This is a genomic window from Streptomyces sp. NBC_00029, from assembly GCF_045160505.1.
Lineage (GTDB): Bacteria > Actinomycetota > Actinomycetes > Streptomycetales > Streptomycetaceae > Streptomyces.
Map to the genome: position 1 here is coordinate 4,025,154 of NZ_CP108292.1, position 115,343 is coordinate 4,140,496.

General features: G+C 70.9%; 98 protein-coding genes, 1 tRNA gene and 2 pseudogenes (2 of these 101 cut by a window edge). 49 read left to right on the top strand and 52 right to left on the bottom strand.

Annotated elements, in window-relative coordinates:
• Nucleotide 1 carries a 1-nt sliver of a vitamin K epoxide reductase family protein gene (locus OG753_RS18840; RefSeq protein ID WP_327262926.1) on the bottom strand. 641 nt of this gene lie to the left of the window's left edge, so just 1 of its 642 coding nucleotides falls inside the window; the start codon is cut by the window's left edge — 1 of its three bases falls inside, at nt 1; the stop codon falls past the left edge of the window.
• Nucleotides 2-193: 192 nt separating this feature from the next.
• Here OG753_RS18840 and OG753_RS18845 point away from each other — a divergent pair, with 192 nt between their 5' ends.
• On the top strand, nt 194-964 hold the full coding sequence (locus OG753_RS18845) for a DUF6227 family protein (protein WP_327262927.1): 771 nt from the start codon (nt 194-196) through the stop codon (nt 962-964).
• Nucleotides 965-976: 12 nt separating this feature from the next.
• Here the strand turns inward: OG753_RS18845 and OG753_RS18850 are convergent, their stop codons facing one another.
• The 3 genes from OG753_RS18850 to OG753_RS18860 form a co-directional block, all read right to left on the bottom strand.
• Complete coding sequence (locus OG753_RS18850; protein WP_405789290.1) at nt 977-1,927, bottom strand: 1-phosphofructokinase family hexose kinase; 951 nt, start codon at nt 1,925-1,927, stop codon at nt 977-979.
• Nucleotides 1,924-2,685 carry a DeoR/GlpR family DNA-binding transcription regulator gene (locus OG753_RS18855; protein ID WP_327266814.1) on the bottom strand — a complete coding sequence of 254 codons (762 nt, stop codon included), beginning with the start codon at nt 2,683-2,685 and terminating at the stop codon, nt 1,924-1,926. Before OG753_RS18855 ends, OG753_RS18850 begins: the two co-directional genes overlap by 4 nt.
• 139 nt (nt 2,686-2,824) lie before the next feature.
• Nucleotides 2,825-4,387, bottom strand: coding sequence for an MFS transporter (locus tag OG753_RS18860; protein WP_327262929.1), 1,563 nt, complete (start codon nt 4,385-4,387; stop codon nt 2,825-2,827).
• A 62-nt stretch (nt 4,388-4,449) separates the two neighbouring features.
• Between OG753_RS18860 and OG753_RS18865 the strand changes: the two genes are divergently transcribed.
• Nucleotides 4,450-5,409 carry a helix-turn-helix transcriptional regulator gene (locus OG753_RS18865; protein WP_405789291.1) on the top strand — a complete coding sequence of 320 codons (960 nt, stop codon included), beginning with the start codon at nt 4,450-4,452 and terminating at the stop codon, nt 5,407-5,409.
• 135 nt (nt 5,410-5,544) lie between these two features.
• Here the strand turns inward: OG753_RS18865 and OG753_RS18870 are convergent, their stop codons facing one another.
• A complete protein-coding gene (locus OG753_RS18870) occupies nt 5,545-6,522 on the bottom strand; it encodes an RNA polymerase sigma factor RpoD/SigA (protein WP_383199753.1) in 978 nt (325 codons plus the stop codon).
• Between the two features lie 205 nt (nt 6,523-6,727).
• Between OG753_RS18870 and OG753_RS18875 the strand changes: the two genes are divergently transcribed.
• A complete protein-coding gene (locus OG753_RS18875) occupies nt 6,728-7,273 on the top strand; it encodes an N-acetyltransferase family protein (RefSeq protein WP_327262932.1) in 546 nt (181 codons plus the stop codon).
• Nucleotides 7,258-7,431, top strand: coding sequence for a hypothetical protein (locus OG753_RS18880; RefSeq protein WP_327262933.1), 174 nt, complete (start codon nt 7,258-7,260; stop codon nt 7,429-7,431). Before OG753_RS18875 ends, OG753_RS18880 begins: the two co-directional genes overlap by 16 nt.
• Here OG753_RS18880 and OG753_RS18885 read toward each other — a convergent pair.
• The 3 genes from OG753_RS18885 to OG753_RS18895 form a co-directional block, all read right to left on the bottom strand.
• Entirely contained in the window at nt 7,428-8,189 is a 762-nt protein-coding gene (locus OG753_RS18885) for a dioxygenase (RefSeq protein WP_405792717.1), read from the bottom strand. The two genes, OG753_RS18880 and OG753_RS18885, sit on opposite strands and share 4 nt — an antisense overlap.
• Nucleotides 8,190-8,309: 120 nt before the next feature.
• Nucleotides 8,310-9,842: an MFS transporter gene (locus tag OG753_RS18890; protein ID WP_405789293.1), complete on the bottom strand. Its 1,533-nt coding sequence runs from the start codon at nt 9,840-9,842 to the stop codon at nt 8,310-8,312.
• Nucleotides 9,843-9,904: 62 nt separating this feature from the next.
• The gene (locus OG753_RS18895; RefSeq protein ID WP_405789294.1) at nt 9,905-10,690 is read right to left on the bottom strand and encodes a TetR family transcriptional regulator; all 786 of its coding nucleotides are present in this window, start codon (nt 10,688-10,690) and stop codon (nt 9,905-9,907) included.
• 268 nt (nt 10,691-10,958) lie between these two features.
• Here OG753_RS18895 and OG753_RS18900 point away from each other — a divergent pair, with 268 nt between their 5' ends.
• Nucleotides 10,959-12,236 carry a M6 family metalloprotease domain-containing protein gene (locus OG753_RS18900; protein WP_327262936.1) on the top strand — a complete coding sequence of 426 codons (1,278 nt, stop codon included), beginning with the start codon at nt 10,959-10,961 and terminating at the stop codon, nt 12,234-12,236.
• A gap of 119 nt (nt 12,237-12,355) precedes the next feature.
• Here the strand turns inward: OG753_RS18900 and OG753_RS18905 are convergent, their stop codons facing one another.
• Both OG753_RS18905 and OG753_RS18910 read right to left on the bottom strand, forming a co-directional pair.
• On the bottom strand, nt 12,356-13,111 hold the full coding sequence (locus OG753_RS18905) for an alpha/beta fold hydrolase (RefSeq protein WP_327262937.1): 756 nt from the start codon (nt 13,109-13,111) through the stop codon (nt 12,356-12,358).
• Nucleotides 13,112-13,128: 17 nt separating this feature from the next.
• Nucleotides 13,129-14,067, bottom strand: coding sequence for a beta-ketoacyl-ACP synthase III (locus OG753_RS18910; RefSeq protein WP_327262938.1), 939 nt, complete (start codon nt 14,065-14,067; stop codon nt 13,129-13,131).
• Between the two features lie 238 nt (nt 14,068-14,305).
• Between OG753_RS18910 and OG753_RS18915 the strand changes: the two genes are divergently transcribed.
• A complete protein-coding gene (locus OG753_RS18915; RefSeq protein ID WP_405789297.1) occupies nt 14,306-15,286 on the top strand; it encodes a DsbA family protein in 981 nt (326 codons plus the stop codon).
• An 86-nt stretch (nt 15,287-15,372) separates the two neighbouring features.
• Here OG753_RS18915 and OG753_RS18920 read toward each other — a convergent pair whose 3' ends face one another.
• Nucleotides 15,373-16,545 (bottom strand): acetyl-CoA C-acetyltransferase, encoded by a 1,173-nt coding sequence (locus OG753_RS18920; RefSeq protein ID WP_405789298.1) that lies wholly within the window; start codon nt 16,543-16,545, stop codon nt 15,373-15,375.
• Nucleotides 16,546-16,652: 107 nt separating this feature from the next.
• On the opposite strand from OG753_RS18920, the gene OG753_RS18925 reads away from it, so the two are divergent.
• From OG753_RS18925 to OG753_RS18940, 4 genes are all read left to right on the top strand, one after another.
• Nucleotides 16,653-17,294 carry a TetR/AcrR family transcriptional regulator gene (locus OG753_RS18925; RefSeq protein ID WP_401278691.1) on the top strand — a complete coding sequence of 214 codons (642 nt, stop codon included), beginning with the start codon at nt 16,653-16,655 and terminating at the stop codon, nt 17,292-17,294.
• Between the two features lie 255 nt (nt 17,295-17,549).
• Entirely contained in the window at nt 17,550-17,681 is a 132-nt protein-coding gene (locus tag OG753_RS18930; protein ID WP_327262941.1) for a hypothetical protein, read from the top strand.
• Nucleotides 17,682-18,083: 402 nt separating this feature from the next.
• Entirely contained in the window at nt 18,084-18,290 is a 207-nt protein-coding gene (locus tag OG753_RS18935; RefSeq protein WP_327262942.1) for a hypothetical protein, read from the top strand.
• Nucleotides 18,290-18,814 carry a hypothetical protein gene (locus OG753_RS18940; protein WP_405789301.1) on the top strand — a complete coding sequence of 175 codons (525 nt, stop codon included), beginning with the start codon at nt 18,290-18,292 and terminating at the stop codon, nt 18,812-18,814. The genes OG753_RS18935 and OG753_RS18940 overlap by 1 nt, the downstream gene beginning before the upstream one ends.
• 67 nt (nt 18,815-18,881) lie before the next feature.
• Here OG753_RS18940 and OG753_RS18945 read toward each other — a convergent pair whose 3' ends face one another.
• From OG753_RS18945 to OG753_RS18960, 4 genes are all read right to left on the bottom strand, one after another.
• A complete protein-coding gene (locus OG753_RS18945; RefSeq protein WP_405789302.1) occupies nt 18,882-19,763 on the bottom strand; it encodes a hypothetical protein in 882 nt (293 codons plus the stop codon).
• A 194-nt stretch (nt 19,764-19,957) separates the two neighbouring features.
• Nucleotides 19,958-21,031 (bottom strand): hypothetical protein, encoded by a 1,074-nt coding sequence (locus tag OG753_RS18950; protein ID WP_405789303.1) that lies wholly within the window; start codon nt 21,029-21,031, stop codon nt 19,958-19,960.
• Nucleotides 21,010-21,402 carry a hypothetical protein gene (locus OG753_RS18955; RefSeq protein ID WP_405789304.1) on the bottom strand — a complete coding sequence of 131 codons (393 nt, stop codon included), beginning with the start codon at nt 21,400-21,402 and terminating at the stop codon, nt 21,010-21,012. Before OG753_RS18955 ends, OG753_RS18950 begins: the two co-directional genes overlap by 22 nt.
• A 1,882-nt stretch (nt 21,403-23,284) precedes the next feature.
• Nucleotides 23,285-23,794 carry a hypothetical protein gene (locus OG753_RS18960; RefSeq protein ID WP_405789305.1) on the bottom strand — a complete coding sequence of 170 codons (510 nt, stop codon included), beginning with the start codon at nt 23,792-23,794 and terminating at the stop codon, nt 23,285-23,287.
• A 520-nt stretch (nt 23,795-24,314) separates the two neighbouring features.
• On the opposite strand from OG753_RS18960, the gene OG753_RS18965 reads away from it, so the two are divergent.
• Nucleotides 24,315-24,572, top strand: coding sequence for a hypothetical protein (locus tag OG753_RS18965; protein WP_405789306.1), 258 nt, complete (start codon nt 24,315-24,317; stop codon nt 24,570-24,572).
• Between the two features lie 371 nt (nt 24,573-24,943).
• Nucleotides 24,944-25,150: pseudogene (locus tag OG753_RS18970) on the top strand (transposase); the annotation flags it as partial.
• A gap of 254 nt (nt 25,151-25,404) precedes the next feature.
• On the opposite strand, the gene OG753_RS18975 reads toward OG753_RS18970, so the two are convergent.
• The 11 genes from OG753_RS18975 to OG753_RS19025 form a co-directional block, all read right to left on the bottom strand.
• Nucleotides 25,405-26,682: an ATP-grasp domain-containing protein gene (locus OG753_RS18975; protein ID WP_405789307.1), complete on the bottom strand. Its 1,278-nt coding sequence runs from the start codon at nt 26,680-26,682 to the stop codon at nt 25,405-25,407.
• Between the two features lie 411 nt (nt 26,683-27,093).
• A complete protein-coding gene (locus OG753_RS18980; RefSeq protein WP_405789308.1) occupies nt 27,094-27,609 on the bottom strand; it encodes a flavodoxin family protein in 516 nt (171 codons plus the stop codon).
• A gap of 230 nt (nt 27,610-27,839) precedes the next feature.
• Entirely contained in the window at nt 27,840-28,739 is a 900-nt protein-coding gene (locus OG753_RS18985; RefSeq protein WP_405789309.1) for an aminoacyl--tRNA ligase-related protein, read from the bottom strand.
• 4 nt (nt 28,740-28,743) lie between these two features.
• Nucleotides 28,744-29,904 (bottom strand): acyl-CoA dehydrogenase family protein, encoded by a 1,161-nt coding sequence (locus tag OG753_RS18990; RefSeq protein ID WP_405789310.1) that lies wholly within the window; start codon nt 29,902-29,904, stop codon nt 28,744-28,746.
• Between the two features lie 14 nt (nt 29,905-29,918).
• Nucleotides 29,919-31,151: a phosphopantetheine-binding protein gene (locus tag OG753_RS18995; RefSeq protein ID WP_405789311.1), complete on the bottom strand. Its 1,233-nt coding sequence runs from the start codon at nt 31,149-31,151 to the stop codon at nt 29,919-29,921.
• The gene (locus OG753_RS19000) at nt 31,145-34,702 is read right to left on the bottom strand and encodes an amino acid adenylation domain-containing protein (protein WP_405789312.1); all 3,558 of its coding nucleotides are present in this window, start codon (nt 34,700-34,702) and stop codon (nt 31,145-31,147) included. Before OG753_RS19000 ends, OG753_RS18995 begins: the two co-directional genes overlap by 7 nt.
• Nucleotides 34,699-37,977 (bottom strand): AMP-binding protein, encoded by a 3,279-nt coding sequence (locus OG753_RS19005; protein ID WP_405789314.1) that lies wholly within the window; start codon nt 37,975-37,977, stop codon nt 34,699-34,701. The genes OG753_RS19000 and OG753_RS19005 overlap by 4 nt, the downstream gene beginning before the upstream one ends.
• 62 nt (nt 37,978-38,039) lie before the next feature.
• Nucleotides 38,040-39,383 (bottom strand): MFS transporter, encoded by a 1,344-nt coding sequence (locus OG753_RS19010; RefSeq protein WP_405789315.1) that lies wholly within the window; start codon nt 39,381-39,383, stop codon nt 38,040-38,042.
• The gene (locus OG753_RS19015) at nt 39,380-40,852 is read right to left on the bottom strand and encodes a condensation domain-containing protein (protein WP_405789316.1); all 1,473 of its coding nucleotides are present in this window, start codon (nt 40,850-40,852) and stop codon (nt 39,380-39,382) included. The genes OG753_RS19010 and OG753_RS19015 overlap by 4 nt, the downstream gene beginning before the upstream one ends.
• A gap of 11 nt (nt 40,853-40,863) precedes the next feature.
• Nucleotides 40,864-41,778: a TauD/TfdA family dioxygenase gene (locus OG753_RS19020; RefSeq protein ID WP_405789317.1), complete on the bottom strand. Its 915-nt coding sequence runs from the start codon at nt 41,776-41,778 to the stop codon at nt 40,864-40,866.
• A 96-nt stretch (nt 41,779-41,874) separates the two neighbouring features.
• Nucleotides 41,875-43,692, bottom strand: coding sequence for a non-ribosomal peptide synthetase (locus OG753_RS19025; protein ID WP_405789318.1), 1,818 nt, complete (start codon nt 43,690-43,692; stop codon nt 41,875-41,877).
• Nucleotides 43,693-44,243: 551 nt separating this feature from the next.
• Here OG753_RS19025 and OG753_RS19030 point away from each other — a divergent pair.
• Together OG753_RS19030 and OG753_RS19035 are read left to right on the top strand one after the other, a co-directional pair.
• A complete protein-coding gene (locus OG753_RS19030) occupies nt 44,244-44,522 on the top strand; it encodes a hypothetical protein (protein WP_405789319.1) in 279 nt (92 codons plus the stop codon).
• A 683-nt stretch (nt 44,523-45,205) separates the two neighbouring features.
• Entirely contained in the window at nt 45,206-48,022 is a 2,817-nt protein-coding gene (locus OG753_RS19035) for a BTAD domain-containing putative transcriptional regulator (protein WP_405789320.1), read from the top strand.
• Between the two features lie 7 nt (nt 48,023-48,029).
• Here the strand turns inward: OG753_RS19035 and OG753_RS19040 are convergent, their stop codons facing one another.
• From OG753_RS19040 to OG753_RS19050, 3 genes are all read right to left on the bottom strand, one after another.
• The gene (locus OG753_RS19040; protein ID WP_405789321.1) at nt 48,030-48,182 is read right to left on the bottom strand and encodes a hypothetical protein; all 153 of its coding nucleotides are present in this window, start codon (nt 48,180-48,182) and stop codon (nt 48,030-48,032) included.
• Nucleotides 48,183-48,310: 128 nt separating this feature from the next.
• Nucleotides 48,311-48,988: a hypothetical protein gene (locus OG753_RS19045; protein WP_405789322.1), complete on the bottom strand. Its 678-nt coding sequence runs from the start codon at nt 48,986-48,988 to the stop codon at nt 48,311-48,313.
• Entirely contained in the window at nt 48,985-50,004 is a 1,020-nt protein-coding gene (locus OG753_RS19050; RefSeq protein WP_405789323.1) for a 4'-phosphopantetheinyl transferase family protein, read from the bottom strand. Before OG753_RS19050 ends, OG753_RS19045 begins: the two co-directional genes overlap by 4 nt.
• A 472-nt stretch (nt 50,005-50,476) precedes the next feature.
• On the opposite strand from OG753_RS19050, the gene OG753_RS19055 reads away from it, so the two are divergent.
• The 7 genes and pseudogenes from OG753_RS19055 (at nt 50,477) to OG753_RS19085 (ending at nt 56,895) form a co-directional block, all read left to right on the top strand.
• Nucleotides 50,477-51,301 carry a thioesterase II family protein gene (locus tag OG753_RS19055; RefSeq protein WP_405789324.1) on the top strand — a complete coding sequence of 275 codons (825 nt, stop codon included), beginning with the start codon at nt 50,477-50,479 and terminating at the stop codon, nt 51,299-51,301.
• 19 nt (nt 51,302-51,320) lie between these two features.
• Nucleotides 51,321-51,860 (top strand): annotated as a pseudogene (locus OG753_RS19060) (transposase family protein); the annotation flags it as partial.
• Between the two features lie 121 nt (nt 51,861-51,981).
• Complete coding sequence (locus OG753_RS19065) at nt 51,982-53,190, top strand: acyl-protein synthase (protein ID WP_405789325.1); 1,209 nt, start codon at nt 51,982-51,984, stop codon at nt 53,188-53,190.
• Nucleotides 53,187-54,581 carry an acyl-CoA reductase gene (locus OG753_RS19070; RefSeq protein WP_405789326.1) on the top strand — a complete coding sequence of 465 codons (1,395 nt, stop codon included), beginning with the start codon at nt 53,187-53,189 and terminating at the stop codon, nt 54,579-54,581. The genes OG753_RS19065 and OG753_RS19070 overlap by 4 nt, the downstream gene beginning before the upstream one ends.
• A gap of 136 nt (nt 54,582-54,717) precedes the next feature.
• Nucleotides 54,718-55,542: a hypothetical protein gene (locus OG753_RS19075; RefSeq protein WP_405789327.1), complete on the top strand. Its 825-nt coding sequence runs from the start codon at nt 54,718-54,720 to the stop codon at nt 55,540-55,542.
• 213 nt (nt 55,543-55,755) lie between these two features.
• Nucleotides 55,756-55,828: transfer RNA gene (locus tag OG753_RS19080), tRNA-Arg, on the top strand.
• A 230-nt stretch (nt 55,829-56,058) separates the two neighbouring features.
• Nucleotides 56,059-56,895 (top strand): nitroreductase/quinone reductase family protein, encoded by an 837-nt coding sequence (locus OG753_RS19085; protein WP_405789328.1) that lies wholly within the window; start codon nt 56,059-56,061, stop codon nt 56,893-56,895.
• Here OG753_RS19085 and OG753_RS19090 read toward each other — a convergent pair.
• The 4 genes from OG753_RS19090 to OG753_RS19105 all read right to left on the bottom strand — a co-directional run bounded on the left by OG753_RS19090 (nt 56,798) and on the right by OG753_RS19105 (nt 63,241).
• Nucleotides 56,798-58,141, bottom strand: coding sequence for an ATP-binding protein (locus tag OG753_RS19090; RefSeq protein ID WP_405789329.1), 1,344 nt, complete (start codon nt 58,139-58,141; stop codon nt 56,798-56,800). The genes OG753_RS19085 and OG753_RS19090 overlap by 98 nt on opposite strands.
• Before the next feature lie 155 nt (nt 58,142-58,296).
• Entirely contained in the window at nt 58,297-58,500 is a 204-nt protein-coding gene (locus OG753_RS19095) for a hypothetical protein (protein WP_327262970.1), read from the bottom strand.
• A gap of 158 nt (nt 58,501-58,658) precedes the next feature.
• Complete coding sequence (locus OG753_RS19100) at nt 58,659-60,677, bottom strand: MFS transporter (protein ID WP_405789330.1); 2,019 nt, start codon at nt 60,675-60,677, stop codon at nt 58,659-58,661.
• 104 nt (nt 60,678-60,781) lie between these two features.
• Nucleotides 60,782-63,241, bottom strand: a complete 2,460-nt coding sequence (locus OG753_RS19105; protein ID WP_405789331.1) for a hypothetical protein — start codon at nt 63,239-63,241, stop codon at nt 60,782-60,784.
• A gap of 459 nt (nt 63,242-63,700) precedes the next feature.
• Here OG753_RS19105 and OG753_RS19110 point away from each other — a divergent pair, with 459 nt between their 5' ends.
• From OG753_RS19110 to OG753_RS19120, 3 genes are all read left to right on the top strand, one after another.
• Nucleotides 63,701-64,435, top strand: a complete 735-nt coding sequence (locus OG753_RS19110) for a GPP34 family phosphoprotein (protein ID WP_030390041.1) — start codon at nt 63,701-63,703, stop codon at nt 64,433-64,435.
• 305 nt (nt 64,436-64,740) lie between these two features.
• A complete protein-coding gene (locus OG753_RS19115; protein ID WP_327262973.1) occupies nt 64,741-65,625 on the top strand; it encodes a helix-turn-helix transcriptional regulator in 885 nt (294 codons plus the stop codon).
• Between the two features lie 220 nt (nt 65,626-65,845).
• Complete coding sequence (locus OG753_RS19120; RefSeq protein ID WP_030706854.1) at nt 65,846-66,055, top strand: DUF397 domain-containing protein; 210 nt, start codon at nt 65,846-65,848, stop codon at nt 66,053-66,055.
• A 202-nt stretch (nt 66,056-66,257) separates the two neighbouring features.
• Here OG753_RS19120 and OG753_RS19125 read toward each other — a convergent pair whose 3' ends face one another.
• The gene (locus tag OG753_RS19125) at nt 66,258-67,151 is read right to left on the bottom strand and encodes a hypothetical protein (protein ID WP_405789333.1); all 894 of its coding nucleotides are present in this window, start codon (nt 67,149-67,151) and stop codon (nt 66,258-66,260) included.
• 153 nt (nt 67,152-67,304) lie between these two features.
• Between OG753_RS19125 and OG753_RS19130 the strand changes: the two genes are divergently transcribed.
• Nucleotides 67,305-68,543 (top strand): PLP-dependent aminotransferase family protein, encoded by a 1,239-nt coding sequence (locus OG753_RS19130; protein ID WP_405789334.1) that lies wholly within the window; start codon nt 67,305-67,307, stop codon nt 68,541-68,543.
• Here the strand turns inward: OG753_RS19130 and OG753_RS19135 are convergent.
• The 3 genes from OG753_RS19135 to OG753_RS19145 all read right to left on the bottom strand — a co-directional run bounded on the left by OG753_RS19135 (nt 68,521) and on the right by OG753_RS19145 (nt 70,796).
• On the bottom strand, nt 68,521-69,051 hold the full coding sequence (locus tag OG753_RS19135; protein ID WP_405792719.1) for a hypothetical protein: 531 nt from the start codon (nt 69,049-69,051) through the stop codon (nt 68,521-68,523). The two genes, OG753_RS19130 and OG753_RS19135, sit on opposite strands and share 23 nt — an antisense overlap.
• A 2-nt stretch (nt 69,052-69,053) precedes the next feature.
• Nucleotides 69,054-69,296, bottom strand: a complete 243-nt coding sequence (locus OG753_RS19140; protein ID WP_327262976.1) for an amphi-Trp domain-containing protein — start codon at nt 69,294-69,296, stop codon at nt 69,054-69,056.
• Nucleotides 69,297-69,455: 159 nt separating this feature from the next.
• The gene (locus tag OG753_RS19145) at nt 69,456-70,796 is read right to left on the bottom strand and encodes a diacylglycerol kinase family protein (protein ID WP_327262977.1); all 1,341 of its coding nucleotides are present in this window, start codon (nt 70,794-70,796) and stop codon (nt 69,456-69,458) included.
• Nucleotides 70,797-71,095: 299 nt separating this feature from the next.
• Between OG753_RS19145 and OG753_RS19150 the strand changes: the two genes are divergently transcribed.
• The 11 genes from OG753_RS19150 to OG753_RS19200 all read left to right on the top strand — a co-directional run bounded on the left by OG753_RS19150 (nt 71,096) and on the right by OG753_RS19200 (nt 85,216).
• On the top strand, nt 71,096-71,569 hold the full coding sequence (locus OG753_RS19150; protein ID WP_405789337.1) for a hypothetical protein: 474 nt from the start codon (nt 71,096-71,098) through the stop codon (nt 71,567-71,569).
• 141 nt (nt 71,570-71,710) lie between these two features.
• On the top strand, nt 71,711-72,493 hold the full coding sequence (locus OG753_RS19155) for an SDR family oxidoreductase (protein ID WP_405789338.1): 783 nt from the start codon (nt 71,711-71,713) through the stop codon (nt 72,491-72,493).
• Between the two features lie 51 nt (nt 72,494-72,544).
• Complete coding sequence (locus OG753_RS19160; protein WP_405789339.1) at nt 72,545-75,121, top strand: bifunctional FO biosynthesis protein CofGH; 2,577 nt, start codon at nt 72,545-72,547, stop codon at nt 75,119-75,121.
• 565 nt (nt 75,122-75,686) lie between these two features.
• Nucleotides 75,687-76,796: an ADP-ribosylglycohydrolase family protein gene (locus OG753_RS19165; protein ID WP_405792721.1), complete on the top strand. Its 1,110-nt coding sequence runs from the start codon at nt 75,687-75,689 to the stop codon at nt 76,794-76,796.
• Nucleotides 76,797-76,992: 196 nt separating this feature from the next.
• A complete protein-coding gene (locus OG753_RS19170; RefSeq protein ID WP_327262980.1) occupies nt 76,993-78,441 on the top strand; it encodes a glycosyltransferase family 2 protein in 1,449 nt (482 codons plus the stop codon).
• Nucleotides 78,442-78,452: 11 nt separating this feature from the next.
• Entirely contained in the window at nt 78,453-79,631 is a 1,179-nt protein-coding gene (locus OG753_RS19175) for a glycoside hydrolase family 113 (RefSeq protein ID WP_405789340.1), read from the top strand.
• A gap of 77 nt (nt 79,632-79,708) precedes the next feature.
• Nucleotides 79,709-80,839, top strand: coding sequence for a sugar phosphate nucleotidyltransferase (locus tag OG753_RS19180; RefSeq protein ID WP_405789341.1), 1,131 nt, complete (start codon nt 79,709-79,711; stop codon nt 80,837-80,839).
• Nucleotides 80,823-82,973, top strand: a complete 2,151-nt coding sequence (locus OG753_RS19185; protein WP_405789343.1) for an acyltransferase family protein — start codon at nt 80,823-80,825, stop codon at nt 82,971-82,973. Before OG753_RS19180 ends, OG753_RS19185 begins: the two co-directional genes overlap by 17 nt.
• 69 nt (nt 82,974-83,042) lie before the next feature.
• Entirely contained in the window at nt 83,043-83,903 is an 861-nt protein-coding gene (locus OG753_RS19190; RefSeq protein ID WP_327262984.1) for a TIGR03619 family F420-dependent LLM class oxidoreductase, read from the top strand.
• Between the two features lie 381 nt (nt 83,904-84,284).
• Complete coding sequence (locus OG753_RS19195; RefSeq protein WP_327262985.1) at nt 84,285-84,527, top strand: hypothetical protein; 243 nt, start codon at nt 84,285-84,287, stop codon at nt 84,525-84,527.
• Between the two features lie 290 nt (nt 84,528-84,817).
• On the top strand, nt 84,818-85,216 hold the full coding sequence (locus tag OG753_RS19200; RefSeq protein ID WP_327262986.1) for a VOC family protein: 399 nt from the start codon (nt 84,818-84,820) through the stop codon (nt 85,214-85,216).
• 73 nt (nt 85,217-85,289) lie between these two features.
• Here the strand turns inward: OG753_RS19200 and OG753_RS19205 are convergent, their stop codons facing one another.
• The 3 genes from OG753_RS19205 to OG753_RS19215 all read right to left on the bottom strand — a co-directional run bounded on the left by OG753_RS19205 (nt 85,290) and on the right by OG753_RS19215 (nt 88,211).
• Nucleotides 85,290-86,084: a DUF4239 domain-containing protein gene (locus OG753_RS19205; protein WP_405789344.1), complete on the bottom strand. Its 795-nt coding sequence runs from the start codon at nt 86,082-86,084 to the stop codon at nt 85,290-85,292.
• A 129-nt stretch (nt 86,085-86,213) separates the two neighbouring features.
• Nucleotides 86,214-86,504, bottom strand: coding sequence for a hypothetical protein (locus tag OG753_RS19210; RefSeq protein ID WP_327262988.1), 291 nt, complete (start codon nt 86,502-86,504; stop codon nt 86,214-86,216).
• A gap of 147 nt (nt 86,505-86,651) precedes the next feature.
• Nucleotides 86,652-88,211 (bottom strand): APC family permease, encoded by a 1,560-nt coding sequence (locus tag OG753_RS19215; RefSeq protein WP_383197006.1) that lies wholly within the window; start codon nt 88,209-88,211, stop codon nt 86,652-86,654.
• A gap of 335 nt (nt 88,212-88,546) precedes the next feature.
• Between OG753_RS19215 and OG753_RS19220 the strand changes: the two genes are divergently transcribed.
• From OG753_RS19220 to OG753_RS19230, 3 genes are all read left to right on the top strand, one after another.
• Entirely contained in the window at nt 88,547-89,209 is a 663-nt protein-coding gene (locus OG753_RS19220; RefSeq protein WP_327262990.1) for a hypothetical protein, read from the top strand.
• Nucleotides 89,210-89,315: 106 nt separating this feature from the next.
• On the top strand, nt 89,316-90,404 hold the full coding sequence (locus OG753_RS19225) for a DNA alkylation repair protein (RefSeq protein WP_405789347.1): 1,089 nt from the start codon (nt 89,316-89,318) through the stop codon (nt 90,402-90,404).
• Between the two features lie 54 nt (nt 90,405-90,458).
• Nucleotides 90,459-92,264, top strand: a complete 1,806-nt coding sequence (locus tag OG753_RS19230; RefSeq protein WP_405789348.1) for a hypothetical protein — start codon at nt 90,459-90,461, stop codon at nt 92,262-92,264.
• Nucleotides 92,265-92,324: 60 nt separating this feature from the next.
• Here OG753_RS19230 and OG753_RS19235 read toward each other — a convergent pair whose 3' ends face one another.
• The 5 genes from OG753_RS19235 to OG753_RS19255 all read right to left on the bottom strand — a co-directional run bounded on the left by OG753_RS19235 (nt 92,325) and on the right by OG753_RS19255 (nt 98,825).
• Nucleotides 92,325-93,794 (bottom strand): aldehyde dehydrogenase family protein, encoded by a 1,470-nt coding sequence (locus OG753_RS19235; RefSeq protein WP_405789349.1) that lies wholly within the window; start codon nt 93,792-93,794, stop codon nt 92,325-92,327.
• Nucleotides 93,791-95,530 carry an amidohydrolase family protein gene (locus OG753_RS19240; protein ID WP_405789350.1) on the bottom strand — a complete coding sequence of 580 codons (1,740 nt, stop codon included), beginning with the start codon at nt 95,528-95,530 and terminating at the stop codon, nt 93,791-93,793. The genes OG753_RS19235 and OG753_RS19240 overlap by 4 nt, the downstream gene beginning before the upstream one ends.
• A gap of 316 nt (nt 95,531-95,846) precedes the next feature.
• On the bottom strand, nt 95,847-96,968 hold the full coding sequence (locus OG753_RS19245) for an LLM class flavin-dependent oxidoreductase (protein WP_327266820.1): 1,122 nt from the start codon (nt 96,966-96,968) through the stop codon (nt 95,847-95,849).
• Nucleotides 96,969-97,078: 110 nt separating this feature from the next.
• Nucleotides 97,079-97,864: a glucose 1-dehydrogenase gene (locus tag OG753_RS19250; RefSeq protein WP_327262994.1), complete on the bottom strand. Its 786-nt coding sequence runs from the start codon at nt 97,862-97,864 to the stop codon at nt 97,079-97,081.
• Nucleotides 97,865-97,877: 13 nt separating this feature from the next.
• Complete coding sequence (locus OG753_RS19255) at nt 97,878-98,825, bottom strand: TIGR03619 family F420-dependent LLM class oxidoreductase (protein WP_327262995.1); 948 nt, start codon at nt 98,823-98,825, stop codon at nt 97,878-97,880.
• A 167-nt stretch (nt 98,826-98,992) separates the two neighbouring features.
• Between OG753_RS19255 and OG753_RS19260 the strand changes: the two genes are divergently transcribed.
• Together OG753_RS19260 and OG753_RS19265 are read left to right on the top strand one after the other, a co-directional pair.
• Nucleotides 98,993-99,250, top strand: a complete 258-nt coding sequence (locus OG753_RS19260) for a hypothetical protein (RefSeq protein ID WP_405789352.1) — start codon at nt 98,993-98,995, stop codon at nt 99,248-99,250.
• 32 nt (nt 99,251-99,282) lie between these two features.
• On the top strand, nt 99,283-99,624 hold the full coding sequence (locus OG753_RS19265) for a hypothetical protein (RefSeq protein ID WP_405792723.1): 342 nt from the start codon (nt 99,283-99,285) through the stop codon (nt 99,622-99,624).
• Nucleotides 99,625-99,637: 13 nt separating this feature from the next.
• Here the strand turns inward: OG753_RS19265 and OG753_RS19270 are convergent, their stop codons facing one another.
• The 3 genes from OG753_RS19270 to OG753_RS19280 form a co-directional block, all read right to left on the bottom strand.
• Entirely contained in the window at nt 99,638-100,462 is an 825-nt protein-coding gene (locus OG753_RS19270; RefSeq protein WP_405789353.1) for a hypothetical protein, read from the bottom strand.
• A gap of 41 nt (nt 100,463-100,503) precedes the next feature.
• On the bottom strand, nt 100,504-101,721 hold the full coding sequence (locus tag OG753_RS19275; protein WP_405792725.1) for an ATP-binding protein: 1,218 nt from the start codon (nt 101,719-101,721) through the stop codon (nt 100,504-100,506).
• A gap of 89 nt (nt 101,722-101,810) precedes the next feature.
• Nucleotides 101,811-102,473, bottom strand: a complete 663-nt coding sequence (locus OG753_RS19280; RefSeq protein ID WP_405792727.1) for a response regulator transcription factor — start codon at nt 102,471-102,473, stop codon at nt 101,811-101,813.
• Between the two features lie 90 nt (nt 102,474-102,563).
• Between OG753_RS19280 and OG753_RS19285 the strand changes: the two genes are divergently transcribed.
• The 5 genes from OG753_RS19285 to OG753_RS19305 all read left to right on the top strand — a co-directional run bounded on the left by OG753_RS19285 (nt 102,564) and on the right by OG753_RS19305 (nt 106,814).
• Nucleotides 102,564-103,067 carry a hypothetical protein gene (locus tag OG753_RS19285; RefSeq protein ID WP_327262998.1) on the top strand — a complete coding sequence of 168 codons (504 nt, stop codon included), beginning with the start codon at nt 102,564-102,566 and terminating at the stop codon, nt 103,065-103,067.
• Nucleotides 103,064-104,206: a peptidoglycan-binding protein gene (locus OG753_RS19290; RefSeq protein WP_405789356.1), complete on the top strand. Its 1,143-nt coding sequence runs from the start codon at nt 103,064-103,066 to the stop codon at nt 104,204-104,206. The genes OG753_RS19285 and OG753_RS19290 overlap by 4 nt, the downstream gene beginning before the upstream one ends.
• On the top strand, nt 104,203-104,913 hold the full coding sequence (locus tag OG753_RS19295) for an ABC transporter ATP-binding protein (protein ID WP_383198434.1): 711 nt from the start codon (nt 104,203-104,205) through the stop codon (nt 104,911-104,913). The genes OG753_RS19290 and OG753_RS19295 overlap by 4 nt, the downstream gene beginning before the upstream one ends.
• Nucleotides 104,910-106,166 carry an ABC transporter permease gene (locus OG753_RS19300; protein WP_405789357.1) on the top strand — a complete coding sequence of 419 codons (1,257 nt, stop codon included), beginning with the start codon at nt 104,910-104,912 and terminating at the stop codon, nt 106,164-106,166. The genes OG753_RS19295 and OG753_RS19300 overlap by 4 nt, the downstream gene beginning before the upstream one ends.
• A gap of 204 nt (nt 106,167-106,370) precedes the next feature.
• On the top strand, nt 106,371-106,814 hold the full coding sequence (locus OG753_RS19305) for an NUDIX domain-containing protein (RefSeq protein WP_327263002.1): 444 nt from the start codon (nt 106,371-106,373) through the stop codon (nt 106,812-106,814).
• Between the two features lie 95 nt (nt 106,815-106,909).
• On the opposite strand, the gene OG753_RS19310 is transcribed toward OG753_RS19305, so the two are convergent.
• The 4 genes from OG753_RS19310 to OG753_RS19325 form a co-directional block, all read right to left on the bottom strand.
• Nucleotides 106,910-107,998, bottom strand: a complete 1,089-nt coding sequence (locus OG753_RS19310) for a substrate-binding domain-containing protein (RefSeq protein WP_405789359.1) — start codon at nt 107,996-107,998, stop codon at nt 106,910-106,912.
• A gap of 267 nt (nt 107,999-108,265) precedes the next feature.
• The gene (locus OG753_RS19315; RefSeq protein ID WP_327263004.1) at nt 108,266-109,138 is read right to left on the bottom strand and encodes a trypsin-like serine protease; all 873 of its coding nucleotides are present in this window, start codon (nt 109,136-109,138) and stop codon (nt 108,266-108,268) included.
• Nucleotides 109,139-109,222: 84 nt separating this feature from the next.
• Nucleotides 109,223-109,717, bottom strand: a complete 495-nt coding sequence (locus tag OG753_RS19320; RefSeq protein ID WP_405789361.1) for a GNAT family N-acetyltransferase — start codon at nt 109,715-109,717, stop codon at nt 109,223-109,225.
• Nucleotides 109,718-110,000: 283 nt separating this feature from the next.
• The gene (locus OG753_RS19325; RefSeq protein ID WP_405789363.1) at nt 110,001-111,227 is read right to left on the bottom strand and encodes an amidohydrolase family protein; all 1,227 of its coding nucleotides are present in this window, start codon (nt 111,225-111,227) and stop codon (nt 110,001-110,003) included.
• A gap of 131 nt (nt 111,228-111,358) precedes the next feature.
• Between OG753_RS19325 and OG753_RS19330 the strand changes: the two genes are divergently transcribed.
• The 3 genes from OG753_RS19330 to OG753_RS19340 all read left to right on the top strand — a co-directional run.
• The gene (locus OG753_RS19330; RefSeq protein ID WP_405789364.1) at nt 111,359-114,634 is read left to right on the top strand and encodes a BTAD domain-containing putative transcriptional regulator; all 3,276 of its coding nucleotides are present in this window, start codon (nt 111,359-111,361) and stop codon (nt 114,632-114,634) included.
• A 178-nt stretch (nt 114,635-114,812) separates the two neighbouring features.
• Nucleotides 114,813-114,995, top strand: coding sequence for a hypothetical protein (locus tag OG753_RS19335; protein ID WP_327263008.1), 183 nt, complete (start codon nt 114,813-114,815; stop codon nt 114,993-114,995).
• 109 nt (nt 114,996-115,104) lie between these two features.
• Nucleotides 115,105-115,343, top strand: partial view of a class I SAM-dependent methyltransferase gene (locus OG753_RS19340; protein WP_327263009.1) — the beginning only. It continues 493 nt past the right edge of the window; the window shows 239 of its 732 coding nt (coding positions 1-239); its start codon is at nt 115,105-115,107; its stop codon lies off the right edge, out of view.

Here is a 115,343-nt window from a genome sequence, read left to right on the forward strand (position 1 = left end):
TGTGGCCCATAGTCCCGCGCTCCCTCCCAGAACGGGCCCAACCATGCTCATCCGTATGCAAGTTGACCTGAAGGTGTGGCGGGAACCTCCGATGCTTCCCGGACGTTTTACCGAACCCCGGACGTGATGTCAGAACCAGGGGTTACGTTGAGCTTCCGCGAAGTAACAAGCTGCGACGGCCTGGAGACCCACCTTGAGCGATCCGTACGAGACAACCGAGGCGCACCTCGAACGACTCCTCGGCCGCGCCCTCAACTCCTTCGACCTGCCGGACAGGCTGGTCGAGCGCCTCGGCACGGCGCTCGCCCACAGCTCTTCGCTCTACACCACCCACCACAGCCCGGAGTCGGGGATCTGGCGCGAGACGCACCGGCACACCTACCTGCTGACCGACGGCGGTTCGGTCTCGTTGTGGGAGCTGACGTACCGGCTGGTGGGCGACCGGGCCGTGCGGCACGAGATCTTCGCGAGCAAGGCGGAGACCTGCCTGGCCGTGACCCGGCTGTTCGGCGAGGCGTCGGCCGGGGCCTCGCCGGATCCGGTGCTGGTGCCGGGTGAGGAGGAGCCGGAGAACGACGTGGCGGTGCTGAGTGCGCTGTACGCGGCCTCGGCGCCGGTGCAGCGGCACCGGGAGTACGTGGTGGAGCAGTCCGCGGACCACGCCCGCCGGGTGCTGCGGCGCGCGGAGAACGCCGACCGGCCGGGCGAGCCGCTGGCGACGCTGCTGAGGTCTGCGTACGCGCACCAGATCACGCAGGCGTTCGGTGCGCGGCAGTGCCTCTCCGACGGGCGGGGCGCCGGATTCAGCCTGTACGAGCACGCCTTCGTGCTGCTGGACGGGACCGAGGTCAGCCTGTGGGAGGTCGAGCACACGGCGACGCCCGACGGACGGCACATGTGCGAGGTGTACGCGAGCGAGGCGGCCGCGCGCGGAGCCATGGAGCTCCGCGCCCGCGTGCGGTGACGGGGCGGGCGGTCAGGGCGTTCCGGGATTCCGGAGCGGGAGGTCCAGGGGCGGGTCCTGGGTGATGCGGACCCGGTCGGGGCGCAGGTCCGAGGGCGTCGGCACGGAGCTGCCCGGCAGTTGGACCGCGGCGGCGCCGTGGGCCAGCGCCGAGGCGAGGGCGCCCGGGCCGGTGCCGCCCGCGATGAGGAAACCGGCCAGCGCGGCGCCCCCCGCTCCTGCGGTGCTGCGCACCACCGGGACCGGAGCGGTGCCGTGGTGGGTGCCCTCGGCCGAGACCAGGAGCCGGCCGTCCCCGCCGAGGGAGACCAGTACGGCTCCGGCGCCCAGGTCCCGGAGCTCATCCGCGGCCTTGACCACGTCGCCCAGGGTGGGCAGCGGGCGGCCCACCGTCGCAGCCAGCCCCGACGCGCCCACCTTGATCACCTCGGGGCGGGCCGCCAGCGCCGCGGACAGGGCGGGGCCCGAGGTGTCCAGGGCGATGCGGGCGCCCGCGGCGTGCGCCCGGGTGACGAGGTCGGCGTACCACTCGGGCCCGAGGCCGCGCGGGAGGCTGCCGCCGGCGGCGATCCAGGCGGCTTCGGCGGCGGCGGAGCGGACGGTGTCCAGGAGGAGGCCGGATTCCTCCCGGGAGAGCTCCGGACCAGGTGAGTTGATCTTCGTGACGGTGCCGTCCGGTTCGGCGAGGGAGATGTGGGAGCGGGTCTGGCCGGCGATCGAAACGGCCGTGACGTCCACGCCCCGGGCGCCGAGGAGTTCGGCGAGCAGGACGCCGGGGGCGCCGCCGAGCGGGAGGACCGCCGTCGTGCGGACGCCCGCGGCAGCCACCGCGCGGGAGACGTTGACGCCCTTGCCCCCGGGGTCGACCCGCTCGCCGTCGGCGCGCAGTACCCGGCCCCGGTCCAGCGCGGGGACCGCGTAGGTCCGGTCGAGGGAGGGATTGGGGGTGACGGTGAGGATCATACGAGCGCAACTTCCGTACCGGCGGCCTCGATCGACGCCTTGTGAGCGGGGGTGAGTCCCGTGTCCGTGATGAGCAGGTCGACCTCGGCGAAGGAGCCGAAGCGCGCGAAGTGCTCCTGACCGGCCTTCGCGGAGTCGGCGAGGAGGACGACGCGGCGGGCGGCGGCCACGGCGGCGCGCTTGACGGCCGCCTCGGCGAGGTCGGGGGTGGTCAGACCGCCTTCGGCCGTGAACCCGTTGGTCGCGAGGAAGAGCACGTCGGCGCGGATCTCGGCGTACGCGCGCAGTGCCCACGCGTCGACGGCGGCGCGGGTGCGGTGGCGGACACGGCCTCCGACGAGGTGGAGGTCGATGCCGGTGTGGTCGGCGAGCCGGGCCGCGACCGGGAGCGCGTGGGTGACCACGGTGAGGGCGACGTCGACGGGGATGGCGGCCGCCAGCCGGGCGATGGTGCTGCCGGCGTCCAGGACGATGCTGCCGCCGTCGGGGAGCTCCGCCAGCGCGGCGGCCGCGATGCGGCGCTTCTCGTCGGCGGCGGTGCCCTCGCGCTCGGTGAGGTCGGGCTCGAAGTCGAGGCGGCCGGCCGGGATGGCCCCGCCGTGCGTCCGGCGCAGGAGGCCGGACCGGTCGAGGGCCGTGAGATCGCGGCGTACGGTCTCGGCGGTGACCCGGAACCGGTCGGCCAGGGAGAGCACGTCGACGCTGCCCGCCTCGCGGGCGAGGCGGAGGATCTCCTGGCGGCGCTCCGGTGCGTACATGTGGATTTGCGTCCGTTTCATACACGATTGAATGATTTCGCCCCACCATACGGGTGTTTGCGGAGGGAAACAAAAAAGAACGGACATGGCCGCCCCCAGGGGCGGCCATGTCCGTTCGACGGTGGCGCGGAAGGGCCGGTCAGACGGCCGGGACCTTCTCGGCGGTGCGGCCGGCGTGCTCGGCCGCACCCTCGCGCTCCTCCATCGGGATCGCCCTTCGCGGCAGCACGAACATCAGCGCGAAGATCACGACCAGTACGGCCACGACCCACCACAGGGCACCGCGGAAGGCCTCGACGTAGGACGGGCCGAAGACCATGTCGTTCTCGATCAGACCGAAGAAGACGACGGAGGTCAGGGCGAGACCCAGCGCGTTGCCCATCTGGCCGGTGGTGTTGATCAGCCCCGAGGCGGATCCGGCGTGCTCGCGCGGCACCTCGGAGAGCACGGTGTCGTTCAACGGGGCCACGATCAGGCCCATGCCCACACCCATGACGACCAGCGGGGCCGCCATCTGCCAGGAGGCGATCTCCATGCCGTAGTGCTGCGACTCCCAGATGTAGAGGAGCAGACCGGCGGCCATGACCAGCGCACCGGCCTGGAGCACCTTGCGGCCGAAGCGGGGGACGAGCTTCTCGACCGAGAGGCCCGCGGCGACCGAGACGGCGATGGAGAACGGGATGCCGGTCAGGCCCGCGCGCAGCACGCTCCAGCCGAGGCCCATCTGCATGTACATCGTCCAGACCAGGAAGAAGATGCCGGTGGCGATGCCGAAGGTCAGCTGGACCGCGATACCGCCGGCGAAGCTCTTGACCTTGAAGAGGGAGAGCTCGACGAGCGGGGACCCATCCTTCTTGATCTTGTACTTCTCGTACGCGATGAAGGCGGCGAAGACGAAGGGCGCCGCGCTCATGCAGACGAACCCCCACATCGGCCAGTCGTTCTCGTGGCCGTGGGTCAGCGGGAAGATCAGCAGGACCAGGGCGAGCGTCGCGAGGACGACACCGACGAGGTCCAGGCGCAGCGCCTGCGGGGCCTTGGACTCGGCGATGAACTTGCGGCCCAGGATCACGCCCATGACGCCCACGGGCAGGTTGATCAGGAAGATCGGGCGCCAGCCGAGACCGAAGAGGTCCCACTCGATGAGCAGCGCGCCGAGCAGCGGGCCCGAGACGGCGGCGAGGCCCACGATCGCGCCGAACATGCCGAAGACCTTGCCGCGTTCCTGCGGCGGGAAGGTGACGTGGATGATCGCCAGGACCTGCGGCACCATCAGGGCGGCCATGCCGCCCTGGAGGAGGCGGGCGACGACGAGCACGTCCGGGGTCGAGGCGATGCCGCAGAGCAGCGAGGCCGCGGTGAAGCCGGCGATGCCGATGAGGAAGATGCGCTTGCGGCCGTAGATGTCACCGAGACGGCCGCCGGTGATCAGGCCGGCGGCGAAGGCGAGGGCGTAGCCCGCGGTGATCCACTGGATCGCGCTGGTGGAGGCGCCGAAGTCCTCGCGCATGGTGCGGATGGCTATGTTGACGATCGTGACGTCGACCAGGTCCATGAAGGCCGCGGTCATCACGATGGCGAGCGCCAGCCAGCGGCGGCGGTCGGCGGTCGGGCTGGGTGCGTCGTGGGCTACGTCGTTCCGCTCTTCTTGTGTGGGCCCGTTCTCTCTTTCGGGCGCTGTCTTGGACGTCTCGGTGCTCATGAGGAGAAACTTAGACGGCGTCTAGGTCAGTCTGTGTCCTATTTCGCTGGCAGCCTGGATTCATGACCGACACCCCCGCACGGCTGCTCTCCCTGCTGTCCCTCCTCCAGACCCCGCGCGAATGGCCCGGGAGCGAGCTGGCACAGCGGCTCCGGGTGAGCGCACGGACGATCCGGCGCGACATCGAGCGGCTGCGGGAGCTCGGCTACCCGGTGGAGGCCACGCTCGGCGCCGAGGGCGGGTACCGGCTGGTGGCGGGGGCGGCGATGCCGCCGCTGCTCCTCGACGACGAGGAGGCCGTGGCGATCGCGGTGGGGCTGCGGGCGGGGGCCGGGCACGCGATCGAGGGGGTCGAGGAGGCCTCCGTACGGGCCCTGGCGAAGCTGGAGCAGGTCCTGCCCTCGCGGCTGCGGCACCGGGTGAGCGCGCTGCAGTCGGCCACGATCGCGCTGACGCGGGGGGACGGGGCGAGCGTGGACCCGCGGACGCTGACGGTGATGGCCGGGGCGGTGGCCGGGCCGGAGCGGCTGCGGTTCGCCTACCGGGCGGGGAACGGGGCCGAGACGCGGCGGCTGGTGGAGCCTTACCGGCTGGTGAGCACGGGGAGCCGGTGGTACCTGGTCGCCTACGACCTGGAGCGGGAGGACTGGCGGACCTTCCGGGTGGACCGGGTCGACGAGGCGTTCGCCACGGGAGCCCGGTTCACACGGCGGGAGCTGCCGATGGAGGCGGAGGAGTTCGTGCGGCGGGGGCTGCGGGGCGGGGAGAAGCAGCCCTACCGGGTGGAGGTCGGCTTCGCGGCGGGCCCGGAGGAGCTGCCGGCCTGGCTGCGGGCCGCGGCCCTGCCGGGCGACGGGGAGGAGACCTCGGTGCGCTTCGAGAGCTCGGACGCACCGGAGTGGATGGCGGCGCGGCTCGCCCTGACGGGGCTGCCGTTCACCGTGCGGGAGCCGGCGGAGCTGCGGGCGGCGGCCGGGGCGCTGGCCGCCCGGCTCGCCGGGGCGGTGGCGGGACCTGCCTGACGGGGCACGGACGACCGGGCCATTCCGGTCGGGCGGTCGGGCGTGGTCGGGCGGGGTCGCCCCGGGCCGGGGCAGGAGAGAGCCCCGGCGCCTGGGGGGGGATAGGCACCGGGGCTCGTATGGGGGCGGAGGCTCTCAGGCCACCGCGTCGAAGCCGGTGTCGCGCGCCATCTTCTTCAGCTCCAGCAGCGCGTGCTTCTCGATCTGGCGGATCCGCTCCCGGGTGAGGCCGTGCTGCTTGCCGACCTCCGTCAGGGTCCGCTCCCGGCCGTCGTCGATGCCGTACCGCATCTTGATGATCGACGCGGTGCGCTGGTCGAGCTTGCCCAGCAGGTCCTCCAGCTCCTCGCTGCGCAGCAGCGAGAGCACGGACTGCTCGGGCGAGATCGCAGAGGTGTCCTCCAGGAGGTCACCGAACTGGGTGTCGCCGTCGTCGTCGACCGCCATGTTCAGGCTGACCGGGTCGCGCGCCCAGTCCAGTACGTCTCCCACGCGCTTCTCCGTCGTGTCCAGCTCGGCGGCGATCTCGGCGTGCTCCGGATCGCGGCCGTTCTCCCGGTTGAACTCGCGCTGGACGCGGCGGATCCGGCCGAGCTCCTCGACCAGGTGAACGGGGAGGCGGATAGTGCGGGACTGGTCCGCGATGGACCGGGTGATCGCCTGGCGGATCCACCACGTGGCGTACGTGGAGAACTTGAAGCCCTTGGCGTAGTCGAACTTCTCGACCGCGCGGACCAGGCCCGCGTTGCCCTCCTGGATCAGGTCGAGGAGGGGCAGGCCGCTGCGCGGATAGCGCCGGGCGACGGCCACGACGAGGCGGAGATTGGACCGGATGAAGACTTCCTTGGCGTGCTCGCCCTCGGCGGCCAGCACTTCCAGCTCTTCGCGGGCCGGGGTCTCCCCGTCCCGCTCTATCGCCCCGTCGAGGATCTGCTGGGCATAGACGCCCGCCTCGATGATCTGGGACAGCTCCACTTCCTTGGCGGCATCGAGCAGCGGGGTGCGCGCGATCTCGTCCAGGTACATGCCGACCAGGTCGCGGTCTGCGATCTCCCCGCCCACAGCGCGGGCGCTGCTCGTGGACTGACGACGGGCGACGGCGCGGGTTGCCATGCGTGCTCCCTTGCGAAGTGTTCGGTCGCGGTGCGGCTGGTGGACGCCACGGGGGACGGCTGCCAACCGGTCCGGAACGTCACGGACACTCTCCCGAGTGCCCGCTTCCGAAGGAAACAACGACTGGAATCGGGACAGAATTCCCACGCTGCTCCCTCTTTTTCGAGATCTTGCAGTATCCTGCCCCGCCACGAGAGGGGAGCAAATGCTGCAAGATCTCGAAGAGGTGCAGGTCAGGCCCGGAACGGAGGCCGATCTGGCACCCCTCACGGACCTCTACAACCACTACGTCCGTGAGACCGCCGTCACGTTCGACACGGCCGTCTTCACTCCGGAACAGCGTCGCCCTTGGCTGCACTCCCACCCTGAAGACGGGCCCCACCGGCTTCTGGTTGCTTGGACAGGCGATCGAATGGCCGGATACGCCACGAGTAGCGCATTCCGCCCCAAACCGGCCTACGCCACCTCGGTGGAGGCGAGCGTCTACCTCGCCCCGCACGCGGTCGGCCGGGGCATCGGCACCCTCCTCTACGAGGCGCTCTTCGCGGCCCTGGCCGAGGAGCCCGTGCGCCGCGTGTTCGCCGGGATCGCCCTGCCGAACGAGGCCTCGGTGCGCCTGCACGAGCGCTTCGGCTTCCGCCGGATCGGAGAGTTCACGGAGGCGGGCTGGAAGTTCGACCGGTACTGGGACGTCCGCTGGTACGAGAAGCGGCTGGACCACCACCCGTCCGGGACGTGTTCATCGCTCTGAAGGACGCCGAAGAGCACGCGGCCGAGGACGGCCTCGGGATCGACGCCTCCGGCGTGGAACTGATCGCGGAAGTGGTGTCACCCGGCAAGGACGGCATCGACCGGGACCGCGACCGCAAACGGCGCGCGTACGCCGGGCGGGAGGGCCTGGCCGGCTAGCCGAACTGGAGGGAGCGCTTCGAGAGGCCCATCCAGAAGCCGTCCACCGGGGTGCGGGCCGAGGCCAGGTCGGATTCGGCCGCGCCGAGGGTGACGAACAGCGGGGCGAAGTGTTCCGTGCGGGGGTGGGCCAGGCGGCCCGCCGGGGACTTGTGCTCGAAGTCCAGCAGGGCGTCCACGTCGGACGCGGCCAGGGCCTCACGGCCCCACGCGTCGAACTCCGCCGACCAGCCCGGGACGCCCGGGCCCGTGTGGCGCAGCGCCGCCAGGTTGTGCGTGAAGAAGCCGCTGCCGACGATCAGTACGCCCTCGTCCCGCAGCGGGGCCAGCTTGCGGCCGATGTCCATCAGCCGGGCCGGGTCCAGGGTGGGCAGGGAGATCTGGAGGACCGGGATGTCGGCCTCCGGGTACATCTCCACCAGGGGGACGTACGCCCCGTGGTCCAGGCCGCGGTCCGGGACGTCCTGCACGGGGATGCCCGGGGCCTGCAGCAGCTTGCGGACCGAGGCGGCCAGGTCCGGGGCGCCGGGGGCGTCGTAGCGGACCCCGTAGTAGTGCTCGGGGAAGCCCCAGAAGTCGTACACGAGCGGGACGCGCTCCGTGGCGCCGAGGGCGAGCGGGGCCTCCTCCCAGTGGGCGGAGACCATCAGGATCGCCCGGGGGCGGGGCAGGTCCGCGGACCAGGCGGCGAGCTCGCCGGGCCAGATCGGGTCGTCGGCCAGCGGTGGTGCGCCGTGGCTCAGGTACAGGGCCGGTATGCGGGTCACGACGACGCTCCTCCGCCTAGTTGAAATGCGTACTGAAACAGACTAACCCCGTCTCGTTCAAATTTGAACGAGACGGGGTCATCAGTCATTCCCCGGGGCCCTCGGCCCGGATCAGTGGGCGATCACCGGAACCTTCAGCCCGGCGTCCTCGACGGAGCCGGAGGCCACCGGGCCGCCCGCACCCGGACGGCCGGTGTTGATCAGCGCCAGGGCGATGGCCGAGCTGGCGACCAGGATGCCGACCGCCCACCAGATGGCGGAGGCGTAGCCCTCGACCATGGCCTGCGCCTGGATCAGCTGCCCGGCCGGACCGCCCGCCGCGGCCTCGGCCGCGTGGTCGGTCAGGTAGGCGGTGGTCGCCGAGGCGGCGATGGTGTTCAGCAGCGCGGTGCCGATGGCGCCGCCGACCTGCTGCGAGGTGTTGACCATGGCGGAGGCGACACCGGCGTCGGCCGGGTTCACCCCGTGCGTGGCCAGGGACATCGCCGGCATGAACGCCGTGCCCATGCCGAGGCCGAGCAGCAGCTGCGCCGGCAGGATCAGCGCCGGGTAAGAGGACCCGACCTCCAGCTGGGTCAGCAGCAGCATGCCGAGGGCGGCGACCAGGAAGCCCGGACCCATGAGCAGGCGCGGCGGAACCCGGGTCATCAGACGGGCGCCGATCTGGGTGGAGCCCGTGATCATGCCCGCGATCATCGGCAGGAAGGCGAAGCCGGTCTTGACGGGCGAGAAGCCCTTCACGATCTGCAGGTAGTAGGTGAGGAAGAGGAACAGGCCGAACATCGAGATGACGGCGAGGCCGAGCGAGAGGTAGACACCGCCGCGGTTGCGCTCCAGCAGGACGCGCAGCGGCAGCAGCGGGGACTTCACCCGGGACTCGACGAGGACGAAGGAGGCCAGCAGCAGCGCCGAGGCGACGAACATGGTGACCGTCAGGGCGTCCGACCAGCCGGCCGACTCGGCGCGGGTGAAGCCGTACACGAGGGCGACAAGACCGGTGGTGGACAGGATCACGCCCGGGATGTCGAGCGGCGCGCGGTTGCGGGACCCGGCGTGCTCGCGGATGACCATCCAGGCGCCCACGGCCGCGACGATCGCGAAGGGGATGTTGACGAAGAAGGTCCAGCGCCAGTTGAGGTACTCGGTCAGGAACCCGCCGAGGATCAGGCCGACGGCGCCGCCGCCGCCCGCGATCGCGCCGTAGATGCCGAAGGCCTTGGCGCGCTCCTTGGCGTCGGTGAACATGACCGCGAGCAGCGACAGGGCCGCCGGGGCGAGCAGTGCGCCGAACGCACCCTGGAGGGCGCGGGCGCCGAGCATCATGGCCTCGCCGTTCGCGGCACCGCCGAGCGCGGAGGCCAGGGCGAAGCCGATGAGGCCGACGACGAAGGCGTTCTTACGGCCCCACTTGTCGGCGATGCGGCCGCCGAAGAGGAGCAGTCCGCCGAAGGCCAGCGCGTACGCGGTGATGACCCACTGGCGGTTTCCGTCCGAGATGCCGAGATCGGTCTGGGCGGAGGGGAGGGCGATGTTCACGATGGTCGCGTCGAGGACGACCATCAGCTGGGCCAGGGCTATGAAGACGAGTGCCTTCCAGCGGCTGGGGTCGGCAGCCGGCGCGAGGCTCGCGGCTGTTTTTGGCATGGGGGTACCCACTTCACTGTGCGGAATGACTGAAAGAGGCTAGTTGTAGAGCTTTGTGCGGGTCACATGGTTTTCTGCCGCAGGTCGTCCAGGGTGGCCGCCGAACCCGGGAGCTCGGAGCGGGCCGGGGCCCTCAATCCGTCGAGGAAGAGCTGGAGATGACGGTGGGCGAAGCGGTCGGTGTCGAGGCACGCGGTGCCGGGGAGGGGGCGGCTGAGCTGGGACAGGGCGACCATCAGATCGCCGACGCCGATGTCCGCGCGGACCAGTCCGGCGTCCTGGCCGGTGGCCAGCAGGGTCACGACGGCCGCCTCCAAGGCGGTACCCGCCGCGAGCAGTTCGGGGTGTTCGCCGTCGAAGCCGTCGGAGAGCATCGGGCACAGGGCGCCGATCCGCTCGTCCGCGGCCTCGTGCGTGAACCGGCACAGGGCGGCGAAGGCGTCGGGTTCCTCGGCGAGGGAGGCCTCGGCCGAGGCCGTCACGCGGGCCATCGTGAACAGCACGACGTGGTGGACGAGGGTGGGGCGGTCGGGGAAGTGCCGGTAGAGCGTGGCATTGCCGATGCCGGCCCGGCGGGCGACCTCGTCGAAGGGGGCCGCGGAGCCGAACTCGACGAAGGCCTCGCGGGCCGCCGTCAGGATCCGCTCCCGGTTGCGTACGGCGTCGGCGCGCGGGCGCGGGACGTCGGCCGCGGGCAGTCGGGCCGGCGTCGGCGCCGGTGATGCCTGCACGGGCGCCCGGGCCGGCGCCTGGACCTGCGGCTGCGCCTGAGCCCTGGCCCGTGCCGGGTCCGCGTCCGGCTCGACTGCGGGGCGGGCCGCCGTGGCGGTGCTGGTGGGGCGCTTCATTCCGGGGCCTCCCTGGCGCGGACTCGCGGGCTCGTGGTGCGGACGGCGCGACCGCCCGCCCAAACGGGGAGCCGCTCCCCGCTTAGCGGGACTCACATGCAAACGGGGATCCGGTCCCCGGTTATTTCACTCGCCCGTGTGACCTGAGCCACAAGCCGGTCCACGTTCGGCCTCTCTCGACGCGCGGGCGCGGCGCGCCCGGCGGAGTGTGATCGGACAGAGCGCAGACCGGGTAGGGCCGGCTGCCGCGGACCCGAAGGCGATCTCCATGCCGCAGACCCGCCACCGGATACGCACACCACGCCGCACCAGCGCGTACATCGGCCTGACCGCGCTGGCCCTCGGCGTCACGACGACCGCGAGCACGGGCATATCCGGGCGCGGCAACCCGGCGGCCGGAGCGGTGGCCACGACCGTCGAATCGGCTCTCGCGCCCTGCCGGATCGCGGGCACCATGGGGGTGCAGATGTCCGAGGGCATGCCGACGCCGCCCGGGTACTCCCGCTCGACCGGCGAGATCCGGGCCCTGAACCTGATGATCGATTTCCCCGACGCCAAGGGCGAGGGCACGGCCGCCGACCGGATGGCCGAGTTCTTCCCCCAGACGGCCGACTGGTTCCGCACCAGCTCCTACGGCCGGCTGGCCTACCGGGCCGAGGCACCGATAAGCGGCTGGCTGCGGATGCCGATGCCCTTCGCGGCGTACGGGATCGAGCGCGGGTCCGCGTACGAGCCGGGCTACCGGCAGCTCGTCGAGCACATAGCGAAGGCCGCCGACCCCGAGGTGGACTTCAGCCGGTACGACCTGATCAACATCCTGGTCACGCCGAACGCCGGGCCGTCCGCCCTGGACACCGTCCTGTCGGTGACCTTCTCGGGCAACGGCGAGGCGCCGGTCGCCGACGGGGTGCCGCTGGCCAACACGTCCTTCGTCTACAGCCGTCAGGACGACGGCTCCGGCACCTACCGGGAGACCGGCTACCGGGTGCTCCCCCACGAGAACGGGCACGTCTTCGGACTGCCGGACCTCTACACCTCCGACGGCGGGAGCACGGTCGGGCACTGGGACATCATGAGCGAGGACTGGGGTGCCAACAACGACCTCATGGGCTGGCACAAGTGGAAGCTGGGCTGGCTGGACAGCACGCAGATCAGCTGCGCGTCCAAGCCGGGGACCAGCGACCACACCCTGGCCCCGCTGGGGATACGGGGCGGCACCAAGCTGGCCTTCGTACCGCTGTCGGAGAGCGTCGGGTACGCGGTGGAGGTACGGACCCGGGCCGGGAACGACGAGGCCGTCTGCAAGCCCGGCGTCCTCATCTACAAGGTGGACTCCGACGTGGACACCGGACACGGCCCGATATCCGTGTCGGACAGCGCGACCGCGAGCGGCGGCTGCACCCGGCGGCCCAACGTGCACGCGGAGCTCTCGGACGCGCCGTTCCGGCCGGGCGAGACGTTCACCGACGAGAAGGCGGGCATCAGCGTGTCCGTGGTGGGTGAACTGCGCAACGGCAGTTACCAGGTCCGTATCATCCGGCCGTGAGGGCGGGCCGGGTGGGGACGGGCTCCGGGCCGGAGTCACGCGCGGCGTGGCTCCGGCCCTTTCGTGTGCGCGCCTGCGCCGCCGGGCGCGCGCAGGCGCCCCGGGCGCCCCGCGTCCGGTCAGCTCTCCGCGAGCGCCCGGCGCAGGACGTCCACGACCGTGGGGCGGTGCTCGTCGGCCAGCAGGAAGAAGTGGTCGCCGTCGAAACGGCGCACCGAGCAGCTGCCCGACGTATGAGCGGCCCAGCCGTCGAGCGGCTCGTGCGGGACCAGCGGATCGGCCGTGCCGCCCAGCGCGTGCAGGGGCACGTCGAGCCGTACGTCCTCGAACCCCACGGCGGCCTCCCGGCCGAGCTCGATGTCGGCCCGCAGGACGCGCGTCACGTGGGCCAGCATGTCCGGATCGTGCAGCACCCACTCCGGCGTGCCCCCGCCGTCGCGCAGCAGCTGGACGGCGTCCTCCTCGGTGGTGGTCCCATGGGCCCGGCGCGGGGTCCGGCCGGGTACCTGCCCACTGACGACGGCCGCCCGGCAGTGCGGGCCGAGCAGGCGCGCGGCCCGCACGGCGAGGAGCGCGCCGAGGCTGTGCCCGAAGACCACCGTGGGCAGCGGGGCACGGCCGAGCACCTCGTCGGAGACGGAGTCCAGGACCTGGCCGAGCCGGCAGCCGGGCGGCTCGCCGAAGCGGCGCTCCCGCCCCGGCAGGGACAGCCCGAGCACCTCCACGTGCTCGGGCAGCGACCCGACCACGGGGAACAGGGTGTTGGGGCCGGCCCCGGAATGCGGGAAGACCAGCAGCCGCGCCCGGGGCGCGACCGCCGGCTCCCGCAGCCGGAGCTGCGGCCACCACGGCACGGCGGAGGATGTCGTCGTCATCGGTCCCTGGCCCCCGGTCACGGGCAGTTGATGATCTGGCCGGCGTAGGACAGGCCCCCGCCGAACGCGAAGAGCAGGACGGGCGAGCCCTTGCGGATCTCACCCCGCTCGATGAGCTTGGACAGCGCGAGCGGGATGCTCGCCGCCGAGGTGTTGCCCGAGTCGACGACGTCCTTGGCTATGACGGCGTTGACCGCACCGATCTTGCGCGCGAGGGGCTCGATGATCCGCAGGTTGGCCTGGTGCAGGACGACGCCGCCCAGTTCCTCGGGCTTCACCCCGGCCCGCTCGCAGACCTCGAGCGCCACTTTCGGCAGGGCCGTGGTGGCCCAGCGGTAGACCGACTGCCCCTCCTGGGCGAAGGTGTGGGACGGCGCCTCGATCCGCACGGCCCCGCCCATCCCGGGAACGGACCCCCACACGACCGGGCTGATCTCCGGCTCCTCGGAGGCGGCCACGACGGCCGCGCCCGCACCGTCGCCGATGAGCACGCAGGTGGTGCGGTCGGTCCAGTCGGCGAAGTCGGTGAGCTTCTCCACGCCGATGACCAGGGCCTTCGTGGCGGAACCCGTCCTGATGCTCTGGTCGGCCAGTGCCATGGCGTGCGGGAATCCGGAGCAGGCGGTGTTCACGTCGATGGCGGCGGGAGCCTGCGCCCCGACCGCGGCGGCGACCCGGGCCGCCATGTTGGGCGAACGGTCCTGGGCCGTGCAGGTGGCCACGATGACGAAATCGATGTCCGCCCCGGTGAGCCCGGCGTTGGCCAGAGCGTGCTCGGCGGCCTTCGTGGCCATGTCCGAAACGGACTCGTCCTCGGCCGCCACCCGACGCGTCTTGATCCCGACCCGGCTCTGAATCCACTCGTCGCTGGTCTCGACCATCTGCTCCAGATCGGCGTTGGTCATGACCCTTGACGGCTGATAGTGCCCGAAGGAAAGGACACGCGACCCGACCATCAGTGTTCTCCTCGCTCCATGGACCCCTGTTCGGATCCGGACTGACCCTTGGTCAGCCTATGCAGGGGGCCGCCCGCGCCCGGGCGGCTTTCACAAGTACGCGGCCCCGCCGGGCCCGCCACGCATCAGCCCTCGGCCCGCTGGAGGCCGTCGCGGAGCGGTGACGGCACCGGGTCCGGGTCCGGACCACTGCGCGACGAGTGTTGCTTAGACAACATCTGTTCATTAACCTCCAGGCATGCGAATCGAGATCTGGGCAGACGTGGTCTGCGCCTGGGCCTACATCGGCAAGCGGCGGCTGGAGACGGCCCTGGCGGACTGGGACGGCGAGCCGGTGGAGGTGGTCTGGCGGCCGTTCCGGATCGACCCCATGGCTCCGGCCGAGTCCCTCCCCATGGCCGAGGTCCTCAAGGACCCGGTGGTGGACTCGGCCCTCCAGCAGTGCGCACCCGGAATGTCGCCCACCGAGAACCGGGTGCGCGTCTCGGAGATCGCGGCCGCCGAAGGGCTGGGGCCGCGCTGGGGCGCCGCCTGGCGCGCCAACCCCCATGACGCCCACCGGCTGATCGCCCTCGCCCACGAGAAGGGAGGCTCCGCTCTCCAGGACGCGGTGGTGGAGGAGGTTCTGCGGGCCCACTTCGTCGACGGCCGTGACCTTGCCCTGACGGAGACCCTCGCCGACATCTCCGCACGGGCCGGCTTCCCCGAGGGGCCGGCGCTGCTGGCCTCCGGGGGCGGCGAGACCCCGGTGCGCGAACTGCTGCTGCGCGGAAAGGCGATCGGGGTGAAGACCTCCCCGACCCTGGTCGTGAACGGCGAGGCCCTGGCCGGCGCCCACGCCCCCGAGGTCATCACCGGTCTGCTGCAGGGCGCGTCGGGCGCATCCGTACGTGAACTCCCCGAGGAGGTCGAGCGCTTCCGCCACTGCGAGGCCCTCCTCGACCTCGGTGACCCCCTCGGGTGCCTCACCCTGCTGGGACCCCTGGCGCAGGCGCACGAGAACGACCGGAACGTCCGCCTGCTGGCCGCCCGCGCCTACTTCCACTCGGCCCAGCTGGGCCGCGCCCGCACCGCCCTGGAGTCCCTGGCCGCCGAGACTCCGGACGACTCGTATGTCCGGCTGATGCTGGGACGCGTACTGGAGCGGCAGGGCCTGGGCGCCGAGGCCGCCCCGCACCTGCGCATGGCAGCGGCCATGACCCCCACGTACGAGCCCTGAGCGGACCGGACTCCGCACACAGCAACGACGGGCGCGAGGTCCGGGCCGGGTGACCCGGCCCGGACCTCGCGCCCGTCGTTGCCGCCTCAGAGGCGCTCGATAATGGTGACGTTGGCCTGACCGCCCCCCTCGCACATCGTCTGCAGTCCATAACGGCCGCCGGTGCGCTCCAGGTGGTGGAGCATCGTCGTCATCAGGCGGGCCCCGGTCGCACCGAGGGGATGGCCGAGGGCGATGGCTCCGCCGACCGGATTGACCCGCTGCGGGTCGATGGCGATCTCCCGCTGCCACGCGAGGACGACGGGGGCGAACGCCTCGTTGATCTCCACCGCGTCGATGTCGCCCTCGGTCAGGCCGGCGTCCTTCAGCGCCTTGCGGGTCCCCGGGATGGGGGCGCTGAGCATCATGATCGGGTCGTCGCCCACCACGGTCATCCGGCGTATGCGGGCGCGGGGGGTGAGGCCGTGCTCACGTACGGCCTGCTCCGAGGCGATCAGCAGGGCGGCTGCGCCGTCGGATATCTGTGAGGAGGTCGCGGCCGTCAGCCGGCCGCCGGGAGCCAGCGCCTTCAGCCCGGCCATGGAGGCGAGGGTGGTGTCGCGGCGCGGCCCCTCGTCGACGGCAAGGGCGGTCTCGCCGTCGTCGTACGGTGCGATCTCGCGCTCGAACCATCCGGAGTCGACCGCGCGCGCGGCCCGCTGGTGGCTGCGCAGCGCGAACCCCTCCATCTCCTCCCGGGTGATGTCCCAGTGACGGGCCATCATCTCGGCCGCGTGGAACTGGCTCACCGTCCGGTCGCCGTACCGCTTGCGCCAGCCGCGGGAGCCCGAGTAGGGATCGGCGTGGCCGAACTGGGGGCCCACGAGGGCGGCGGCGGTCAGGGGGATCTGCGACATGTTCTGCACCCCGCCCGCCACCACGAGGCCGGAGAGACCGCTCATCACGGCCTGCGCGGCGAAGTGCACGGCCTGCTGCGAGGAGCCGCACTGGCGGTCGATGGTCACACCGGGGACGGACTCGGGCAGGCCGGCCGCCAGCCAACTCGTGCGCGCTATGTCGCCCGACTGCGAACCCAGTTGGTCCAGGCAGCCGAAGACCACGTCGTCGACGGCGGCGGGATCGATGCCGGTCCGGTCCATCAGGGCGCCCAGCACGTGGGCCCCCAGGTCGGCGGAGTGGACGCCGGCCAGCGAACCGTTCCGGCGGCCGACCGGCGTACGCACCGCTTCGACGATGTACGCCTCGGATGTCGTGCTCATCGTTTCCTCGTTCCTAGTCACTGGGCACCTTGCGGGCCGACTGTACGACATGTGTCGCTTAACTGACAGGTGTTGCTTTACTCGCCCCGGCGATGGAAACTGGCCCCATGCCGAACATCTCGAACACCAGAGGCGCCTCGCGCGACCCTCGCGCCAGACGGACCAGGGCCCTCCTGCGGGCGGCCGTCCTGGAACTCTCGATGGAGAAGGACCTGGACGGCATCACCATGAGTGACATCGCGGAGCGGGCGGAGGTGAACCGGGCAACGGTCTACCTGCACTACAAGGACCGCGAGGACCTGCTGCTCGACGCCACGGAGAGCACCATGGAGGGCATCGTCGACGCGGCGAGCGCCTGCCGCCTGCTGGCCGACGCGCACACCCTGTCCGAGGAGACCCCGGTCCACCTCGTCAAGCTGTTCGCCCACGTCGACCGGCACCGGGCCGTCTACCGCCAGATGCTCGGCGAGGACGGCAGCTCCCGCTTTGCCGGCCGCCTCGAACGGCTCCTCGCCCAGGCGTGGTTCGAGCAGCTGCTCACCGAGGCGGCGCCGGGCAGCTTCGACGAGACGGCCACCCTGGTGCACGCCCACTTCCTCAGCGGCGCGGTCCTCTCGGTCATCGGCCGCTGGACCCGCGGCGAACTCGACACGACGGCACACGACACCACCGCGAAGACGGGGACGAGCGGCATGAGCGCAGAGCGCATCGCCGAACTGACCTGGACCCTCATCCACGGCAAGGTCTGACCATGGGCGAGATACAGGTCCATGTGAGCCAGGCGGGGGCCAACCCCCTCGCCCGGTCCTCCGTACTGGTCGTCCTGGAGAGCGAACTGCTCCGCTGCGGCGTGTTCAACCTGCTCCAGAACATCCCCTCGGTCGGCCCGGTCTGGTCGTGCAGCGGCCCGGTCGCCGCGCGCGGGCTCCTGTCCGAGCACCGACCCGACATCGTCGTCTGCCACGGCAGAGGCGGGTCAACTGCGCCCGGGCTGCACCCCCGAGGTGGTCGCACGGGTGGTCGTGGCCGCCTTCTTCGGCGTCCAGCACATCTCGGACGCCCTGCACCACCGCACCGACATCGTGGAACGCTGGCAGGAGGTCAAGGACACCCTCTTCCCGGCCATCCGCGCCTGACCGCCCCGACACCGACGCGAAGCCCGTCACCCGGCTCGGCACACCCCTCCCTACCGTGCGTGCCCGTCCGGCGGGCGGCCGCGGGCGGCTGAGCTGCTTCCATGCGCCACTGAACGTGGCCGGGCCGGCTCGGCTCGGCTCGGCTCGGGGTGATATGCCTTGCCCGAGCCGCTTGCGTACCGCGGTCTGTCGCGGGCGAGCCGGTGCCGGAAGTTCGACTTCGCGCCTGGCGCTGAAGGCCGATCTGCTCCGCGATCCGCCTACGAGCCGACCTTCAGGTCTGCGTCTCCCCACAGCGGGCCGGCCTCGACACACGCCGGACCTGCGGGCGTCCATGTGCACGTGAGCCCGCCCGATCCGAGCAAGCCCGCACGGACCGCCCGCCTCGGGCAGGATCAAGCTGTGAGAAACGCACCGATCGGGCCGACTACCGTCACCGATGCCGACATGGCCCGCATGCACACGACAGGACTGGCCAGGGAGTTCGACATGCGCGGAAGCAGCTCGGTACAGCAGCACAACCTCTCGGCAGGAGGTTCCTGGCTGGCGCCCGAGGACACCGGGCGGGACGGCACCCGCACGGACATCGGCCGCAACGAGGCGGCCTGATGATCCCCGCGCACCCTCCGGGGCGCTCCCCGGTGCTCGCCGTGGCGGCGATAGTGCTCGCTGCGCTCGCCGCCGGCTGCTCCGGCGGTGGCGGCGGGGAGGGCGGCCGCGCGGCAGCCCCGGGCCCGTCCGACTGGGTCGAGGGGGCCACCACCGAGTCTGTCGCCCGGACCCTGCGCGTGGAGATCCCCTCGACGGCGACCGGTGCCGTCGCGGCGCACCGCAGGGGATTCCAGGACGACGGGCTGATCCTGTCCTTCGTCCTGCCCGCGGAAGCCGTGGACTCCTTCCTCACCCAGCTGAAGCCGGAGCAGCCCCTCAAACTGCGCGAGCAACCCTTCGCCGCCGAGGCAACACCGGCCACGCCGTTCGCACAGCTGGGGCTGCCGGAACCGGATTCGCTTCCCAAGGTCAGGGAGGGGCAGGTGTGCGCACCCTGCAAGGGCGACCTGAACTGGCTCAAGGTCGCGGTGGCGCAGATCGACGAACGGAGCAGCCGCGTCTACCTCAGAGCGACGGCCTGACGCCCGCGAGAAGCCATACGCGACTCTCATCGTGCAGCAGGCCTGTGATGGTGCTGTCGACACGCAGTCAGGCCTGTTCCCACGGTGCGGGATTCGGGCGGCGGTGCCACCACCAGCCGGCCGGGGCCCGCTCTGCAGAGGCTCCCGACAGTTCTCTGCGGAGGCTCCCTGACGGGTCGTCCTCTGTCGCGGCGGCGAACCGTCTGTCCAGCTGCTCCAAGGCCTCGGCGAGCAGCTCGGTGACCTCGCGGGGCAGGCGGTCACCGATCCCGGCCAGCTCGTCGCGGGCCTCCAGCCGCTCCCGGTAGAGGTCTGCCGGATACCACCCCGATGGCGCCCACGCGGATTCCATTTGCGTGATGACCCTCTCCCACACCACCAGGCTGCCCTCCGCGGTCCGGACGGGGCTGCCGGCGGCCTGCCCCATCCTTTCCGCCGATGCCGCGAACGCCCGGGCCACAGGCGTGTCCGGCCTCTGTTCCCGCACGATTTCGGCGAATCCCGTCACGGTCGCCCGCGGCAGCTGCGGTACTGGGGCCTCGACGGCGGTGACCTCGTACAAGGGCGGCTCGTCGTCGGAGAGTTCGAGCCGGGCCCGGGTGAGGAGCCCTTCCGGCGTCACGGCCCAGTAGGCACTCGGCGGTGCCTCCCCGGCGGGAAACAGGACGGTCGTCATCACGGCCTTCGCGAACCCCGAGGCGACGTCGGCCTCGGCCGGCCGGCCGGCGGATCCCTCCTGGGCGTACACGTCCAGCGACCGGGCCACGTCACCGCGGACCGCCCGGTAGGCGCAGGAGACGGGCGCGTCCCAGTTCCGGAGGCCGGGGTCGACGTCGCCGTCGGCATCGGCCACGTCCACGTCACCGACCGCGATGCCGAGGCATCCGGCCAGCGCGAGGGCCATGGCCTCGGGGCTGACGGCGTCGATGGTGAGGAGGTTGTACGTCACGGACACGTCCTGTTGTAGATGACCACGGCTTCTCGACGACGATGCCTGGATTGTTCGTGAAGCCCGGACTCTCGGCCCCTTGCGTTTCCGGGAAACCTGGTCACGGCACTCCCGGAAGCGCGATGCCTTCGCCGCAGGGCTGCCGCTTCGCGAGCTCTGCCGCTATGAACGGCGGCATCCATGGCCGTGTCCCCTCACCCGGGGTGGAACGTTCGGACTTCGCAGCGGAAGAGGACGCGGGAGGCCGTGTCGGTGGTTCTGGCGTGGAGGAGGATGCCGGTGGCCGGGTCCACGGTGAAGTCGCAGACGAGGTCTTCCTCGGGGGCCCAGGCGCTGAGGGGGAAGGTGCGCAGGGGGCGGACGGTGGCGCGGAGGGAGTGGGGGCCGGTCAGGGTGGCGTCGGCCAGGTGGGACACGATGCGGGCCGGCGTGAGGAGTTCGGCGAGCCTGGCGGCGGCCGGGGCCGCTCGGTCGCTGCGGTAGGCGCCGCTGATCTCGACGGTCAGCGTGCCACTGGGGCTGTGCACGGTGACGGTCCAGCGGCGCGGGGAGGGCAGCGCTGCCGTCGGCAGGGGCGGGTCGAGGCCGGGTTCGGCGTGGATCTCGGCGCGCAGCCGTACGGGGTCGAGGAGGCTGGTGGCCATCCGGGCGAGTACGGGGCCGGCGCCCGTACCGTCCGGGGCGGGGGCTGCCGGGTCCGTGTCCGTGTGTGTGTCCGCGGAGGTACGGGCGAGGCGGAGTGTGCCACTGCGGAAGCAGCCGTGGCTGTCGAAGGCCTCGGCGCGCAGGAGCAGGCCGGAACGGACGTCGACGGCGACGGGCAGGCGGGAGGCCCCCGGCGGGAGCCAGGGGTCGGTCGGATCGGCCGATTCGGGGTCGGGGGTGAGCACGAGGTCGACCGCAGGCCGGCCTTCGTGCCACGTGAGCCGTCCGTCGGAGGCAGTGGCCACCGCGCCGACGAGCCTGGCCGGATCGGTGAGCGCGAGGCACGGATCCGTACCGACAGAGACGTCCCGGCGCAGTTCCGCGGTGGAGGCGTCGTCGAGAGTCTCGCGCGCGTCGGGTTCCGGCTCGCCGCTCACGAAGCGGGCTGCGCCGGTTGCTCCGTAGCGCCCGGAGACCTCGTGCGGGACCCGGTGCTGGACGGCTTCGGCCACCGCGGCGAAGCGGGTGTCCTCGGCGGCGGCCGACGCCATCCTGCCCAGGGCCCAGCGGGCCGCCGCACGGGGGTCCGGGGCGATCCCGGTCAGGGGGTGGGGAGCTGCCATGACGCCCACTTCTCCGGCCGCCCCGGTCCGTCGGACGGCCACTGCACGTACAGGACACGGTACGGGTGGCTCTCCGGGGCGGGAGCCGACGTCTCGATGCGCCAGCCGTCGCCGACGCCGCGCGTGATGCGGCAGCCGGGCTCGGTGATGCCGGTACCGCACGCCAGGACCGCCTGGTTCGCCGTGTCCTCCTTCGGGACGCCGGCCTGGTCCAGGGCCTTGTGGACCATGAAGGACGCGTACCAGGGCCGGCCCGGCCCGGTGACCTCGACGCTCAGCGGCTCGTCACGGGACGCGCTCCGATCACGCTGCCACGTGAGCCGTTCCGGCGGAGCGTGCGAGCCGCCCCGCTCCCCCCACGCCCCGGCCACCAGCGGAAGCATGTCGGCGAGGCGGGTGTCCCGTGCGCTCGGCGTCGAGGGGGCGGCAGGTGTACGGGGGACGGCACGAGGTGGGTCTTCCTGCCGGCCGCTGCCGCAATTGCCGACACGACGGACAGGACCCTGCGCCGAGTTGCCATGACACTCCGACTCGATCGAACGAACAGCCATGCAGCCGATGTTGTGGATGCCCATGTATAGCTGCCCCGGAATGCTCAATGGCACCGTAAATCCATGGCTTTGACCCGAACGCCGTAATCCGGCGGCCGGTGAGGGGGTGAGAGCCGTCCGGCTGCGGCACTCCTCCTTGCGGCGGGGCCCCGGCCCGCCCCCGTCCGCCGCGTTCCAGCACCGTGCAGCCAGATCGTCTCCTGATACACGCCTCGACCCGACGACGGCCGCACCCACCCCAGGGTGCGGCCGTCACCGCATTCACACCCCCACCACGCAGCCAGCCTCCGCGCCCACGACCTCAGACGTTCAGAACCCCCAGGTCACGACCATGCCCTCGCCTCAGGCCCGCGCCTGCGGCAACCCGTGCGACCACTCCCAGCACGATCCGCTAGGCTGTCAGCGGTCAGTCGGCTACCAGGCGTGTGCCCGGGAAAGTGTCCGCGAGGGCATCTGCACCTGGGTGTGCTCACGTCATCTGACCAGCATGTTTGTCGAGACAGGTCGGGCGATCCCTCTGGGATTTCCGGCAAGGTTTCCGACAAGCCCCCGCCTTCGTGGGATGTGTCTAGAACACCAAAATCCCAGGTCAGGGTGCCCCTCCCGAGAGATTGAAAACGAGTTTCTCGGATCCCCAATCGCCACGGTTCGCCATTCGCCTCGATCGCGCCTATTGCGAGCGGCGCAGTCCGCCGCCCTGCAGGAAGCATCGGCTGCGCCAGCACTACGCGATTCGCGCGAGCCCCGGACAGCGCCTAGGTGCTGTCCGGGGCGCCGATCATGACGAGCATGAGAGCGACGTGCGTACGAGGGGGCACGTGGTGAGCGGCGCTTGCCCCCCTGCGCCTGGTCCTGCACACCCCAGGAAGGTTGTCTGCCTCACGCTTATGCGGAACGATCTCCGTCCGTGTAAACGCAAGAGGGGGCGCAATGCCGTGGGAAGACGGGAAGACCCGCTTTGTAGGTGAGGGCACGGTGACACTCGCCGATGGACGCGACGTACCGGTCGTCGCCGCCCTGGTGCTCAAGCTCGATCCCAAGACCCTGCCTGGCTTCACCTACGACCGGCACACCACCTGGGCTGGGAGCCTGCACACAGACACCGACGACGACCTCTGGGACGCCTCGCCCGGCCGGTTGACTCTCCCCGATGGCCGAACCGGAACGTTCATGGCTACGAGCGGATCACCCGACCTTGTCGGTATCTCCGGCCTGGGGCCGGCCCCATTCGGTCCGGTCCTTGAGATCGAGACAGCCTGGGAGGGACCCGAGCTCGCCCTCGACGATTCCTCTCTCCCCCCCCAATGGGGTCGAGCCGGATGCCGCCCAGCAGGCTGCCGAGCAGCAGGAACGCGCGCAGCGGCGGGGTATGACTGCTGACGAACTCCAGGCCCGCTACCGCGTCCGATGGATCCCGGACTGATCGAGGAGGCGGCAAGGCGTGAGCAGCAAGTCTTGGGGCTCAGACCGTTCGCACCGGTGCCACCGCCACCGGCGGGCGCGCGCGGTGGGGTTCAAGCCTGATCGCAGGATCGCCCGGGGGGCGGGCCGGGCAGGCTCGCCTGGCCTCGCCAAAGCCGCCCCCGGGCTGTGCGGCCGCGATCTTGGCAGCCACCGTAATCGTCGGCTGGCCCGTTGCCGGCGGTTCCGCCTTAGCGAGGCAGCTCGGTGTCGAAGAGCTTGAGCACCGATGTGACGAGCATCAGAGCGTAGACGGTGTTGATGCGGGAGTACTGGTTCCTGGAGACGCCATGGGCGCTGGGATCCTCGCGTCTCCGTTGGCCGGGTAGTACTTGGCGTGGGCGTACCAGACAGGGGCGAACGTGCAGGCCGTCCTGAACTTGTAGGCGTCCAGCTTGAACTTGTCCCCGTTCTTCTTGAAGTTGTTCCTCGTGAGCTCGACTCTCAGGGCCTGGCTGAGGTCGCGCTGGAGGATGGAGTCGAGCAGGTTGGCCGCCAGGGCCTGGGCTGCGCTGGTGTGGCCATCCCTCAACGCGTTCACGACGTCCAGGGCGAAGCTGCGCGCAGCCTGGAGGTCGGGGTGCTTGACTGCGTCGAGGACGCCTTCGCAGTAGTTGGTGATGCCCTTCCAGCGCTGCCCGATGAGCCGCCTGCGCGCAGCGGCGTCGGCAGCGTCCAGGAAAGCCTGAACCGTGCCCGGACCCGGGACCCACATAAGCGGGATTCCCTCGTCGACGAGGAGCGTCTCCATTTCACCGCGAGTCCGGGCGTCAGCTCTCGCAGGTTCTCCGGATAGATGCCCCGGGCGGCTTCGGCCATCGAGGCGAAGACCCGGTGCCGGCGCGCGGTCTGGAAGGCGCTGGCTGTATACGGTGCGAGGGCCTACGTGATCGCGTCGTTGAAGCCGGTCCGATTTCGGCGGCACCCGGAGCCGTGCCGCAAACCCCAGCACCACCTCTGCTCTTGCACCCGGCGCGTCCTCAGCGGCGCCATCCGCTGGCACGCGTCGCGTACGCCACACCCACCCACTAGCTTGCTGTTTAAATAGCAGGGATGGATGGTGGGGAGGTGACCATCCAGCACATCCCTGACGCCCAGCAGGACCGGCGGGCACTCCTGCTACTCGTCGACGACGACCGGCGACTGCTGCTGTGCGGCAACTGCTACGGCGAATGGACCCTCCCGCCCGTCCACGTCGGGACGGACGGGGATCCCGAACGCCTGGCCCGGACACACCTCGCGCAGACCTTCGGGATCTACACCCCCGCCTCATGGCAGTCCGCGGCATTCACACCACCGCGACAGGCCAGACCTGGCAGCACGAACGGGTCACGGAGACCCACGCCCTGATCTGGCGGATCACCACTCAGGAGGCCCAGTCGGCCTGCAGCCAGGCAGACAGGCACACCCTGTGGATACTGAACGACCTGCGGCGCCACCGAAGACAGGTGAACCCCCAGGGGGCGATCACCCTCCTGGCCGGATTCCTCGAAGGCTGGCTCCCCGACGGCTCTCACACCCTGAACTGACCCGGCCAGGCCCGACCGGGCCGGGGCGAGGCAGGGCCGGCCGTCAGCCGACGCACATGGCCGCCACACCGAGCAACGCCACCGGCGGCCGCTGGAGCTCCCACGCCGCTGGTCGACTGCCCAGGGGTTCAGGAATAGTGGAGTGACTCTCCGCCATTCCGACACCTGGCTGGGGTTCGGCTCCGGTCAGACCTGTTGGCGACGACTGGGCCGCTGGCAACAGGCGGGCGTCTTTGACCAACTTCACCAGCTCCTGTTCGCGAAGCTGAACGTGGCCGGCGAACTCGACTGGTCCCGATCGTGCGTGGACGACTCCCCCATCCGCGCGAAAAGGTGGAGCGGCGACCGGTCCGTCGCCGGTCGGCTGGCGGAAAACGGGCAGCAAGCACCACCTGATCTGCGACGGCAAGGGCACCCCGCTCCACGCCCTCACCACCGCCGCCAACGTAAGCGACATCACCCAGACCCTCGCGCTGGTCGACGGTATCCCACTCGCGGCCGGACGCCCCGGCCATCCCCGCCGACGTCTCGATGCCGTGCTCGGCGACAAGGCGTACGACTCGAAGGCCGTGCCGTGAACTACGCAAACGCCGGATCCCGCCGGCGATCTCCCGCAAAGGCTCCCCGAACATCAAGGGCCTCGGCAAGCTCCGCTACATCGTCGAGCAAACGTTCGCCCCGCTCCACCAGTGCAAACACCTCGCCGTTCACTGCAACGATGCCCCGAACTCCAGGACTCCTTCCTCTCGTTGGTCTGCAGCCTCATCTGTTGGCGACGCCTGAAGAAGGCCCATTCATGATCCTGTTACGAGCTCTTAGGTTCGTGGTGTTCTCACGGGGCGGCCGTGCCGGCGAACGGGTTCAGCTCTTCGTCGACCTCGCCAAGAATGTCGCCCAGCGTCGAGCGGACCTGCGCCGCTCGATCGACCGGCTCGGTGGTGATCGTGATGTGGGCGGCCGCCACAGCGGCAAGCCGCTCGGCGGTCGAAGCGTCCGCGGCATACGCCATGACGTAGCCGCAGCGGTCCTCCGACCAGCGCAGTTCGTGCACGGTGTCGCCGATCTCCAGCGGGACAGAAATCTGGAAAACGCCCTCGGCCGCCCTGGCGTCGTCGACACCGGTCACTGCGGTGACCCGACCGGGTTCGGCGACGAGGAACCGGATGGCTGCCGCACCCTCGGCCGGATAGGTACCCGAAAGCGGCTCGTCCCGCTCGGCCAGCAAGTAGGTGGTCTCCTCCATGTCGATGCCGTGGACGAGTCGCACCAGGTCGTTGATGTTGTCGCCGCCACAGCGGCTGTGCGACTCGATCACCCGGGGACCGTCGGCGGTGAGGATCACCTCGGTGTGGGAGGGGCCGTCCACGAGGCCGACCGCGTCCAGGAGGGACGTCACGAGCTCTCGTACGGACTCCTGCTCTTCCCCGGTGATCGGCGCGGGCACCACGTGGCCGAGCTCCACCACACCCCCGCCGGTGTCCTTGCCGGTGATCGCGACGATCGTGTGACGGCCTCCCACCGAGAAGCTCTCCACGCTCAGCTCCCGGCCGATCAGGAGCTGTTCGACCATGAAGTCACGGACGCCGAACTCCTCGTGCCAGGCCCATGCCCCGTCGACTTCGGCGACCGATTCGATCTTGCGAACGCCGAGGCTGCCCGAACCCATCGTCGGCTTGAGCACGGCCCCACCATGTTCCTTGACGAACCCACGCAGTTCCTCGTGGCCGGGTGCGGTGAGGGTGGGAACCGGTCCGATGCCCTGCGTGTTGAGCAGGGCGCGCAGCGCGGGCTTGTCGTGCAGGAGACGGTTCGTGCGGGCGTTGTTGCCGGGCAGCCCGAGGGTGTCGGTGAGGTGGCCGGCCACCACCTGTGCGGCCTCCGTCTGGGTGAATACGCGGGCGAAGGGACGCTGTTCGTGCAGTGCGCGCACGAGCGCGGTGACGGTCGGCACGTCCTGGTAGTCCACCAACAGGACCTGGGCGCAGTGCGGCACGACCTCCGGGTCGAAGGCGGACGGCTTCTGGACGTGCACCACCTCGTAGCCGAGAGCGGCGGCCTTGCGCACGATGACGGCCTTGCCACCGAGCACGAGAATGCGGATTGCGGTCATGGGGTTCACCTCTGGGTGTTTCGTCGCGAGTGCGGGGGCGGGGATCGCGGCATCGTGCGGTTCCCGCCGGGTGTCGGCAGCGGCTTCCGGGTGCGCCTCTGAAGGCGCAACGACCTCAGCGGAGGAACTCCGGAGGGAGATGGGCAGCCGCATGGGCGCAAGGCGCGCCGGTAGCCCCCGTGGATACCCTCGGCTTGGGACGAGGGGGAAGGACAGAGCTCCTACGGAGCGGGGCAGGCTGGTCCGCTCACGTGCGGAACAGCGTTGCCGGTGGCAGTGGGTTGGTCGGTCTCGCGTGGCTCTCCGCGTCCGGCCCACGCCGGTACGGCGGACAGCGCCGGTGGGACGCCCGGTCGTACGCCGGTCGCCCTCGCTCGTTCCCCACGAGCGAAACGGCCTTAATCCGCGCTGTCAGGGCGACTCGGGTGCGGCGGCGAAGAAGGACTCCGCATGAAGCCGGGCATCCGGGTCGGCCAGGTGGCCGTTGCTGCGAGCCCGGTGCAGGAGGGCGCCTCCCCAGGTCATGTCCAGATAGCGGGCGGTGCGCTGCAGCATGCCCACCAGAGGTTCTGCGTCCTGGGCCCCTCCGCGGGCGAACGTGCTGACCGCCCACAGCGTCTTCCCGCGCATCCGATCCCGGAAGCGGAGATCCGGACGCATCATCCACGTAGCCCAATGGTCGAGGTACAGCTTGGTCTGCGCGGAAACGCTGTACCAGTAGAGCGGGGACACAATCACGATGTCGGAATGCTCCAACGTCGCCTTGAGGCAAGCTTCTTCGTCCCCCTCGGCTCCGGATGCGGACTCTCCCGAAAAGCGAAGCCCGCTCAGCTGGTGCCAACTGCACTCGGCCCCCGCAGGAAGGCCCTCGGCCGCACGGCGCGCCAGCGACTCGGTGACGCCTCCCTCACGCGCGCTGCCGAGCATGAAGGCGAAGCTCCTCGCCCGGTCTTCGCCAAGCGCGGGATCCGCGCCGCTCAGCTCTCTCCTCGCTGGATTCGCTGCCAGAACCGAACTCGGCATCAATCTCTTCCTGTCAATCTGCTGTGGACGTGCACTGGGTGACGGTCACGCCGGCAGTGGATGATTCCCCTGGTGGACGAGAGCTCGACACCGATTCCACCAGGGGCTTCCGCGTGGAGACCACGTCTTGCGGGCTATCCGGCCGGATGTGCGACCACAGGGTGGGTCAATTCCGCGGGCCAGTGGCGACTGTCGGCACCGTGCTTGTGGAGAACCGCCAGCGCGATCCTCTCCAGCCCGAAGGCGACACACGAAGTGTGCGCCTCGCCATCGGCCATCCGGAATTCGAACTCGGCCGAGAAGTGGTCCTTGTGGCAGTTGCACGAGACCACAGCCTGGCTGAGGCCGTCCGCCACCTCCACGACGAGTTCCCATTTCAGCTGCTCTTCGCGCTGCATCGTGCCCATCATGCGCCCCGCGGCGCCGAAGAAGGGATCGTTGGCCGGCACCACGTTGACCGCCAGCCCCAGCGTGCGCAGCCACTCGGCCGCGCGCTCGATCCAGGCGTCACGCCAGCCGAGTACGGACTCGGGCTTGTCGACCCGGATGAGTTCATGCATCCGGAAGGAGCGCATCCTGCCAGCCTCGGACGTGCGCTCGTGGCGATAGCAGTGCCCGGTGAGGTCGAAAACAGCGGGTTCGGTGAACTCCGCCTTGGTCAGCTGCGGATACAGGTGATAGCAAGCGGCCGGGAGCAGAGCGACGTCGCTGAGTTCGTGCCGCCGCGTCCAGGGCTCACCGTTGCGCAGCGCCGCCGCCAGTTCGCGCCACTCCTGATCGTCGCCCTCGTAGGTATGCACGGTGCCCAGCAGGTGCGGGAACGTTTCGACGTAGCCGAGCCGCTGGAGCAGCTCCCTGGAGATCACCGGGGGCACACCGATCCGCGTCGGGGCGTCCCCGGCCGCGAGCCGCGCTATGGATGCCTGCAGGGCGTCGATCAGCGTCTCGAAAACGGCGCCGGACGTCACCAGCCCCGGCAGGCCGGTGTCCGCGAGGACCGTCCCGTTCGAGGGAACGGTCGCAGCTCGTGTCACGAAGTTATCCATAACGCCTCATCAGCATCGCAGTTGCATTGGTTTCTTGCAGTCGGGTGTTGGAGATCATCAACCTGGCCGAGTACAGGTCGCGGAGCATTCGTGCCACGGAGAGCTCTCCGCGTTCCTGGTAACCCGGCATGCCGCAGATTTCGAGCGCGGTCTCGACGATCTCCACCGTCTCGGTCGAGGCGGCCAGCTTCAGGCTGTTCACCTCGATGGCGAAGTCGGTGGCCACGGCGTCCGCGTTCGTTTCGTCCAGGCGCTCGTAACCGCGAATCACGGTCTGCAGCAGACCGTTCAGAGAGTCGAGCCGCTGTCCGATGGAGGTGAGCCGCAGATCGGCGACGGAACCGGACTTCCCCTGCCGGCCGGCGAGGCGAATGCGACGGGTGGCCCGCCGAGTGGCCTCTTCCGCGATTCCGATCCAGGCGGCGCTCCACAGGATATGGGAGAGCGGCACCATCGTGTGTGCCGCCACTTCCGCGAAGGGCGTGTCGAGCACCTGCGAGGAAGGGACGTCCACGAGGATGCGACACCCCGGGCTGCGCGTACCGCGCATGCCCATGACGTCCCATTCGCCGACGTTCTGCAGTTCCACCTGCTCCTTGGACGCCAGCACGAGCACTTGGTCGCCGGGGGCGGCGGCCTCGTTCCGTCGCGCGGTGAGGAGGAAGGCGTCCGCCATCCGCCCGTAGGAGATGGTGGGCGCTTCCTTGGTGAGGGTGACACGGTCCCCCCGGGTGACGCAGGGGACGCGGCTCTCTCGGAGGTTGCCGCCGACCCCGAGCTCCGAGGTGACCGAGGCGATCAGCCCGCCCGCGGCGACCGTCGAGGTGAAGAGTTCCTCCGTGGCGGTCTCGGCGGGGCCGAGGTGCCGTGCGACACAGGCCACCTGCACCTGGTGCATGGTCCAGATCATCGCGGTCGATCCGCAGGAACGACCCAGGGTGCGGGCGATGTCCGCCAGGGTGGCGGTGTCGAGGCCCGGCCCGCCCAGCCGCGCGGGAAGCGCGGCCTCGAGCAGACCGGCACGGGCGAGGGCGGCCACGGACGCCTCGGGGAACACCGCGTTCTTGTCGACCTGGTCGGCGTGCTCGGCGAGGGTACGGGCGGCCGTCGCGGCAGCGGCGAGGGCCTGCTCCCGTGCCGGCCGTTCGGTCATCTGAAGTGTCATCTTCAGGCCTGGCCTTCCGCGAGTTCCGAGGTCTCGGCCAGCAGGCCACCGACTGCGTCCGCCATGGCGGCGACGCTTCCGAAGGAGTTCCGGGACAGCAGCGAAGCGGGGAATTCGATGCCGAACTCGTCCTCGAGGCCGATCATCAGCCGCACGGACTCGAGCGACGTCAGGCCGGCGGCCCACAGGTCATCGCCGGCCGCCAGGCCCTCGGTCGTCACGCTCGTCTGCCGAGCAAGAACGGTGGTGATCCGCTCGATGAGATTCGGTGGCGTCACCACGACGATTTCCTCTCCGGTGGGCTTCGGACCGACTGCCTCCACGGCCTCGGTCATTGCATCGAGCAACTTCACTTCTCGCTCCCTCAAGTCCCGCAAGATCTTGGCCATTCGCTGCGGCGATTGACCGTTTCCGTCCATCCCGACGGTGTGTGCGAAATACCAGCGGCGGGCCAGGGCGTCCACCTTCGTGGCCAGCGGCTCCAGGGTCGGGAGCTCCTTGGCCGCCGCCGCCATCAGGCGATGGGCGTACGTACGCTCCGCGGCCACGTCCGCCACATCGGGTGCGACCCTTCCGGCCTCGACCGCGCGTATGAACTCATCGAGGTCGGCCAGGCCGGCCTCACGGTGGGTGACGGCGTCGGCGTGCAGTGCGGTGAGCGCGTCGACGGCGGAGTAGGGCCGCTCGACCGTCCCGTACGACACGACCATGTCGAAGTCGCGGGCCACCGCGCTCGCCCGGGTGCGCCGGTACGTGTCGAGCGACAACGACGACGGCCCCGGCTCGTTCATCGGGTCCAGCACCGTGACGGAGTCCGGGCCCCACTCCACCACGATCAGCGCGTGCATGAGATGGGTGCGCCCGAGGTAGGGCGAGGCGATGTCGAAGGAATCGACCGCGACCACCACCGGCACACCGGCCTTGAGCGCGGCCTGCTCGGCCTCGAAGGCCGCCGGGGCCGACTCGAACCGCCGGCGACCGAGGTCCAGTCCCGAAAGCCGGGCCACGGCGGGAACCCATCGTTCTCCGGCGCGCAGCCGGTCGTACCCGGGGCCATAGGTGAACCCCCAGCTGACACCGATGAGATCGGCGGCGTCCTTGAGCCCCTGTGCTTCCAGGACGTTGCAGACCGCCTGCTGGACACAACTGCCGAACTGCGTGGTGCCCACGTAGGACAACCCGGTTCGCAGCTCCTTCAGCATGCCGTCGGCGGATGATTCGATCGTGTTCAGCATGCTTCCCCTCCTCGCGTCGCATCCGACCGCGAGACGTCCTCGGTCGTGATTCCCTTTGCATCGGCGACCAGCTCGGCCAGCCCGCCGACGGTCGACTGATCGAACAGCTCGCTCAACGGAATGCGCACTCCGAAGTGTTCGTCGATACGCGAGATCAGCTGGGTGGCGAGCAGGGACTGCCCACCCAGGTCGAAGAAGTCGTCGTCGAGAGCGACCTCGTCCAGGTTGAGCACCTTGGCCCAGATCCCGCACATGACCTGCTGTATCTCCTGCACGCCGCCGGAGGACGGCGTGCCGCCCCCGATCTCCTCGTCGTGGAGCCGGTCACCGGGTGCGCCGTCGGCTTCCCGGCCGCGGGCACCGGCGAGCGGCACGGCGGACAGGGGATGCCCCGGGGCGGCGAGGACGGCGGTGGCCAGGGCCTCGAAGTCCGCCACCATGTTCGCGACGGTGGCGTGCTCGAAGAGGTCGGTGGCGTACGCGACGATGCCGGTGAAGGTGTCGTCGACCTCGCGCAGGTGCCATTCCAGGTCGACGCGGACCGTGGTCCACGCGAACTCGAACTGCCGTGCCGTGACGCCCGGCAGCGAAAGCTCTCCCACACCGGGCCGCCTGCTGTGGAGCTGGAACAGCACCTGTGCGAGCGGATTCCGGCTGGGGTCACGGGTCGGCCTGAGCGCTTCCACCAGGTGCTCGAACGGCAGGTCCTGATGCTCGTACGCGCCCACGGCCACGTCTTTGGTCCGGCGCAGCAGCTCGCCGAAGTCCGCTTCGCCGGACAGGTCGAGCCGGAGGACCAGCGTATTGAAGAAGAGCCCGACCAGGTCCTCCGTCTCCTGACGGGTCCGGTTCGCGACGGGCGTCGCGACAGGAACGTCGTCACCCGCACCGTGCCGCTGCAGGAGCACCCCGAACAGCGTGAGGAGCACCATGAAGGGCGTACAGCCCTGGGCACGGGCGAGATCGCGCAGCCCGGCCGCGACCTCGGGGTCGAGCCTGAACGTCACGGCCGCCCCGCGCTGGCTGAGACGCTTCGGCCGGGGCATGTCCGTCGGCAACGGGAGGGCCGGCGGCGCACCGGCCAGCCGCTTGCGCCAGTAGTCAATCTGCTGGTCACGGACCGAGGTGGTCACCCAGTCCCGATGCCACACGGCGAAGTCGGCGTATTGCAGCGGGACCGCGGCGAGCACGGCGGGTCGACCGGTGGTCAGTTCGGTGTAGAACTCCGAAAGTTCCCGCAGGAGCTGGTTGTTGGACCATTCGTCGTAGGCGATGTGGTGGACGCAGATCCACAGCACGTGCTCCGAGTCCGAGTCCGCCAACTGGACCAGGCCCGCGCGGATGACCGGGCCTTCACCGAGGTCGAACGGGATCCGGATGCGTTCCATGACGATGTCGCGTGCGTGCTCCTCGTCGACGGCGGCCGCCTTGTCCAGCGGCACCGTCACGGACTCGGCCACCGCCTGGTGCGGTTGGCCACCGGGGCTCGGATAGCTCGTACGCAGCACCTCGTGGCGATCGACGATCGTGTCCAAGGCGCCCTGCAGCGCCTCCGCGTCCACGGGGCCGGTCAGACGGAGGGCCTCGACGACGTTGAAGAACGCGTTGTCCGGTACCAGCTGGTCCATGAACCACATGCGCTGCTGGGAGAAGGACAGCGGTGGCCGTGCCGGCCTGGCCGCCACCGGGATGCGATCGGTCTTCCACGCCGCGGTGTCAACGGCCGCGTCCTCGATCGCCCCAGCGAGCCCGGCCACGGTCGGATGATCGAAGAGCCGGCGCAACGACAGGTCCACCCGGAACTCCTTCCGGACGCGGGCCATGATCTGCGTCGCCAGGAGGGAGTGTCCGCCCAGGCGGAAGAAGTCGTCGTCGACACCGATCGTCGGTATCCCCAGCACGTCGGACCAGATCGCGCCCAGCCGCTGCTCCGTCGGTGTCCGCGGTGCGAGCGCTTCGCCGTGGAGCTCGTCGCGCACCGGGGGCACGGGCAGGGCTCGCCGGTCGATCTTCCCGTTCGAGTTCACGGGCAGCGCATCGAGCGCCAGCACGTTCGTGGGCACCATGTACTCGGGCAGCTTGGCCGTCGCCAGGGCGCGCAGCTCCGCGACGAGCTCCTCGGTCTCGGCGTCCGTGCCTCGTCCGGAGGTGACGTAGCCGACCAACCGCTGGTCCCCGGGGCGGTCCTCGCGCAGCACCACGACCGCGTCGGTGACTCGTGGATGCGTCCTCAGGACGTGTTCGATCTCGGACAGCTCGATGCGGAAGCCGCGGAGCTTGACCTGGTCGTCGCTCCGCCCGAGGAATTCGAGCAGGCCCCCGACGGAACGGCGCACGCGGTCCCTCGTCGCGAACATGCGCTCGCCCGGTCCGCCCCAGGGATCGGGCAGGAAAGACGCCTCGGTCCGAGCGGGGTCACCCAGATAGCCACGGGCCACGCCGGGACCGGCGATGTACAGGTCACCGGGCACGTCCGGCGGCACGGGGCGGAGCGAGTCGTCGAGCACGTAGGCACGCACACCGGGCAGCGGCCGGCCGATGGGAACGACGCTGCCGGAAGGCTGGTCGGTCGAGTGCGTTCCGGGCACGGGCGGCTCGTACACGGTGGCCGTGATCGTCGTCTCCGTCGGCCCGTAGGCGTTGAGCCACCTCACGCCGGCGGGCGCGGCGGCCTGCCACGTCGCCAGCTTCCCGGCGTCGACGGCTTCACTGCCGACGACGACGAGGCGGAGGCTCCCGCAGCGGGACGGCGGGTACTCGGACAGCTCGGACACCCACTGATGCCAGTAGGAACCCGGCAGATTGAGTACGGAGACGTCCGCCCGGTCCGCGAGGGTGACGAGTTCACCGATGTCGGGCACGGGGCCGGCGTCCCGGAGGACGACGGTGGCTCCGCTGATGAGGGTCGCGAAGAGTTCCTCGGCCGCGACGTCGAACGTCAGGGCCGAGAACTGCAGGACGCGGTCCTCCGGGACGATCCCGTAGCACTCGGCGACGGCCCGCAGCGAGTGCACGAGCTGGGAGTGTTCGACGCACACGCCCTTGGGGTGGCCGGTCGTACCGGACGTGTACAGGACGTAGGCCGGTGCCGAGGGCGCGACGTGTACGCCGGACGGGGCGACGTCCGCCCCGGTCTCGAAGACGTCCTCGACGGCGACGACGGGCACCTGCCCCGTGGGGGGCGTGCCCTCTTCGCGCGACACGAGGACGAGACCGACCTGCGCGTCTCCGAGCACGTACTCGACGCGTTCCCGCGGATGCCGAACGTCCAGGGGGACGTAGGCCGCTCCGGCCTTCAGGATGCCGAGGAGTGCCGCCGGCCACGCGAGGCTTCGGTCCAACCGGACCGCGACGGTGCTTCCCTGTCCGATCCCGCGCGCCGTGAGGTGGGCGCGAACGACCTCAGACCGTTCGGCCAGTTCGGCGTAGCTGAGGGAACGATCCCCCTGGATCAGTGCGGGGTGATCCGCTCGACGCGCCGCCGCCGCGTCGAAGAGTTCGTGCAGTGTCAGGGCACCCTGCCGCACTCGTTCGTGTGTTGCCTGGATCATTCGAAGGCCTGCCCGATCTGCCTCGCGAGTTCGGAGACGGCGGGTGCGCGCATGATGCTGTGGTGGTCCGCGTCCACGGAGCCGAAGCCGAGGCCGGGGCCGACCACGGAGCTCCAGCCCCAGGTCCGGTCCTCGTCCAGCGGCAGCTCGGCCGGCTCGGCACGGATGAGCGTGACGGGGTAGTCGGGCGTCGGGAGCTCCGACAGCTCACCGAAGTGCGCCTCCGAAGCCGCCATGTTGGCCATGTACACATCGAGCAGCGTGCGGAGTTCGTCCGCGCCCGCGTCCGGCGGCAGATGTCCGTTCTTCTGCATGGCCGTGAGCACGTCGTCGTAGGTGTGCGCCGACGAGGTCTCCTCAGGGAGCTCCAGTTCGTAGTGCCAGGCGAAGCGGCTGATCAGCGTGGCTTCCGTCAGCGGCTCGGCCTCCTGGACCTCTTCTTCGTCCTCCTCCGGGACAGCCGTGGGGACGGAGCTGTCGATCAGGATCAGCTTGCCCACCTCGACGCCGGCACGTCGGAGCGCCTGGGCGGTCTCGAAGGCCATGGCGCCGCCGTAGCACCACCCGATGAGCACGGGCGGTTCCTGAGAGGCCCCGGCGATGGCCGCGGCGTACCCCTCGGCCATCTCGACGAGGCTCTCCTGGGGGGCCTTGCCGTGCAGCCCCCAGGACTCGACACCGATGACCTGTACGTCGGCCGGCAGCAGGCGGGCCATTTCCCAGTAGCTCAGGGTGCTGCCGCCGCCGGGGTGGATACAGAACACCGGCTTGCCGGACTTCGTGTTGCGCAGGGGCACGAGGTTCGAATCGCGCCTGTCGGTGTTGCGGATCAGGGTGGCCATCGACGCGACCGTCCGCGCGCTGAAGATGGACGACATGGGCAGCTTGCAGCCGAAGGCGTTGTTGACGACGGATATCAGCTTGATGGCGCGAAGCGAGTGCCCGCCGTTCTCGAAGAAGTCGTCCTCCGGCGAGAGGCCTTCGACGTCGAGGACGGCGGCCCACAGCGCGAGCAGACGCTGCTCGACGGAGTCGCGTGGACGACCGGCCGTGGTCGATCGCGCTTCGATGGGCGCGAGGGCCTTGCGGTCGACCTTGCCGATGCGCGTGAGCGGCAGCTGGGCCAGGGTCTCCCAGCCGGTCGGCATCATGGCCGCGGGGAGCCTACGGCCCAGGGCGGCCTGGATGCCCGCGATCGAAGGCGCGGCACCGGTCTGGTTCCTGTCTCCGACCACGTAGGCGTCGAGATGCGAGACGAGACCGCTGTCGTCCGTCCGCGGAACCACGGCGCAGGCCGACACGCCCGGCTGCTGGTTCAGGAGGCCTTCGATCTCGCCGAGCTGGACGCGGTAGCCGTGCAGCTTGACCTGGTCGTCGAGTCGGCCGAGGATCTCGATGCCGACGCCGGGCACCAAGCGACCGAGGTCACCGGAATGGTAGTGCCCGGAAGCCCCCCGGTCCCCGAAGCCCGACCCGCCTTCCTTCAGCTCCGACAGGTAGCCCATGCCGACTCCCGGACCGCTGATCAGGACCTCACCCGGGCACCAGGCGGGCAGCGGCTTGTTCTCCTCGTCGACGACGGTGAGAACGTTCTCCCCGAGGCCGAAGCCGACCGGCAGAGAGGCGCACCGCTCGTCGAACAGCATGTCCAGGGAGAGGCACGAAGCACCGATGGTGGTCTCGGTCGGACCGTAGTGGTTGTACACGCGCAGGTCGGGGGCGAGCTCGCGCAGCAGATCGTGGAGGGACTGCGGCAGCTTCTCCCCACCCAGCACGAGAACCTCGCCCGGCAGCAGCGCCAGCGGCTCGGCCGACTCCGCCAGGAGGGCGGAGAGGTGGGACGGTACGAGCTTCATCGCGCTCACGGGGTTCGCCCGGAACCGCTCGGCGAGGGCCTGCGGGCTGGTGGCATCGTCCAGGCCGACCAGCCGGACGCATCCGCCGCTCGCGAGCATCGGGAAGATCGCCGTGTAGGCGAGGTCCGAGGCGGGCGTCGAGACGGCCGCGAACTCGGCATCGTCGCGGAGCCTCAGCTGTTCCAGAATCGCGGAGGTGTAGTGCGCGAGTTGCTCGTGGCCGATGACGACGCCCTTCGGCGTACCGGAGGTACCCGAGGTGAAGATCGTGTAGGCGGCCCCCTCGGCGCTCGGCGCCGCGGAACCCGACGGTGCGGTCGAAGTGGCGGCGACCGCCACCGACACAGTCGGGACCGGCAGGGTGACAGCCGCCTCGGTGTCGGGCACCAGGGCCAACGAGGCACCCGACTCCCGCAGTACGGCCTCGACCCGCTCCGCCGGCCACGCCGGGTCGAAGGGGACGAAGGCGGCCTCCGCCATCCAGGTCCCGAGCATCGCGACGACCGTGTCCTCGGACGCCGAGGCGAGCAGCGCCACGTTGTCGCCGGCGCGGACACCGCGTTCACGGAGCAGGGATCCGACCGCGGCCGACCGCTGCGCCAGCTCTCGATAGGACAGGACCTCGTCCCCACAGCGGACCGCGGGACGCTCAGGGGTCGCTTCGGACCGATCCAGGAAGCGGTGCAGCACCGACGAGTGGCGCCGATGCGGGCGAGGGGTGAGCGGCTGGTCGGCCTGCATGCGCAGCACACCGACCGCCCGCCGGCCGTCTGCCAGCGCATCGCCCAGAAGCTGCTCGAACGCCTCCGCCAGCAGCACCAGTTCGGACTTCGCCACACGTGCGAAGGTGCCGGCGAGGGTGAGGTACAGGCGCTCGGGCTCGCGTGAGCAGTCCAGGTGGAGGATTCCCGGGACATCGGAGCCGGTCAGGGGAGTCCGCCCGGCGGGCGGCTCCTCGCTGGCCTTCCCGTAACGGAAGGAGAGCACGGGCCCCGAGTCGAGATCACCACGGCCCGTCGCGACCTCGCGGCCGGCAACGCCGTGCGCCGCGTCCGTCGTGGCCTGCAGCGCGACCTCCGACGCCCGGACGACCTCGGCGAAGGGAGCACTCAGCGGAGCCGACAGGCGCACCTGCGCCACGGGTGCCGGCCGTCCCGAGACGTCCACCGCCCCGTCTGCGGCGTGGTCCTGCGCCACCACCAGGACGTGGTCGTCGCGGTCCTGCGTGTACCGCGCGTAGAGGGATCGCCATGCGGCCAGCAGAATCGCCTCTTCGCTCACGGCGAGCTCGTCGGCGACCGCCCGCAGGCGCTCGGGCAGCGACCCTTCGAGCGGCACCGACAGGGTCTCGAGCGCTGCGTGCTCGCTCCAGAGGCCGGCGGGCGAGATGAAGGGGACAAAAGTCGAAGGCTTGAGCATGTCTTCCGATTCCTGGTGAAGAGAAACCTGCCGGCTCTCGTTCTGCTTGGTTCCTACGACAGTCATCGCGCTTCTCCCACCGGTTCGGGCTTCTCTTCCGCGGATGCGCCGGGCTTCAGGTCCGCTTCGGAATCCGTTGCCACGGCCTCCGCGTCCTCGAGGCGACGAAGGGAGCGCAGCGGGGAGAAGAACAGGAGCAGCGCGGCCAGGAAGCCACCGCACGCGGATACGAGGACGGTTTCACGGAGGCCCAGCGACGTGCCCAGCACACCGCCGAGGAGAGAACCCAGTGACAGCGCGCTCCAAGCGAAGGTGCGCACCGTCGCGTTGACCCGGCCCAGCAAGTGGTCGGGAGTCACCGCTTGGCGGAAGCTGATGACGGTCACGTTGAACACGGGAAGCCCGATGAGGGCGATGAAGTTCGCGGTTGCCGCGAGTCCGAGGGCCCACGACGAGTCCGCGTCGACCGACCCCAGCAGCAGGCACCCGACTCCCGGGAGCAACATGGCCAAGGTCAGCGCCGGGCCGGCGCCCAGCAGGCGGGTCACCCGTTCGACGAGGAGAGCACCGATGACAGCACCCGCACCACCGAATCCGACGACCAGGCCGATCTCCGTCGATCCGAATCCGATGTCCCGGACGAGGAAGAGGAAGAAGACCGACAACAGGGCGCTCTCGAAGAGGTTCGCGAGCACCGCGGCGGTCGTGCACCAGCGGAGGACGGGGTGGCGCCTGACCACGCTGATGCCTTCTCGAATGGACGCCCAGAACGAGAGGGGCGCTGTGCCCTGGCCCTGGTCCGCCGTAGGCGTCGCATCCGCAGGCAGCTTCAGAACGGCCGCAGCGGAGAGAAGGTAGCTCACGGCGTCGGCGGCAATCACCAAGGGTGCGCCGAGCAGACCGATCAACGCGCCGGCCGCTCCGGGACCGGCGACCTCGGCCATCGATTCCGAAACCTGCATCTTCGAGTTCGCCTGCATCAGCCTTGCCCGCGGGATCAAGGTGGGGAGGTACGACTGATAGGCGAGGTCGAAGAACACGCTCATCGTGCCGACGACGAACGCGACGACGAAGAGCTGCGTGATCGTCAGTATGTCGAGGGCGTAGGCGATGGGGATCCAGGCCAGCGCGAGGGCTCGCACGACATCGGCCCCGATGAGGATGGGGCGGCGCGCCCGCCTGTCCAGCATGGCTCCGACACCCAGGCCGAACAGCAGGAAGGGAAGCGTGGTCAGCGCGCCCAGGATGCCGGACTGCATGGGCGTGGCCTGAAGGATCATGACGGCGGTGAGCGGGATGGCCACGTACGTGAGCTGCGCCCCGAAGACCGACATGCTCTGGCTGGACCACAACAGCAGGAAGTCGCGGTGTCGGAAGAGCGAGGCCGTCTCGCTTGGCGCGGTCATCGGGTCTCCTTGAAGATCTCGGAAATCGGTCGGTCGAGATCGGACGAGGCGGCTTCGAGGCCGTCGGCGAACTCGGCGGCGAACTTCCGCATGGTGCTCTCGTCGAACAGCGAGCTGTCGTATTCGACTTCGAGTTCCAGTTGGTCCTCGAGCTCGGTGATGTAGTACGTGACGTCGAATTTGGTCGCGTCCGTGGTGACGAACACGTCCTCGGCGTCGACTTCCGCCATCTCGAGCGTCGGGTTGTGGAAGTTTTGGAGGGCCAGCCAGGCTTGGATCAGCGTGCTGCGCACCCCCGTCCGCGGAATCGCGCTGTCGGCGACCTGCTGGAAGGGGACGCTCTGGTTCTCGTAGGCACGCAGGGACCACTTGCGGACCCTGAGGAGCAGCTCGCGGAAGCTGGGATCCCCGGAGAGGTCCGTCCTCATCACAACGGTGTTGATGAAACAACCCATGAGCGGCTCGGTCGCCGGATCCTGTCGACCCGCGACCGGAGTTCCGACCACCACGTCCTCCCGGTCCGCGTGCCGCCCGAGAACGACGGAATAGGCGGCCAGGAGCACCATGAACAGCGTCGTTCTGGTCTGCCGCGCCATGTTCAGCGCGGCGGCCTTGGAGAACGTGACCGTCACGGACTTGCCCGGCACCATCACTCGGGACTCCCGGGGACGGTCGGTACGCAGGCCGAGTTCGTGGGGGACCCCGCTCAGTGCCTGCTTCCAGTAGTCCGCCTGACGGGCGAACTCCTCGGTCTGGGAACGCTGCCAGGTCGCGTGGTCACGGTACTGGATGGGGAGTTCGGGAAGATCCGGATCCGTTCCCCGCACGTGGGCGTTGTACGCGACCGACACTTCTTCGATCAGGTTCCCGATGGACCATCCGTCGGTGACGATGTGGTGCACGGTGATGTGCAGGAAGTACTCGTCGTCGCTGACGCGCAGCAGCAGCGGGCGCAGCAACGGACCCGTCGCCAGGTCGAAGGGCTTCTCGGTGGCCCGTACGAGCGTCTCCCGTACGTCTTCGTCCGGGTCCGCGTCCACGACCTCGAAGGTGCATGCCCCTGGCCCGTCGACCACCGCGGTGAGCTCACCGGCGGGAAGGAGCTCGTACCGGGTGCGGAGGATTTCGTGCCGCGCCGTCACCGTCCGCAGGGCCTCGTTCAGCGCGGGAACGTCCAGGCGTCCGGAGAGGCGGAAGGTGATCGGGATGTGGTAGGCGGATGACTGGTCCTCGAAGGTGTACGCCATCCAGAAGCGTTCCTCGGCGGGACTCAGCGAGTTGGACCAGACGGACTTCTGGTCCCGGAGCTGCGTGATCGGGGCCGGGGAACCGTCGGACTCGGTCCGACGGCCGGCGAGTCGCTGGGCGAAGAGTTCGCGCTTCGCCTGGGACAGGGCGTCCAGACGGGGGCGCCCCTGCGGCTCGGCGGCGCCGTCGGCGAGGTGGCCCGGCGTGGTGGGGATGGTCATGGAACGGGCCCCTAGTCCGTCATCGAGACGAGGGTGCGGCGGGTCCCGGTGAAGGGCTGCCTGCCGTGCGCGACCAGCATGTTGTTGACGATCATCACGTCGCCCGTCTCCCACGGGAAGGCGAACGACACCTCGTCGTAGACCTTCCGGACGGCGTCCAGATCGGCCCTTTCGATCGGGGAGCCGTCGCCGTAGTAGGCGTGCCGGGGCAGGTCCTCCTCGGCATAGAGGGAAAGGAGTGCCTCGAGCACGTCGGGCTCCAGGCTCGTGGCGTGGAAGAGGTGGGCCTGGTTGAACCAGACCGTGTCCCCCGTGCGCGGCTCCACCTGCCACGCCGGCCGGTGGTGCGAGGTGCGCAGTCCCTCGTCGGTCCACTCGAAGCTCTGCCCGTGCTCCGTGCAGTACTTCTCCACGGCCGCCGGGTCGTCGGTCTGGAACGCCTCCTGCCAGGACAGTCCGAGCCCCTGGCGGAACGAGCGGGTGTAGACGACTCCCCGGGCGAACCGCTCACGGACATCGGCCGGAAGCGCCCGGTACACCGCACGGCTGTCGGCGACCGGCGTCGCTCCGCCCGACTCCGCGGGCACGGCGCAGAGGAGGAACAGCAGCCTCGGCCAGTTCTCCGAGTAGGAGCTCTCGTTGTGCATCGGGATGGACTGGTCCGGCGGGTATTCCGTGGAGGTGTAGATGGCCCCTTGGACCTCGGACCGCGGGGTGGACCGCTCGGTGTACTCCAGTGGGGACCCGCCCACCAGGCGGGTGATCTCGTCGAAGAGTTCCAGGTCGGCGGGAAGCCCACGGAGCAGAACCGCACCCTGGTCGTGGAGCGCGCTGTCCAGTTCGCCGAGGAGTTCGCGGCACCGGTCCAGGTCCGTCACGTCGTCGAAGACGGCGACGCGCGTGTGCTCATTTCCGATATATCGCATGAATGTTGTTCCTTGTCGCACAGTCGGGTTGGCCCATCAAGGGTGGATTCACCAGTCGGCCGGCCGAGATCGCCGGCGGTGAGCTCCGGTTCGGGCTCAGACAGCTCCCTGACGCAGGAGCTGCTCCGCATCCGCGTCGCTGAGTTCGTCGAGCTCCGCCATGATCAGTCGTTCGATCTCCGCAGCCAGCGCGGCGACCGTCGTGAACGTGAACATTCCTCGAACCGGGATGTCCACGCCGAGCTGCGCACGAATACGGGCAATCGTTCGGATGGCGGTCAGTGAATTGCCACCGCGCTCGAAGAAGTCATCCTCCGTACCCACCTTTTCCACACCGAGCAGGTCGGCGAAGACCTCGGCAACCAGCCGCTCGGCGTCAGTGCGCGGGGCGACATATGCAGGCTCGACCGAGAAGTCCGGCGTCGGAAGCGCAGCGCTGTCCAACTTGCCGTTGGAGGTCAGCGGCAGGGCATCGAGCTTGACGAAGATGCTGGGAAGCATGTATTCCGGCAGCTCGCGAGCGAGCGCGTCACGGTCGGGCTCACCCTGGCCCACGACGTAGGCCACGAGTTGGTCGGCGCGAACCGCGACGGCCGCCTGCTCGACGCCGGGCTGGGCGCGCAGCAGGGACTCGATCTCGCCGGGCTCGATCCGGAAGCCACGCAGCTTGATCTGCTGATCGTTGCGCCCCAGGTACTCCAGGAGCCCGTCTTCCCGACGCCGCACCAAGTCGCCCGTCGCGTACATCCGGTGGCCAGGGTGGAAGGGGCTGCTCGCGTACGCGGCACTGTCACGGCCCAGATACCCACGGCTCACCTGCGGCCCCGCGACGTGCAGGGCCCCAATGCCCCCGTCCGGGACGGGCTGTCCCTGGGCATCCAGAACGTAGGCGGCGTGCCCGGGCACTGGATGCCCGATCACGACTCCCCCGGAAGCGTCGACCGGCGGCTGGGTGCCGGGCTCGATGGTCAGAGCAATGCAGCCGACGGTGACCTCGGTGGGGCCGTACTCGTTGGTGACCCGAGTCCGCGGGTTACGGACCCGCCAAGCCTCGAGAACGTCCGCGGGCAGTGCCTCGCCGCCCACAACGAGATCCTCGCTCGGCGATGCGGCGTCACCGATGGCCTCCAGCAGCGGCAGGTGGCTCGGCGTGACCTTCAGGAACGAAGGACGCTCCGGCACATTGCTGGTCAGCGGTGCCAGGCGCACCGAGCCGCCAACGATGAGCGGGCCGAACAGTCCCGTGACAGTCAGGTCGAAACAGAGCGTGGAATGGACCAGGGACCGTCCAGCCAGCCCGGGGTACACATCTGCCGCCCAGGTCAGGTAGGCAGCGAGCGACCCGTGCTCGACCACCACGCCCTTGGGCCGACCGGTCGACCCTGACGTGTAGATCACATACGCGACATCGCTCGGCGAAGCCGGCACCAGGTCGCGATCGGCGTCTCCGTCAGCCTCGCCACCGACCTCGTCATTGATCAGGAGGACGTCCCCCGGGAACGGCCCTGCCGAGCCGGCCAGTACCAGCCGCGCTCCGGAATCGCCCAGCACGTACGCCACGCGGTCGGCCGGGTGACCAGGATCGACCGGGACCCATGCGCTCCCGGCCTTCCACGCTCCCAACACCGCGGGCAGAAGTTCGAGGCACGGTTCCGCGGAGACCCCCACCACCGCCGGCGCACCGGCAGCACGCAACCGCGCCGCGACGCGAGATGCGGCGACGTCCAGCTCCCGATAGGTGAGCCGCCGATCACCGGCGATCACCGCGACGGCGTCCGGGGTGCGTGCGGCTTGCTCCCCGAACAAGGCGAGCACGCTCGTGTCGGGCTGGGGCGCCGGCTCCCACCCTGTCGGGCACAGGAGGTCTCGTCGCTGAGCCGAGGGCTCTTCTGTCCCCGGCGCTTCGTCAGCCATTCCTCTTCCTTTCCGCCGCTTTCACCGCATCCGATGGCGCACTGTCCGGAAGGCCGTGGCGCCATCGGCCGTACGGCCGGCGAGGGTCTTGATCGATCTGGGCATGCTGAGTCGGCAGACGGCGAGAGCCGATTCCTGCGGACTCCAGATGCAGATCAACGGTGTCTGCGTCGGGACGGCGACCGGCACATCGGACATGTCGCGAATTGATGGCTTCACTGACGTCTCCGCCGTGCCCCCCGGCCAGCCCTTTCGATGCGAAGTCGGTAGTACTTGATCGGCATGGGTCTCACCGTCAACCGATCCGCCTCGGATCTGCGTGATCTCATGGTTGCCGCAGCACCTCCCGACCCGGTCCCGTCTCGTTCCCGGCCGGATCCGGATGCATCCCGGCACACGGCGGAGGCAGCCCGGTCCGTGGCAAGATGACGGGATGCCGATCCGAAAGGCCGATGCCGCGTAGGCGTCCGAAGGGGCTGCGCGCGCAGCGTTGGCAGCCCCGAAGAGGTATCCCGGTTCGCCGGATCGCCGGTGTGACTGCGGCGACTCGCGTGGCGATCCGGAAGGTGGAGGAGGACCCGCTGTGGCCGGGGGTCGTAGTCGCTGCCCTGGCCGAATGTGAGTGGTATCTGAAACAGCCAGGGCACGTGTTGCCGGATCCGGTGATGGGCTGTGAGTGCTGTGGCCCCCTCGCGGCGAGGGACCGCCTGGAGGACGTGTTGTTGTTGTTGCTTCCCCGCGGCGCTCGGGCGGACCTGGGCAAGCTCGATGCCGAGTTCGACCGCCGGACCGTTCCCCTCGGTCCTCACCTCACGCTGGCGAGCCCGTGAGGATGCCGTCGATCATCGGCTTGCAGGGTCCAGCCTTGTCTCCCGCGGCTCCATCTCCTTCCGCGATTTCGGCAACGCCGAAATCAAGGCCCTCCGTACGGCCTCGAAGCCGACACCGTGCTTCCGCATGAGCGCCCGCAACGACATGCCGTCCTTGGCATCACGACGGATCGCCGCGTACAGATCGACCTTGGGCTTCGGCAACACCCGGGCCCCCTCGTCGTGCAGAGCACAACCATGGTCCCGAAGCGAGCGCCGAGGCGTCCTCGAAAACTCAGCGACATCACTCACCCGTGGAACCGGGCGTTCCCGCCACTGAGCATCAGATGTTCTGAAACTCACCAACAAAGCCAGTTTGAGTGCTATGGCGGATGACCTATGATCCTTCTGGCCAAGCCCTCGACCTGGGGTTTTGGCAAGTTACGGGGGCTGGAGAAGCAATGAAGGACATGGACGCGGGGAAGGATGTGGTGCCCCGGTCAGAAGACCTTCGCTTCCGCGTTCTCGGCCCCCTGGAGGTATGGGCCAACGGAGTGCGACTGCGACTCGGGGGGGCAATCCAGGAGCGGGTGCTCGCCACCCTTCTGCTTGAATGCGGGCGAGTGGTAACCGTAACCAAACTGATTGAGGCTGCCTGGGAAGGGAACCCTCCGGCGACTGCAGTTCACCAGGTGCGAAAGGCTGTGGCCGATCTGCGCCGGCGCTTGCCGGACGGCGGGAGCACGATCCTCACCGACGGTCCGGGCTACCGGACGGCGGTGCCACCCGGCGGACTGGATCTCCTGGAGTTCGAGGCACGACTGCAGGCCGCAGCACAAGCTGCGGGGGCGGGGCGACCAGAGGAGGCGTGCACCGACCTCCAGGGGGCGCTCGACCTGTGGCAGGGCACTGTCCTCGCCGATGCCGGCGGCTCGGTGATCGGCCTGGCGGCGGCCGCGCTGGATGAGCGTCGGTTGAATGCCGCAGAGCAGTTGTACGACCTACGGCTGAGGCTCGGCCAGGCCGGAGCACTCATCCCCGAGCTACTGGCACTGATTTCAGCCAATCCCCTGCGCGAGACGTTGCGTGGGCAGCTAATGCTCGCCCTGTACCGCTCGGGACGGCAGGCGGAGGCACTGGAGGAGTACGCGAGAGTACGCGAGCTGCTCGCCGACGAGCTCGGCGTCGACCCCGGACGGCAGCTGGTCCAGCTCCACGAAGGGATCCTGCGCGAGAGTCCCGAGCTAGCTGGATCGCCTGGTGAGACGACTACCGCCTCCGCAGCACCTGTCGCGCCGCGGGGGTCCATATGCACCTTGCCTTACGCTTTGCCTGATTTCACAGGGCGGAACGACGAACTAACCAGTCTCTTGAGCCATGTCCGGTCCGCGGAGCCGCTGGGCACGCCGGGCACCCAGGTCCATGCCATCGACGGAATGGGCGGTTCGGGGAAAACTTCCCTAGCAGTGTGCGCCGCCCATCAGCTATCCGATGAGTTTCCTGACGGGCAGCTCTACGTAAATCTGCACGGCTTCACCCCAGGCAGCCAATCGACGGTATCGGCGTCTGCCGCAATGGACATTCTGCTACGGGCCGTCGGTGTCCCGGGCGACCGCATACCCGAGGACCTGTCGGGGCGTGAAGCCGAGTGGCGAGCGGCGATATCAGGGCGGCGGATGCTGTTGCTCCTCGACAACGCCTCCGACGTGGCCCAGGTTCGTCCCTTGATCTCGGCCTCCCCCAACTGCCTGATACTGATCACCAGCCGGGTGCGGCTGCTTGATCTCGACGGCATCGAGTGGCACTCCCTGGGAACGATGACACCAAAGGACAGCGCCGCACTGGTCACCCGGATGCTCGGCCCGGACCGTGTGGACGCCGAGCCAGACGCCACCGTCGAGCTCGCCACATTGTGCGGTCACCTTCCCCTAGCCCTACGCATCGCGACCACCCGGCTGCGCAACCGTCCGCAATGGACGATTCGGTATCTCGTCGAGCGGCTACGGGACGAAAGCCGCCGGATGGACGAGCTGAGCTCGGGCGAACGCAGCGTCGCTGCCACACTTCAGCTCTCGTATCTGGCCATGGATGAAAGGCATGGAGAGGCCTTCCGGACTCTGGCGCTGCATCCGAGCCCACGCATCGACGGCTACTCCGCGGCCGCGTTGCTGGACACCGATCTCAGGGAAGCCGAGGACATTCTTGAGCTCCTGCTCGACGCACAACTGCTCCAGCAGCCCGAATTGGGCGTCTACACCTTCCACGACCTAGTGCGCAGCTTCGCTGGAAGCCGGCGCGGACCCTCGACTGAGCGCACCGACGCAGCGGCCGTCGAGCGGCTGCTTCGCTACTACCACACGGCCACCGGCACAGCCTGCGACGCGCTGTTCACCGGACGCGCCCACCACTCCACCGCAATCGAGGAGTACGCAGGAGAGCTGCCGGAGCTGACGGACGAGGAGTCGGCACGGCTCTGGTTCGCCCACGAGCACCAGGGCCTGCTTGCAGTGATAGACCTAGCCGACCGGCTCGCTCAGGACCGGCATGTCGGCTGGCTGATCCGTAACGTGGCCTTCCACCTGTACGCGGGCGGATACCTGGAGGAGTTTCATGAGCTCGCGCGCCGCGCGACCCGAGCCGCGCGCAGGCTCGACGACCCGGTCCTGCTGAGCGTCAGTCTGTCCAACCTGGCGGCTGCCTGTTGGAAGCTCGGCCGCTTCGAGGAGGGCATCGACGTCGCCCGCGAGGGTTGTGACATCGCGGTACGCCTGGGAAACCGGGACACCGAGGCGCACTGCGAGTCCACACTCGGGCTCCTCCTGCTCATGCTGGGACGTTATGCAGAAGCGCTCCCGCGAATGAAGCGAGCGATCGAGGTGGCGCGGGAGATTGGTGCCTCACGTGCGGAGGCGGAAACCCAAACGAATCTCAGCTCGCTATACACCCGGTGGGGCCGATATGGGGAGGCGACGGCCGCCGCCCGTCAGGCCCTGGAGCTCACGCGGATCTCCCCCGACCCGGTCAACGAGACCATGGCACTGGCCGATCTCGCGGCGGCTCAGATGGGGATGGGACAGTACGCCGACGCCCATGAGAGCCTGCGCCGAGCCCGGGAGATCTGCGACGAGAGCGGCCCTCCTGGTGACACCGCACAGGTGCTGGCGCTCTCCGCCGTCGTGGCCCATCAAATCGGCGACACCCATGCAGTGCCCTACTGGGCCGAGCGCGCTCTGGCCCTCGCGCGATCCGGTGGTACGCCAGTCCGCCAGGCATACACCGAGAACATCCTCGGCCGACTGCGTACCGCACAGGGCCAGCACACGGCAGCGATGGCCCTGCATTCGCATGCGCTGGAGATTGCCTCGGCGATCCGCTTCCGGTCCGAGGAGGCATCCGCGCATCTCGGTCTGTCGCGGGCGGCAGCGGGGGTCGGCGACATGTTGACGGCTCGGGCGCACCAGGGAGCGGCGACCAAGCTCTTCGACCTCATGGAACTGCCCGACACCGGCCGCGGCCACTGAGCGGAGCTTACGGGGTGGGTGAAGCCGGGCCCTTGTTGTCCGCAAGAACCTGCCGGGTGGCGGCCCCGCCGTCGTCGGAGGTCTTCACGGTCGCTCCCAGCCCAAGCGCCAGGGCAGCGACCGCAAGGATTCCGGCCAGTCGGATCAGCTTCGTGCGCATGTCTCGTTACCTGTCTTGCAGAGATGGATACGGCGCCGTGGCGGGCAGTGCCCGTTTCGACATCTCAGAGACTGGCGCAGGCCGATACCGAACGGTTCCCTTCCCCGTACCTCTCAAGGACTCGCTGATCAGAGGGTCACGTCGATGATCCGGCAACCCTGCGCGGTGAGCTCCACTGCTGTCCGCACCATCCCGTGCCGGTACCCGGCCAGGTCGAGCAGGGCCCGCACCGTGGCCCTAATCCTCGCCTGATCCTTATCGGACTCATCGACGTCGGCTCGTTGAGCGGTGACATCCGTGACGATATGCATCCCGTCGACGCTCAGCGTCCACACATCGAACGTAGGCCACGCCGGTGGCTCGTCGCCGAGGTGAGGCCCTTGGTATCCGCCCTGTTCCAGGAGCCGCTGCAGGACAGCCGTACCGGGCAGTTCACTCACCGCCCATCCCAGCCGCCTGGAGATCTCGCGTACCACCGCTGCGGCCTTCGCCGCCGTGAGAGCGGCCGCCTCGCTGCCCAGCACGGGCTGCAGCATGCTCCGGGTTCCGCACTCGGAATGGATGATCCGATCGATTCCGTAGACGTGCGCGCAGCGCTCCAGCAGCGTCCGCAGGGCATCAGGATCCGCAAGGCTCGCCATGAGCAGGCGGCGTGCCGGGAGTCCGGCTGCGGCCAGCGCGTCCGACGTCCGCACCGCCGGATCGACCACTGCCCACACTCGGAGGTCGGACGCGATCGCTGCACGCACCGCGGAGGCAGGAGGCAGGACCAGCAGGATGCGTGACGTGGGGTGTCCCTCGTTCACCGGACCTCCAACCTGGCTGGAACCCCGGAGGTGAGCTCCGTGGTCCCGTGGTCGACGTACTCGACGGCCGCAGTCGAGATCACCGCGACAGCGGCTGTGTATCCAGGTACTGCCAGCAGATCGGCCAGCTGGATACGGCCGAGGAGGTCCGGCCGACCTGCGAATGAAGTCACAGCGGGCGGAGAATCCGCAGGTGCGACCGCCATCCGCGACATCGGAATACGCAGTCCGTCCCCGGTCGCCTTTAGTACGGCCTCCTTCCGAGTCCAAGTCCGGAAGAAGGACAAGGGGCTCGGCCCTCCCTGAGGTATTGGCTCCAACTCGGAGAAGACTTGTGGAACTAGCTCCTTCAGGGGCATGGACTCGTCGATCCGCTCAACGTCCACTCCCACTGGCCCGCTTGAGGAGAGTGCCACGGCGACCAGTCGTCCGGAGTGGGAGATGGAGGCCTCCCAGACGGTCCCCGGGAGAGTTGGCTTCCCGTGCGGGCGCGAGCAGTCAGGGCATGCTGATCCCACCACCACCTGACGCGGCTCAGTACCGAGTAGATCAGCCGCAAGGGTGCGCAGAAGCGCCCGCCCTGCGACAAAGCGGTCTTGGTCATCAGCCCTCCGAAGAGTGCCGACGCGGTCCAGTTCAGCCGGCGATAGCAGATGGTGACGGCTGCGCGCCGCTCCCGAAACCTCAGCCCACCAGATGTGGCACGTCCCATCTTGTTCACACAGCCTGTCGTACACGCTCGTCCTTGAAAAAGTAGGCCGACCGATGCCGGTATGGAATCCAGCTCTCCCGGGGGCCCGAACTCGGAGAACATGCCGAAGTGCACCAGCGCTCCGTTGTCTTGCAGAGGCAGGCCACGAGTACGTCCAAGTGCCGCTCGGCGGAGCCAAACCTGAATAGTTGCTCGTGCGGGCGACGCAAAGGGGAGGGGTCGACGTCGGAGCTGCGGAAGATGTCACCCCCAGGCCAAGCACTTTCACACACATATGCCATTCTGGCGCCAACCGGGAAGACATTCCCGTTCCTCTTCATACTCCCGCCCCTTCCTCCCAGCATTACTGACCCTGACACCTTCCGGTACTGTTCCGGTCCCTTATTGATCCTGTCGGATTCCCTTCCCCCACTCCGACCGACATTTCTCCTGACGTCCGGTGCACTTCGCGCCACACCGAGCTTCCTTCGCATCAACTCTTCTGTTAATTTTTGCGAGTGAGGCCCGGCGACTCGCGCCCTGTTCAGGTTTGTTGGCCTAGCGGCAGACGTGCCGTCGCCAACCATGGCCGCAATCCGAGCAGACGCGTCTGCGCCGCCGTGCTGTCCTGATGAACTTCAACCTCCCCAACGAGGAGGCGTTCGCCGAGCCTTTGCCGGCGGACAGAACATTACGTACCGCAGCCACCAGGGCAGACCTCGGGCAGCCTCCCCAGCTCACGCAGGAGAGGATCAGAGCCTCTTACTCTCATCAGCTTCACGCCAGGAAGGTTGGATATGAACATGCCGCAGGACCGAAACCGCGGCCTGTGGTTTCGGACGATCAAGGCTTGCAGCACTCCACGTGTCAGGCTGGTGTGCTTTCCCCATGCAGGCGGTGCGGCAAGCTTCTTTCGCGACTGGGCACCATTTGTTCCAGACGGCGTGGAGCTTCTGGCTGTCCGCTACCCCGGGCGAGAAGACCGATTGCACGACTCATTGCCCGACTCCTTGGAAGAGCTGGCGTATTCCACAGCACAGGCATGCCAGCAGTTCATTGACGTCCCTCTCGCCTTCTTCGGCCATAGCATGGGGGCATCCATCGCCTACGAGACGGCAATGCACCTGCGAGAGCAACCCGCCCCTATGCTGGCTGGCTTGTTCCTCTCCTCCCGATCAGGACCTGGCCAGGCGCCCCACCGCGCCTTCCCTGAAGCCACAGACACCGAACTACTGAAACACATTGAATCGTTGGGTGGCACCAACGCACAGGTCCTCCGCGACCCGGAGCTGCTGGAATTGATACTTCCCGCCATCCGTAGCGATTACCATATCGTAAGCCAGTATCAGACCAAAGTCGGCCAACACAAGTTGAATATTCCGGTCATCGCCTATTACGGAAACCAGGACACGAGAGCAGGCGAGGCAGCCGTCGCGAGATGGTCGGCCGTGACGAACAGCAGCTTCACTGTGCGCGGCTTCGCTGGAGGCCACTTCTATCTTATGAGCCACCGCCGTGAACTACTCATTGATATCTCTTCGCGCCTGCGCACTCTTATCGCGCCGCATCACCCTGACATGGCGCAAGAAAACGCCGGTGCCGTCGAGCACATTCCTGCCTGAGGTAAGGAAGGGCAGCTAGGCCGTCGACGTCCTGGCCGCCCTCGCCCCGACTCTCCCCGAGGCGGTCCGGGCGGCGTCGGCGAAGGCGTTCGTCCTGCTGGACGGAACGCTGCTGCCGATCGACCGGATCGCTGCCGACCGCCCTTTCTACTCCGGCAAACACAAGAAACACGGAATGAACGTGCAGGTCCTCGCCGATCCGTTCGGCCGGCTGCTGTGGGCGTCACCCGCTCTGCCCAGGGCCGTCCACGACGTCCGTGCGGCCTGCGAGCACGGTGTCATCGACGCTCTCGCAGGGGCCGGCATCGTCTGCCAGGCCGACAAGCGCTACCAAGGAGCCGGGAGCACGGTCCGTGTCCCCTACCGCGGCAGGTGGGAGACGCTGTCCGCAGGCCAGCAGGCCGTCAACCGGTCCCACGCGAAGATCCGGGCCCTGGTCGAGCAGGCCATCGCCACCCTCAAGTCCTGGCGGCTTCTCCGCAAGCTCCGCTGCTCGACCACCCGCATCACCGCCCTCTTCCAAGCCGTCCTCACCCTGCATCTGGCCAGCTCAGGCTGAAGATGGAAAGGCTCCGTCAGGCAGCCTGCCCGACTAGCCAACGGTGCCCGTCAGAGCGGAGCAAAGCCCCTCTCGACGGGCTCGACGAGAAGTATGTACGTAGTGATCAACAAGGAGTGCTATGACAACCGCGTCGACCTCTGATGCCGACCTCACGCGCCGGCTCAATTCGCTCGCGAAGTACTTCCGTCCCCTCCAGGTGCCGGACCCCGGGGAGCTGCCCCGGGTGCAGGAGCTGTGTGACATCGCCGACCCCTTCCGGGCCGACGAGGCCGCCGACGCCGTGTTCGTCGCCGCCATGCGGGAGATCAACGCCTGGCACGCCGCCCGCAACCCGCTGTACGGGGCCATGTGGAAGGGCGCGGGCGCGCCGGACATCACCGGCGTCGAGCAGGTCGCCGACCTGCCCTACATCCACGTCAACCTGTTCAAACGGCATGCCCTGAGCTCCATTGCGGACGACACCGTGGCGCTCCGGCTGACTTCCTCGGGCACAGGCGGCGAAAAGACCGAAATAGGCTTCGACACCTGGTCCATCGGCGCCGCCCAGCGCATGGATGCCTGGACCATCAAGGCACTGGGGCTCATCGACGTCGAGCGCCCCGCGAACTACCTGGTGCTGGGCTACGAGCCGGATCCGCGGCTCACCATCGGCGCCGCGCACGGTCTCAACGAGCTCTGCGACTTCGCCCCCGTCGCCTCCGCCGTCCACGCGCTGCGGAACACCGGCGAGGGCCACGAGTTCAACCCCATGGGTTCCGTCGACGCCCTCCTCGAGTTCGCCGCCCGCGACGAGCCGGTGCGGATCGTCGGCTTCCCCGCCCTGCTGCACGCCGTACTGGAGCGGATGGAGGCGATGGGCGTGCCCTGCCTGGACCTGCCGGAGGGATCGCTAGTGCTGACCGGTGGCGGCTGGAAGGGCCACGCCGACCGGTCCATCGGCCGGGTCGAGTTCCGCGCCGCGATCGAGCGGCGGCTCGGCATCCCGGAGGAGCGGATCCGCGACTGCTACGGCTCGGTGGAGCACTGTCTCCCGTACATCGAGTGCGCCGCGCACCACTTCCACGTACCCGTCTGGTCCCGCTGTGTGGTGCGGGACGTGCGCACCCTGGAACCGGTGGGCCACGGCACTCCCGGCTATCTCCAGTTCGTCTCACCGTTCATCACGTCGCTGCCCGCTCACACCATCCTCATGGCCGACCTCGGCACCCTGCACCCGCCGGGCGACTGCGGGATCGCCACCCCGTGGTTCGAGGTCCACGGACGGGCGGGCGTACGCCGAAACCGCAACTGCGCCGTCGCCGCGGCGGAACTCCTGGAGGTTCGATGACCACCGTCCCGCACACCACGCCCTACTACTGGCAGGGCGAATGGGTCGACGAGGAGGAGGCCGGCCGCCGCCTCGGCACCCTGGGCGGCATCCTGCCCGCCCTGACCGGGTCGCTCGACGTCCACCACGTCCTGGCCGCGTGCGGCAGGCTGGCCGCCCTCCTCGCCAACCCGGACAGCCCCGAGTACCGCCGGCTGTTCGCCGATCTGACCGATCCCGCCACGACCGCGCTGCCCACCGCAGACGCGAAACTCTCCCTTGCCTCCCTCGCCGAGGCCTTCGCTCCCGAGCTGCTGGCCGCCCAGCTGACCGCCGAGCTCGGCGGCACGGCCCCGCACCATCCAGTCCCGGCGCCCTTCGCGGACGGCGCGGCGGAGCTGTGGCAGCCCATCGGCACCTTGGTCCACATCGCCCCGAAGAACGTGGCAGCGGGCGGCGTGCTGAGCGTCGTCGAGGGCCTGCTCGCCGGAAACGTCAACATCGTCAAGACCAGCGGTACCGAGAGCCTGTTCACCCAGCACGCCCTCGCGGCACTGGCCGACGCCGATCCGTCCGGAGAGCTCCGCAGCCGGCTGGTGGTGCTGCGCTTCTCGTCCCGCAACACCGAGTGGCTGCGTGAATTGTGCCGCCCGGCCGACGCCGTGGCGGTCTGGGGAACCGAAGAGGCCGTCGAGGGCGTTGCCCGGTTCCTTCCGTCCGGCTGCCGGCTCGTCGAGTGGGGGCCCAAGATCTCCCTGGCCTATCTCGACCGCACGGGTGCCCGCCGGGACGGCGAGACGCTGCGGAAGCTGGCCCGGGACATCCTGCGCAACGGTCAGCGCACCTGCACCAGCCCGCAGGTCGTCTACGTCGACACCGCCGACCGAGACGTGCTGTTCGCCGAGGCCCGGGCCGTCGCGGACGCGTTGTCGGCGGAGGCCAGCCACTTCCCCGTACTGCCGAGGGAGACGGCCGAGCAGGCGGAGATCACCAACGTGGTGACCGTCGCGCACCTGGAGGAACACCTGGGCCTGACCCGTACGTTCAGCGCGCCGGATGGCACCTGGCACGTGCTCGCGGACACGCGTCCCGGCCTGGCCGCCTCCCCCCTGTTCGGAACGGTCTGGGTCAAGCCACTGCCGCGGGAGGAGATCGTGCGGGTCCTCCACCCGATGCGCCGTTATCTGCAGACCGTCGGCCTGCACGCCGAGGGGAGCAGCACGGTGCCGCTGGCCGGCGAGTTCTTCCGGGCCGGAGCCCTGCGCGTCGTACCACTGGGGGCGATGCTGGAGAGTTACGCGGGCGAGCCGCACGACGGACAGCTGGCGCTGCAGCGCTACAGCCGCCGGGTCAGCATCGCCACGGGGGAGGATAGGGGAGAGTGGCTGCAAGCCGAGGCGGAAGCAGCCTGAGGGTAACCTGCCGCAGGTAGCGCCAACCCGTCCCACCGAAGCGTCTGGTTGACTTTCACGGCTATCAGAGCCTCCTTCCGGGCACTCCGAACAGGAGACGGTAGACGAGCGGACCGGTGAGATCCGCCGCCATCGTGTGGACGAAGACGCCGGCATCACCATCGAAGGAGGCAGTAACGCCGTCTACGGCAACAAGTTCCTCGCCACCGCCGTCCGCCTGGCAGCCACACCCCACAGCCGCGTGATCCTCGCTCTGGAGTCGATCCGTCACAAGTCACCGGAAGAGGACCCGGAGCGCGAGTCGGAAGGCATCGCGCTGGTCGCGATGGTCAAGCGCATCCTGACGCGAGCCCGCGGCGCGAAGGCCGTCACCTACGACGTCGCCCTGCGCGGCAAGCACCGGGCGCCCCTGATCGCCGAAGGCCTCGTCGTGTTCACCCCGCAACACGAAGGACTCACGCCACAGTCCCTGCTGCGCTACAGGGACAAGGACTGCGACTGCTCCCACGATCTCTACGTAGCCGAGGGCAGGGTGTGCGAGCGTCGCATCACCGACGACGGCAAGACGCACTACACCCCTCTGCCCGTCGAGGAACTCGAGTGCCGCGAGGGAAAGAGCACCCGCTTCTACCACCGGATCGCCATCGACTGCCCCGTCAAGACGCACACGCCCCGGATCCGCGTCGACGAGACCGACGAAGACCGGCAGATCGACCCGAAGACGAAGAAGCGGCGGTTCAACCGCACCGAACACCTCCGGCAGGTTCCTCCCGGCACCACTGCCGCCCGCCGGCTCAAGGGCTTCCGCCAGGACAGCGAGTCCATTCACTCGCGCTTCGACCAGGCTTACCCGCACGAGCGAGTACCCGCGTATGGCGCCCGGGGAGCCCTGCTGATCTACATCGGCTATGCCTGGGTGAACAACTCCATCACCCGAGCACTCAACGCGATCCGCTCCTGACAACCCCAGGTCACCCTGCCCCGGTTTCTCCAGCACACTGCGCAAGATCCCCCAGCGAGCCATATCTCCCCGTACATCGAGCACGCCACCCGCTACACTGGCGGCGGCGATCAGTCCCTCACCGGTCGATCACCGACCTGTCCAAAACATGTCAAGACTGGGCCACGCACGTGGCGTCGTTTTAGACACGTTTTTCGACAGATCCCCGCCTTCGCCTTCGTAGCTCAGGGGATAGAGCACGGCTCTCCTAAAGCCGGTGTCGCAGGTTCGAATCCTGCCGAGGGCACGGACGAGGCCCCTCAGTCGAAATCGGCTGGGGGGCCTCTTCGCGTTGTGGTTTCATGGCACGCGTGTCGCGTGACGCCGCCTACTGAGATGTGGGCCGGGCGGTGGTTGGGCAGGCACCTGTTGTTGAAGGACCGGGTCATGGGCCATTGCGCCACCGGCTACGGGTGATCTCCCTCGGTTGTTTCGCTGCCGTCGCACGCACACACACCGTGAGGACATCCACACCCCATGTCATCGTTAAATCACACCGTCATCGAAGAATTCAGGGCGAACGCCGGCCGCGTCGGCGGGCCCTTCGAGGGATCCGGGCTGATCCTGCTCACCACCACCGGAGCCAGGTCCGGGAAGCCGCACACCACCCCGCTCGGGTTTGCCCGTGAGGGCGGGGGGCTGCTCGTCGTCGGGTCCGCCGGCGGGGCCGACCGGCATCCCGACTGGTACCGCAACCTCCTCGCGCGGCCCCTCGTGCAGGTCGAGACCGGGACCGAGGAGTACGAGGCCGTCGCCGTGCCCGCCGAAGGCGCCCTGCGGGACGAGCTGTTCGCGCGGATCGTCCGTGCGGAGCCCGGGTACGGGGAGTACCAGGCGCACACCCGGCGGGTCATTCCCGTCGTCGCACTCCAGCGCACGCACGAGGCAGCCCCCAAAGAGGGCGGGATCGCCGGGAAGCTGCTCGACGTGCACGGCTGGCTGCGGGCGCAGCTGGCCCTTGTACGGGATCTCGCGCGCAAGGAGCCGCAGGGCGGCGGGGCGGCCTCGCTCGGGCTGCAACTGCGGCAGCACTGCCTGGCGTTCTGCCATTCGCTGGAGTTCCACCACAAGAGCGAGGACGCGGGCCTCTTCCCGTACCTGGAGCAACAGCATCCGCACATGCGGGAGTTCTTCCGGCGGATCGGCGCCGAACACGCCGCCATCGCCCGGCTCCAGGAGGAACTGGTACGGGCACTCGATGCGCCCGGCGCCGGGTTCAGCAAGCGCGTGGAACGGATGAGCCGGGAGCTGGAGGCTCATCTGGACGGCGAGGAGGCGCAGTTGCTCCCGGTGCTGCGGGCCCTGGAAGCGTGACGCGGGCCTCGGCGCCGCCCGCCACCCCGTTGCGGAAGGTGAGGGTGGCGCCGAGGACCCGTGCCTGGCCGGCGGCGATGGTCAGGCCCAGCCCGTGGCCCTTGTTCGTGCCCTCCGTACGGAACCGCTGCGGGCCGCCGGTCAGCAGGTACTCCGGGTAGCCGGGACCCGAGTCCGTCACGGTCAGGGTCCGGCCGTCGACCGTGAGCGTGACCGGGGCAGCCCCGTGACGGTGCGCGTTGGCCACGAGGTTGCCCAGGATCCGCTCCAGGCGCCGGCGGTCGGTGTCCACCCGCAGGGAGCCGCGCACCTCCAGGGCGGTGTCGGTGCCGGAGGCCCGGATCGTGCGCGCCGCCAGGCCGGCCAGGTCGTGCGAGTCCAGTTCCACGCGTTCGCTGCGCGTCTCCAGCCGGGAGATCTCCAGCAGGTCCTCGGTCAGTGAGCGCATCGCCTGCACCCGGTCGCGTACGAGTTCGGCCGGACGGCCGGGCGGCAGGAGCTCGGCGGCCGCGTTCAGGCCGGTCAGCGGGGTGCGCAGCTCGTGGGCGACGTCCGCCGTGAACCGCTGTTCCGCCTCGAGCTTGCCCTGCAGCGACGAGGCCATGGTGTCCAGGGCCCGGGAGACCGCCGCCACCTCGTCCTTGCTGCGGCTGCGGGTCCCGTCGTCGACCCGCGCGTCCAGGTCGCCGGCGCTGATCCGGCGGGCCACCTGCGCGGTCAGGTGGAGCCGCCGGGTGATCCGGGTGACGACGAACGCGCCGACGAGGAGGGTGCCGCCGATGGCGAGGCCGGAGGAGCCGAGGATGGCCCGGTCCAGTTCGGCGATGGTCCGCTCGCTGGCACGGAAGTCCACGGAGACGGCTATCGCGGTGCCCTGGGCGGCGGGCCCGGCCGCCCACATCACGGGGCGGCCCCGGTGCCTGCCGACGGCCGTGCCGCGCTTGCCGCCGACGGCGAGGGCGCGCAGCTCCGGGGGCAGGCCCGCAGGGTCGATGCCCTCGCCGCGCGGCATGCGTGCGCCGGCCTCGTACGCCTCGATGGTCCGTTCCAGCCTGATCAGCGCCTTCTCGCGGGCCGTGCCCACGGTCTGGCGGGTCATGGCGCCGTGCACGAGGCAGCCCAGCAGTGCCGCGAGTCCGCAGCACATGAGGGTGATGAAGACCGTGGCCTTCCAGGTCAGTGTCGAGGTCCAGGCGGGCAGCCGCAGGCGCGGCCGCAGCCGCTCGCCGCGCTGCATGTCGTTCATGGTCAGCTCACGGTAATGCGGCGGCCCCGGCGTGCGACCGGCGGGATCCGGCCGGATCGCACTGGATCAGGCCAGATTGCGTCGTATACGGCATCAGGACGCACGAAGCCCTTCCGGCCGCGCCGGAAGGGCTGTGCCATCACGGTCAGCTCAGGTCAGCTCAGGCCACTGCTGCGTTCGCCGATGCGGTCCCCCTGGGGAGTGCCGGCCCGCTTGAGCGCGGCCTTCGTGTGCAGCCCGCCCTTGACCTTGCTCCGTACCGGACCGTCGAAGCCGTGACCCGCAGAGCGCGGCGGTTGCGCCTGCTCCTGCGCCTTCGCGATGGCCGCCCGGACGTCCCGCTTCTGCTCTTTGTTCATCCCGTCGTCAACTCCTTCGGGAAGCACCCAATCGGACTACTCGGATCGTATGCACATATACGGGCCATCGCACCCGGACCGATGTGCAAAGAATTCCGATCAAGAGCCGATCAAGAACCGGTCAGGAGTCCGGTCACGGAGTCCGGCCGGATCCTGGATCACGGACGCGGCGGAGCCGGACGGTTCGGCTGGCCCAGCGTCTGGTGCACCAGGTCCTCCGGGCAGGGCGTCCCCCGCGGCAGCTGGTACTTCGCCGCCACCCGGTACTCCCCCGGCGCCGGCGCCAGCAGCTCCGTCCACACGTCCCCGGTGTCGTCCGGAGCGGCCTTGAACAGGCATCCCGCCGTGTTCGCGTACTGCTTCCGCAGCGCGCCGCCGTCCCCGCTCCCGCCCCGCGCCTTCGAGGCGAAGGTCTCCTGCGGCGGCGCCACCGGCCTGCCCTCCGCGTCCACCAGCCCCAGCCACGGCGAGTGCGGGATCCGGACCAGCACCCGTCCGGCCCGCTTCACGTCGACGACCAGCCGGTCGGCGCTCGCCCGCACCACCGTCGCCGGCCCGGACACCAGGTCGGTGGGCTCCTGGACCTTGAAGAGCTGCCAGTTCGCGTCGCCCCACACCTGCTGGAGGTACGGGACCCCCTCGCGCACCAGCTTCGCCTCGTCCTCCCCGCCCGAGTCGGGTTTGTCTGCGGGCAGCACCACGTAGTGCACGGCCCAGCGGTCCAGCCAGGCACGGTAGCTGTCGGCGGTGAGGGTGTCGTCGTAGAAGAGCGGGTTGCGCTCCAGGTCGGCCTGCCGGTTCCAGCCGCGCGCGAGGTTCACGTACGAGGGGAAGGCCGAGGACTCCCGGTGGCTGCTGGCGGGGACCACCTCGACCCGGCCGCGGTCGGCGCCCGCCTTCTGCAGCTGGTCGACGAGCGGGGCCAGCTCGCGGCTCCAGGCGGCCATGGGGGTGGTGCGGACGATGTCCGTGATGCTGTTGGTGGTGATCCAGGCGTTCAGCCCGATGAAGGCGATCAGCACCGCGTACCGGCGCCGCGAGCGCGGGAGCTCGTACGGGAGGGCCGCGAGCAGCGCGACCCCGCCGAAGAGCATCACCATCCGGGTGACGTTCGAGCCGACCTGGGAGTCGATCGCCCAGGTGAGGAAGACCCCGAAGGCGTAGACGGCCGAGGCGATCCGGACGGTCTTCCACCGCCTCGGTACGAGGAACAGGATCAGCAGCGCGAACACGAACGGCAGCGCGGCCGAGCCCAGCTTCATCGGCTGCGTCCCGGAGAACGGGAACAGCCAGGCGGACAGCCCCACGACGGCCACGGGAGCCAGCCCCAGCGCGTACGCACCCGGGCGCCGCCGGCTCAGGAACAGCGCGGCCGCGATCACCCCGAGGAAAAGGCCGGCGACCGGGCTGGCGGCGGTCGCGAGGCCGGCCAGCGGGGCCGCCACCGCGGCCTTGGCCCAGCGCCGCTCCGCCCACTTGCGGGGCCAGCAGAAGACGGCGGCGACGGCACCGAGCGCGAACATCACGCCGAGGCCGAAGGTGACGCGGCCCGAGAGGGCGTTGCAGAGCAGCCCGTAGACCCCGGCCAGGGCGGGCCACAGGGGCTCGCGCACGGCACCGCGGCAGCGGGTCAGGATCAGCGCGAGCAGCCCGGCCGAGACGGTCCCGGCGATCATCATCGTGGTCCGGACGCCGAGCATGTGCATGAGGTACGGCGAGACCACGCTGTACGAGACGGGGTGCATGCCCCCGTACCAGGCGAGGTTGTACGCCGAGTCGGGATGGCGGCCGACGAACTCGGCCCAGGCGTCCTGGGCGGCGAGGTCACCGCCGCTGTTGGCGAAGCTGAAGAACCAGACGACGTGCAGCAGCCCGGCGAGGACGGTGGCGACGGCCACGGGGTGGCGGCGGAGCGGGTCGAGGGCGCGGGACGGCCTGGTGCGGCCGGGCCCGGCGGAGGCGGATGCGGAGGACGCGGCGGACGCGGAAGCGGAGGCGGAAGCGGAGGCGGAAGCGGAGGCGGAAGCGGGCACGGAGACGGCGGAGACGGGCACGGCAAGGGTGGTCGCGGACGGCGTCGCAGGCCCCGGAGGTGCGGACACCCCGGAGGCGCCGCCGTTGCCGGAGCCCGGCGGGACGGCTTCCCCGCGTCGGCCCTGCTGCTCAGCGGTGGTCACTGCCGCACTCCCCAACACACATGAGTCCACACTTCCCGCGGGCCAAGACGCGGCCCGGCGCCCCGAGGTTGCCCGGGGCGCCGGATCCACGCTCTCACCGGATGTCAGCCGACGCGCGTCAGCTTGCTGCCGATTCCCGGCGCCGCGAGGTCGTCCTGCAGCGCCACCGGCACCTTGACCTGGCTGGCGCCCTCGCCGACGGTCAGCACGCCGACCTCGGTGCCGGCCGTCGCGGTCTGCGGCACCGTGCCGCCGCCGTTCGAGAGCTTGACGTCGACGGTCAGCGAGGCCCAGCCGACCGCCTGCACGTCGGCGGTGGCGACTACGGGCGTCCGGCCGCCGAGCCCGTCGTCGACGTAGCCCACGACGTCGCCCTTCTTCACGACCGTCGCGCCTTGGAGCGCCTTCTGGGTCCCGAGCATCAGCTGCTTGCTCGCGGCAATGACGGTGTCGATGATCGGCGCCTTGTGCTGTCCGAGGACCGCTCCGACGATCAGCTGATTGGTGTTGCCGACCTTCTTCTGCGCGGCGAAGAGGAGGTTTCCGCCCGCCTTGGTCGTCGTACCGGTCTTGATGCCGAGCGAGTCGTTGTACGGGACCAGGCGGTTCCAGTTCGGCCAGTTCTTGCCCGACGGGTCGACCCAGCTCGGCTTCTTGGTGATGTCCAGCAGCGTCTCGATCTCGACGAGCTTCAGGCCCAGCTTCACCTGGTCCTCGGCGGTGCTGACCGTGGTCGCGTCCAGGCCCGAGGGGTCCGTGTACGTGGTGTTGGTCATGCCGAGTTCCTTGGCGGTGTCGTTCATCTTCTTGACGAACGCCTCCTGCGAACCGGAGTCCCAGCGCGCGAGCAGCCGCGCGATGTTGTTGGCCGACGGGATCATGAGGGCGGCGATCGCGTCGTACTCGGAGATCTTGTCGCCCTCCTTGACCGTGTCGAGGGTGGACTCGTTGTTGACCGAGTCGTTCTTCTTGCCCTCGGTCTCGGCCGTCTTGTCGACGTCGATCATCTGGCCCTGCTCACCCTTCTTGATCGGGTGGTCGCGCAGGATGATGTACGCCGTCATCGACTTGGTGACGCTCGCGATCGGCACCGGCTTCTGCTCGCCGGACTGGCCGAGCGTGCCGAGGCCGGCGGCCGCCATGTACGCCTGGCCCTCGGAGGGCCAGGGCAGCTGGGGCTTGGTGCCGTCGAAGGTGTACGAGGACTTCGCGGTCATCACGAGCGTCGGCTCGGGCAGCGGGCGTACGAGCTGCACGACGGCGAGGATGATCGCCAGGAGCGCGACGAGCGGCGCGTAGATCTTGAACCGCCGGACGGCGGTGCGGATGGGGCTCGGCGGCGGAGGCGGGTTGTTCGTCAGGTCCGCCAGCATGTCGAGCGGCGGCTTGGGCGGCAGCGGCTGCTGCGTGGTCCGCTCGGCCTGGTCGATCCGGTCGAAACGCGAGGCGGGGAGCGGGGGCTTGGGCAGCTGCCCGGCGGCGGGCGTCGGCGCGATGCCCTCCGGGCGCAGCGGCACGAAGGTGCTGCCCTTGGGCGCCTCGGCCGCGGGCCTGGACTCGGCGGGCCTGGACTCGGCGGGCCTGGACTCGGTGGGCTTGGCAGGGGTCGCCGGCTTGGCCGGGGTGGTCGGCGTGAACCTGGCCTCCGCCGGCTTCGCCAGGGACGGCTTCGCGGTGGCGGGCTTGGCCGTGGCCGGCTTGGCGGCGGCCGGCTTCGGGGTCTCCGCCTTGAGCGCATCCACCTTCGGGACACGGAAGACGGCGGTGCGCTCGCTGTCCGCGGGCTTGTCGGCCCCGGCGGCGGGCTTCGCCTCATCGGCCTGAGCGGGAGCCGAAGCGGGCTTCACGGCACGGAAGACGGCGGTGCGCTCGCTGTCCGCGGGCTCGTCGGTCCCGGCAGCGGGCTTGGCCGGGGCCGGGGTGGAAGCGGAGGCGGAACCGGAACCGGAAGCAGGCTTCACGGCACGGAAGACGGCAGTGCGCTCGCTGTCCTCCGACTTCCCGGCCGCGGGCCCGGCTTCGGCGGGCTTCGGCCCCGGCCCCGGGGCGGGGGTCGAAGCGGAATCCAGCTTCACCGCACGGAAGACGGCAGTGCGCTCACTGTCCGCGGGCTCGTCGGCCTTCGGCTTCTCGGCCGCCGGCTTCGCCTCGGCAGGCTTCACTGCACGGAAGACAGCGGTGCGCTCACGGTCCGCGGGCTTCGCGGCCGCAGGCCCGGCTTCGGCGGGGTTCGCTTCGACGACCGGGGCCGGGGCGGCATCGGAACCAGAAGCGGAACCCAAATCGGCAGCGGAATCGGAGGTGGATTCGGAGGTGGATTCGGAGTCCGCCGCTTCGGTGCGGGCATCCGGCGCGCCGGACCCGGAGGCGTCGGCCTCGCCTGCGTCCACCTCGGCGTCCACCGAAGCGGAACCCTCGGCTTCGCCCTGCGTGTCTTCGGCGCCGTCGGCAGAAGCGACCCAAGCCGCCACCGCATCGCGCAGCGCATCCCGCCCGCCGGCCTCGCGCCCGGCTTCAGCGTCAGCCTCAGCCTCGGGCTCGGGCTCGGGCTCGGGCTCAGCCACAGCCGTGGCTTCGGCCGCAGGCTCGACTTCACCCTCGGGCTCGACTGCGACCTCGGGCTCGGCCTCAGCCTCGGCTTCGGCCTTGGCCTCAACGTCGACACCAGCCACAGCACCGGAACCGGCACCCGCACCGGAACCGGCACGAGCGGCTGCCGCGCCGCCCTCGGGATCCCGCGGCCGGAACACCGACAGCCTCGGGTCACGCTCCGCGGACGACTCCGCCGCCCCCGGCGCTCCTTCATCTACCGACTTGTCGGGGGACTCGCCCGCCACCGTGCCTCCTCCATCGCCGCCACGTCCGGCTGTCCGAATGTCTAACAGTGTCCCGTCTAGGGAGCATCGCCCCCGTGCCAGACGAGAACGACATAGCTGCGGGTTCCCCCACAAAGCGGCCACGCGCTCTCGACAGATGAATGTGAGAGGCGTCACCCTGTCACTCATCCACGCGGGGAGGCATGGATGGGCAGGAGCCGCAGAACAATTCCGGAGGAGCTTCTGCTGCTCGCCTTGGACCCGGCCACGGGTACCACGGCGCAGCCGCAGTCGCTCGACCTCGGCCTGGCCGGGGCACAGCTAGTGGAGCTGGCTCTGGCAGGACGGATAGCCCCTGATGGGGATCGTATCGCCGTGGTGATGCCACGGCCGACAGGAGATCCGACTCTGGACTCCGCACTGGAACTGCTGCGCAGGCGCGGCAGCCCGGTTCGGGCCGTCCACTGGATCGGCGGACCCCGGCTGGGGCTCCGCCAGATTTACCTCGCTCATCTGGAGCGCTGCGGCATGGTTCATGCCGTCGCAGGACAGATGTGCGGAGTGTTGCCGACGACTCGCTACCAAGCGACGGACACGGAGATCAGCCGGGAGATCCGAGCCCGGCTCGACAGTGCGATCCGCACCGGCGTACCGCCGGACCCGCGGACCGCGGCGCTTGCCGCACTGGCCCACGCGGTCGGACTCGGCAAGCACCTGTACCCCGGCAACGAGGGGCGGTCGTCCAGGTCCCGGCTGCGGGATCTGATCCGGCACGACCCGATGGGCGGACTCGTGGCGCATGCCGTGATGGACGTCCAGAACGGTGTGGCCGCACAGCCACGCCGTGACCGCGCACCCGCACCGCCGGCCCGGGCCACGGCGAGCAGCGTCCCGCTGCAGCCGCGCCGGACGGGCGCGATGGCCCGCGCGGCCGCGCACTGATCCGTCCCGTTCCAACGGATCGCCCGTTCCACCGGATCACCTGATCCACCGGATCGCCCGGATCACCTGATCCATCGGTCCACCGCTTCATCGCAACGCCACCGCCAGGACCGACGTCCGCGAGGACGCGGTCCGGGAGCCACCAGCGCGCGGGGTGGCGGGGCCGGTTCGCCGGCCCCGCCACCCCGCGCGTCTGTGTTTCCGGGGTTCCCCAGCGGCACCGCCCGCTTCGGTGGCAGTCTGCTCAAGACCAGATACGCAGAGAGACAGCTGCAACGACAGAAGAAGGCGGAGGTGCCGTTCACGTGGCGTCCAATGTCAATCCCACCGTCCGACGCCGCCGACTGGGCATGGAGTTGCGCAAGCTCCGCGAGGACAAGGGCATGACGGCCGAACAGGTCGCCGAGCGCCTCCTCGTCTCCCAGTCGAAGATCAGCCGACTGGAGAACGGCCGCCGCTCCATCAGCCAGCGCGACGTCCGCGACCTGTGCGACGTCTACGAGGTCGAGGACCGCCGCCTCATCGACTCGCTCATGCAGATGGCGAAGGACTCCCGCCAGCAGGGCTGGTGGCACGCCTTCGGCGACATCCCGTACAGCGTCTACATCGGCCTGGAGACGGACGCCGCCAGCCTGCGCACGTACGAGCCCCTGGTCATCCCGGGGCTGCTCCAGACCACGGAGTACGCGCAGTCCCTCGTTCGCGGCGCCTGGCCGGAGACCGCCCCTGCCGACGTGGACAAGCGCGTCCAGGTCCGCATGCACCGCCAGAAGCGTCTCTCCGAGACGGACAACAACAACCCCGATCTGGGACCGCTGCGCCTGTGGGCGGTGATCGACGAGGCCGCGCTGCGCCGCCGGGTGGGCGACGCCCAGCTGATGATCCGGCAGCTCGAGTACTTGATAGAGCAGTCGGAGCAGCCGCACGTCACCGTGCAGGTGATGCCCTTCGACCTGGGCGCGCATCCGGGCGTCAACGGCCAGTACGCGATCCTGGAGTTCCCGGACGCGTCCGACTCGACCGTCGTCTACATCGAGGGCGTGACGAGCGACCTGTACCTGGAGAAGGCCAACGACGTGCAGAAGTACAGCGTGATGTACGAGCACCTGCGTGCGCAGGCCCTCAACGTCGACCAGACCCGCGAGTTCATCTCGGGGATCATCGACCAATATGCCGACAAGACCGCTTAGGCCCGGGATGTGAGCGAGATCCACCGGGCGGGCGACGAGCGGGTCGGTACGGTACACCGTCACTCCCCAGCCACATAAGGCTTGAATGGAATATGCCACCCGGTCGGGTGAATGGTCCCTTCACCTGTCAGGAGCTGCCGGTAGCGTCGATCAGGTCAGCCGGAAAATTGGCCGACAGGACACCGGAACCACCGGAACTACTCGCTCACCGGAGAGAAACATGGCTATTCGCCAGGGCGCCACGGACAACTGGATCAAGTCCTCCTACTCCGCCAACGGCGCCTGCGTCGAGGTCAAGTCGCCCGTCATGGAGGCCATCGCCGTCCGCGACTCGAAGGTGCAGGACGGACCGTCCCTCACCTTCGCGCCCGGCTCCTGGACCTCGTTCGTCGCCGACGTCACCGAGGGCCGGCTGGGACGCCTCGCCTGAAGATCACGGCGCGCCCCAACCGTCCGCCCCTTCGCTACCGTTCGGGCCCCGCAGCCGGCACCACCCCCGGCCGGACCGGCTTCTGCACCACCAGCACCGCCTGCATCACCCGCTTCACCTGCACCACTGACTTGAGCCCTCTCGACCGACCCGCCGTCTTGGCCGAGGGGGCTCGGCCATGCCCGCCGCGCCGTCGGCTCCCTCAGCGCAGCTGATCGACGTACCGGTCGGTCCCCGGCACCGTCGGGACGAACGGCGCCACCAGCTCCACCCGCCCCAGCCCCGCGTCCGCGACCTCCGCGTCCAGCCCCAGGAAACGGTCCCAGCACGTCCGGGGGTCCTCCTGGAGGAACCACAGCAGCGTGAGGCGGGTGTCGACCCCCTCCACCTGCTTGACGTACGTCATCCGGTCACCGGGCAGCGGCGTGGGCCGGAAGACCGTCACCATCGCGGCCGGACCGCCGTGCAGCCGCTTCGGCAGGGCGCGCGAGCGCAGCCACTCCAGCAACTCGGCCCGCTGCTCGGGGCCGTCGGCGTCGATGACCTGGAGGACGAGGCCGGCGTACGGGTGGTCCAGGGCGTGGTAGTCCCGTGGGCCGGCGGCGCCGTCGCGGTAGACGGTGGCCGCGTGGTCCTGGAAGGACGTGAACACGTGGGTGCGGTCCTGGTAGACCCGGCCGTCGCGGTTCAGCCGCTTGTTGATGCCGACGGTCCACTTCATGTGCTCGTCGTAGCGGCCCTCGGTGACCCAGTACGTCGATATGTAGCAGCCGGCGGTGACGGGCTGGGCGACGGCCGACTTCTCGGGGTAGCGCAGCTCCTGCAGTTCGCGGGTGGCCACCCAGCGACGGCCCGCGTACATCCACGGCATGGCCATGGCGCCGGCGTAGTAGTGGTCGTCCTCGTACCAGCGGTTGTACGCGTACTCGTGGCCCGGGTGCGGCTCCACCATGGTGATCAGCGCGTGGCCGGGGCGGACGCCGTAGGGGCCGACGGCCGCCAGCTCGGCGTAGTCGTCGACGCGGGTGCCGGGCTGGTCGTGCTCGCGGTCGCTGCCGCTGCCGCCGCTGTCGCGGTCCTGCTCTCCTGTCGTCATGGGAAACGGTCTAGCTGATGCAGCATCAGATGGGGAGGGGTCGCGGGGGTATCCGCTTCGACCGGGCGCCGGGGTCCACCACTTGATACATACGTGCCGTCTACAACTTTCCCTCGCTACGATGCGCGCACCCGCCTCCTGAAGGAGCTGCCCGTGTCCTCTGCCGTGCCTGCCGCCGCCGCACCGCCGCCCGCGTTCGCCGCCCGCGCCACCTCCGTGGAGGGGTCCCCCGTGCGCGAGATCCTCGCGCTCACCGAACGGCCCGGGATCATCTCCCTCGCCGGGGGCCTCCCCGCCCCCGAGCTCTTCGACACCGAGGGCCTGCGGGCCGCGTACGACGCCGCCTTCGCGGTGTCCGCGCGGCGCGCGCTCCAGTACTCGACCACCGAGGGCGCACCCGAGCTCCGCGAGGCCGTCGCCGCCCGGGCCACGGCGCGCGGGCTGCCGACCGGCCCGGACGACGTACTCATCACCTCGGGCTCCCAGCAGGCCCTCACCCTCATCGCCGCCACCCTGATCGAACCCGGTGACGTCGTCCTGGTCGAGAACCCCACCTACCTCGCGGCGCTGCAGTGCTTCGGGCTGGCGGGAGCGCGGGTGGTGGCCGTGCCCTGCGACGCGGAGGGCATTCTCCCGGACGCGCTGGCGGACGTCGTCGCGCGCGAGCGGCCGAAGCTGCTGTACACCGTCCCCACCTTCCAGAACCCGACCGGACGCACCCTCCCGGCCGCCCGCCGGGCGGCGGTGGCGGACACCGCGGCACGGCTCGGGCTGTGGCTGGTGGAGGACGACCCGTACGGCGAACTCCGCTACGAGGGCTCCGACGTCCCGTGGCTCGCCGCGCACCCGGGGGCGGAGGACCGTACGGCCCTGCTCGGCAGCTTCTCCAAGGTCATGGCCCCCGGGCTGCGCCTGGGCTGGCTCCGCGCGCCGGCGGCGCTGCGGCGGGCCGCGGTGGTCGCGAAGCAGGCGGCCGACCTCCACACCTCGACGGTGGACCAGCTGGCCGCGGCGCACTACCTCCGGGCGGTGGACCTCGACGCGCACATAGCCACGGTCCGCACGGCCTACCGCGAGCGCCGTGACGCCCTGCAGACGGCACTGAGCCGGTCCCTGCCGGCCGACTGCGCGTGGAACCTGCCCGAGGGCGGCATGTTCCTCTGGGCCCGCCTGCCGGAGGGCCACGACGCGACGGCCCTCCTCAAGACGGCGGTCGCGCACGGCGTCGCCTTCGTCCCGGGCGCCCCCTTCTTCGCCGACGCCCCGGACCCCCGCACCCTGCGGCTGTCCTTCACGACGCACACCCCTGCCGAAATCACCGAGGGCGTGGGCCGTCTGCGCGTGGCGCTGAAGGAGTACGCAGGGGGGTTCAGTGCTGGAGCGCGACCTTGAGGAGCACGATGAGCAGCCCGAGGAACAGGTTGATCGCGCCGGCCAGCAGCATCAGGCGGCGTGAGGCGCCGGCACGGCTGGCGGCCACGGTGGCCCAGCCGACCTGTCCGATCAGGGCGACGGCGAGCGCCAGCCAGGCGATCCCCTGGGGCCCGAGGCCGAGCCAGGGGGCGACGGCCGCGGCAACGGCCGGCGGGACGGCCGCCTTGATGATCGGGAACTCTTCCCTGGACGTACGGCGCACCACGCCCCAGCTCAGGTGGTGCACCATGCGGGCCCCGAAGAGGCGGGCGAAGACGTGCGCGGCCCAGAACACCACACCGGTGCCCAGGAGCAGCAGGACGAGCTCCAGCCGCGGGAACTTGCCGAGCGTTCCGGCGCCGACCACGACGGAGGCGGCGAGCAGCGAGCCGTAGACGGCGCCGGTGTAGTCGCCGCGTCCCGCCTCCGGCTCCGGAACCTGCCCGGGAGCCTGCCCCGGCCCCGGCCCCGGGCCGTCCGCGGGCACTGTCACGCGGCCTCGGCCTGCGCGGTGGACCACTTCAGTTCGATCTCCATCTCGATCTCCCCGTCGCCGACCTCGACCTCGATCTCGGTGCGGAGTTCATCGGGGACCCGCAGGCTCATCGTCCCGGGGCCGAGTTCCAGTTCGGCGTTGCCGCCGTGCCGGAGCGCCTCCGCCAGTGCGGAGAGCTGATCGGCGGCCTCGAGGCGGGAAAGGGAACTCTTCTTCTCAAACTTGAGGTCCTTCACGGACGTCTCTCCAATCCGCTGCGAACACCGGGCACGACCGGGACGACGGGTGCGACGCGAACGACGGGACCGCCGCGGCACGACGCGAACGCCGGGTAAGGCTCATTGTGACGCCGCACGGCGGGTCGGGCATCCCGGGCCCCGGACCCCGCCGGGGCTTCAGCCGGACGGTGACGGGCCCGGCCCGGTCCGGTTGAAGGCCAGCGCGAGGACCTCGTTCCACTCCATGGGCGGAGCGGCCGCCGGGGCGCCCGGGCGGAGCCTGGGCACCAGTACGCGCAGCGCACCCGGGCGGACGGTGCAGGTCACGGGCGTGGGCATGGTCAGGGCCTCGCCGTCCACGGCGACCGCGATGCGCTCCGCGTCCGATCGGACGACGACCTGGCGGGAGGCCAGCACGTGGAGGCCCGCCGCCCGCGCCCCGCGGAGCGCGACGTCGGCGGCCTGGGCCGCGTTGTTCACCCGGATCCCGACGACACCCAGCACGCCGAGGTCGAGCCGGGACCTGCGGGCGCCCATCGGTTCGGGGGAGGAGTACGGATTGTTGCTGACCAGCAGTGCCTGCTGGGCCTCCAGACGCGTCTCGTCGGTGACCGCGTCGAGGGTGGTGCCGGCGTATCCGAGCAGGAGGTCGGGCAGCGCGGCCAGCGCCGAGTCCGCCTTGGCGTCCCGGTACTCCGGCCGCTGCACGATCTCGGCGTAGACGCCGAAGGAGGCCGTGTTGACGAAGGCCTGGCCGCCCACGAACCCCAGGTCGACCCTGAGCTCCTCCCCGTCGGCCAGCGCGTCCAGGCACCGGGCCGGGTCCTCACGGTCCAGTCCGAGGTCCATGGCGAAGTGGTTCCTGGTGCCCGCGGAGATGACGAGGAACGGCAGGTCGTGTTCGGCCGCCACCGCGGCCACCCGGGCCTGCGTGCCGTCGCCGCCCGCCACCCCGAGCAGGTCCGCCCCGTCGGCCACCGCCTGCCGGGCGATGGCGGCGACGTCCGTGACGACCTCGGTGTCCAGCAGCACCACGCGGGCGCCGAGCGCTTCGCTCTTCTCGACCAGGCCGAAGCGGCCGACCTTCCCGCCGCCGGACTTCGGATTCATGATCAGCACCGGATGCCGGGGGGCGTCGCGCGCGACCGCCCGCATGCCGTCGGGTCTGCGCACCGCACGCAGCGCGCTCCGCGCACACGCCACGGCGGCTGCCCACAGTGCGATGGCGAGCAGCGCGATGGGCCAGAGGTCCGCCCGGGCGTAGATGAGCAGGATCGCCACCGGCGCGCCCACCATCAGCAGCGTCCCGGCCAGCCGCACCGCACCGCGATGGGACACCACCCACCAGGTCCCCATGGCGGTGAGCGCGGCCCCGGCCACGCCGACGACGAGGACGAGCAGCCCGCCGATGATGCCCTCGGCCACCAGGGTCGCCGCGGCGAGCAGCGCGCACACCACGGCCAGCAGGGCCCACAGCCGCGCGTGCCGGGGCGGGCCGGAAGGGTGCGGGAGTGACATGGCCTCACGTCCTAGGCTCGTGCCGTGAATCCTCACCACGAGGCTGTGGTCATCTCCGATGATCCCCCGAACGACATCGGCCGTCGACGCGGAAGGGTCCGGGGCGGGGACGGGGCCGTGGTCGTGGCCGGGGAGAGGCGTGATTGCCGCTGCAACGCAGCCCGGCTCGACCACACCGGACCGGGCCGGACCAGGCCGGACCAGGCCGATGACCCCGCACCGCGTACTCGCATGGCGGGATGTGCGCGCCACTGAACAGTAGATTCCGCCCGCCCGCCCCGCCATGCGAAGGTGAGCACGTGAAGCGGCAGGTTGCGCTGCGTTCCAGGCCGATCCCTGAAAGCGGCATGCGCTGCAAGTACAGCGTCGTGCAGGGCGGGATCGGCCTCGCCGCCGATGTTTCGGCGCACACGGAAGAGTCCGGGTCCGCGCCGTCGAGAGCCATCCAGAGGGACCAACGTCTGCACTTGCGCCTTCCGGCAGGCCACATCCACCGGAAGGACGCCGCACGGCTTGCGTACGGACTTCCGCTCCACGCCGCAGAGCTTTCGCGCAATGCCGGAGGACACCCCCTCGTCGTCATCGATTCCTTCGCCTATCCCGGTGCCGACCACCAGGCGGAGGTGGCAGCGCCGGCAATCGACGGGTGGGTCCACCAAAATCCGAACACTCCTCCCTGTGGAATCCCGGCAGGCTTCGACCGGTCACGCCGGAAGTCCTGCTTCGACCGGGGGCCCGGGATGGCTCCGTTTCGCGACGACCTTGCGGGCTGAGCCGCCCGATCTCCTCGGCCGCTGCTCGCCGGATCCGGAGAAAGGGCGTGAGCGGGCGCCGCGCGTCATGGCTCTTCACACCGGGGCGCCCGCACCGTAGCCTGACGGGCCGTCAGATGTGTCGCGTCCCGGAGGTCCGTCGTGTTGCTGCAAGGGAAGACCGTCATCGTCTCCGGCGTAGGGGCCGGGCTCGGGCATCAGGTGGCCGCCGCCGTCGTGCGGGACGGGGGGAACGCCGTGCTCGGGGCGCGGACCGAGGCGAATCTCGCCAAGTCCGCCGCCGAGATCGACCCCGAGGGGACCCGCACCGCCCACCTGGCCACCGACATCACCGACGAGGCGCAGTGCGAGGCCCTCGCCTCGCTCGCGCGCGAGCGTTTCGGCCGGATCGACGCCGTCGTGCACGTCGCCGCCTGGGACTCGTACTTCGGGGGTCTGGAGGACGCCGACTTCGGGACCTGGCAGCAGATCATCGACGTCAACCTGCTGGGCACCCTGCGCATGACCCGGGCCTGCCTGCCCGGCCTCAAGGAGCGGGGCGGGGCCGTGGTGATCGTGGGGACGCAGTCCGCGGTCGCCGCGCCGAACGAGGTGCAGCAGGCCGCCTACGCCGCCTCCAAGGGGGCGCTGACCTCCGCCATGTACTCCATGGCCCGCGAGCTCGGTCCGCACCGGATCCGCGTCAACACCGTGCTGCCCGGCTGGATGTGGGGCCCGCCCGTCCAGGCCTTCGTCACCTTCACCGCCCACACCGAGGGCGTCCCGGAGGCCGAGGTGCACGCCCGCCTCACCGAGCGGATGGCGCTGCCGGACCTCGCCACCGACGGGGACGTCGCGGACTCCGCCGTGTTCCTCGCCTCGGACCGGGCCCGGGCGATAACCGGCCAGTCGCTGCTGGTCAACGCGGGTGAGTTGATGAGATGAGCCACTTCACAGCCGCCCCACCGCCGGAACGTCGGATCGTATGCTCGGCCCATGACCACTCCGAGTGACGCTCCGACCGAAAACGCGATGCGCCGCGCGCTCCGGCGGGCCCGCGACGGCGTCGCGCTCGACGCGACCGAGGCGGCCGTACTCCTCCAGGCGCGCGGCGAGGACCTGAGGGACCTCGCCGCCTCCGCCGCACGGGTGAGGGACGCCGGGCTCGCCGCCGCCGGGCGGCCCGGCGTCATCACGTACTCCCGCAAGGTCTTCATCCCCCTCACCCGCCTCTGCCGCGACAGGTGCCACTACTGCACCTTCGTCACCGTCCCCGGAAAGCTGCGCAAGAGCGGCCACGGGATGTACCTCTCCCCCGACGAGGTCCTCGACATCGCCCGCCAGGGCGCCGCGATGGGCTGCAAGGAAGCGCTCTTCACCCTCGGCGACCGCCCCGAGGACCGCTGGCCCGAGGCCCGCGAGTGGCTCGACGCGCACGGCTACGACGACACCCTCGCCTACGTGCGCGCCATGGCGATCCGCGTCCTGGAGGAGACCGGCCTGCTGCCGCACCTCAACCCGGGCGTCATGTCCTGGTCCGACCTCCAGCGCCTCAAGCCGGTCGCGCCGAGCATGGGCATGATGCTGGAGACCACCGCCACCCGCCTGTGGTCCGAGCCCGGTGGCCCCCACCACGGCTCCCCCGACAAGGATCCGGCCGTGCGGCTGCGGGTGCTGGAGGACGCCGGACGTTCCAACGTCCCCTTCACCACCGGTGTCCTCATCGGCATCGGCGAGTCCTACGGGGAGCGGGCCGAGGCCTTCTTCGAGCTGCGCCGGATCCAGCGCAGCTACCACGGCATCCAGGAGGTCATCGTCCAGAACTTCCGCGCCAAGCCGGACACCGCGATGCGCGGCATGCCGGACGCGGAGCTGGAGGAGCTGGCCGCCGCCATCGCCGTCGCCCGGCACATCCTGGGCCCGAGCGCGCGGATCCAGGCCCCGCCGAACCTGGTCGATGCCGAGTACGCACTGCTCATCGGCGCCGGCATCGACGACTGGGGCGGGGTCTCGCCGCTGACCCCCGACCACGTCAATCCCGAGCGTCCCTGGCCGCACATCGAGGAGCTGGCCGAGCGGACCGCTGCCGCCGGCTTCGAGCTGCGCGAACGCCTCACCATCTACCCGGAGTTCCTGCAGCGCGGCGAGCCCTGGCTGGACCCCCGGCTGCTGCCGCACGTACGGGCGCTGGCCGATGCCGGGACCGGGCTGGCCGACGAGGGCGCCGCGGTCGAGGGCCGGCCGTGGCAGGAGCCGGACGAGGGCTTCACGGCGTACGGGCGCACGGACCTGCACGCCACCATCGACACCGAGGGCCGCACCGGTGACCGCCGCGACGACTTCGACGACGTGTACGGCGACTGGGAGGCGCTGCGCGAGGCGGCCGCGCCCGGGATGGTGGCCGAGCGCATCGACACCGACGTACGGGGCGCCCTCGCGCAGGCCGCCGACGACCCGACGAGGCTGACGGACGCGCAGGCCCTCGCCCTGCTGCACGCGGACGGGCCGGCCCTCGACGCCCTGTGCCGGATCGCCGACGACCTGCGCAGGTCGGTGGTCGGCGACGAGGTCACCTACATCGTCACGCGGAACATCAACTTCACCAACGTCTGCTACACCGGCTGCCGCTTCTGCGCCTTCGCGCAGCGCCGCACGGACGCCGACGCCTACACCCTCTCCCTCGACCAGGTCGCCGACCGGGCCGCCCAGGCCTGGGACGTGGGCGCGGTCGAGGTGTGCATGCAGGGCGGCATCCATCCGGACCTGCCCGGGACGGCGTACTTCGACATCGCGCGCGCGGTGAAGCAGCGGGTCCCCGGCATGCACGTGCACGCCTTCTCGCCGATGGAGGTGGTCAACGGGGCCACCCGCACGGGGATGTCCGTACGGGACTGGCTGACCGCGGCCAAGGAAGCGGGACTGGACTCGATCCCGGGCACGGCGGCGGAGATCCTGGACGACGAGGTCCGCTGGGTCCTGACCAAGGGCAAGCTGCCCACGGCGGACTGGATCGATGTGATCACCACTGCGCACGAGCTCGGAATCCGCTCCTCGTCCACGATGATGTACGGGCACGTGGACCAGCCGCGGCACTGGCTCGGCCACTTCCGCACGCTGGCCCGGATCCAGCAGCAGACCGGTGGTTTCACGGAGTTCGTGACCCTGCCGTTCATCCACACCAACGCGCCCGTGTACCTGGCGGGCATCGCGCGGCCGGGTCCGACGGTCCGCGACAACCGGGCGGTGACGGCGATGGCCCGGATCCTGCTGCACCCGCACATTCCCAACATCCAGACCAGTTGGGTGAAGCTGGGCGCGGAGGGCGCCGCCGAGATGCTCCGGTCCGGGGCGAACGACCTGGGCGGGACGCTGATGGAGGAGACCATCTCGCGGATGGCCGGGTCGAGTTACGGCTCGTACAAGTCGGTGCAGGACCTGATCGCCGTCGCGGAGGCGGCCGGGCGTCCCTCGAAGGCCCGTACGACGCTGTACGGGGAGGTGCCGCAGGAGCGGCAGGCCGCGGCCCGCGCCTCCGACGGGCACCTGCCGGAGCTGCTGCCCGTACTGGACTGAACGCGAACGGAGGGGTGCCAACGGCCCGGCTCCCCTCCGTGGCGGCCCCTGCCCGGGATCAGCCGACGAGGAGGTCCACAGGTGGCAAAACGCGCCATCGGCCAGGCCGCGGCCGGAAGTGTTCGCATTCTGGTCGATCTCCGCCCACTTACCGGCCTCTTGGCGAACCAGTTCCGGATTCGATCGAACCTGTCCACTACAGTGCGGATTCGCGTGCGCGGCGGGTACGGGTAGGGACGCCGGGCATCGAGTGGGCTGGTCAGCGGGGGGCGCGGTGCCGGGGATGGACGCAGTGAACGGTACGAACGACACGGGCGGCGGCGCGGGCCCCGCCCCGGCGGCCACCGCCCCGGGCCCCGTTCCGGCGGCCACCGCCCCGGGCCCCGTTCCGGCGGGCAGCACCACGGGACACGCCGCCGCGGGCAGCACCCCTGGCCACGTCACGGGAGGCAGCACCCCGGGCCCCGCCACCGCGGGCAGCGCCCCGGTTCACGCCGCCGGCACCGCGGACGGCACCCCCGCACCCGCCCCCGCCGGGGCGAACCGCACCTCCGGCCGGAGTGTCATCACCGGCCTCTGGGGCCGCATCGAGCAGCAGGACTTCCGCAGCCGCGTCCGCGGCGTCCTCCTCGGCTCCGCCCTCGGCGACGCCCTCGGCGCGCCGCTGGCCGGCCTCTCCCTCGACGCCGTCAGGGCGGCCCACGGCCCCGACGGCCTGAGCGGACCCGCGCCCGCCCACGGGCGCCGCGGCCGCGTCACCGCCGCCACCCAGCTCACCCTGTTCACCGTGGACGGGCTGATACGGGCCCACGTACGCCGGGACACCGGCGCCTGGCACCCGCCCACCGACCTCCACCGCGCGTACCGACGCTGGGCCGCCACCCAGCACGACTGGGGCCCGGACGAGCGCCGCAAGGACAACGGCTGGCTCGCGCAGGAGGAGTGGCTCTACGCCCGCCGCGGCCCGGAGCGCGCCTGCCTGACCGGCTTCGCCGACGAGGTCCTCGGCACGCTCGACGAGCCGAAGAACCCGACCGCCCGCGACGCGGCCGCCGCCTCCCGCTCGGCCCCCTTCGGGCTGCTGGTCGGCTGGGAGCCCTCCCTCGTCCTCCAGTTGTCCGTCGAATGCGCCGCGCAGAGCCACGGCCACCCCAGTGCCTCGCTCTCGGCCGGAGCCGTCGCCGTCATCGTCCACGGGCTGATCCGCGGCGACTCCCTCGACGTGGCCGTCCAGCGCGCCCTGGGCCTGCTGGGCGCCCGTCCCGGCCACCAGCCCGTCACGGACGCCCTCCAGCGCGCCCTGGCCGCCGTCACCCAGGGCCAGCCCGGCGCCGAGGCCGTCGAGGCCCTCGCCCCGGGCGAGGAGGGTGATGCCGAACACGCCCTGGCCGTCGCCGTCTACTGCGCCTTGGTCGCCGAGGACGTCTCGCACGGCCTGCGCCTGGCCGTCAACCACGGTGGCGACTCCGTCGCCGCGGGCGCCGTGTGCGGAGCCCTGCTCGGCGCGCTCCACGGCGAGACCGCCCTGCCGGCCGCCTGGATCGCCGAACTCGAGGGCCGGGCCACGCTGCTGGAGATCTCCGACGACTTCGCCCTGGAGATGACCCAGGGCCCGAGCCTCCACAACGCCACCCATTCCGCCCCCGGCTGGCTCACGAGATATCCCCCGCTTTAACGGCGCCACCACCCAAGAGGGCCAATACCAGCCCTTTTCGAGAACTTACGGACTTCGGGGCGATTGCACGCATGCCGTCTCGCACGCGAGTTCGTGATAAAACGATCGGCATACAAGTGCGTCGATTCGCCGAAACGGGACGGTGAATGCGACCGCTGCATTCCTTGACAGAGAAACGCATGACCGGGCGGAGTTCATGACCACCTCCACACAGCACGTCGCGGCGCCCGGAACCCGACGCGCCGGCAGACTGATGCAGCGTCAGGCCGCCTGGAAGCCCAGTCTGCTCCCGTTCTTCATAACGGGCATAGCCGCCTATGTATTTTCTTCCTGGCTCTATTACGACGAGAACACCCTTATGGGATGGGCCGTCACCATTCTCTGGACCCTCCCCGTCGCCAGCTCCGTCGTCGGCATCGCCGGAGCCGTGCTGACGCGCCGTCGCATCAAGCGCCAGCGCGACTGGGCCCCCGCGGAACCGGTGACCCAGGACCGCCTCATCGTGCTCGTGCCCACCATCGGACGCCACGACACCTATCCCGCCCTGGAACGCTCGGTCCTGTCGTACTGCGAGTTCATGCCCGCCTGGTTCCGCGACCTGCGCATCGAGGTCCTGACGGAGGAGGGCTGCGAGGCCGCCGAGCGCATCGACGCGCTCGCCGCCCAACACCCCCTGATCCGCGTGGTCACCGTCCCGAAGGCGTACAAGACGCCGAACGGCACCCGGTTCAAGGCCCGCGCCAACCACTACTCGCACGAACTGCGCATCGCCGAGGGCGAGGCCCTGGACGACATCTGGGTCCTGCACATGGACGACGACACCGGCGTGGGCCCCGACACCGCCCAGCAGGTCGCCCGGTTCATCAACGCCCAGCGCCGTGCGGGCGACGACGCCAAGCACCTGGCCCAGGGGATGCTCACCTATCCCCGCGAGAACGCCGTCAACCGCCTCACCTGGCTGGCCGACGCCATCCGTCCCGCCGACGACATCGCGCGCTTCGCTGTCCTCACCGGCGGAGGCACCCCGCTCGTCGGCCTCCACGGCGAGCTGCTGCTGATCCGCTCGTCCATCGAGGCGACCATCGGCTGGGACTTCGGCCCGGACTCCATCTGCGAGGACGCCCACCTCGCCCTGGTCTTCTCCAGCCGGTACAAGGGCCGCAGCGACTGGTTCTCCGGGCGCAGCTACGGCGCCTCGCCCTCCAACATGCGGGACTTCCTCAAGCAGCGCGAGCGGTGGTCCTGGGGCCTGGTCGGCCTCGCCTTCAACAAGACGCTGCCGCGCCACTCCCGCGCCCTGCTGATGTACAGCGTGACCACGTGGGTCATCGGCCCCTTCCAGCACGTCGCCGTGATCCTGGCGGCCGGAGCGCTGATGGGCGACATCAACACCTCGCCCGTCAGCCCCTGGATCCTGCCGCTGTGGGCCATCACCATGGGCTACGCCGTGTGGATGTACTGGGAGGGGCTGAAGATCAACGCCTCGGTGTCGGCCAACGGCCGCCGCCTGTGGTGGGAGCCGCCGGTCGTGCTCCTGCTCATGCCCTTCTTCGCCATCTGGGAGGCGTGCGGCTCGTTCAAGGGCCTGCTGCGCTACCTGCGCGGAACCGAGAACCAGTTCGTCGTCATCGCGAAGCCCGCCTGATGAGAGCAGCCATGCGTCCTTCCCCGCACGTCCGGTCCACCTCCCGCGTCGCCGGTCGCGTCGCCGGTCTCGTCACCGTCCTCGTCCTGGCCCTGTCCTCCTGCGGCCTGCTCGACGACCCGGCGGACGGGCCCGGTTCCGGGGACGGGGACTCCCCCCGGGCCTCGGGCTCCGCGTCCGCGCCCGCCTCCGTACCGCAGGTCACGAAGCCGTGGAAGGAGGGCGACCCGGAACTGGGCGTCCAGGTCCTCTGGTACGCGGATCCGGCCGAGAAGGACAGCACGGTACGGACCAAGGCCCGCCGGATCGTCGACTACATCGTCGGCCGGGACATGAACGCGGTCTCGGTCTCCTTCCCCTTCGTCAGCAAGGGCATCACCGCCAGCAAGGTCGAGGCCGGACCGATCACGCCGAGCACCGCCCACCTGGCCATCCTGCTCGACGAGGCCGCGGCCAGCGGCCTGCGCGTGACCCTGCGGCCGCTGCTCGACGAGAAGTCGCTGATGGCGCAGGACCCGCAGGCCTGGCGCGGCAAGATCAAGCCCGCCGACCCGGCCGCGTGGTTCGCCTCGTACCAGCAGTTCCTGGGGCCGTACCTGGAACTGTCGGCCCAGCACAAGGTGAAGACCTTCGTCATCGCGACGGAGCTCTCGTCCATGGAGAACGACGCCCGCTGGAAGGGCCTGCTCACCAGCGCCCGGCAGTCCTTCCCCGGTGAGATCAACTACGCGGTCAACTGGGACATGTTCGTCGAGCGGGACATCACCATGCCGGTGAAGACGGTTGGCGTGGACGCGTACTTCCCGCTCAAGGAACTCAAGGACGACGCGCCCGTCAGCGCGGTCGTCGCCGGCTGGCAGAAGTGGCTCGACAAGAAGGCCACCGGAAAGCTCGACAAGTTCATGCTCTACGAGGTGGGCGCACCGGCCGAGAACGGCGCCTACGGGCACCCCGGCGCCTGGGGAGGAAAGACCTCTCCCCTCAACTTCCAGGTCCAGAAGAACTGGTTCGACGCCGTCTGCCAGGTGGCCCGGGAACGCGGCATGTCCGGCCTGTACTGGTGGAAGCTCGACTTCCACCAGGACCCGGCGGCGGCCGACCCGCAGAACGACTCCCACGACTCCTTCCTGGGCCGTCCCGCCGAGGAATCGGTCACCACCTGCTTCCGGCAGTGGTCGGGCCTCAACTGAGCCGCCGCGCGCCGCGCCTTGCCGCCCCTGTCTGCCCTTCCCCTCTCCCTTTTCGCTCCATAGGAACAACTCAGCACATGAACGAAGCGATCCTTCTGGTCGGCGGCAAGGGCACCCGGCTCCAGCCGCTCACCCTGAGCCGGCCGAAGCCGATGGTGTCCGTCGCCGGTGTCCCGTTCCTGGCCCATCTCGTGGCCCGGGCCCGCGCGGCCGGCATCGAGCGCCTCGTCATGGCCACCTCCTACCTCCCCGAGACGTTCGGCGCGTACTTCGGCGACGGTTCCCGCTTCGGCCTGCAGCTCGAATACGTCACCGAGACCGAGCCCCTGGGCACCGGCGGCGCGATCCGCAACGCGGCGCGGCTGCTCACCGGCGGCCCGGACAGCCCGGTGGCGGTGCTCAACGGCGACATCCTGAGCGGCACGGACATCTCCCTGCTCGTCGGGCGGCACCGGGCGGCGGACGCCGACGTGACGCTGCACCTCACCCGTGTGGACGACCCGCGCGCCTACGGTCTGGTCCCGACCGACCCCGACGGCCGGGTCCTGCGCTTCCTGGAGAAGCCCACCACCACGGCCGACATCGTCACCGACCAGATCAACGCCGGCTGCTACGTCTTCCGCCGCTCCGTCATCGACTCCATCCCCGCCGGGCGGCCCGTCTCCGTCGAGCGCGAGACGTTCCCCGGCCTGCTGGCCGCGGACGCCCGGGTCCTCGGGGTCACCGACGACGCGTACTGGCTGGACCTGGGCACGCCCGCGGCCCTCGTACGCGGCTCCGCCGACCTCGTCCTCGGCAAGGTCGCCTCGCCCGCCCTGCCCGGCCCCTGCGGTGAGGCCCTGCTGCTCGAAGGGTGCCGGGTCGCCGCGGACGCAACGGTCTCCGGCGGCAGCACCGTCGGTGCCGGCGCCGTCGTGCACGGCGGCGCGCACGTCAGCGGCAGCGTCCTGCTCGAAGGCGCCGTCGTGGAGGCCGGAGCGGTCGTGCGCGACAGCGTCATCGGAGCCGGAGCCGTCATCGGCGCGGGCACGGTGCTGGACTGCGCGGTCATCGGCGACCGGGCCCGCGTCGGCAGCGGCAACGAGCTGACGACCGGCCTGCGCCTGTGGAACGACGCCGTCCTCGCCCCGGACTCGGTCCGCTTCTCCCCGGACCCCCGGTCCTCGATGCCCGCCCGGAGCGGAGTGCGCCATGCAGCAGCCCTTTGACGGCCGCGCGCCGGACGAAACGTTCCAGCTGCGCGTCGTGCAGCAGCCTCACCGCTACGCCGACAACGAGTGGACCCGCCACGAGGCCCCGCAGCCCCCGGTCGCGGAGTGGTTCGACGACCAGTACGTCGAGCCCGCCGCGGTCCCCGCCGGACAGGCCGTACGTACGGCCCCCGCACCCGCCTCCGCCCCGGCGGCCGTCCCCGCTCCCGGCGCCGTCCCCGCTCCCGGCGCCGCTCCCGCTCCCGCGCGTCGCTTCGCCGCGGTCGACGGACTGCGCGGCATCGCGATCATCTCGATCCTGCTGTACCACACGAGCTGGTTCGCCAACGGGCTCTTCGGCGTCGACGCCTTCTTCGTCCTCTCCGGCTTCCTGGTCACCCTGCTCCTCGTGCGCGAGGTGGAACACTCCGGCCGCATCCGCCTCTTGCGCTTCTACAAGCGGCGCTTCAAGCGGCTGATCCCCGGCCTCCTGGTGGTCCTCACCGCCGTGGTCGCGCTGACCTACCTGCTGGGCACCCTGCGGGAGGCGAAGACCGTCTCCCAGCAGGCGATCACCTCCCTGCTGCAGTACGCCAACTGGGCCCAGCTCGCGAACGGCAGCGCCTACTGGGAGGGCAACGGCACGATCGACCCGCTCGCCGCCATGTGGTCGTTGAGCGTCACCGAACAGTTCTACGTCGTCTGGCCGCTCGTGCTGGCCGCCCTCTTCCTCGTCTGCCGCCGCCGCATCGCGGCCGTGACCGTGCTCGTCGTCCTGCTCTTCGCCGGCTCCGCGGCCGTCGCCCCCCTGCTCTTCACCGGGACGAACACCGACGCGCTGTACCTGAGCACCCACTCCCGGGCCGTCGCCTTCATGGCGGGCGCCGCCGCCGCGTGCATCGTCCACCTCGTCCACCGCAGGGCCGGGCAGCGCAGGAGCGCGGCGGACGCACCCGGTGCTCCCGGCGCCTTTGCCCCGTCCGGCGTGCCCACCGCGCTCCTGACCGCGACCGGCATCCTCGCCCTGGTCGCGATCATCGCCCTGAGCGTCCTGGTCGACAGCTACCACAAGCCCTGGCTGTACCAGGGCGGACTGGCCGTCGTCGCCGCCCTGATCGCCCTGCTCGCGTCCGTGCTCTGCACGGACCGGGGACCCCTGGTCAAGCTGCTCTCCGGGAAGATCATCACCGAGATCGGCCAGCTCTCGTACAGCATCTACCTGCTGCACCTGCCGATCTACTGGCTGCTCCAGAAGGGCCAGCCCGACGTCAAGCCCTGGGCCCTGCTGATCGTGGGCGGCGGCCTGACCTGGTTCCTCTCCCTGCTGCTGCACTACGTCGTCACCGAACGCCTGCGGCTGCGCGACTGGCAGCCGCTGCGCGCCGTCCCCCTCCTCGCCGTCACCTGCCTGGCCGTCACCGCCGGCGCGTACTACCTGCCGGCCGTCACCGAGCAGGGCATGCGCCCCGACGGCAAGCCGCTCGTCATCACGGCCGGCGACTCGCTCGCCAACGACCTCGCCACCGCGCTGAGCCGCAACGGCAAGGGCTTCGCGGTCGTCGACGGCGGTGTCGCGGGCTGCGGCCTCATGGGCGCGGAGCGGGTGAAGGACCGCCAGAACCTCGTCGTCAAGAACTCCGACGAATGCCGCAGGTCCGTCGACACCTGGGCCGGCCTGCTCAGGGAGCACCAGCCGCAGAGCGTGGTCGTCCACGTCGGCTGGGACGCGACCCTGCAGGACATCGAGGGCGACGGCGTCTGGATGTCCCCCTGCGACGCGGGCTTCCGCAGCCGCTACACCGAGCGCCTCAAGGCGGCGGTCGACCAGTGGCGCGAGGCGGGTCCCGACGTCTCGATCCTGTTGATGAACGAGCGCACCGGAACCGGCGCCACCACCCCCGATTGGGCGCGCTGCTTCAACGCCGTGGTGGGCCAGTACGTCGCCCGCGCCAACCTGCCGCAGCTCAAGCTGGTGGACTTCGCCGGATACCTGTGCCCCGAGGGCGCCTGCCGCCAGCAGACGCCGCGCGGCAAGCGGATGTACCCCAAGGGCGACGACGTCCACCTGACGCGCGACGGCATGGCGTACATCACCCCGTGGCTGGAGGAGGAGCTGCGCAAGGCCGCCGGCGGGGAGGCGAAGTCGTCCTGACGCCCCCTCAACATTCGCTGGTCCAGCCCGTACCGTGGCGGGTCCCACGTCTCGGAGGTGCCAGAAACCATGCGGATCGCCACGACCATCTTCCTCACCGACCGCACCATCTCCCCCGTCCGGCTGGCCCACAGTCTCGAGGAGCGCGGCTTCTCCGGCCTCTACCTCCCCGAGCACACCCACATCCCGGTCACCCGTGACACCGCCGCCCCCATGGGCGGCGAACTCCCCGAGATGTACGGGCGCACCCTCGATCCCTTCGTCGCGCTCGGCCAGGCCGCCGCCGTCACCGAGCGGCTCCACCTCGGCACCGGCATCACCCTGGTGGCCCAGCACGACCCGATCGGCCTCGCGAAGCAGGTGGCCACCCTGGACCACCTCTCCCACGGCCGTTTCACCCTGGGCATCGGCTACGGCTGGAACGTCGAGGAGGCCGCCGACCACGGCGTCGAGTGGCGCACCCGCCGCGACCTGGTCCGCGACCGGATGGCGCTGATGCGCGCCCTGTGGTCCCCCGAGCCCACCGCGCACGTGGGCCAGTACTGCTCCGTCCAGGCCAGCACCGCCTACCCCAAGCCGGTCCAGGCCCCGCGCGAACTCGGCCCCGGAGCGCCCCTGCACGGCCCGCGCACCATGATCGGCGGCGCGGCGGGGCCCAAGCTCTTCGCCGCCATCGCCGACCACGCCGACGGCTGGCTCCCCATCGGCGGTGGCGGCCTCACCGAGTCCCTGCCGGTGCTGCGCCAGGTGTGGGAGACCGCCGGGCGCGACCCGAAGTCCCTCCAGGTGGTTCCGTACGCCGTCCAGCCCAGCCCGGGCAAGATGAGCCACTACGCCGACCTCGGCATCGAGGAGGTCGTCCTCCAGCTCCCCTCGGCCCCGAAGCCGGAGGTCCTGCGCACCCTGGACCAGTTCGCCCAGTACCTCTGACCGGGCGTGCGGCTGCACGGCGGGCCGGGCGGGCGAGGCGCGCCCCGCGGCGGGTGCAGCCGAAACGCTGAGTGAACACGCGTGCGCGGGTACGAGTCTGGCCGAAAGATGCGGTCATGGTGCCAACATCCCGCCTGACCTGGGCCGTTCACCACCAAGCGGACCCGCACAAACCCATTGCACGGGTCCACTCCCTGGACAGCGGGAATCACGGTGCGTGAACATTCCTGTCGAGGAGGTGACGACTCCCGACGTGCACCCCGAGTTACAGAGGGTGACCGCCATTGGGGTGAAACACCGTTTCCCGTGAACTCTCCGTGATGTTGAGCCGGTCGCGTGCCGTCCATCAGGCGCGACGATCGAGAATCTTAGGAGAGTGTCATGCGTATTCGCTCTGCCCTGACGGCGTCTGTCCTGGCTGCCGGCATCCTGCTGGGCGGCGCCGGCGCGGCCCTGGCCAACGACGGTGTCGACATCGACTACTTCTCCGGCGGCCACAAGGCCTTCGCGTCGAACTGCTCCTCCTTCGCCGGTGTCCCGGCGAAGATCGGCCCCCTGTACGCCGCGAACTGCGAGACCGAGGGCGAGAAGGAGTGGGCCGAGTACCACCACCTGGGCGCCTGACGACCGGCACTCGCCGGCCGGGACCCTGTCAGAAGGGCCCCGGCCGGCGAGTCGGCCGTCCGGACCACTGCTTGCTCGGGTCAAAGGGGGCAGGGGTCGGGCAGGCGAGGCCGTCTTCGGCGCTCGCGCGGGGCGAGGCGGCCGGGGCCGTTCAGCATGATCGATCCTAGGCAAGGACCTCTTGCCCGCGGAAACCCATTCCGCCCAGGTGAACTGCCAGTTGGCTGATAATCGCCCCCGCCCGAACGATGGGGAGGGCCGTCGGCACCCTCGTCCGTAGGCTGCCGGGCATGATCGATTCACGCATGCACGTCCGCGTCGCCCGCCCCTCCCTCGACCTGGCGGCCGCCGAGCGGTTCTACGTCGACGGACTCGGGCTGGAAGTGCAGTGGCGGAGCGCCGAGAGCGTGCCCGGGCAGCACGACCTGCTGATGGTCGGGCCGGCCGGGGGCGGCTGGCACTTCGAACTCACCCGTGACGCCTCGAACCCGGTCCTGCCCTCGCCCACCGTCGAAGACCTGTTCGTGGTCTACCTCGGCGAGGCCCCCGACGAAGCGCTCGTGCAGCGCCTCGTCGAGCACGGCGGGACCCGGGTCGCCGCCCACAACCCGTACTGGGACCAGTGGGGCGTCACCATCACCGACCCGGACGGCTACCGCCTGGTGCTGTCCTCCCGCACCTGGGGCTGAGACCCGCCCGCCGCGCTGCCGTTGCCGCCGGGGGCCGCGGCCGCGGCCGTTGCCCCCGGGGGCCGCGGAGCCGTCAGCCGGCTGCCCAGAACTGGGCCAGGGCCGCTTCCTTGTACGGCGCCGGCGTCACGCTCAGGTCCCCCGCGAAGGGGCGGTCCAATGCCACCACCAGCAGCAGGCTGAAGCCGATCAGCCCGGCCACCGCCGATACGAAGAGCAGCTGCATCTTCAGGCTGCGCAGCCCGAAGAGGAAGGTGAGCGGGACGATCACGAACGCGCCCCCGTACACCAGCACCTGGAGCAGGATCGGCAGTGAGGTCTCGGCCATCGTGACGCGGGCCCGGCGCTGGGCGGCGACGTCGTTGAGGCGGGTGACCGCCTCGGCGTAGAAGGTCTCGGCGCGCGGGCCCTGAGGCTCGTACGCCTGGAGGGCCTGGTACAGGGCGTGTGTCTGCGGGCCGGTCGCTTCGTAGCTCGGCCGCCCCTCGCGCATCAGCGGCCACTGCACCTCGACCACGGCGTGCGTGTACGCGCCGACCGCTTGGTGCACCCGGGCCCGGTCGGCCGGCGGGAAGGCGTCGGCGCTGCGGACGACGAGGGCCAGGTCGGTGGCCTCGGTGGCGACGATGTTCTGGGTGTTCTCCAGCTGCGTCCACAGGGTGACGACGACGAAGGCGAGGATGATGCCGTAGATCGCGCCGAACATGCCGAGCGCGACCCCGACCATCTCGTTGTGGTCGCCCTGGGCCAGGTGCGGGAACCGGCGGCGGGCGGCCACGCTCCCGGCCACGGCGAGGCCGGTGAGGCCGCCGACCAGGAGGACGGCGATGACGAAAGTGCTGAGGTGGTTGAGCAGCCAGAGGATCATGCGCTGCTCAACGAGCGGCGCCGCCCGAGAGCGTGTCCCCCGGGGCCGTCGCCGGAGTCTTCCCGGCCACGGCCCGCGGGCTCCCCGCCGGTCCCGGTGCCGTTCACCCGCACCGGCGCGACGTCCGGGTCACTCGACCTTGGGGGGCTTCGGGAGGCCCGCGGCCAGGGCCGAACCGGCGCCCTTGAGGGAGGAGTCCGTGGCCTGGGCGGCGGACCCGGCCGCCGAGGCGGTGGCGCCCACCGCGGTCTTGGTGTCCTGCACGGCCTGGCCGGGGTGATCGACGATGTCGACGACGCGGCCGGCGACCGGGGGTGCCTGGGCGGCGGGCTCGTCGGCGTGCGCGGCGACGGGGGTGAGTGCGAGGGCGGCGCCGCCGGAGACGACCAGGGCGGTGAGGGTGCGCTTCAGGGCATTCATGCCCCGCCCAACGACCCCGCCGCACCCCGGGTCACCGCCCGCGCTGCACTTGGGCCGTGAAACGGCCCGGAACGCCCGCGGCCCCGGATCGGGGGAATCGATCCGGGGCCGTGGGCATGACTCAGCGGGTGGGGCGCAGGGGGTGGGTCAGTCCTCGACCACCAGGGCCGGGGTGGACTTCGTCAGGACCTCGCCGCGGAAGAAGGCCGGGCTGCGGCGCTCGGTGACGAACATGATCACCAGGCCGAGGGCCAGCAGGCCGACACCGATGATGAAGACGCTGCCGACGCCGAGGACGGTGGAGCCGGAGCCGTAGGCCGGGTCCCACATGTCGAAGAGGGTCTTGCAGAAGACCGCGGCCAGCAGCAGTCCGCCCAGGACCGGGAAGACGCCCTTGAAGAACAGGTCGCGGGAGGAGCGGCGCAGTTCGCCGCGGAAGTACCAGGCGCAGGCGAAGGCGGTCAGCGAGTAGTAGAAGCAGATCATCAGGCCGAGCGCGAAGATCGTGTCGGTCAGGACGTTCTCACTGACGAGGGTCATCACCGTGTAGAAGACGCCGGTCGCCACGCCCGCCATGACGGTGGCGCGCCCCGGGGTCTTGAAGCGCGGGTGGACCTTGGCGTAGGAGGGCGGCAGGGCCTCGTAGGTCGACATGGCGAGGACCGTGCGGGCCACCGGGATGAAGGTGGTCTGCAGGGAGGCGGCGGCGGAGGCCAGGACGGCCACGAAGAGCAGGATGCCGAGGACCGGGCCCATGACGGGGCCGGCGAGGGCCGCGAAGACGTTGTCGGAGGTCTCCTCGTTGGCGAGGCCGAGGCCTTCGCCGCCGGATCCGACGGCCATCTGGGCGGCGACGCCGGTGGCGAGGTAGGAGCCGACCAGGACGATCATCGCGATGAGCGAGGCGCGGCCGGGGGTCTTCGTGGAGCCGGTGGTCTCCTCGTTCGTGGCCAGGCACGCGTCCCAGCCCCAGTACATGAAGATCGAGAGCGAGAGTCCGGCGGTGAAGGCCGCCATGGACTCGACCGCGAAGGGGTTCATCCAGGACCAGGAGAAGTCCAGGCCGGTGTCGAAGGTGCCGGCGGAGGCCTTCTGGAAGGCCATCGCGACGAAGACGGCGAGCACGACGAGCTGGAGGCCGACCAGGGCGTACTGGACGCCCTTGGTGGCGGTCATGCCGCGGTAGCTGATGGCGGTCGCGACGGCGATCAGGGTGAGGCAGGTGGCGATGTGGACGAGCTTGTTGTCGTCCAGGGCTGCGATCGACGGATTGTTCGTGATCTCGCCGGCCAGCAGCCAGAAGTACGAGGTGGCGACGCCCGCGAGGTTGGAGAGCACGATGATCGTGGCGATCACCAGGCCCCAGCCGCACATCCAGCCGATCCGCGGGCCGAAGGCCTTGACGGTCCAGGTGAAGGAGGTGCCGCAGTCCGGCATGGCCTTGTTGAGCTCGCGGTAGGCGAAGGCGACCAGGAGCATCGGGAGGAAGCCGGCGAGGAAGATCGCGGGCATCTGCATGCCGACCTCACCGGCGGTGGAGCCGAGGGTCGAGGTCAGGCAGTAGACGGGGGCGACGGTGGAGATGCCGATGACGGCGCTTCCGACCAGTCCGACGGACCCCTTGCCGAGGCCCTTGCCGCGAACGTCGCCCTCGGCGACGCCGCTTACCGTGTCTCCGGCCTGAGGCCGAACGTCCAGCTGAGTCATGAGTCAGGACGTTAGATGGTGCGTATTCCACATATGGACGAGTGAAGTCCGGAACGGAGAGCCCGTGAACGCCTTGGAATCGTGCCACCTGGACCGTTCGCGAGCGCTTAATACAAGGTTCACATTGAGACGGGCCCGCACTTCAGCAGGCTCCGCGAAGAGGCTTTCGGTATGCGGAAACCGCAGCCATGTCCGTTTTGCGAGTTTTTAAAGTTTCCTTCGTGACTTTGCGGTGACCTGCGGTAACGGGCGCATTGCCGGGTTTGCCGCGGACATGATCAGCGCTCTAGAGTCGCCGCCGTTCAAGGTCATTTACACGGGGGACGAACACGCACATGCGCACCACCACCTCACTCCTGGCGTCGGCCACGGCCGTCGCCGCCCTGCTCGCCCTCACCGCCTGCGGCGGAGGCGGCGAAGCGCCCGTCGTCGGGATCGGCTCCGGCACCGCCGCCGGCACCGACGGCGGCCCCCACGAGGGCACGCTGGAGAACCCGGCGAAGAACGGCGGCGTCAACGGGAACGCGCCCAAGGACGGGACGGCGTTCCAGAAGCTCCCCAAGGCGGCGACCATGGCCGCGGCCGCCCGCTTCATCGACCCGTTCATCGGCTGCGAACCGATCAAGGTCATCCCCCCGGGCAGCCAAGCGAGTACGGGCCCGGACGAGAAGTTCATCAAGTCCGCCACCGTCATCGAGCGCGGACGCTGCGGCGGAAGCCGCGCCACCATCTTCATGATCAAGGACCCGAAGGCCTTCCAGACGGTCTTCAAGGCCGAGACGGCCGCACAGCAGGGCGGGGACCCCAACGGCGGCATCGTCGTCGGGCAGGACTTCGCCATGGTGTCCGAGAGCTCGGACGAGATGAGCAAGATGCTGACCCCGCAGGCCGGACTCCTGATGCTCAACTGCCACGAGGGCTTCACCCCGCCGAGCGGCTACCGGAAGGAACCGGCCCTGGTGAAGGGCTGCGTCCTCACCGACTACTACGTGGACTGAGCGGGCGGCCCGGCCCGGAGCGCGGCGGCGACCGCCGCGCCCGGGAGCCCACCGGCCCGGCCGGGTCGGCATCGGCATCGGCATCGGCATCGGCAAGACTGTCCCCATGCCCACGGCCGATGAGCTCCTCAGCGCAGAAACCGTCACCACCCTGGCCCGGCTCCTCGCCCGCGCGGGCGGCCGCCGGTCCTCGCCCGCCCTGCGTGCCCGCGCCGACGCCCTCGACGGGCTGAGCTTCAGCGGCCGCGTCGCCGCCGTCCGCGACGCCGTGCTCGCCGACCTCCCCGAGGACTGGGCCGCCTTCGAGGCCGTCGTACGCACCGCCCTCGCCGACCCCGGCTTCGACGGGTGGATGACCTTCCCCGTCAACGAGGCCGTTGGCGTCCGCGGGCTGACGGTGTTCGAACCCGGGCTGGACCTGTTGCACGACCTCACCCCCCGGCTGACCGCCGAGTCCGCCGTACGGCCCTTCCTGCGCGCCGACCCGGCCCGCGCCCTGGCCGTCGTACAGAAGTGGACGGCCGACCCGGACCCGCACGTGCGCCGCCTCGCCAGCGAGGGCACCCGGCCCCGGCTGCCGTGGGCCGCGCAGCTGCCCGCCTTCGTCGCCGACCCGCGGCCGGCCGTACCAGTGCTGGACGCGCTCTACCGCGACCCGTCCGAGTATGTCCGCCGGTCCGTCTCCAACCACCTCAACGACATCAGCCGCGACCACCCCGCCCTCGCCGTCGACACCGCGGCCGGCTGGCTGGCCGCGCCGGAGGCCACGACCGACCGCGTCGTCCGCCACGGGCTGCGCACCCTGGTCAAGGCCGGCCGGCCCGAGGCCCTGACCCTGCTTGGCCACTCCCCCGATGTGCCGGTCGGCGTGAACGGCCCGGTCGTCACCACCCCGCAGGTCACCGTCGGCGAGTACCTCGTCTTCGACTGGGCTGTCACCAACACCGGCCCGCTCCCGGCCGAACTCGTCGTCGACTACGTCGTCCACCACGTGAAGGCGGCCGGCACCCGCACCCCGAAGGTGTTCAAGCTCGTCACCCGCGGCCTCGCCCCCGGCGAAACCCTCTCCGGCACCAAGCGCCACTCCTTCAAGCCGATCACCACCCGGCGCTACCACTCCGGCGAGCACCTGGTGCAGCTCCAGATCAACGGGCGGGTCCGCGGCGAGGCCGCTTTTTCGCTGGACGCCACATGATCACGGCTGGCAGGCTCACCCCATGACCCATGGAATCGAGTCCCACCCCGCCCGTTGAGCGCCCGCGACGAGCGCGCGGCGCTCACTCCCGGAACCTCCCTCCACGACTACGCCCTCTTCCGGCACGGCATCGAGCCGGACGGCCGGATCCCTTTCGACGGCTACCCGCTGCCCGACGGCCACCCGCCGGAGCCCTCCCGCCCTCGCGCGGGGTGGAGCCAGGCACGCCTCGCACTGACCGCGGCACTCATGCCCGCACTGGCCGACCCCGACCCCCTACGGGCTTCCGAGGCCGTCCACCGGGAGACGGCCGCCCTGGCGATGCCCCACCGCACCCTGCGCTCGCACGTGTCACGGCTCGTACCTCCGGACGATGACGCCGCCCGGCGGACCGCCCGGCACCTGGTCCGCACCGGCACCACGACCGCCGCCGTGACCGTCGGCATGGCCCTGCTGATCCGCCTCGGCGAGGCCGAGGACACGGCACACCTGAAGACCCTCGGCATGCTGCGGGGCCTGGCCGCCACGGCGTCGGCGGCCCTCGACCCCCTCGACCGGCAGGCCGCCGCCCTGCTGGAGCTCCGCGGCCGGATCAGCTCCGACCCGGAACGGGCCCTGATCTCGGCGGCCACCACCGGCTCCCACGAGCACACCCGCAACGCGCTGCTCTCGATTCCCGGCCCGGTTCTCGCCGGCCGCCCCCGCCGGCTCGCCGAAGCCGCCGACCTGCCCGGTCTGCTGCGGGCCCACCCCGGGGATCCCGAACTGTCCGCCGTGTCACTCCGGTTGCTCCACGGGATGTGCGGGCAGGCCGACGACCGGACGGACATCCTCGACTACGGCCCTGCCGTGCCGCTGTACGAGCTGCTGCTCGCGCAACCGGACCTTCTGCCCCCGGCCCCTGACCACCACGTACTGCTGCTCTCTACCGCCCTCGACCTGCACAGCGGGCCCGCCGCCCTCCTCGACTGGGCCCCCGGCAGCCGGGAAGCCCTGCTCGGCACACTGGAACGGAGCCTGTCCGGGACGGCGGAGGGCGCCTCCCCGCTCCTCGCGGGCTGGATCCGGCGCCACGCGCGCCTGCCCTTCGCCCGCACGCAGGCCGGGGCGTCCGCCGGCGGCCCCCCGGCCCTGCAGGTGACCGCGGTCCAGCCCGGAGCGGACTCGTCCGCCGTCGAGACCCGCTTCCTGGTCGACGGACTCCCCCTGCTGCCGGCGCTGTTCCGCAGCGGGCGGGGCAACGTCCCCGAATACCTGATCGACTACGCCGGCCTGCGCGCCGGACCCGAGCCGCGTGAGGTGCAGCTCGCCGGGGCGTACTGCGCCGAAAGCTGCTGCGGCGCCCTGTACGTGACGATCCGCCGGGACGGCGACGAGGTGGTGTGGGACGGCTGGCGCGGCATCGACACCGGACGGCTGCCGCCCGACTGCCGCTTCGACGCGGCCGCGTACGACGCCGAGGTCGAGCGCGCCGAGCAGGACCTCTCCTGGTGCTGGCCGGCCCGCCGCACCGCACGCCTGATCGCTGCGGCCCTGCGGGAACGGCCCGACCTGCTGGGCCGGTGGGGCCTGGCGCCCTCCGGGGTCGCGACCGCGCACGACGATCCGAACACCACGGTGATGAGGTTCGTCTTCCCCGCCCCTGACGGCGCCGAGGACCGGCACGGGCAGCCGCTGCGGCTGTACTTCGACTGGCGGCTGCCGGACGACGGCAGCCCGCCCGAGGAACGGGCGGCCGGCGCGCTGGAACGGATCGGGCGATCCGACCCGAAGGGCTTCGCCGACCTCGAGCGGGGCAGCAGCGAGCTCGCCGCGGCCCTCGGCTACAGCTGGGCGGACGGGTCCGACCGGGACACGTAGGAACGCGGCGGCCGGCCGGGGAGCTCCCCGGCCGGCCGCCGGTCAGCCCGGTCCGCCCGGTCAGCCCGTCCAGACGATCGACTGGATCTCGCTGTAGGCGTGCAGCGCGTACGAGCCCACGTCCCGGCCCACCCCGCTGCGCTTGAAACCGCCGAAAGGGGCCTCCATGTTGCGGCCGATGGTGTTCACGCCGACCCCGCCCGCCCGCAGCCGCCGCGCCACGCGGAACGCGCGCGCCGAGTCCCCGGACCACACGTAGCTCAGCAGCCCGAAGTCGCTGTCGTTGGCGAGGCGGACCGCCTCGTCCTCGTCTCCGTCGAAGGGGACGACCACGACCACCGGGCCGAAGATCTCCTCGCGGACCACCCGCATGTCGTTCGTGCAGTCGGTGAGGAGGGTCGGCGCCACGTAGAAGCCTCGGCCGTCACCGACCACCGGGCGCTCGCCGCCGTACGCGATCCGCGCGCCCTCCTTCTTGCCCAGCTCGACGTACGACTCCACGCGGTCGCGGTGCGCCGCCGAGATCACCGGGCCGACCACCGTGCCGGCCGCCGCCGGGTCGCCGACCTTCATGAAGGCCAGATAGCCGCTGAGCTTCTCGATCAGCCGGTCGTGGACCGACCGGTGCACGATCACCCGGGTCGGAGCCGTGCAGATCTGCCCGGAGTAGAAGGAGAAGGTCGTCCCGATCCCCATCACCGCCGCGTCCAGGTCGGCGTCCTCGAAGACGATCGCCGCGCCCTTGCCGCCCAGTTCCATCAGCTGCCGCTTCATGGACCGGCCGCAGACCTCCGCAATGCGCTGCCCGACGGCCGTGGAACCGGTGAAGGACACCATGTCCACGTACGGGGAGTCGACGGCGGCCGCGCCGACCTCCGTCGACAGGCCGCCCACGACGTTCACCACGCCGGCCGGCACTCCGGCCTCGTGCAGGGCGTCCGCCATCCGGAACACCGACAGCGGGTCCTGCGGCGCCGGCTTCACCACCACCGTGTTGCCCATGGCCAGGGCCGGGGCCACCTTGCCCGCCGGGTTCGCCCACGGGTTGTTGTAAGAGGTGATGCAGGTGACCACACCGACCGGCTGGCGCACTTCCAGCGCCCCCAGGATCGACGCCCTTCCCATCGGGCCGGCCTCGGTGACCTGCGGGGGAAGACCCTTCTCGACCGGTTCCAGGGCCCCCTTCGCGTACCGGCGGAAGCGGGCGACACCGACCCCGACCTGCATGCCGCGGGCGATCCCGGTCGGCGCGCCCGTCTCGGCCTGCGCCAGCGCCGTCCACGGCTCGAACTCCCGCTGCATGACGTCCGCGGCCCGGTCGAGGATCGCCGCGCGCTCCTCGGGCTTCGTACGGGACCAGCCCTCGAAGGCTTCGGCCGCGGCGCGCGCCGCCTCCTCGACCTGCGGGCGCGAGGCCTCGGGCGCGAGCCCGACCACCGACTCGTCGGCCGGGTTGATCACCTCGTAGTGGCCGCCGGCGGGCTCGACCCACTCCCCGCCGATGTAAAGCCGCTGCGGCGCCCAGGTCATCGGGTGCTCACCGTCCTCGTGTCCCGGCCGGACCGGAGCACGATGCCCGGCACGGCTCCCGTCACCTCGTCGTCGCGGATGGTCTCCACGCCGTTGACCCGTACCGAGACGATGCCGATGGCCCGCGCGTCCAGCCGCGGGCTGTCCCCGGGCAGGTCGTGGACCAGGGTCGCGGGGCCGGCCTCGATCCGCTCCGGGTCGAAGAGGACCAGGTCGGCGTGGAAGCCCTCGGCGAGGCGGCCGCGCCCGCGCAGCCCGAACAGCTGCGCCGGGTCGTCGGTGAGCATCCGTACCGCCTGCTCCAGCGGCACCAGCCTGCGGCCGCGCAGACAGTCGCCCAGGAACCGGGTCGTGTACGGGGCTCCGCACATCCGGTCCAGGTGCGCGCCGGCGTCGGAGCCGCCGAGCATGACGTCCTCGTGCTGCCAGGTCTCCTGGCGCAGGGCCCAGCTCGCCGGGTCGTTGTCGGTGGGCATCGGCCAGAGCACCGTGCGCAGGTCGTCGTTGGCGCAGATCTCCACCAGGCAGTGGAAGGGGTCCTGGCCGCGCTCGGCGGCGATGTCGTTCACGACCCGGCCGGAGAGGCCCTCGTTCTCCTTGCTGTACGTGTCCCCGATGACGTACCGCCCGAAGTTGGCGAGGCGCCGGAAGACTCCGGCCTCCTTGCTGTCGGCGCGGCGCAGCAGCTCGGCGCGTACGCCGACGTCGCGGAGCTTCTCGATCCGCTCGGGGACGGGCAGGCCGAGGACCTCACCCCAGCCGGGGATGAGGTTGAGCGCGCAGAACGTCCCGAGGGACATGTTCATGGGGGTGAGGATCGGCATGGTCAGCGCGACGATCCGGCCGCCGGCCTTGCGGGCGCGCTCGCTGGGGATCAGCTGGCGCGGGACCCGTTCGGGGACGGAGGCGTCGATGGTGAGGACGTTCCAGTTGAGGGGGCGGCCGGCGGCGGCGCTCATCTCCACGAACAGGTCGATCTCGTCGTCCGAGAACTGGTCGAGGCAGCCGGCGACGATCGCCTCCAGCTGGGTGCCCTCGTGTTCGGCGACGGCCTTCGACAGCGCGAGGAGCTCGGCGGGGCGGGCGTGGCGGGAGGCGACGGGGGCGCCGGAGCCGTCGGAGTGGGTGGAGGACTGGGTGGTGGACAGTCCCCAGGCGCCGGCGTTCATGGCGTCGTGGAAGAGGTCGAGCATCTGCTGCATCTGCTCGGGGGTGGGCTGGCCGCCGACGGCGTCCTCGCCCATCACGTGCCGGCGCAGGGCGCAGTGGCCGACCATGAACCCGGCGTTGACGGCGATCCGGCCCTCCAGGGCGTCGAGGTACTCGCCGAAGGTGGACCAGGTCCAGTCGACGCCCTCCTCCAGGGCCTTGAGGGCCATGCCCTCGACCTTGCTCATCATGCGGCGGGTGTAGTCGGCGTCCTCGGGGCGGGCCGGGTTCAGCGGCGCGAGGGTGAAGCCGCAGTTGCCGCCGGCGACGGTGGTCACGCCGTGGTTCATGGAGGGCGTGGCGTAGGGGTCCCAGAAGAGCTGGGCGTCGTAGTGCGTGTGGGGGTCGATGAACCCGGGGGTGAGGACCAGCCCGGTGGCGTCCTCGGTGGTGCGGGCCTCTTCGGTGACGGTGCCGGGCTCGGCGATGACGGCGATGCGGCCGTCGCGTATGCCGAGGTCCGCGACGCGGGCGGGGGCGCCGGTGCCGTCCACGACGGTCGCGCCCTTGATCAGGTGGTCGAGCATGACGTCCCTTCGCACGTGGGCCTCGCCGGCACCTCGAGCGCGGGCGGGGCTGGATCTTGCAGACTCGCCGGCGCTCGAGGCACGGGGTCCGGGGCGGCGCCCCGGGGAACCCGGCTCCGCCGGGCACCGGGCTCTGCCCGGACCCGCGCCTCGAACGCGGGCGAGGCCGAATGTGGCCCCGGCCGGTGGCCGCCCGGCCGGGGCTGGTTCCGGGGCGGCGGTCCGGGAAGACGCCGTCCCCGTTCGTGCGCCGACAGGCCGCGGCAGGCGGGGCTCCGCCCCACGCACCGCGCCTCGAACGCCGGCGGGGCCGAAATCAGGCGGACTGACGGAAGCGGGTCGTGCGGTGGACCGGGTCCGTGTCGATGTGGGGGATCACATGCTCGCCGATCAGTTTGATCGTCGTCATCGTGTCCTCCGGCGAGACGCCGGTCGGCAGACCGAAGGACAGCTGGTCCGCGCCCGCCTGCTCCCAGCGCTTGCACTGCGCGCGGACCTCCGACGGGTCGCCGCAGATCAGCAGTTCCTCGGCGATCAGCAGCTCGATGATCTCCGCGTTGTACTCCGGCAGGGTCTCGGGCCACTCGGGAATCGCCTCGGGCCGCGGGAAGGTGTCGTGGTAGCGGAAGACCAGCGACTGGAAGCGGTTCATGTTCGCGTTGACGGCGATCTCGACGGCCTTGTCGTGGGTCTCGGCGCAGATCGCGGTGGACGTGACCATGACGTTGTCGTTGACGAAGGCACCGATGGCCTTCGCCTCCCGGATGGCCGTCTTGTACTGGTCGAGGACCCACTCCATGTCGGAGACCTTCTGCACGCTGAAGCCCAGCACACCGAGGCCCTTCTTGGCCGCCATCGCGTACGAGGAGGGCGACCCGGCGGCGTACCACATGGCCGGGTGGGCCTTGCCGTACGGCTTGGGGAAGACCTTGCGCGGCGGGAGGGACCAGTGCTTGCCCTGGAAGCCCTCGTACTCCTCCTGGAGGAACATCTTGGGGAATTCCGCGATGGTCTCCTCCCAGATCTCCTTGGTGCCGTTCATGTCCTCGATGCCCGGCAGGAAGCCGAGGATCTCGTGGCTGCCCGCGCCGCGGCCGGTGCCGAATTCGAAGCGGCCCTTGGAGAGGTGGTCGAGCATGGCGACCTTCTCGGCCACCTTGACCGGGTGGTTCACCGGGGCGAGCGGGTTGAAGATGCCGGAGCCGAGGTGGATTCGCTCGGTGGCGTGGGCGAGGTACCCGAGGAACACCTCGTTCGCCGACAGGTGGGAGTACTCCTCCAGGAAGTGGTGCTCGGAGGCCCAGGCGTATTTGAAGCCGGACTTGTCCGCCTGTATGACGTACTCGGTCTCCTCGATCAGCGCCTTGTGCTCTGCCTCGGGGTCGACCTTGGACCGCGCCTCAGGCACGTATCCCTGCACAAAGAGCCCGAATTCCAAGGGGTTCACCGTCCTTTGGTTTCTGACGTTGCGTCAGATTTGATGTCTCGACTGTTCCATCGCCGGGGCCGGAGCGTCAATAGCTGACGCTCCATCAGATGACTTGCCGTCTAGAGGATGCTGACGCCCGCCATCCAGCCGCCGTCGATCACGAACGGCTGGCCGGTGATGTACGAGGAGTCCTCGCCGGTCAGGAAGAGCGCCAGCTTCGCGATCTCCTCGGGCTGCCCCACCCGCCCCATCGGGACCACCCGCTTGTAGAGCTCCGCCATGGCGTCCCTGGCCTCGTCGGTCATGTTCGCCGGGTCCAGCAGGCCCGGATTGGCCATCGGGGTGTCCACCGCGCCCGGGCACATCGCGTTGACCCGGATGCCCTTGCCCGCCAGCTCCAGCGCGGCCACCCGCGTGAGGCCGAGGATCGCCGCCTTGGTCGCGGCGTAGGTGCCGACGTACGCCATGCCCGTCAGGCCCGTGTACGAAGAGGTGTTGACGATGGTGCCGCCGCCCGCCGCCTCGATCTCGGGGGCCACCGTCTTGATGCCGAGGAAGGCGCCCACCTGGTTGACCTGGACCACCTGCTGGAACTCCTCCAGCGGGGTCGCGGTCAGCTCGTTGAAGCGCAGGATGCCCGCGTTGTTGACCAGGCCGTCGACCGGGCCGAAGGTCTCCTTCGCGACGGCGATCGCGGCCGCCCAGTCCTCCTCGCGGCTCACGTCCATCCGTACGTACCGCGCCCGGTCCTCGCCGATGTCCTTGGCCACCGCCGCGCCCTGCTCGTCCAGTACGTCACCAAGGAGCACCGAGGCCCCCTCGGCCGCGAAGAGCCGGGCCTCCTGCTCGCCCTGACCGCGTGCCGCGCCCGTGATGATGACGACGCGCCCGTCCAGCTTGCCCATGGTCCGTCAGCCCCTAGTCGTTGAGGTGGGGGGCCACCTCGGCCCCGAAAGCGGTGATCTGGTCCACGAGTTCGGCGCGGTCGCGGCTGCGGAAGCGCACCTGGATCTGGTCGACGCCGAGCGCCCCGTACTCCCGGAGGGACTCGGCGAGCGCCTCCGCCTTGCCCGTGAGGGTGCGCCGGCCGGTGTCCCAGCCGGGCTCGCCGACGTACAGCGCCTCGGTGATCGCGCCGAACTCGATGGGGTCGGTGACCCCCGCCGCCTCGCGGAGCTCCTTGATCCGGGCGATCTGCGCCGGGAGCTTCTCGCGCGGGTCGCCCTGCGGCAGCCAGCCGTCCCCGCGGACCGCGGCGCGGCGCACGGCGGCCGGCGAGGAACCGCCGACCCAGACGGGGATCCGTTCCTGTGCGGGCCGCGGCAGCTGGCCGAGGTCCTTGAAGGAGAACAGCTCGCCCTCGAACTCCGGGTACTCCTCGGGCCCCAGCGCCGCCCGCAGCGCGTCCAGGGTCTCGTCCAGGACGGCCCCACGGCGCGCGAAGTCCACGCCGAGGATCTCGAACTCCTCCTGGACGTGCCCGGCGCCCACCCCGAGGATCAGCCGGCCGCCGGAAAGGTGGTCGAGGGTGGCGTACTGCTTGGCGCTGAGCAGCGGGTGGCGCAGGCCCAGGATCGCGACGTGGCTCAGCAGCCGCACGTGCTCGGTGATGCCGGCGAGGAAGGACAGGGTCGCCACCGGGTCGTACCAGACGGTGCTCATGGGGCCGGCGAGCCGCCGCGGGATGGCCACGTGGTCGCAAGTGGCCACGTACCCGAAGCCGGCCCGGTCGGCGGCCCGCGCGATCGCGGCGAGATCGGCGGCGGTGGCCGAGGCCTCCCAGGGCTCGGCGTAGATGGTGCTCTGCGACTGGACCGGGAGCTGCATCCCGTGGACCAGCCGACCTTCGGGAAATACGCGCGCCATGGCGGGCCCGCCTCGCCTTCGTCTGCCGATTCGTCATATCGATGCCGGGCCATCGTCGTAGCTGACGAGTCGTCAGACAAGAGGGCCGACGCGGATCTCGCAGGTCTCGCGCATTTGCGGGTACGGGTGCGTACCCGTACCCTTGAAGGATGGGAAGGAGCGCCACGATGGCCGACGCCAACATCCGCATCCCCGAGGAAGCCAAGGACAGACTCGCCGCCATAGCTGCCGCCGAGGGCCTGTCGCTGCGCGCCTACCTCGCCCGGCTCGCCGAGACGCTGCTCACGCCGGCCGAGCGGGCCGAGCGGGCCGAGCAGGCCCGCACCGCGCTGCACTCGTGGACGGGCTACGCCCCGACCGACTCCGAACATCGGGACCTGGACGCCGAATTGGACCGGCGCCTCGCGGAGTCGTGGGAGCGGTGAGGGAAACACACATTGTGCTGGACGAGACGGCCATGCTGGCAGCGGGCCGGGGCAACGTCCTGGTCTCCCGGCTCATCCACCGCGCGCATGCCGAAGCGGGCTGGTTCCTCTACGCCCCCTCCTGCGCACTGGTGGAAGCGGACCGGGCCCGGCCCGGTACGGCGGAGCACCTCGCAGCGCTGCCGGGCCTCACCATCCTCGACCTGGACCTGCCTGCCGCACTGGCCGTCGCACGCCAGGAGACCTGGGCCGCGGCGCACAGCCGGTACGCGGCCCAGCCCACGCCCGACCGGCCCGACGGAGCCGTCGTCGCCACCACGGACCCCGGGCGGTGGAAGGGCGAGCCGGTCCGCGTCCTGGACCTGGGCACCTGACCGGCCGCGCGCGTCAGAAGCCTTCCGGCCCCATCACGATGACCGGCTTCGCCGCCGGGTCGAGGGTCTCCAGGACCTTCTTCATGGCCTCCTTCGGGATGCCGACGCAGCCCTGCGAGGGGCCGTCGTGGTCCACGTGCAGCCAGATGTTTCCGCCCTTGTCCTCGCCGTCCGGCTTGACCGGGTCCAGCGGGGACCTGCCGGGCCTGCGGTTGAAGTCGATGGCGACGACGTAGTCGAAGGAGCCCGCCAGGGACTCGCCGTTCACCCCGAGGCCGGTGGCGACGAAGCCGCTGTCCCGGTCGTACGGGAGCCGGGTGCCGGGCGGCTTCGGCAGCAGGCCACCCGCGTCGGTGAGCGCGAAGACGCCCTGCGGCGAGGTCAGGTCGCCGTACGTGCGCTCGCCGGACCAGCCGTTGGCCCCGTTGCGGGCCGGCCAGCTGTCGGCCCGGACCCAGTCGGCGCCGGGCGCGGGGCGCGTGTAGAAGGTGGCGGTGGACTCCGAGGAGTCGGCGGCCCGGCCGGTGACCAGGATGAGCTGGAGCGACTCGGCCGGGATCCGGGCCCTGGTCTGCTCGCTGACACCGGTCAGGCCCTGCAGGGCGGCGGCGCGCTGGGCGGCCGCCCGCTGGACGTCACGCGCGGCACGGTCCTCGGCCTGCGGCCGGGCGTCCGCGCGGGCCTGCGGCCGGGCACCGGCGGCCTTGTCCGGGTCCTGGGCCACATACACCCAGCCGACCGTGAAGGCCGCCAGGCCGAGGACGGCGGCCACGGCCACGCGGCGGGTCGCACGGGTCCTGTGGGACGGGCGGGAGCGGGCTCGGGCGTGCTTGCTCATTCGACCGACCGTACATCAGCAGGCCCCCGGAGCCCGGGTGGTCAGGGCGTGCGCGCCTCATCGGGCCCCGGGAAGCGGACGCGGACCGTCAGCCCGCCCTCCGGGCCCGGATTGGCCTCGGCCGTCAGCTCCGCCCCGTGCGCCCGTGCGATCGACGCCACGATCGAGAGCCCCAGCCCCGCGCCCTCACCTGCGGTGTGCTGCCGCTCGGCACGCCGGCGGAACGGCTCCAGCAGCCCCGGCACGTCCTTGGGGGCGATCACCGGGCCGGTGTTCGACACCGTCAGTTCCCCGTCGGCGGAGGTCGCCACGCTGATCCGGCCCCCGGCACGGTTGTGACGTACCGCATTGGCCAGCAGATTCCCCAGCAGGTGCCCCAGCAGGGTCCGGTCCCCCGTCACGGTCAGCGGTGCGAAGGTCCGTTCGACGGTCAGCCCCTGCTGCGGACAGGCCGCCAGCTCGGCCGCCGCGAGCGCCGCCAAGTCCACCGGACCGGTCGATTCCAGCCCCTGCTCCGAGACCGCGAGCAGCAGCAGCGACTCGATGAGGTGCTCGCTGGACTCGGCGACACCGATCAGCTTGGCGCGGATCCGGGCGACCTTCTCCGGCGACGGGTCACCGGCCAGCCCGATCTCCGCCGCCGCCCGCTGCACGGCGAGCGGGGTGCGCAGTTCGTGCGCCGCGTTCGCCGCGAACCGCCGCTGCGCGGAGACCAGCTGCTCCATCCGCCCCAGCATCGCGTCGAAGGTGTCGGCGAGCTGCTTGAGCTCGCCGGGCGGGGCCTCGAGGGAGATCCGCTCGTCCAGGTTCTCCCCGGACAGGCGGCGTGCGGTCTCGGTGATCACGCCGACGGGGCGCAGCACCCGGCCGGCCATCCACCACGCGAGCCAGATCGACAGCACGGCGAAGACGGCCAGCGCGAGGAGGGAGTACATCAGCAGCCGGTGCCGGGTCGCGTCGGTGACGGCGTCCGAGAGGTTCTGGGTGTACGCGTAGGTCTTGAGCTGCTCGGCGGTGGGGGGCCTGCCCGAGGGCAGCGCCTTCGCCGGTTCGCAGGCACAGCCCGGGGCGAGCGTCCGGCCGGGGACGGGCCCGGGCGACGGGACGGCGTAGGCCGGGCCGACGGTACGGACGGCCCCGCTCACGCTCGCGTAGAGGCCCTGGCCGACCAGGACGTAGACCAGCGCCACCAGGCCGCCGCCCGCGAGGAGCAGCAGCGAGCCGTACAGGGCGGTGAGGCGGCCGCGCTCGGTCCGCAGCAGTCTCCCCGGCGCGCGGCCCGTGCCGTGCGTGCCGGCCGTGCTGCCCCTGCTGCCCCGCCCGGTGCGGACCCGCATCCGGCGCCCGCTCACCGGGCGGCGATCCGGTAGCCCACGCCCGGCACGGTCTCGATCAGCGGCGGCTCGCCCAGCTTGGCGCGGAGCTTGCTGAGGGTGACCCGGACGGCATTGGTGGAGTAGCTGGTGTCCTGCTCCCACACCTGCTCGATCAGGTCGTCGTTGCTGACGACGGCGCCCTCGGCGCGCAGCAGCGCCTCCAGCACCGCGAACTCCTTGCGGGACAGCGCGAGCCGGTGCCCGTCGCGGGTGGCGCTGCGCCGGGCGGTGTCGACGGCGACCCCGGCGCGCTCCAGTACGGGCGGCAGTGCGGGGCGGGCCCGCCGGCCGAGGGCCAGGACGCGGGCGAGGAGCTCGTCGTAGGCGAAGGGCTTGGTGAGGTAGTCGTCGGCGCCGAGACCCAGGCCCTCGACGCGGTCCCGTACGGTCCCCGAGGCGGTCAGCATCAGGACGCGGGTCAGCAGCCGCTCACGCACGACCTGACGGCAGACCTCGTCGCCGTGCAGGCCGGGCAGGTCGCGGTCCAGGACGAGGACGTCGTACTCGCCCAGGCGCAGGCGGCGCAGGGCCTCCGGGCCGTCCCTCGCCTCGTCGACGGCGAGCGCGTCGCGGCGCAGCCCCTCGGCGATCATCTCCCGGAGGAATTCCTCGTCCTCCACCACCAGTACGCGCATGGCGTCCTCTTTACCCGAGATCGGCATTTCGCCGTTGTAAGCAGGGTGCGAGAGGGAAGCGAAAGGCCCCTTCACCGCAGGCTCGGGCCCATGAAGCGATCCCTGATCATGACCACGGCCGCGGTCGTCACCGGGCTGACCCTGTTCGCCACCGCCTGCGCCAACGACTCGTCGGCGGGGAAGAAGGACTCCTCCGCCGGCACGGGCGGCGGCAGTGCCGGCGGCAGCGACGGCTCGGTGGCCGACAACGCCGTGAAGATGCGCCAGTGCCTGCGCGAGCACGGCATAGACGTGCCCGACCCCGAGCCCGGCCAGGACCCGCGCGGGATGACGCTGGGCGGGGACGCCGACCCGCAGAAGATGCAGGAGGCCATGAAGTCCTGCGGCATGAGCACCGGCTCGGGCGCCGGCCGGGAGCCCACGCAGGAGGAGAAGGACAAGGAGCTGGAGTGGATCCGGTGCATGCGCGAGAACGGGGTCGCCCTCAAGGACCCTGAGTACCACGAGGGCGGCATGAAGAGCGCCACCGAGATCCCCAAGGGGCAGGAGAAGGCCTTCGAGGAGGCCCAGAAGAAGTGCGACACGGCCCGATGAGGAAGCGGGCCAAGTGGCTGCTGGGCTCGCTGGCGGCCGTACTGGCCGTCTCGGGCGGCGGCTGGGCCGTCGTCGCGCAGCCGCAGCGCGACGCCGCCGGACAGGAACGGCGCGAGGCCGGCGGGCTGCCGCCCGCCACGGCGCCGGTCAAGCGCGGCGACCTCAGCTCGGGCCTCCAGGCGGAGGGCACCCTCGGCTACGCGCAGGAGCGCAAGCTGAACGCGGGCGGGCCCGGCGTGCTGACGTGGGTCGCGGGGCAGGGCTCGGCGGTGGAGCGGGACGGGAAGCTGTACGAGGTCAACGGCCGGGCGGTGCGGCTCATGTACGGGTCGACGCCGATGTACCGGCCGCTGCGGACCGGGGACAAGGGCGAGGACGTCAAGCAGCTCAAGCGCAATCTGCAGGCCCTCGGCCACGGCACCGGGCTCGACCCGCAGGACGGCGTCTTCACGGCGGGTACGGCCACGGCGGTCAAGCGGTGGCAGAAGGCGCACAGGGCGACGGAGACGGGCGAGGTCGGCAAGGAGGACGTCGCCTTCGCCTCGGGTCCGCAGCGGGTGCGCGGCAACGACGCGGCGGTCGGCGACGAGCTCGTGCCGGGCAAGCCGGTGCTGACGGTGACGGGCACCGAGCGGATCGTCCGCTTCCAGCTGGAGCCCGCGAAGGCGGGCACGGCCAAGCCCGGCGACCCGGTGACCGTACGGCTGCCGGGCGGCGCGAGCGCCACCGGGCGGATCGACTCGGTGGGCGGCTCCGCCGGACCCGACGACAAGGGCGACGGCGGCGCGGGTGGCGGCGGCGGTGGCAGCGGCGCGGGTGGCGGCGGCGGTGGCGGCGGCGGCGGCGACAAGAAGGCCAAGGTCGAGGTGGTCGTCACCTTCGACAGCCCCGCCGAGGTCGGCGCACCGGACCAGTCCCCGGTGACCGTCGGCCTGACCGGCGAGACCCGCAAGGGCGTGCTCTCCGTACCGGTCAACGCGCTGCTCGCGCTCACGGGCGGCGGCTTCGGCGTCCAGGTCGTGGAGGACGGCCGGGCCCGCGAGGTCCCGGTCGAGCTGGGCATGTTCGGCAATGGCCGGGTCGAGGTGACCGGCGACGCCCTCAAGGAGGGCATGCAGGTGGGGATCCCGAAGCTGTGACGGCCACGACGCACCCCGAACCGGTCGTGGAACTGACCGGAGTCACCAAGGAGTACCCGGGCGGGGTCACGGCCCTGCGCGGGGTCGACCTGACCGTCACCGCCGGCGAACTGCTCGCCATCGTCGGCCCGTCGGGCTCCGGCAAGTCCACCCTGCTGCACATCGTCGGCACCCTGGACCGCCCGACGGCGGGCGGCGTACGGATCGCCGGGTACGACATCGCAGCCCTCTCGGACCGTTCGCTCTCGGCCCTGCGGTCCCGGCATGTCGGTTTCGTCTTCCAGTCCTTCCACCTGGTGGCGGGCATCAGCGCCCGGGCGAACGTCGCCGAGGGGCTGCTGTACAGCGGCCTCTCGCGGGCCGAGCGCCTGCGCCGGGCGGCCGAGGCACTGGAACGGGTCGGCCTCGGGGACCGGATGGACCACCGGCCGCACGAGCTGTCCGGAGGTCAGAAGCAGCGGGTGGCCATCGCCCGGGCGGTCGCGGGAGCGCCGGACCTGCTGCTGGCCGACGAGCCGACGGGCGCGCTGGACACGGCGTCCGGGGAGTCCGTGATGGAGCTGCTGCGCGAGCTGAACCGGGACGGGGCCACCATCGCCGTGATCACCCACGACCAGGAGATCGCGGCGAGCCTGCCGCGGCAGGTGCGGATCCGCGACGGGGAGATCGTCGCGGACGTGCGCGGACATGCGGGGGTGGCGTCATGAGCCGCACCACCAGCCGCACCACCTCCCGTACGGGAGCGGGTGCGCGGGCCCGCACCCGCGCCCGGCGGCTGAGCCCGCCGAGGCTGTCCCCGCGGGACGTCCTGCACGTCGGGTCGGCGGGCCTGCGCTCCCGCCCGATGCGGGTGTTCCTGTCCGCGCTCGGCATCGCCATCGGCATCGCGACGATGATCGCGGTGGTCGGGATCTCCTCCTCCAGCCAGGCGAAACTGCTGCGGGAGCTCGACAGGCTCGGCACCAACATGCTCGTGGCGAAGCCGGGCGAGGGGATGTTCACCGGCCAGGACACCAAGCTGCCCAAGGACGCCCCCGGCATGATGTCCCGGATCGCGGGGGTCGAGTCGGTCGGCACCACCGGGGATGTGGCCGAGTCCGTACGCCGGTCGGAGAACATCCCGAAGGGGGAGACGGGCGGCATCGTGCTCAAGGCGGCCAAGGACGACCTGCTGGGTACCCTGCGCGCGCGGATGGCGAGCGGCACCTGGCTCAACGCGGCCAACGGCCGCTACCCGTCGGTGGTCCTCGGGGACGTCTCCGCGCGCCGGCTCGGCATCACCGAACCGGGCCAGCAGGTCTTCATCGGCGGCCGGTACTTCACGGTGATCGGGATCCTGGAGCCGATCCCGCTGGCCCCGGAGATCGAGCGCTCCGCGCTCATCGGGTGGGACGCGGCCGAGCAGCTGCTGGGCTTCGGCGGTCACCCGACGGCGGTGTACGAGCGGTCGGCGGACGACCGGGTGGCGGCGGTCCGGAAGCTGATCCCCCCGACGGCCAACCCGCAGACCCCGAGCGCGGTGCAGGTCAGCGACCCTTCGGCGGCGCTCCAGGCGAAGGCGGCCACGGAGGGCGCGTTCAGCACGCTGCTGCTGGGGCTGGGCGGGATCGCCCTGCTGGTGGGCGGGGTCGGAGTGGCCAACACCATGATCATCTCGGTGCTAGAGCGGCGCCACGAGATCGGCCTGCGGCGGTCACTGGGCGGCACGAAGGGCCAGATCCGGATCCAGTTCGTGACGGAGTCCCTGCTGCTGTCCGGCCTCGGCGGCCTGGCGGGCATCGCCCTGGGCGGCGCGGCCACGGCGGTGTACGCCCGCGCCGGCGACCTGCCTTGGGTGGTCCCGCTCTGGGCGGTGACCGGCGGCTTCGCCTCGACGCTGGTGATCGGCACCCTTGCCGGGCTCTACCCGGCGGTGCGCGCGGCCGGACTGTCGCCGACGCTGGCGCTGGCGGCGGCGTAGCGGACCGGGGACCGGGGGCCGGGGGTCGGCGGGTCGGCGGGTCGGCGGGTCGGCGGGTCGGCGGGTCGGAGCTGATGCCCGGCGCCGACGGTGGCACCGGCAGTCGGCACCCGGGCGGTTCCGGGGGACGGGGCGGGCAAACAGCGGTAAAAGCCCAGGTGCAAGCCCATCCCCCGGAACCGATCACCGGCGTACATTGAATCGATGATGCGAACTCCACGTCACGCAGCGCGCGTTGTCATCCTGTCCCCCGCCGGGTCCGTGTTCCTCTTCCGCGAGGACAACGTGGAGGTGGGCATCCACTGGCTGCCGCCCGGCGGCGGCATCGATCCCGGCGAGAGCCCCGAGGACTGCGTGCGGCGGGAGCTGCGCGAGGAGACCGGGTGGACCGACCTGGAGCCCGAGCGGCTGCTCTGCACCTGGGAGCACGACTTCACGCACCAGGGGATCCCCGTCCGCCAGCACGAGCACATCTACGTCACCACGGGCCCCCACCGCGAGCCGGTGCTCGAAGCCCCCGGCATCCACTGGCAGTGGCTCACCCCGCAGCGCCTGGCCACCCTGGGCGAACCCCTGTGGCCCCCGCGCCTGCCGGATCTCCTGGCCGACGCCCGGACGGAGCCGGTCCACCTGGGGCTGCTGGCCTAGGGGGCGGCCCCTGTCCTGGGCCGGTCGGCCCCTCTCCGGGGACTCCGCTCGGAGCAAGTGCCGGCGGCGGGGGCGGAGCCCCGCCCGCCTGCGCCCTATTCCAGACCGATCGCGTCGCAAGTGGCCTTGAGGGCCTCGGTGCAGATCTCGTCGACGGTGAAAACGTTGTCAAGGACCAGGGTGCTCCTGATGTTGTCGCGGGTCACGGACACGCCGAGGATGAGGACGGAGGGGACTCGCTTGGTGGTGGGGCTGCTGACCACCTGGTTGATGACTCCGTCGATCCTGTCGCCCTGGGCGAGAAGGACGGCGATCTCGGCCGCGGCCTCGGCCTCGCGGGAGTAGGGCTTGTAGACGCTCATGAACTGCTCGCCCGCCACGATCCGCTGCACGGCGGCGAGCTCGGTGTCCTGACCGGTGACCGGCGGCAGGGGGGAGACACCGGCGGCCTTGAGGGCGGAGATGATTCCGCCGGCCATGCCGTCGTTGGCGGAATAGACGCCAACGATCTTGTCCTTGCCGAGTGCGGAGATCGCCGCCGACATGTTGGCGCTCGCGTTCTCCCGCTTCCACTCGGCGGTGTCGTACTCCTTGCCGATGTTCACCTTGCCCTCGAGGACGGCGCGGGCGCCGTCCTTGTAGCGGGCGGCGTTCGGGTCCGTGAGGGCGCCGTGCATCATGACTATCTTCCCGCTCTTGGCTCTGTCGCCCAGGGAATCCAGCAGGGTCTTGCCCTGGAGGCGGCCGATGTCCTCGTTGTCGAAGGAGACGTACGCATCGACCGGGCCCTCGGCCAGGCGGTCGTAGGCGACGACCGGGATGCCCGCCGCCTTGGCCTTCGCCACCGCGCCGGCGATCGCCTTGGAGTCCACCGCGTCGACGACCAGGACATCGACCTTGCTCTCGATCATCGCGTCGGCCTGGGCGTTCTGCTTGGCCGCGTCCCCCATCGCGTTGGCGTAGACCACCTTGCCCTTGCCGAGGGTCAGCATGGAGACCTTCTTCTCCATCAGCGGCTTGTCGAACTTCTCGTACCGCGCGGTCTCGTTCTCGGGGAGCAGCAGGCCGATCGTGACGCTGTTGCTCCCGCTCGAGCTGACCTCCTCGGTGGTGCCGCAGGCGGTGAGGGTGGCGGCGAGCGCCAGCGCGGTCAGAGCAGTAGGGGTGCGCAGATACGGGTTCATGCGGTGGGACCTCCCTGACGTGGCCGATTTCGTACGGCCGAGGTGGCGCGGAACGCCCTGCCCTTTCCGCTGAGCGGGAGGGTACCGTCCGCCCGCGGGAGCGTGGACGGCGGCCGGGACCGAACTCCACCGAGCACTGTCCCGGGGCGACGGGCCGGCCACTGCCAAGCCCTGGTCACCCTCGCCCGCCTACGACTCCGGCTCCCCACCTGACGTTGAAGACCGAGGACAACGCGGGCTCGGCCGACAGGATCCGGAAGGGACGGCCTAGCCCGCCTGAGCCTTGGTGGTTGCGGTCTTGGCGGTGGCCTTGGTGTACAGCTGGGCCGCGTACTCGCCGAGGACCGTGCTGGTCGACACGTCGTCCGTCTCCCCGCCCGTGAGGATGCCGACGATCTTCCCGTCGCGGGCGATCCACGCGCTGCCGCTGGTGCCGCCCGGGAAGTCGGCGCAGTCGAAGCGCTGCTGGGTCGCGCTCTCGCGGACGGCGACCGACGTGCAGGTGCGGGGGATCTTGCGGTCGGCGGGGTAACCGGTCACGGTCACCTCCTCGCCCGCGCGGCCGCTGGTGTCGAGCACGGCCGCGCCGGTCACGTCCTCGATGGTGCGGCCCTTGTCGTCCGGGGCGAGGCGCGCGAAGGCGAGGTCGTAGTCGTCGTCCGTGCCCTCGGCCCAGCGGTCGTCCTCGAAGACCTGCTCGATCTTCCATGTGCCGTACGGGGCGAAGCCGTTGGCGTAGGCGGGGGCGAAGACGGCGCTGCCGCCGCTCTGGTCCCCCTCGAGCAGGCAGTGCCCGGCAGTGATGATCAGGTTCCGGCCGGGGCTGCTCACCACGGTGGCGGTGCAGAAGTGGTCACTGTCCAGGCCGTCGGTGAACAGGGCCCCGGTGAAGGCTGCGGGCCCGCCGGGCGGCGGGGTGACGGCCGGCGGCAGGGTGGTGCCGGGGAGCGGGGTGAGCTGGGGCTTCGCGGCTTGCGATCGCGACGACGGTCCCGTCGGCGAGGCGGACGGCGCGGCTTTCGCGCGTACGGGCGGGACCCCTTCGGGTGGCGGCGCGAGCTTGGCCACCGCGGCCGACGCCCCCAGAGCCGCCATCGCGCACAGCACCGCCGTCACGACGGTCCGCTTGTCCACCGGCATGATCATCCTTCCGCTTCACCCTGGCGAAGCATGCCCCGGCGGCAGGTGCGGTTGCAAGAACGCGGACGGCTTCCGGCCCCCTCCTCACACGGGTCCGGCCTGCAGATCACATACGAGGCGCAGGCCCGGACGGCCGTCCAGATCGATCTCGCCGACGGGTACGAATCCGGTACGGGCCAGCACTGCGCGCGAAGCGGGGTTGTCGAGCGTGGTGACCGCGCGCAGCCCGGTCAGTCCGTACTGCGCGACCGCGAGGCCCCGGGCCTCGCGGACCGCGGCCGTCGCCAGGCCCCGGCCGGCGGCGCGCTCCGCGATCCGGTACCCGAGCTCGGCCGAACCGTCGGCCGCGTCGACGAGGTTGACCCGGCCCACGATCTCGCCGTCGTCCTCCACCAGCACGTGGAAGAAGCACAGCCCGGCGGCCTGCTCGGTCAGCAGCGAGGCGTGCCGCTCGTCGAAGCGGTCGAAGTACTGATCGCCGCGGTCGGGCACGGAGGCGGCGAAGTAGGCCCGGTTCTCCCGCTCGAACGCGAGCAGGGCCGGGGCGTGGTCGAGGCGGAGCAACTGGATTCGGGGCACGGCCCGATGCTAGGCCGACTCCCGGCCGCGCGCCGGGACGAACCCTCGGGGCTGCCGCCGGCCGCGTGACCCGGCCAGGTGTGCGCGGGCGGGGTGGCGGGTGGACGGCGAGGTCTGCCGCGGGGGCGGCACGGGATCCTCCGGCGGGCTCGGTTCGGTGTGGCGGTCCCGACCTCACCCGCCTGGACCCGGCCTCACCGAACCGGCTCCCTCCCCGGATCCGGCGTCGGCACGATCCCTCCCTCCCCCTGCGGGGGAAGCCTCTCGTCCTACGGGCGCGCGGTCACGCCCCCGGCCCCGCCCACAGGCCGTCCGCCGTGAGGCCGAGCAGGTCGATCGCGTTGCCGCGCACGATGCGGTCCACCACGTCCGGCGCCAGGTGGCCCATCTGGGCCTCGCCGACCTCGCGGGACTTGGGCCAGGTCGAGTCCGAGTGGGGGTAGTCCGTCTCGTACAGGACGTTGGCGACACCGATCGAGTCGAGGTTCTTCAGGCCGAACGCGTCGTCGAAGAAGCAGCCGAAGACGTGCTCGGCGAAGAGCTCCGACGGCGGGCGCAGCACCTTGTCCGCGACCCCGCCCCAGCCCCGGTTCTCCTCCCAGACCACGTTCGCGCGCTCCAGGATGTACGGGATCCAGCCGATCTGGCCCTCCGCGTACATGATCTTCAGGTTGGGGAAGCGCTCGAACTTGCCGCTCATCAGCCAGTCGACCATCGAGAAGCAGCAGTTGGCGAAGGTGATGGTGGAGCCGACCGCGGGCGGGGCGTCCGCGGAGGTGGACGGCATGCGGGAGGAGGAGCCGATGTGCATGGCGATGACCGTGCCGGTCTCGTTGCACGCCTCCAGCAAGGGGTCCCAGTCGTCCGTGTGGATGGAGGGGAGGCCCAGGTGCGGGGGTATCTCGGAGAAGGCGACCGCGCGCACGCCGCGTGCGGCGTTGCGGCGGACCTCGGCGGCGGCCAGACGGGCGTCCCAGAGCGGGATCAGGGTGAGGGGGATCAGACGGCCGCGGGCGTCGGGGCCGCACCACTCCTCCACCATCCAGTCGTTGTAGGCCCGTACGCCGAGGAGCCCCAGCTCGCGGTCCTTGGCCTCGGTGAAGGTCTGGCCGCAGAAGCGGGGGAAGGTCGGGAAGCAGAGGGCGGACTGGACGTGGTTGACGTCCATGTCCGCGAGCCGCTCGGGAACCGAGAAGGACCCCGGGCGCATCTGCTCGTAGGTGATGACTTCCAGCTTGATCTCATCGCGGTCGTACCCGACAGCCGTGTCGAGTCGGGTGAGCGGCCGGTGCAGGTCCTCGTACACCCACCAGTCGCCGATGGGGCCGTCGTCGCCCTTGGCCCCCATGACGGGAGCGAACTTGCCGCCGAGGAAGGTCATTTCCTTCAACGGGGCGCGGACGACTCGGGGCCCGATGTCGCGGTACTTGGACGGGAGCCGGTCCCGCCAGACGTGGGGGGGCTCCACCGTGTGGTCGTCCACCGAGATGATCTTCGGGAAGGTCTCCATGACCCATACGGTAGCGCCGATCTGACGAACCGTCAGCTAGTTGGTCCGTGATCGGTCAACTACGGGCTGACGTGTACGCGCGAGACAGGGCAGACTGACCATGACACCGACGGAAGGCAGGGGGACGACAGATGGACGGCGTACCGGCCATCCCGAGCCCGCGGAAACACCCCGAGGCCCGTACGGCTGCCGCCGCACCCGAAACCGGGGCGCGCCCCGTCGCCCGTCCCGCCGGGACGCGGGGCGAGGCGGGTGACGATGCCGTGGCCAAGTCCGTGTCGCGGAGGGCAACCGCCGCCGCGGGCACCGCTGCAGGCACCTCCGCGGGCACCACCCCGGACGCGAGGACCGCGGCAGGCGCCAGAACCCGTACCGGAACCGATAGCGGAACCGGAAGCGGAACCACCACGCGCTCCGCCCCGGCCTCCACCGCCTCCGCCACGGACGCCGTGGACACCGCGGACGCCGCGGCCGCCGCCGTGGGTGCGGAGGCGGCCCCCGGCGAGTCCCGCTTCGCCGTCCTCGGCCCCGTCCGCGCCTGGCGCGGCGCCGAGGCCCTGCCCTCCGGCACCCCCCAGCAGCGCGCCCTGCTCGCGGTGCTCCTGCTGCGCGACGGCCGCACCGCCACCGCGCCCGAGCTCATCGACGCCATCTGGGGCGAGGACCCGCCGCAGCAGGCCCTCGCCACCATCCGTACGTACGCCTCCCGCCTGCGCAAGGTCGTCGCCCCGGGCCTGCTCGTCACCGAGTCCGGCGGCTACGCCATACGGCTGCGCTCCGCCGCCACCCTCGACCTCGGCGTCGCCCGCAGCCTCGCCGCCGATGCCGAGACGGCCCGCGCCGCGGGCGACCGCTCCCTCGCCCGTACGCTCCTCGCCCGCGCCCTCGACCTCTGGGAGGGCGAGCCCCTCGCCGGGATCCCGGGACCCGCGGCCTCGACCGAGCGCACCCGGCTCGCCGAATGGCGCCTCCAGCTGCTGGAGACCCGTCTCGACCTCGACCTGGAGGTCGGCCACCACGCCGAGGCCGTCTCCGAGCTCACCGCCCTCACCGCCGCCCACCCGCTGCGCGAACGCCTGCGCGAGCTGCTGATGCTCGCCCTCTACCGCAGCGGCCGGCAGGCCGAGGCCCTCGCCGTCTACGCAGACACCCGCCGCCTCCTCGCCGACGAGCTCGGCGTCGACCCGCGCCCCGAGCTGTCCGCGCTCCAGCAGCGCATCCTGAACGCCGATGCCGATCTCGCCCGCGCCGAGGACCCGGCCCCGGCCGCCGCGACCGTTCACGTGAGGCCCGCCCAATTGCCTGCGACCGTCCCCGACTTCACCGGCCGCTCCAGTTTCGTCGCCGAGCTGGGCGCCATCCTCGGCGGCGGCGCCCACGACCAGGTCATGGCCGTCTCCGCGCTGGCCGGCATCGGCGGCGTCGGCAAGACCACCCTCGCCGTGCACGTCGCCCACGCCGCCCGCCCGCACTTCCCCGACGGCCAGCTCTACGTCGACCTCCAGGGCACCGAGGCCCGCCCCGCCGAGCCGGAGGCCGTCCTCGGCTCCTTCCTGCGCGCGCTGGGCACCCCCGACACCGCCATCCCCGACTCCCCCGCCGACCGGGCCGCGCTCTACCGCTCCATCCTCGACGGCCGACGCGTCCTGGTCCTCCTCGACAACGCCCGCGACGCCGCCCAGGTCCGCCCGCTGCTGCCGGGCACCGCAGGCTGCGCCGCCCTCGTCACCAGCCGGGTCCGCATGGCGGGCCTCGCCGGGGCCCATCTCGTCGACCTCGACGTGATGAGCCCCGATGAGGCCCTCCAGCTCTTCACCCGGATCGTCGGCGAGGAGCGCGTGCGCGCCGAACGGCAGGCCGCCCTCAACGTCGTCGGCGCCTGCGGCTTCCTGCCGCTCGCCATCCGCATCGCCGCCTCCCGGCTGGCCGCCCGCCGCACCTGGACGGTCTCCGTCCTCGCCGCCAAGCTCGCCGACGAGCGCCGCCGCCTCGACGAGCTCCAGGCCGGCGACCTCGCCGTCAAGGCCACCTTCGAGCTGGGCTACGGCCAGCTCGAGCCCGCCCAGCAGCGCGCCTTCCGCCTCCTCGGCCTCGCCGACGGCCCCGACATCTCGCTGTCCGCCGCAGCCGCCGTGCTCGACCTGCCCGAGTACGACACCGAGGACCTCCTCGAGGCCTTAGTCGACTGCTCCCTGCTCGAATCCGCCGCTCCCGGCCGCTACCGCTTCCACGACCTCGTACGCCTCTACGCGCGTGCCTGCGCCGAACGCGACGAGCAGCCGCCGAGTGGGCGCGAGGCTGCCCTGGACCGGCTGCTGGACTTCTACCTGGCCACCGCCTCCGGCGTCTACGCCCTGGAGCGCCCCGGCGACCGGCTGCCCGCGCACCTGTCCGACACCCACTACCCGGGGCTGGTCTTCGCCGAACCGCGCACCGCCCTGGACTGGCTGTACGCCGAGGCCGACCCGCTGCTGGCGTGCGTACGGCAGGCCGCCGTACGGGGCGGCGAGACGCTGGTCCTGCGCCGGGCCGTGGACCTGCTGTGGGCGGCGAAGGACCTGGCCGAGTCCGGGGCCAACTCCCGGCAGTACGAGTCCGCCGCCGTCGCCCTGCGCGACGCGGCCCAGGCCGCCAAGGACGCGTACGCCGAGGGCCGCGCCCGCACCACCCTCACCAACGTCCACCTGGTCGCGGGCCGGTTCGCCGAGGCCGACGACGAGGCCGCCCGGGCCACCGTGCTCGCCCGCGAGGCCGGCGACCCGCTGCCCATGTGCTGGGCGCCCAACGACCGCGGGATCATCGCCCTCTACCAGGGCCGGCACACGGACGGCGAGCGCTACCTGCTGGAGGCCATCGAGAACTTCCGCGCCGACGGCAACAACGTCGGCGAGGCCAGCGCCCTGTGCAACCTCTCCCGCATCCACGTGGAACTGGGCCGTCTGCCCAGCGCCATAGACCTCGCCCAGCAGGGCATCGCCATCTACGACCGGATGGGGCTCAGCCTGCGCCTGGCCAACGGCCGCTACGCGCTCGGCATCGCCCTCACCCAGGCGGGCCGGCTGGGCGAGGCCCTCGCGCAGCTCGCCGAGGCACTGTCGCTGTTCCACGACAACCGCCAGCCGCTGTGGGAGGGCGTGACCCACTTCCGGCTCGCCGAGGCCCACCTGGCGGCGCGCCGGCCCACGCTGGCCGCCTCGCACGCCGAGCAGGCGATCGCGCTGCGCGGCATCGGCGGGGAGTGGCGGCGGGCCACGGTCCTGACGGTGCTCGGCAAGGCGCTGCGGCGGCTGGGGCAGACGGACCGGGCGCGGGCGTGCTGGCGGGACGCGGAGAGCGTGTTCACGCAGCTGAGGTCGACCGAACTGGGCGAGGTCCAGGCCCTGCTGGCTTCGGAGATCGCCGCCTGAGCTGCGGGGACGCCGGCTGAACGCGGCGTTCATCGTTCGTTTATCACCGTCGGACACGATAGGTGCATCGACCCGGCGCGTCGGGGGGGCGCCCGGGCCGGTTGGTGGACTACCCGTTCGGCGGTCATCGGGGGAATCGCCGAACGGGCCCGGCCCTAACCATCCATCAGGAGAACCGATGACGACGAACGAGAACCTCAAGCCGCTCGACAACCACGCCTCGGGCGTCGAGATCGAGACTCTGGACAACCACGCTTCGGGCATCGAGATCAAGCCGCTCGAGAAGGACGCGGCTCCGGCCGCCGCCGCGGACGAGGAGATCCAGACGCTGGACAACCACGCGTCCGGTCCGCGCCCGTAGCGCTCGCAGGACATACGGGGGATTTCAACGGGGGAACGGCGGTCGCGGTGGCCCGGAGGGGGAGCCACCGCGACCGCCGTACACGTGCGTGGCGGCATAGGCTGGGGGTGTGTTCTCCTCCCACGGGCCGAGCGTCCGCGAACTGGCAGTGCAGGGCCTCTCCTCGGTCGAGCGGGGCTACGACCTCCTCGCGCCGAAGTTCGACCACACCCCCTTCCGCACCCCGGACCGCATGCTCGACGCCGTCGAGGAGACCCTCGCCCAGTACGAGGGCACCTTCGGCGCGGGCCTGGACGTGTGCTGCGGCACGGGCGCCGGGATCGCCATGCTGCACCGGCTGTGCCGGGG

Coding starts and splice junctions, on each gene's coding strand:
- OG753_RS18850 (WP_405789290.1), bottom strand. CDS start 1,927: ATGATCCTCACCGTCACCCCCAATCCCTCCCTCGACCGGACCTACGCG.
- OG753_RS18855 (WP_327266814.1), bottom strand. CDS start 2,685: ATGTACGCACCGGAGCGCCGCCAGGAGATCCTCCGCCTCGCCCGCGAG.
- OG753_RS18860 (WP_327262929.1), bottom strand. CDS start 4,387: ATGAGCACCGAGACGTCCAAGACAGCGCCCGAAAGAGAGAACGGGCCC.
- OG753_RS18865 (WP_405789291.1), top strand. CDS start 4,450: ATGACCGACACCCCCGCACGGCTGCTCTCCCTGCTGTCCCTCCTCCAG.
- OG753_RS18870 (WP_383199753.1), bottom strand. CDS start 6,522: ATGGCAACCCGCGCCGTCGCCCGTCGTCAGTCCACGAGCAGCGCCCGC.
- OG753_RS18875 (WP_327262932.1), top strand. CDS start 6,728: ATGCTGCAAGATCTCGAAGAGGTGCAGGTCAGGCCCGGAACGGAGGCC.
- OG753_RS18890 (WP_405789293.1), bottom strand. CDS start 9,842: ATGCCAAAAACAGCCGCGAGCCTCGCGCCGGCTGCCGACCCCAGCCGC.
- OG753_RS18895 (WP_405789294.1), bottom strand. CDS start 10,690: ATGAAGCGCCCCACCAGCACCGCCACGGCGGCCCGCCCCGCAGTCGAG.
- OG753_RS18900 (WP_327262936.1), top strand. CDS start 10,959: ATGCCGCAGACCCGCCACCGGATACGCACACCACGCCGCACCAGCGCG.
- OG753_RS18905 (WP_327262937.1), bottom strand. CDS start 13,111: ATGACGACGACATCCTCCGCCGTGCCGTGGTGGCCGCAGCTCCGGCTG.
- OG753_RS18910 (WP_327262938.1), bottom strand. CDS start 14,067: ATGGTCGGGTCGCGTGTCCTTTCCTTCGGGCACTATCAGCCGTCAAGG.
- OG753_RS18915 (WP_405789297.1), top strand. CDS start 14,306: ATGCGAATCGAGATCTGGGCAGACGTGGTCTGCGCCTGGGCCTACATC.
- OG753_RS18920 (WP_405789298.1), bottom strand. CDS start 16,545: ATGAGCACGACATCCGAGGCGTACATCGTCGAAGCGGTGCGTACGCCG.
- OG753_RS18925 (WP_401278691.1), top strand. CDS start 16,653: ATGCCGAACATCTCGAACACCAGAGGCGCCTCGCGCGACCCTCGCGCC.
- OG753_RS18940 (WP_405789301.1), top strand. CDS start 18,290: ATGATCCCCGCGCACCCTCCGGGGCGCTCCCCGGTGCTCGCCGTGGCG.
- OG753_RS18950 (WP_405789303.1), bottom strand. CDS start 21,031: ATGGCAGCTCCCCACCCCCTGACCGGGATCGCCCCGGACCCCCGTGCG.
- OG753_RS18960 (WP_405789305.1), bottom strand. CDS start 23,794: ATGGAGACGCTCCTCGTCGACGAGGGAATCCCGCTTATGTGGGTCCCG.
- OG753_RS18965 (WP_405789306.1), top strand. CDS start 24,315: ATGGCAGTCCGCGGCATTCACACCACCGCGACAGGCCAGACCTGGCAG.
- OG753_RS18975 (WP_405789307.1), bottom strand. CDS start 26,682: ATGACCGCAATCCGCATTCTCGTGCTCGGTGGCAAGGCCGTCATCGTG.
- OG753_RS18980 (WP_405789308.1), bottom strand. CDS start 27,609: ATGCTCGGCAGCGCGCGTGAGGGAGGCGTCACCGAGTCGCTGGCGCGC.
- OG753_RS18990 (WP_405789310.1), bottom strand. CDS start 29,904: ATGACCGAACGGCCGGCACGGGAGCAGGCCCTCGCCGCTGCCGCGACG.
- OG753_RS18995 (WP_405789311.1), bottom strand. CDS start 31,151: ATGCTGAACACGATCGAATCATCCGCCGACGGCATGCTGAAGGAGCTG.
- OG753_RS19000 (WP_405789312.1), bottom strand. CDS start 34,702: ATGATCCAGGCAACACACGAACGAGTGCGGCAGGGTGCCCTGACACTG.
- OG753_RS19005 (WP_405789314.1), bottom strand. CDS start 37,977: ATGCTCAAGCCTTCGACTTTTGTCCCCTTCATCTCGCCCGCCGGCCTC.
- OG753_RS19010 (WP_405789315.1), bottom strand. CDS start 39,383: ATGACCGCGCCAAGCGAGACGGCCTCGCTCTTCCGACACCGCGACTTC.
- OG753_RS19015 (WP_405789316.1), bottom strand. CDS start 40,852: ATGACCATCCCCACCACGCCGGGCCACCTCGCCGACGGCGCCGCCGAG.
- OG753_RS19020 (WP_405789317.1), bottom strand. CDS start 41,778: ATGCGATATATCGGAAATGAGCACACGCGCGTCGCCGTCTTCGACGAC.
- OG753_RS19025 (WP_405789318.1), bottom strand. CDS start 43,692: ATGGCTGACGAAGCGCCGGGGACAGAAGAGCCCTCGGCTCAGCGACGA.
- OG753_RS19040 (WP_405789321.1), bottom strand. CDS start 48,182: ATGCGCACGAAGCTGATCCGACTGGCCGGAATCCTTGCGGTCGCTGCC.
- OG753_RS19050 (WP_405789323.1), bottom strand. CDS start 50,004: ATGTCTTCCCGGTTGGCGCCAGAATGGCATATGTGTGTGAAAGTGCTT.
- OG753_RS19055 (WP_405789324.1), top strand. CDS start 50,477: ATGAACATGCCGCAGGACCGAAACCGCGGCCTGTGGTTTCGGACGATC.
- OG753_RS19065 (WP_405789325.1), top strand. CDS start 51,982: ATGACAACCGCGTCGACCTCTGATGCCGACCTCACGCGCCGGCTCAAT.
- OG753_RS19070 (WP_405789326.1), top strand. CDS start 53,187: ATGACCACCGTCCCGCACACCACGCCCTACTACTGGCAGGGCGAATGG.
- OG753_RS19085 (WP_405789328.1), top strand. CDS start 56,059: ATGTCATCGTTAAATCACACCGTCATCGAAGAATTCAGGGCGAACGCC.
- OG753_RS19090 (WP_405789329.1), bottom strand. CDS start 58,141: ATGAACGACATGCAGCGCGGCGAGCGGCTGCGGCCGCGCCTGCGGCTG.
- OG753_RS19095 (WP_327262970.1), bottom strand. CDS start 58,500: ATGAACAAAGAGCAGAAGCGGGACGTCCGGGCGGCCATCGCGAAGGCG.
- OG753_RS19110 (WP_030390041.1), top strand. CDS start 63,701: ATGGGCAGGAGCCGCAGAACAATTCCGGAGGAGCTTCTGCTGCTCGCC.
- OG753_RS19120 (WP_030706854.1), top strand. CDS start 65,846: ATGGCTATTCGCCAGGGCGCCACGGACAACTGGATCAAGTCCTCCTAC.
- OG753_RS19125 (WP_405789333.1), bottom strand. CDS start 67,151: ATGACGACAGGAGAGCAGGACCGCGACAGCGGCGGCAGCGGCAGCGAC.
- OG753_RS19145 (WP_327262977.1), bottom strand. CDS start 70,796: ATGTCACTCCCGCACCCTTCCGGCCCGCCCCGGCACGCGCGGCTGTGG.
- OG753_RS19160 (WP_405789339.1), top strand. CDS start 72,545: ATGACCACTCCGAGTGACGCTCCGACCGAAAACGCGATGCGCCGCGCG.
- OG753_RS19170 (WP_327262980.1), top strand. CDS start 76,993: ATGACCACCTCCACACAGCACGTCGCGGCGCCCGGAACCCGACGCGCC.
- OG753_RS19175 (WP_405789340.1), top strand. CDS start 78,453: ATGCGTCCTTCCCCGCACGTCCGGTCCACCTCCCGCGTCGCCGGTCGC.
- OG753_RS19180 (WP_405789341.1), top strand. CDS start 79,709: ATGAACGAAGCGATCCTTCTGGTCGGCGGCAAGGGCACCCGGCTCCAG.
- OG753_RS19185 (WP_405789343.1), top strand. CDS start 80,823: ATGCAGCAGCCCTTTGACGGCCGCGCGCCGGACGAAACGTTCCAGCTG.
- OG753_RS19190 (WP_327262984.1), top strand. CDS start 83,043: ATGCGGATCGCCACGACCATCTTCCTCACCGACCGCACCATCTCCCCC.
- OG753_RS19195 (WP_327262985.1), top strand. CDS start 84,285: ATGCGTATTCGCTCTGCCCTGACGGCGTCTGTCCTGGCTGCCGGCATC.
- OG753_RS19200 (WP_327262986.1), top strand. CDS start 84,818: ATGATCGATTCACGCATGCACGTCCGCGTCGCCCGCCCCTCCCTCGAC.
- OG753_RS19205 (WP_405789344.1), bottom strand. CDS start 86,084: ATGATCCTCTGGCTGCTCAACCACCTCAGCACTTTCGTCATCGCCGTC.
- OG753_RS19210 (WP_327262988.1), bottom strand. CDS start 86,504: ATGAATGCCCTGAAGCGCACCCTCACCGCCCTGGTCGTCTCCGGCGGC.
- OG753_RS19215 (WP_383197006.1), bottom strand. CDS start 88,211: ATGACTCAGCTGGACGTTCGGCCTCAGGCCGGAGACACGGTAAGCGGC.
- OG753_RS19220 (WP_327262990.1), top strand. CDS start 88,547: ATGCGCACCACCACCTCACTCCTGGCGTCGGCCACGGCCGTCGCCGCC.
- OG753_RS19225 (WP_405789347.1), top strand. CDS start 89,316: ATGCCCACGGCCGATGAGCTCCTCAGCGCAGAAACCGTCACCACCCTG.
- OG753_RS19235 (WP_405789349.1), bottom strand. CDS start 93,794: ATGACCTGGGCGCCGCAGCGGCTTTACATCGGCGGGGAGTGGGTCGAG.
- OG753_RS19240 (WP_405789350.1), bottom strand. CDS start 95,530: ATGCTCGACCACCTGATCAAGGGCGCGACCGTCGTGGACGGCACCGGC.
- OG753_RS19250 (WP_327262994.1), bottom strand. CDS start 97,864: ATGGGCAAGCTGGACGGGCGCGTCGTCATCATCACGGGCGCGGCACGC.
- OG753_RS19255 (WP_327262995.1), bottom strand. CDS start 98,825: ATGGCGCGCGTATTTCCCGAAGGTCGGCTGGTCCACGGGATGCAGCTC.
- OG753_RS19260 (WP_405789352.1), top strand. CDS start 98,993: ATGGCCGACGCCAACATCCGCATCCCCGAGGAAGCCAAGGACAGACTC.
- OG753_RS19265 (WP_405792723.1), top strand. CDS start 99,283: ATGCTGGCAGCGGGCCGGGGCAACGTCCTGGTCTCCCGGCTCATCCAC.
- OG753_RS19270 (WP_405789353.1), bottom strand. CDS start 100,462: ATGAGCAAGCACGCCCGAGCCCGCTCCCGCCCGTCCCACAGGACCCGT.
- OG753_RS19280 (WP_405792727.1), bottom strand. CDS start 102,473: ATGCGCGTACTGGTGGTGGAGGACGAGGAATTCCTCCGGGAGATGATC.
- OG753_RS19285 (WP_327262998.1), top strand. CDS start 102,564: ATGAAGCGATCCCTGATCATGACCACGGCCGCGGTCGTCACCGGGCTG.
- OG753_RS19290 (WP_405789356.1), top strand. CDS start 103,064: ATGAGGAAGCGGGCCAAGTGGCTGCTGGGCTCGCTGGCGGCCGTACTG.
- OG753_RS19300 (WP_405789357.1), top strand. CDS start 104,910: ATGAGCCGCACCACCAGCCGCACCACCTCCCGTACGGGAGCGGGTGCG.
- OG753_RS19305 (WP_327263002.1), top strand. CDS start 106,371: ATGATGCGAACTCCACGTCACGCAGCGCGCGTTGTCATCCTGTCCCCC.
- OG753_RS19310 (WP_405789359.1), bottom strand. CDS start 107,998: ATGAACCCGTATCTGCGCACCCCTACTGCTCTGACCGCGCTGGCGCTC.
- OG753_RS19315 (WP_327263004.1), bottom strand. CDS start 109,138: ATGCCGGTGGACAAGCGGACCGTCGTGACGGCGGTGCTGTGCGCGATG.
- OG753_RS19325 (WP_405789363.1), bottom strand. CDS start 111,227: ATGGAGACCTTCCCGAAGATCATCTCGGTGGACGACCACACGGTGGAG.
- OG753_RS19330 (WP_405789364.1), top strand. CDS start 111,359: ATGGACGGCGTACCGGCCATCCCGAGCCCGCGGAAACACCCCGAGGCC.
- OG753_RS19335 (WP_327263008.1), top strand. CDS start 114,813: ATGACGACGAACGAGAACCTCAAGCCGCTCGACAACCACGCCTCGGGC.